The sequence below is a fragment of the Flavobacterium sp. N502540 genome (genome assembly GCF_025947365.1).
GTDB lineage: Bacteria > Bacteroidota > Bacteroidia > Flavobacteriales > Flavobacteriaceae > Flavobacterium.
In genome coordinates, this window is record NZ_CP110012.1 from 57,672 (window position 1) to 173,014 (window position 115,343).

General features: G+C 36.4%; 91 protein-coding genes, 1 tRNA gene and 1 pseudogene (2 of these 93 cut by a window edge). 66 read left to right on the forward strand and 27 right to left on the reverse strand.

The genetic code is table 11. The features are described from left to right. Nucleotides 1-84, forward strand: partial view of a hypothetical protein gene (locus OLM58_RS00300; RefSeq protein ID WP_264530720.1) — the end only. The gene continues 588 nt to the left of window position 1, outside the view; the window shows 84 of its 672 coding nt (coding positions 589-672); its start codon lies off the left edge, out of view; its stop codon occupies nt 82-84. 169 nt (nt 85-253) lie between these two features. Here OLM58_RS00300 and cobA read toward each other — a convergent pair whose 3' ends face one another. Next, on the reverse strand, nt 254-1,042 hold the full coding sequence (gene cobA, locus OLM58_RS00305) for a uroporphyrinogen-III C-methyltransferase (protein WP_264530721.1): 789 nt from the start codon (nt 1,040-1,042) through the stop codon (nt 254-256). A 6-nt stretch (nt 1,043-1,048) separates the two neighbouring features. After that, nucleotides 1,049-1,621 (reverse strand): molybdenum cofactor guanylyltransferase, encoded by a 573-nt coding sequence (locus OLM58_RS00310; RefSeq protein ID WP_264530722.1) that lies wholly within the window; start codon nt 1,619-1,621, stop codon nt 1,049-1,051. 1,089 nt (nt 1,622-2,710) lie between these two features. Between OLM58_RS00310 and OLM58_RS00315 the strand changes: the two genes are divergently transcribed. The 9 genes from OLM58_RS00315 (at nt 2,711) to OLM58_RS00355 (ending at nt 19,186) form a co-directional block, all read left to right on the forward strand. Then, complete coding sequence (locus tag OLM58_RS00315) at nt 2,711-5,842, forward strand: SusC/RagA family TonB-linked outer membrane protein (protein WP_264530723.1); 3,132 nt, start codon at nt 2,711-2,713, stop codon at nt 5,840-5,842. A gap of 15 nt (nt 5,843-5,857) precedes the next feature. Continuing rightward, nucleotides 5,858-7,330, forward strand: a complete 1,473-nt coding sequence (locus tag OLM58_RS00320; protein WP_264530724.1) for a RagB/SusD family nutrient uptake outer membrane protein — start codon at nt 5,858-5,860, stop codon at nt 7,328-7,330. A 28-nt stretch (nt 7,331-7,358) separates the two neighbouring features. After that, nucleotides 7,359-9,278, forward strand: coding sequence for an arylsulfatase (locus OLM58_RS00325; protein WP_264530725.1), 1,920 nt, complete (start codon nt 7,359-7,361; stop codon nt 9,276-9,278). 195 nt (nt 9,279-9,473) lie between these two features. Next, nucleotides 9,474-10,544, forward strand: a complete 1,071-nt coding sequence (locus OLM58_RS00330; protein ID WP_264530726.1) for a sterol desaturase family protein — start codon at nt 9,474-9,476, stop codon at nt 10,542-10,544. A 4-nt stretch (nt 10,545-10,548) separates the two neighbouring features. Beyond that, on the forward strand, nt 10,549-11,268 hold the full coding sequence (locus OLM58_RS00335; RefSeq protein ID WP_264530727.1) for a thioredoxin domain-containing protein: 720 nt from the start codon (nt 10,549-10,551) through the stop codon (nt 11,266-11,268). 42 nt (nt 11,269-11,310) lie between these two features. Further along, nucleotides 11,311-12,573 carry a YeiH family protein gene (locus OLM58_RS00340; protein ID WP_264530728.1) on the forward strand — a complete coding sequence of 421 codons (1,263 nt, stop codon included), beginning with the start codon at nt 11,311-11,313 and terminating at the stop codon, nt 12,571-12,573. Nucleotides 12,574-12,764: 191 nt separating this feature from the next. Beyond that, nucleotides 12,765-14,420 carry an arylsulfatase gene (locus tag OLM58_RS00345; RefSeq protein WP_264530729.1) on the forward strand — a complete coding sequence of 552 codons (1,656 nt, stop codon included), beginning with the start codon at nt 12,765-12,767 and terminating at the stop codon, nt 14,418-14,420. A gap of 349 nt (nt 14,421-14,769) precedes the next feature. Next, nucleotides 14,770-17,778, forward strand: coding sequence for a SusC/RagA family TonB-linked outer membrane protein (locus tag OLM58_RS00350; RefSeq protein WP_264530730.1), 3,009 nt, complete (start codon nt 14,770-14,772; stop codon nt 17,776-17,778). A gap of 10 nt (nt 17,779-17,788) precedes the next feature. Then, nucleotides 17,789-19,186: a RagB/SusD family nutrient uptake outer membrane protein gene (locus tag OLM58_RS00355; RefSeq protein WP_264530731.1), complete on the forward strand. Its 1,398-nt coding sequence runs from the start codon at nt 17,789-17,791 to the stop codon at nt 19,184-19,186. Between the two features lie 66 nt (nt 19,187-19,252). On the opposite strand, the gene rocD is transcribed toward OLM58_RS00355, so the two are convergent. Next, nucleotides 19,253-20,506, reverse strand: coding sequence for an ornithine--oxo-acid transaminase (gene rocD, locus OLM58_RS00360; RefSeq protein ID WP_264530732.1), 1,254 nt, complete (start codon nt 20,504-20,506; stop codon nt 19,253-19,255). A 295-nt stretch (nt 20,507-20,801) separates the two neighbouring features. Between rocD and OLM58_RS00365 the strand changes: the two genes are divergently transcribed. The 7 genes from OLM58_RS00365 to OLM58_RS00395 all read left to right on the forward strand — a co-directional run bounded on the left by OLM58_RS00365 (nt 20,802) and on the right by OLM58_RS00395 (nt 28,923). After that, the gene (locus OLM58_RS00365; RefSeq protein ID WP_173964999.1) at nt 20,802-21,254 is read left to right on the forward strand and encodes an Lrp/AsnC family transcriptional regulator; all 453 of its coding nucleotides are present in this window, start codon (nt 20,802-20,804) and stop codon (nt 21,252-21,254) included. A 20-nt stretch (nt 21,255-21,274) separates the two neighbouring features. Continuing rightward, entirely contained in the window at nt 21,275-22,768 is a 1,494-nt protein-coding gene (locus OLM58_RS00370) for a M20/M25/M40 family metallo-hydrolase (protein ID WP_264530733.1), read from the forward strand. Between the two features lie 15 nt (nt 22,769-22,783). Continuing rightward, nucleotides 22,784-23,647, forward strand: coding sequence for a cyanophycinase (locus OLM58_RS00375; RefSeq protein ID WP_264530734.1), 864 nt, complete (start codon nt 22,784-22,786; stop codon nt 23,645-23,647). A gap of 2 nt (nt 23,648-23,649) precedes the next feature. Continuing rightward, nucleotides 23,650-25,836, forward strand: a complete 2,187-nt coding sequence (locus OLM58_RS00380; RefSeq protein ID WP_264530735.1) for a penicillin acylase family protein — start codon at nt 23,650-23,652, stop codon at nt 25,834-25,836. Nucleotides 25,837-25,938: 102 nt separating this feature from the next. Beyond that, complete coding sequence (locus tag OLM58_RS00385) at nt 25,939-26,712, forward strand: dienelactone hydrolase family protein (RefSeq protein ID WP_264530736.1); 774 nt, start codon at nt 25,939-25,941, stop codon at nt 26,710-26,712. A gap of 317 nt (nt 26,713-27,029) precedes the next feature. Then, entirely contained in the window at nt 27,030-27,893 is an 864-nt protein-coding gene (locus OLM58_RS00390; RefSeq protein ID WP_319802358.1) for a DUF3667 domain-containing protein, read from the forward strand. Between the two features lie 7 nt (nt 27,894-27,900). Then, on the forward strand, nt 27,901-28,923 hold the full coding sequence (locus OLM58_RS00395; RefSeq protein ID WP_264530737.1) for a M28 family peptidase: 1,023 nt from the start codon (nt 27,901-27,903) through the stop codon (nt 28,921-28,923). Nucleotides 28,924-29,195: 272 nt separating this feature from the next. Here the strand turns inward: OLM58_RS00395 and OLM58_RS00400 are convergent, their stop codons facing one another. The 3 genes from OLM58_RS00400 to rho all read right to left on the reverse strand — a co-directional run bounded on the left by OLM58_RS00400 (nt 29,196) and on the right by rho (nt 32,452). Continuing rightward, nucleotides 29,196-29,687 (reverse strand): acyl-CoA thioesterase, encoded by a 492-nt coding sequence (locus OLM58_RS00400; RefSeq protein WP_264530738.1) that lies wholly within the window; start codon nt 29,685-29,687, stop codon nt 29,196-29,198. A 54-nt stretch (nt 29,688-29,741) separates the two neighbouring features. Beyond that, nucleotides 29,742-30,323 (reverse strand): TetR/AcrR family transcriptional regulator, encoded by a 582-nt coding sequence (locus tag OLM58_RS00405; protein WP_264530739.1) that lies wholly within the window; start codon nt 30,321-30,323, stop codon nt 29,742-29,744. Between the two features lie 224 nt (nt 30,324-30,547). Further along, nucleotides 30,548-32,452, reverse strand: a complete 1,905-nt coding sequence (gene rho / locus OLM58_RS00410) for a transcription termination factor Rho (RefSeq protein WP_264530740.1) — start codon at nt 32,450-32,452, stop codon at nt 30,548-30,550. Nucleotides 32,453-32,636: 184 nt separating this feature from the next. On the opposite strand from rho, the gene OLM58_RS00415 reads away from it, so the two are divergent. From OLM58_RS00415 to OLM58_RS00425, 3 genes are all read left to right on the forward strand, one after another. Then, nucleotides 32,637-33,053, forward strand: coding sequence for a DUF4293 domain-containing protein (locus OLM58_RS00415; RefSeq protein WP_264530741.1), 417 nt, complete (start codon nt 32,637-32,639; stop codon nt 33,051-33,053). A gap of 166 nt (nt 33,054-33,219) precedes the next feature. After that, nucleotides 33,220-33,882, forward strand: a complete 663-nt coding sequence (locus OLM58_RS00420; protein ID WP_264530742.1) for a response regulator — start codon at nt 33,220-33,222, stop codon at nt 33,880-33,882. 25 nt (nt 33,883-33,907) lie between these two features. Then, complete coding sequence (locus OLM58_RS00425) at nt 33,908-34,819, forward strand: sensor histidine kinase (protein WP_264530743.1); 912 nt, start codon at nt 33,908-33,910, stop codon at nt 34,817-34,819. Between the two features lie 7 nt (nt 34,820-34,826). Here the strand turns inward: OLM58_RS00425 and OLM58_RS00430 are convergent, their stop codons facing one another. Next, on the reverse strand, nt 34,827-35,321 hold the full coding sequence (locus OLM58_RS00430) for a metallophosphoesterase family protein (RefSeq protein WP_070907203.1): 495 nt from the start codon (nt 35,319-35,321) through the stop codon (nt 34,827-34,829). Nucleotides 35,322-35,542: 221 nt separating this feature from the next. Beyond that, entirely contained in the window at nt 35,543-37,459 is a 1,917-nt protein-coding gene (locus OLM58_RS00435) for an SPFH domain-containing protein (RefSeq protein ID WP_264530744.1), read from the reverse strand. Between the two features lie 488 nt (nt 37,460-37,947). On the opposite strand from OLM58_RS00435, the gene truA reads away from it, so the two are divergent. The 12 genes from truA to OLM58_RS00495 all read left to right on the forward strand — a co-directional run bounded on the left by truA (nt 37,948) and on the right by OLM58_RS00495 (nt 55,209). After that, entirely contained in the window at nt 37,948-38,682 is a 735-nt protein-coding gene (truA, locus tag OLM58_RS00440) for a tRNA pseudouridine(38-40) synthase TruA (RefSeq protein WP_264530745.1), read from the forward strand. A 91-nt stretch (nt 38,683-38,773) separates the two neighbouring features. Further along, entirely contained in the window at nt 38,774-40,528 is a 1,755-nt protein-coding gene (locus tag OLM58_RS00445; protein ID WP_017496027.1) for an ABC transporter ATP-binding protein, read from the forward strand. A gap of 142 nt (nt 40,529-40,670) precedes the next feature. Then, complete coding sequence (locus OLM58_RS00450; protein WP_264530746.1) at nt 40,671-41,255, forward strand: NUMOD4 domain-containing protein; 585 nt, start codon at nt 40,671-40,673, stop codon at nt 41,253-41,255. Nucleotides 41,256-41,472: 217 nt separating this feature from the next. After that, nucleotides 41,473-47,316 carry a T9SS type A sorting domain-containing protein gene (locus OLM58_RS00455; RefSeq protein ID WP_264530747.1) on the forward strand — a complete coding sequence of 1,948 codons (5,844 nt, stop codon included), beginning with the start codon at nt 41,473-41,475 and terminating at the stop codon, nt 47,314-47,316. Between the two features lie 313 nt (nt 47,317-47,629). Continuing rightward, nucleotides 47,630-49,018 carry a dihydrolipoyl dehydrogenase gene (gene lpdA / locus OLM58_RS00460; protein ID WP_017496030.1) on the forward strand — a complete coding sequence of 463 codons (1,389 nt, stop codon included), beginning with the start codon at nt 47,630-47,632 and terminating at the stop codon, nt 49,016-49,018. A gap of 176 nt (nt 49,019-49,194) precedes the next feature. Continuing rightward, on the forward strand, nt 49,195-50,175 hold the full coding sequence (locus OLM58_RS00465; RefSeq protein ID WP_264530748.1) for a hypothetical protein: 981 nt from the start codon (nt 49,195-49,197) through the stop codon (nt 50,173-50,175). A 293-nt stretch (nt 50,176-50,468) separates the two neighbouring features. Then, nucleotides 50,469-51,422: an SPFH domain-containing protein gene (locus OLM58_RS00470; RefSeq protein WP_264530749.1), complete on the forward strand. Its 954-nt coding sequence runs from the start codon at nt 50,469-50,471 to the stop codon at nt 51,420-51,422. Further along, nucleotides 51,422-51,664 carry a hypothetical protein gene (locus OLM58_RS00475; protein WP_264530750.1) on the forward strand — a complete coding sequence of 81 codons (243 nt, stop codon included), beginning with the start codon at nt 51,422-51,424 and terminating at the stop codon, nt 51,662-51,664. The genes OLM58_RS00470 and OLM58_RS00475 overlap by 1 nt, the downstream gene beginning before the upstream one ends. 12 nt (nt 51,665-51,676) lie before the next feature. Then, entirely contained in the window at nt 51,677-52,609 is a 933-nt protein-coding gene (locus OLM58_RS00480) for a hypothetical protein (RefSeq protein ID WP_264530751.1), read from the forward strand. 27 nt (nt 52,610-52,636) lie between these two features. After that, nucleotides 52,637-53,596, forward strand: a complete 960-nt coding sequence (locus OLM58_RS00485; RefSeq protein WP_264530752.1) for a DUF6620 family protein — start codon at nt 52,637-52,639, stop codon at nt 53,594-53,596. A gap of 101 nt (nt 53,597-53,697) precedes the next feature. Beyond that, nucleotides 53,698-54,450, forward strand: a complete 753-nt coding sequence (locus OLM58_RS00490; protein ID WP_264530753.1) for a DUF2314 domain-containing protein — start codon at nt 53,698-53,700, stop codon at nt 54,448-54,450. A gap of 267 nt (nt 54,451-54,717) precedes the next feature. Beyond that, on the forward strand, nt 54,718-55,209 hold the full coding sequence (locus tag OLM58_RS00495) for a TPM domain-containing protein (protein WP_264530754.1): 492 nt from the start codon (nt 54,718-54,720) through the stop codon (nt 55,207-55,209). A 246-nt stretch (nt 55,210-55,455) separates the two neighbouring features. Here the strand turns inward: OLM58_RS00495 and OLM58_RS00500 are convergent, their stop codons facing one another. Then, entirely contained in the window at nt 55,456-55,671 is a 216-nt protein-coding gene (locus tag OLM58_RS00500) for a helix-turn-helix domain-containing protein (RefSeq protein WP_173964979.1), read from the reverse strand. A gap of 144 nt (nt 55,672-55,815) precedes the next feature. On the opposite strand from OLM58_RS00500, the gene OLM58_RS00505 reads away from it, so the two are divergent. The 5 genes from OLM58_RS00505 to OLM58_RS00525 all read left to right on the forward strand — a co-directional run bounded on the left by OLM58_RS00505 (nt 55,816) and on the right by OLM58_RS00525 (nt 58,847). Next, nucleotides 55,816-56,214 carry an arginase family protein gene (locus OLM58_RS00505; RefSeq protein WP_264530755.1) on the forward strand — a complete coding sequence of 133 codons (399 nt, stop codon included), beginning with the start codon at nt 55,816-55,818 and terminating at the stop codon, nt 56,212-56,214. Between the two features lie 63 nt (nt 56,215-56,277). Beyond that, nucleotides 56,278-56,667: a DUF1801 domain-containing protein gene (locus OLM58_RS00510; protein WP_264530756.1), complete on the forward strand. Its 390-nt coding sequence runs from the start codon at nt 56,278-56,280 to the stop codon at nt 56,665-56,667. Between the two features lie 65 nt (nt 56,668-56,732). Beyond that, a complete protein-coding gene (locus OLM58_RS00515; RefSeq protein ID WP_264530757.1) occupies nt 56,733-57,386 on the forward strand; it encodes a DUF2306 domain-containing protein in 654 nt (217 codons plus the stop codon). Nucleotides 57,387-57,486: 100 nt separating this feature from the next. Then, on the forward strand, nt 57,487-58,389 hold the full coding sequence (locus OLM58_RS00520; protein ID WP_264530758.1) for a PhzF family isomerase: 903 nt from the start codon (nt 57,487-57,489) through the stop codon (nt 58,387-58,389). A 26-nt stretch (nt 58,390-58,415) separates the two neighbouring features. Then, entirely contained in the window at nt 58,416-58,847 is a 432-nt protein-coding gene (locus tag OLM58_RS00525) for a GNAT family N-acetyltransferase (RefSeq protein WP_264530759.1), read from the forward strand. A 101-nt stretch (nt 58,848-58,948) separates the two neighbouring features. Here OLM58_RS00525 and OLM58_RS00530 read toward each other — a convergent pair whose 3' ends face one another. After that, a complete protein-coding gene (locus tag OLM58_RS00530; protein ID WP_264530760.1) occupies nt 58,949-61,456 on the reverse strand; it encodes a M14 family zinc carboxypeptidase in 2,508 nt (835 codons plus the stop codon). A gap of 377 nt (nt 61,457-61,833) precedes the next feature. On the opposite strand from OLM58_RS00530, the gene OLM58_RS00535 reads away from it, so the two are divergent. The 13 genes from OLM58_RS00535 (at nt 61,834) to OLM58_RS00595 (ending at nt 69,872) form a co-directional block, all read left to right on the forward strand. Continuing rightward, entirely contained in the window at nt 61,834-62,619 is a 786-nt protein-coding gene (locus OLM58_RS00535; protein WP_264530761.1) for a hypothetical protein, read from the forward strand. A 232-nt stretch (nt 62,620-62,851) separates the two neighbouring features. Further along, nucleotides 62,852-63,340 (forward strand): SRPBCC family protein, encoded by a 489-nt coding sequence (locus OLM58_RS00540; protein ID WP_264530762.1) that lies wholly within the window; start codon nt 62,852-62,854, stop codon nt 63,338-63,340. Nucleotides 63,341-63,417: 77 nt separating this feature from the next. Further along, a complete protein-coding gene (locus tag OLM58_RS00545) occupies nt 63,418-63,840 on the forward strand; it encodes a hypothetical protein (RefSeq protein ID WP_017496042.1) in 423 nt (140 codons plus the stop codon). 19 nt (nt 63,841-63,859) lie between these two features. Next, a complete protein-coding gene (locus OLM58_RS00550) occupies nt 63,860-64,540 on the forward strand; it encodes an aspartate/glutamate racemase family protein (RefSeq protein ID WP_264530763.1) in 681 nt (226 codons plus the stop codon). Between the two features lie 69 nt (nt 64,541-64,609). Continuing rightward, nucleotides 64,610-64,978 carry an ester cyclase gene (locus OLM58_RS00555; protein ID WP_264530764.1) on the forward strand — a complete coding sequence of 123 codons (369 nt, stop codon included), beginning with the start codon at nt 64,610-64,612 and terminating at the stop codon, nt 64,976-64,978. A 70-nt stretch (nt 64,979-65,048) separates the two neighbouring features. Continuing rightward, nucleotides 65,049-65,471 carry a DUF1801 domain-containing protein gene (locus OLM58_RS00560; RefSeq protein ID WP_264530765.1) on the forward strand — a complete coding sequence of 141 codons (423 nt, stop codon included), beginning with the start codon at nt 65,049-65,051 and terminating at the stop codon, nt 65,469-65,471. Nucleotides 65,472-65,473: 2 nt separating this feature from the next. Next, complete coding sequence (locus OLM58_RS00565; RefSeq protein WP_264530766.1) at nt 65,474-66,580, forward strand: MBL fold metallo-hydrolase; 1,107 nt, start codon at nt 65,474-65,476, stop codon at nt 66,578-66,580. Between the two features lie 28 nt (nt 66,581-66,608). Next, on the forward strand, nt 66,609-67,139 hold the full coding sequence (locus tag OLM58_RS00570) for a GNAT family N-acetyltransferase (protein ID WP_264530767.1): 531 nt from the start codon (nt 66,609-66,611) through the stop codon (nt 67,137-67,139). Between the two features lie 31 nt (nt 67,140-67,170). Continuing rightward, entirely contained in the window at nt 67,171-67,698 is a 528-nt protein-coding gene (locus OLM58_RS00575; protein ID WP_264530768.1) for a GNAT family N-acetyltransferase, read from the forward strand. Further along, nucleotides 67,698-68,279, forward strand: coding sequence for a TIGR00730 family Rossman fold protein (locus tag OLM58_RS00580; protein ID WP_264530769.1), 582 nt, complete (start codon nt 67,698-67,700; stop codon nt 68,277-68,279). The genes OLM58_RS00575 and OLM58_RS00580 overlap by 1 nt, the downstream gene beginning before the upstream one ends. A gap of 114 nt (nt 68,280-68,393) precedes the next feature. Next, entirely contained in the window at nt 68,394-68,900 is a 507-nt protein-coding gene (locus tag OLM58_RS00585) for a DUF1772 domain-containing protein (RefSeq protein ID WP_264530770.1), read from the forward strand. Nucleotides 68,901-68,993: 93 nt separating this feature from the next. After that, nucleotides 68,994-69,461: an SRPBCC family protein gene (locus tag OLM58_RS00590; protein WP_264530771.1), complete on the forward strand. Its 468-nt coding sequence runs from the start codon at nt 68,994-68,996 to the stop codon at nt 69,459-69,461. Between the two features lie 42 nt (nt 69,462-69,503). Further along, the gene (locus tag OLM58_RS00595; RefSeq protein ID WP_264530772.1) at nt 69,504-69,872 is read left to right on the forward strand and encodes an iron chaperone; all 369 of its coding nucleotides are present in this window, start codon (nt 69,504-69,506) and stop codon (nt 69,870-69,872) included. A gap of 26 nt (nt 69,873-69,898) precedes the next feature. On the opposite strand, the gene OLM58_RS00600 is transcribed toward OLM58_RS00595, so the two are convergent. The 3 genes from OLM58_RS00600 to OLM58_RS00610 are packed head-to-tail and all read right to left on the reverse strand — an operon-like array spanning nt 69,899 to nt 73,211. Beyond that, nucleotides 69,899-70,261, reverse strand: coding sequence for a glyoxalase (locus OLM58_RS00600; RefSeq protein ID WP_264530773.1), 363 nt, complete (start codon nt 70,259-70,261; stop codon nt 69,899-69,901). 33 nt (nt 70,262-70,294) lie between these two features. Beyond that, nucleotides 70,295-71,038, reverse strand: a complete 744-nt coding sequence (locus tag OLM58_RS00605; protein ID WP_264530774.1) for a DUF2625 domain-containing protein — start codon at nt 71,036-71,038, stop codon at nt 70,295-70,297. Between the two features lie 25 nt (nt 71,039-71,063). Next, nucleotides 71,064-73,211: a cation:proton antiporter gene (locus tag OLM58_RS00610; RefSeq protein WP_264530775.1), complete on the reverse strand. Its 2,148-nt coding sequence runs from the start codon at nt 73,209-73,211 to the stop codon at nt 71,064-71,066. A 317-nt stretch (nt 73,212-73,528) separates the two neighbouring features. Between OLM58_RS00610 and OLM58_RS00615 the strand changes: the two genes are divergently transcribed. From OLM58_RS00615 to OLM58_RS00655, 9 genes are all read left to right on the forward strand, one after another. Continuing rightward, entirely contained in the window at nt 73,529-74,956 is a 1,428-nt protein-coding gene (locus tag OLM58_RS00615) for an L-serine ammonia-lyase (RefSeq protein ID WP_264530776.1), read from the forward strand. A gap of 141 nt (nt 74,957-75,097) precedes the next feature. After that, entirely contained in the window at nt 75,098-76,297 is a 1,200-nt protein-coding gene (locus tag OLM58_RS00620) for an SH3 domain-containing protein (protein WP_264530777.1), read from the forward strand. A gap of 50 nt (nt 76,298-76,347) precedes the next feature. Then, the gene (gene panB, locus OLM58_RS00625; RefSeq protein WP_017496058.1) at nt 76,348-77,166 is read left to right on the forward strand and encodes a 3-methyl-2-oxobutanoate hydroxymethyltransferase; all 819 of its coding nucleotides are present in this window, start codon (nt 76,348-76,350) and stop codon (nt 77,164-77,166) included. Nucleotides 77,167-77,303: 137 nt separating this feature from the next. Continuing rightward, nucleotides 77,304-77,654: a four helix bundle protein gene (locus OLM58_RS00630; RefSeq protein ID WP_264530778.1), complete on the forward strand. Its 351-nt coding sequence runs from the start codon at nt 77,304-77,306 to the stop codon at nt 77,652-77,654. Nucleotides 77,655-77,698: 44 nt separating this feature from the next. Further along, nucleotides 77,699-78,388 (forward strand): RluA family pseudouridine synthase, encoded by a 690-nt coding sequence (locus OLM58_RS00635; RefSeq protein ID WP_070907235.1) that lies wholly within the window; start codon nt 77,699-77,701, stop codon nt 78,386-78,388. Between the two features lie 77 nt (nt 78,389-78,465). Continuing rightward, complete coding sequence (locus OLM58_RS00640; protein ID WP_264530779.1) at nt 78,466-79,794, forward strand: aldehyde dehydrogenase; 1,329 nt, start codon at nt 78,466-78,468, stop codon at nt 79,792-79,794. A 126-nt stretch (nt 79,795-79,920) separates the two neighbouring features. After that, complete coding sequence (locus OLM58_RS00645) at nt 79,921-80,709, forward strand: hypothetical protein (protein ID WP_264530780.1); 789 nt, start codon at nt 79,921-79,923, stop codon at nt 80,707-80,709. A 96-nt stretch (nt 80,710-80,805) separates the two neighbouring features. Beyond that, the gene (locus tag OLM58_RS00650) at nt 80,806-84,858 is read left to right on the forward strand and encodes a PAS domain S-box protein (RefSeq protein WP_264530781.1); all 4,053 of its coding nucleotides are present in this window, start codon (nt 80,806-80,808) and stop codon (nt 84,856-84,858) included. A gap of 93 nt (nt 84,859-84,951) precedes the next feature. Continuing rightward, nucleotides 84,952-85,800, forward strand: coding sequence for a neutral zinc metallopeptidase (locus tag OLM58_RS00655; protein WP_264530782.1), 849 nt, complete (start codon nt 84,952-84,954; stop codon nt 85,798-85,800). Between the two features lie 699 nt (nt 85,801-86,499). On the opposite strand, the gene OLM58_RS00660 is transcribed toward OLM58_RS00655, so the two are convergent. The 4 genes from OLM58_RS00660 to OLM58_RS00675 form a co-directional block, all read right to left on the reverse strand. After that, a tRNA-His gene (locus OLM58_RS00660) sits at nt 86,500-86,573 on the reverse strand. Between the two features lie 82 nt (nt 86,574-86,655). Continuing rightward, nucleotides 86,656-87,372 (reverse strand): bacillithiol biosynthesis deacetylase BshB1, encoded by a 717-nt coding sequence (bshB1, locus tag OLM58_RS00665; RefSeq protein WP_264530783.1) that lies wholly within the window; start codon nt 87,370-87,372, stop codon nt 86,656-86,658. A gap of 135 nt (nt 87,373-87,507) precedes the next feature. Next, nucleotides 87,508-88,587: a chorismate-binding protein gene (locus tag OLM58_RS00670; RefSeq protein WP_264530784.1), complete on the reverse strand. Its 1,080-nt coding sequence runs from the start codon at nt 88,585-88,587 to the stop codon at nt 87,508-87,510. Between the two features lie 5 nt (nt 88,588-88,592). Continuing rightward, nucleotides 88,593-89,024, reverse strand: a complete 432-nt coding sequence (locus tag OLM58_RS00675; RefSeq protein ID WP_264530785.1) for a PaaI family thioesterase — start codon at nt 89,022-89,024, stop codon at nt 88,593-88,595. Nucleotides 89,025-89,267: 243 nt separating this feature from the next. On the opposite strand from OLM58_RS00675, the gene OLM58_RS00680 reads away from it, so the two are divergent. The 4 genes from OLM58_RS00680 to OLM58_RS00695 all read left to right on the forward strand — a co-directional run bounded on the left by OLM58_RS00680 (nt 89,268) and on the right by OLM58_RS00695 (nt 97,867). Then, entirely contained in the window at nt 89,268-90,788 is a 1,521-nt protein-coding gene (locus OLM58_RS00680) for a hypothetical protein (RefSeq protein ID WP_264530786.1), read from the forward strand. Between the two features lie 337 nt (nt 90,789-91,125). Next, nucleotides 91,126-92,979 carry an endonuclease gene (locus tag OLM58_RS00685; protein ID WP_264530787.1) on the forward strand — a complete coding sequence of 618 codons (1,854 nt, stop codon included), beginning with the start codon at nt 91,126-91,128 and terminating at the stop codon, nt 92,977-92,979. A gap of 223 nt (nt 92,980-93,202) precedes the next feature. After that, nucleotides 93,203-96,898 (forward strand): phosphoribosylformylglycinamidine synthase, encoded by a 3,696-nt coding sequence (gene purL, locus OLM58_RS00690; protein WP_264530788.1) that lies wholly within the window; start codon nt 93,203-93,205, stop codon nt 96,896-96,898. A gap of 6 nt (nt 96,899-96,904) precedes the next feature. After that, nucleotides 96,905-97,867: a hypothetical protein gene (locus OLM58_RS00695; RefSeq protein WP_264530789.1), complete on the forward strand. Its 963-nt coding sequence runs from the start codon at nt 96,905-96,907 to the stop codon at nt 97,865-97,867. Between the two features lie 171 nt (nt 97,868-98,038). On the opposite strand, the gene OLM58_RS00700 is transcribed toward OLM58_RS00695, so the two are convergent. Then, entirely contained in the window at nt 98,039-99,454 is a 1,416-nt protein-coding gene (locus tag OLM58_RS00700) for a hypothetical protein (RefSeq protein ID WP_264530790.1), read from the reverse strand. A gap of 372 nt (nt 99,455-99,826) precedes the next feature. Between OLM58_RS00700 and OLM58_RS00705 the strand changes: the two genes are divergently transcribed. The 3 genes from OLM58_RS00705 to OLM58_RS00715 all read left to right on the forward strand — a co-directional run bounded on the left by OLM58_RS00705 (nt 99,827) and on the right by OLM58_RS00715 (nt 104,739). Next, on the forward strand, nt 99,827-102,229 hold the full coding sequence (locus OLM58_RS00705) for a TonB-dependent receptor domain-containing protein (RefSeq protein WP_264530791.1): 2,403 nt from the start codon (nt 99,827-99,829) through the stop codon (nt 102,227-102,229). A gap of 132 nt (nt 102,230-102,361) precedes the next feature. After that, entirely contained in the window at nt 102,362-102,793 is a 432-nt protein-coding gene (locus OLM58_RS00710; protein WP_264530792.1) for a hypothetical protein, read from the forward strand. A 167-nt stretch (nt 102,794-102,960) separates the two neighbouring features. Beyond that, a complete protein-coding gene (locus tag OLM58_RS00715; RefSeq protein WP_264530793.1) occupies nt 102,961-104,739 on the forward strand; it encodes an AMP-dependent synthetase/ligase in 1,779 nt (592 codons plus the stop codon). Between the two features lie 126 nt (nt 104,740-104,865). On the opposite strand, the gene OLM58_RS00720 is transcribed toward OLM58_RS00715, so the two are convergent. The 9 genes and pseudogenes from OLM58_RS00720 to OLM58_RS00760 form a co-directional block, all read right to left on the reverse strand. Beyond that, nucleotides 104,866-105,027 (reverse strand): hypothetical protein, encoded by a 162-nt coding sequence (locus OLM58_RS00720; protein ID WP_264530794.1) that lies wholly within the window; start codon nt 105,025-105,027, stop codon nt 104,866-104,868. Nucleotides 105,028-105,088: 61 nt separating this feature from the next. Then, the gene (locus OLM58_RS00725) at nt 105,089-105,592 is read right to left on the reverse strand and encodes a hypothetical protein (protein WP_264530795.1); all 504 of its coding nucleotides are present in this window, start codon (nt 105,590-105,592) and stop codon (nt 105,089-105,091) included. 242 nt (nt 105,593-105,834) lie between these two features. Beyond that, nucleotides 105,835-106,446 carry a DUF5565 family protein gene (locus OLM58_RS00730; RefSeq protein WP_264530796.1) on the reverse strand — a complete coding sequence of 204 codons (612 nt, stop codon included), beginning with the start codon at nt 106,444-106,446 and terminating at the stop codon, nt 105,835-105,837. 838 nt (nt 106,447-107,284) lie between these two features. Further along, nucleotides 107,285-108,613 carry an SWIM zinc finger family protein gene (locus OLM58_RS00735; RefSeq protein WP_264530797.1) on the reverse strand — a complete coding sequence of 443 codons (1,329 nt, stop codon included), beginning with the start codon at nt 108,611-108,613 and terminating at the stop codon, nt 107,285-107,287. A 5-nt stretch (nt 108,614-108,618) separates the two neighbouring features. Further along, on the reverse strand, nt 108,619-111,723 hold the full coding sequence (locus OLM58_RS00740; RefSeq protein ID WP_264530798.1) for a WGR domain-containing protein: 3,105 nt from the start codon (nt 111,721-111,723) through the stop codon (nt 108,619-108,621). A 339-nt stretch (nt 111,724-112,062) separates the two neighbouring features. Next, nucleotides 112,063-113,529, reverse strand: coding sequence for a tyrosinase family protein (locus OLM58_RS00745; RefSeq protein ID WP_264530799.1), 1,467 nt, complete (start codon nt 113,527-113,529; stop codon nt 112,063-112,065). Between the two features lie 40 nt (nt 113,530-113,569). After that, on the reverse strand, nt 113,570-113,998 hold the full coding sequence (locus OLM58_RS00750; RefSeq protein WP_202702062.1) for a hypothetical protein: 429 nt from the start codon (nt 113,996-113,998) through the stop codon (nt 113,570-113,572). Between the two features lie 17 nt (nt 113,999-114,015). Further along, the gene (locus OLM58_RS00755) at nt 114,016-114,978 is read right to left on the reverse strand and encodes a multicopper oxidase domain-containing protein (protein WP_264530800.1); all 963 of its coding nucleotides are present in this window, start codon (nt 114,976-114,978) and stop codon (nt 114,016-114,018) included. 150 nt (nt 114,979-115,128) lie between these two features. Further along, nucleotides 115,129-115,343, reverse strand: a pseudogene (locus OLM58_RS00760) (hypothetical protein) (it continues 305 nt past the right edge of the window).

Here is a 115,343-nt window from a genome sequence, read left to right on the forward strand (position 1 = left end):
GCAAAGGAGAAAGCCAAAGCTAAAAAAATTGCCAAAAAGAAAGTAAAAGCTAAAAAAAAGGCAAAAGCCAAAAAGAAAAAATAATATTCAGAAAGGTTTGACTTGATAAAAGTTGAACCTTTTTTATTTTAAGAAGCAAACAACTAAAAGGGCTGAAAGCCCAATAGCACAATCATACCGCAATGCACTATGTTGCTGCTAGGGTTCTTTCGGAGCAACCATTTATACTGATCCCACTTAACTCTTGTCTCCTTTATAAATTTAAATTCTGAAAAATAAATTCATCGTCAAAATGCTCCTGAAAATAGGAAATCCAGTCTGAAGTGTTTCTTACTACTTCACCAATTACAATAATAGCAGGTGATGTCATATTTTTTTCAGAAGCCAATTTTACAATGGTATCGATGGTTCCGACTACTTTCTGTTCCGATTCTTTTGTTCCGTTCTGAATAATGGCAATGGGCAGATTGTCTTTTCTATTCTCCTGATAAACCGATATGATTTCAGTTAGTTTATGCATTCCCATCAAAATAATTACGGTCGCTGCCGATTGAGAAGCCAAATGAATATCCTTAGATAACTTATGGTCAGAAGTCGTTCCTGTAATGACCCAAAAACTTTCAGCTACTTTACGCTGAGTTATGCTAATTCCAGCCGAAGCCGGAACTCCTAAAGCAGATGAGATTCCGGGAACAATGTCCGTTTCAATTCCAAACTGTTCTGCAAATTCAATTTCTTCACTTCCTCTTCCAAAAACAAACGGATCACCTCCTTTTAAACGAACCACATGTCCGTAACGTCTTGCCATCGAAACAATCAATTCGTTAATCTGATCCTGTGTGTAAGCATGACAGCCTACTCGTTTTCCAACAAAAATAATTTCGGCATTTGAGGCGTATGCTAATAATTCTTCATTGACTAATGCGTCATACAAAACTACTTTGGCACTTTTTAAAACTTTTATTGCTTTCAGGGTAATCAGTTCGGCATCACCCGGTCCTGCTCCAACTATCGTTAACTTTGGTATTTTCAAACTTTGCATAACTGTTTAACTTAGATTGACATTCAAATCGTCTAATTCGTCAGCCGAATTAATTCTGCTCAGGTGAAAAGTTTCACTTTCTTCCAGATTAATAATTTGATGCGGTATTCCTTCTAACAAATCCATCACTTTTAATTCATTCGTATCAATGGCTTTTTTAATAAAAGGAATCATTATTCTCGAATAAATTCCGATTAGCGGATGCATGCGGCTTTCTGAAGCAAAAACTGTAATTCCGGCTTCTTCCGTATGTTTAGAAAGGAGCTCTTTCAATAATTCTGTTGAAATTAGCGGAATATCACAACTCAAAATCAGATTAAATTCAGTTTCAGATTGTAATAAGGCTGTATAAATTCCTCCTAACGGACCTTTATCTGCAATAACATCCGGTATTTTTGGATAAACGAGATAATCATATTCTTTAGATTCCGTGATTAAAACAATCTTTTGAGTTACGGGCAAAATGGCTCCGATAATGTGTTCTATAAACGGCTTTTTTCGAAACAAAACCAATCCTTTCTCCGACTGCACCTGAGAACTTTTTCCTCCACAAAGAATAAATGCTGTTAGTGTTTCCATGATTTTATTATTTTGTTTCAAGTTTCAGGTTTCAGGATTCAGGTTTCAGGTTTCAGGTTTCAAGTTTCTGGTTTCTGGTTTCAAGTTTCAAGTTTCAAGTTTTAGGCTTCCTCGCGATCTGGTCACTAAAATCAAAAACTCACAACTCATAACTATTAACTACCTCATCTTTCACCCTATAAATTTAGCTTAATTCTTTGGAATAGCTCTTTAAAAATCAATTTGGTTTACTGATTAGCACTTATAACGGATTGATTTATTTCTACATTTTAAAGATTTTGACTGGTTCGAAATGCTCTCTCCTTATTAACCTATAGGAACCTTTTTAGACTAAAAAACACTTTATCAGACGTTTTTGCATTATTTAAAAATTAGGTAAGACATTAAAAACTAGAAAACTAAGTATAAAGTACTACATTTTTTAACAAAAAAAATGCAAGCTATTATTTTTAAATCCCTTCAAAAAAAATAATTAAAATATTAAAAATCAATACATTAACAACTTAAAAACAACACAAAAAACTTCTTGATTTGCACTTTCTTTAAAAAAAATAAACAAATTTTTGGATTTTATTATATTAAAATTAACTTTGTCTATAGGATTAGTAGAGTTTAAAATAATAGTTGAAACCAAAAAAATCATATTTTGAAAACAACCGAAAGCAGATCGTATTACATTCTTCCTAAAAAATATACCTATAACACTTTTTGTTATATGTGCATCTGTTGCTAAACCTCTGCCCTTTTTTTCGTTTGCCTTCGATTTCTCTTTTACATCGAATCGTTTTAAAAACGAATTTTTAAATACACAAGATTCCATATTGAAATTTCAAAGTCGGTTTGACGCATTCGTTTGTGTCAAAAAGAGCACTGAAACTATACCTATATCTTAAAAAAAAATGACTAACCATTAAAAAAAACAAAATGAAAAACATGCATAGCTGTTGCTGTAAATAAAAAAAGCCATTTCTGCGGCAACAGAAATGGCAAGGCTTAAAGAATATTTATCACTAAACCAAGAATACGATCAGAGAGTTGAAAATTCAACTTTCAGGGCTTCTTGTTAATTACTTAAACCAATACAAAGAAATGAAAAAAAAATTAAAAATATACTCATTCTTATTTCTCCTGCTCCTATCCACGGGAATTAATGCTCAAAACACAACACCTCTTATCCAATCGAAACTCGACGGAACGGTCGTAGATGATATCACCAACCAGCCTATTATTGGCGCTTCGGTAGTGATTAAAGGAACTACACACGGCGTACAGACGGATGCCGAAGGAAAATTTTATTTTCAAACCGGACAGAAATTCCCTTACACCTTAATTGTAACCTACATTGGGTACAAAAAATCAGAGATTATAGTCGAAAAAAATCCGATCACTATTCATTTAAAAGAAGAACGTCAGGAACTGGATGAACTGGTAGTTGTTGGGTACGGATCTCAAAAACGAAAAGACATTACAGGTTCGGTCGCTTCAGTTCCAAAAGCCAATTTAAGTCAGGTGACCTCATCGGCAGATAACTTACTTCGAGGTGCTATACCGGGAGTGGTAGTTACACAAAGTTCGGGTCGTCCCGGTGCCTCATCCAGTGTTCGGATTAGAGGTGGAAACTCAATTACAGCTGGTAACGAACCGCTTTATGTGGTGGATGGAATTTTAATTTATAACGACAATAATAATAGTACGGCCGGAGTTGCCAATGCAGGAGCTACTGTCAATGTCCTGTCGACGATTAATCCCGGTGATATCGAATCTATTGAAGTACTAAAAGACGCTTCAGCAACTGCTATTTATGGATCACGCGGGGCAAACGGCGTGGTGATTATCACTACTAAAAAGGGAACAAAAGGTCAGGATAACATTTCTTATCAGGGCTATATTGGATTTCAGAATGTGTCGAAAAAGCTAAACTTAATGAATGCCAGCCAATGGGCTAGCTTACGCAATGATGTTCAGGCCAGTATTGGTCAGGCGCCTTCTTTTTCTGCTGCTCAGATCGAAGCTTTAAAAACTTCGGGAGGATACGACTGGCAATCGGCTGCTTTTAGAACTGCGGCACCGATTCAAAATCATCAATTGTCCTTTTCAGGAGGGGATGATCGTTCAAGATATGCGATTTCGGCGGGGTATTTTCAACAGGACGGAATTGTAATTGCTTCCGATTTTAAACGTATTTCGTTACGTGTCAACTACGAAAGAAACTATTCTCCCAATTTTAAATTTGGGGTGAATGCCAACTACAGCAATTCTGTTGCCAATGGTATTGGTACAAATGGCGGTTCATCGGCCGGAAGACAGCCTAATCCTTTAGTAGTTGCTTTGTATCAGCCACCCGTAGTTCCGATCAAAAATCCTGACGGAAGTTATAACCTGACCAATAATCCCTATGCAACGGCTGTAAACGGGATAATTGCCAATCCCATAAATGATCTGGTGAGCACCACCAACGAAACTAAAATCAACAGGATTCTGACCAGTTTATTCGGTGAATATAAAATCACCAAAAAACTGACAGCAAAAGTTGCGGTTAGCGGTGATGTCATCAATACCAAGCAAAATTACTACGCTCCGGCAACCACCACTACAGGTGCAGGAACAAAAGGCTTTGGTTCTGTTGGAGACCGATTGGTGAGCTCTGTATTGAATGAAAACACTTTGAACTATAACACTAATTTTGGTGATAATCATAAATTTTCAGCCTTAGGCGGGTATACGCTTCAGTACACAAAAGGGGAAGTGGTGAATGCAGGAGCTCAATTCTTCGTAAACGATGCCAATACTTACAATGCTTTGCAAGACGGTGTTCCGCTAAAACCCTCTACGGATGCTTCCGAAAGTGTCTTAAAGTCCTGGCTGACCAGGGTGAATTATTCGTACAAAGGAAAGTACAACTTTACGCTTTCCGGCCGTGCAGACGGATCTTCAAGATTTGGTTCAAAATCACTTTGGGGTTATTTCCCTTCAGCGGGATTTTCCTGGAATATCACAGAGGAATCTTTCGCAAACCATATTAAAGGCGTAACGGAAGCTAAACTAAGAATAACAGCCGGAACTACCGGTAATCAGGAAATTGGAAATTACCTTTCTCTGGCTCAAATGGGTTCTGTAAATTATGCTTTCGGAGGAACACTGCAAACCGGTTTAGCTCCTACCCGACTGGCCAATTCAGATTTAAAATGGGAGAAAACAAATCAATATAATGTAGGATTGGATTTGTCTTTATTAGACCGAAAAATCAATTTTGCATTTGATGTATATTACAAAAAAACAAACGATTTACTGATCAATGTGCCTGTTCCGCTGATTTCAGGATATGCAACTGTACTTCAAAACATTGGCGGTGTTGAAAATAAAGGTATCGAAATTGGTCTGATCACGGAAAATCTAAAAACAGAAAACTTTTCATGGAATTCTAACTTTGTTTTCTCTGCCAATAAAAACAAAGTAGTGGCTATCGGAAACGGTGTTGATCAATTTTTTCCTGTAGTACCAAACGGATCTTTATTACAGCAGCAACCCGTAACCGTAAAAGTAGGATTGCCTCTGGGAACTTTCTGGGGATACAAAACCAATGGCATTTTCCAGACGCAGGAAGAAGTCAACACTCAACCTAAAATCAACAGTTTAGCCAATACAAAAGTTGGAGACCGAAGATATGTAGATACTAACGGAGATGGTGTAATTACAGCTCTTGACAAAGGAAATCTTGGAAGTTCACAACCAAAATTTGTCGCAAGCTTTAGCAACACAATTGCCTATCATGACTTTGATCTTAACTTTTCTTTTCAGGGATCTTATGGCGGTAAAGTATTCAATGCTTTAAATCAGCAATTGGAAATTTCGACTCTGGGAACCAATGCGAATGTTACTTTAGACGACCGTTGGACATCAACAAATCCGAGCAACGAAGTTCCAAGAGCAACCAGTTCTCCATTGGGGATTGTTTCCGAACGGTATGTTGAAGATGCTTCTTTCTTAAGATTAAAACTAATCACTCTGGGCTATACTTTACCGAAAAGCCTTTCCAAAAGACTGGGTGCTAAGAGCGTTAAATTTTATGTCTCTGCCGAAAATTTAATTACATGGACCAAATACACGGGATACGATCCTGAGGTAAGCTCCTACGAACAAAACAACTTATACCCGGGAATTGATTTTGGCGCTTATCCCAATTCAAAAACATTCATCTCAGGCCTGAACGTAACTTTTTAAGTAAAAAAATATAAAATGAAAAAGATTTTTATAACATTCCTATTGAGTGCCGGACTATTGGTATCGTGCACCGATTTAGAGGTCACACCTACCTCATTTGTAACCGAAGACAACTACTTTAAAACTCAGGACGATGCTATTGCAAGTGTGACTGCTGTTTATGCTTCATTGAGCCTTGATCCGGGAGAACAGAGTTTATTTGGAAGAAATTTATATTTCTTGACCGATATGGCTTCGGATTATGCTGCAGCAGGAGTTTCGGCAACCAATCCGCAGGTGAGAGCTTTAAGCAGCCTGACTCATGATGCAACTTCTGATCGTGTTCAGGTGGCGTGGCGTCAAATCTATTCCGGAATAAACAGAGCCAATGTTGCTATCGATAATATACCAAAAGTAGCCGGTTCAGACGTTGTTAAAAACAGATTGATTCTCGAAGCTAAATTCATCCGAGGCTTATTGTATTTTCAGGCCGTACGACTTTGGGGCGGAGTTCCAATTGTATTGCACGAGCCTACTTCTATTCAATTAGAAAGTTTAAAATCGAAAAGAGCCACTGTAGCAGAAGTTTATACTCAGATTATTTCAGATTTAAAAGATGCTGAAGCTTTACCATCCACTTATCCTGCAACTGATGCCGGACGTACTACATCGGGAGCGGCAAAAGCCATTCTGACCAAGGTTTATCTCACGAGAAAAGACTATCCGAATGCTATTTTAAAAGCCAGAGAAGTGATCAACGGCGGATATGGATATGCACTTTTTGAAAATTTCCAGGATATTTTCACGAAAACCAAAAAGAACGGGAAGGAACATATATTCTCTGTTCAGTTTGAACCCAACCAAGCTGGAAACGGCTCCAGCGGAAGTACTTTTCAGGCCACTTCTTTTACCGGATTCACTGCTACAGAACCTGCCGATATTATTTCGGATGTTGCTTTGTTTTATGATATTTATGCTGCCGGAGATACTAGAAGGGATGTAAGTTATGCCAAACAATTACCAATTCCCGGTACCGCAAACGTATATACTTTTCCGAAACCGATCTTCAAAAAGTATCTGGATTTAACTAATCTGGCCACACCTTCCAACGTAGCCATCAATTTTCCGATAATCCGTTATGCCGACATTTTATTGTCTTTAGCGGAAGCTATAAACGAACAGGGAGCACCAACGCCCGAAGCCTACGAGTTAATCAATCAGGTAAGAAGAAGGGCTTTCGGGAAACCAATTAACACACCAGATGTTACGGTTGACTTGACCGGATTAACGCAAACGTCTTTCAGGGCTGCCCTACAGGAAGAGCGCAAAAAAGAATTTGTTCAGGAAGGACAGCGCTGGTTTGATTTGGTTCGCTGGGGAACTTTGGTTACTGAAGTCAAAAAAGTACTGGCCAAAAATTCTGTTTCCGAACGAAATAATTTATACCCAATTCCACAAAGCGAACGAAACATCGATCCAATCGGATTACCACAAAACCCCGGATATTAATTAACACAACCCTAAAAACTAATAGATTATGAAAAATTTCAAACCCAATAGTAAAATTAAAAGTCCGCAAAAAGGACTTTTATTTACTGCGTTGCTTGCAGCACAATTTAGTTTTGCGCAAAACAATCCGAATGCTGATTTTAAAGGCGTTATAGGAAAAACTTTAGCCGATTCAAAAGAATATTGGCCTGAGCCTGTAAAAGCACCGACGGGTGCTCCAAATATTGTCTGGATCTTACTGGATGATGTTGGATTTGGCGCCTCTAGTGCTTTTGGAGGCCTTATTCAAACGCCCACTTTTGACAATCTGGCTAATAATGGTTTACGCTACACCAATTTTCACACTACAGCCATTTGTGCTCCTACGCGTTCTGCTATTTTAACCGGAAGAAATTCGGGGAAAGTACACGTAAGCGGGTTCTCTCACACCGTTTTATCGGCTGGTTTCCCTGGTTGGGACGGAAGAATTCCATCTGATAAAGGTACGATTGCCGAAATCCTGAGAGACAAAGGATACAATACTTTTGCCGTAGGAAAATATGGTTTGACTCCTGATGAAGAAGCGACTGATGCCGGACCATTTGACAGATGGCCTACCGGAAAAGGCTTCGAACACTTCTTTGGTTTCTTAGGATCACAAACCGATCAGTACAAACCGGATTTGGTAGAAGACAACGCACATGTTACTCCTGACGGAAGACATTTAACCGACCAGATTACAGACAAAGCCATTAGCTATATCACCAAACAGCACAAGGCCGCACCAGACAAACCTTTCTTTTTGTACTATGCACCGGGCGCTGTTCACGCACCTCATCAGGTGGCAGAATCCTGGAGCGAACCTTACAAAGGAAAATTTGATGAAGGCTGGGATGCTTATCGCGAAAAAGTACTGGCCAACCAGAAAAAATTAGGTGTAGTTCCTGCTAATGCTGTATTACCCGAACGTAACCCGTTGATTACGGACTGGAAAAAACTAACACCCGATCAAAAGAAAGTGTACGCCCGATTCATGGAAGTCTATGCCGGATATCTTACCTATACCGATCATGAAATTGGACGTATCGTCGAGCATTTAAAACAAACTAATCAACTCGATAATACTTTAATTTTTGTGGCAATTGGTGACAATGGTGCCAGTAAAGAAGGTACTACACAAGGTACGATCAACCAAAGTCTGTTTGCTCAGGGCGGATCTGATGAAGAAAATCTTCAGAAAAACTTAAACAACATTGGTGAAATCGGAACGGCAAAAGGACTCAATACCAATTATCCGTTGGGATGGGCTCAGGCCACCAATGTTCCGTTTAAAAACTGGAAACAAGATGCACAATCGGAAGGGGGAACGCGTAACCCATTGATCGTTTTTTATCCGAAAGGAATTAAAGACAAAGGCGGAATCAGAAATCAATACAGCCACGTAACCGATCTGTTACCGACAACTTTAGACATTGCCGGAATTAAAGCTCCGGAATATATCAGAGAAATAAAACAGGATGCCATTCAGGGGTCTACCTTTTATGCTTCGCTAAACGATGCCAAAGCACCTTCATTGCACACCGTTCAGTACTACTATATTTTCGGAAACAGAGCCATCTACAAAGATGGCTGGAAAGCGGGAGCAGCTCACCTGCCGGATTCTTTTGCGGTAAAAAAATCGTTGGGTAAAAACGAAAAACCGGCCGAAAGTAATTTTGACACAGACGTATGGGAATTGTACAACCTGAACGAAGATTTCAACGAACGTAACGATCTGGCTAAAAAATATCCTGAAAAATTAGCCGAACTTAAAAAACTGTTTGATGAACAAGCCAAAGAAAACAATGTTTACCCATTGATTGACTGGCAGGATGTGTACAACAGAAGAATACACAACACCACAGCCGACAAAGGAAAAACACTACAGGATCTCATCCAACAGGCTACCAGACCCGGAAATTCAAAATAATTAACCCAATAAAGACTCAGGTCTTTTGTCAATGTATTAAAGACCTGAATCTCTTTTAATTCCAATCCACATGAAAAAAGCAGATTATGAAATTATAGGAAAAAAAATACTCGTGGGAGCGATTGTTTTTTTAGTCCCGCTACTCATACTGGCTGGAGGTTTAACTTTAATTAGCAACTTTTTAAAATAAAAATCATGGCAGCAACAGCTTATAATTCAAAAAGTAAACTAACCAGAGATTTAAGTATTAGTCTCTTCATTTATGCACTGCCTGTCCTGGCAATCTTTCTGTATTTCAAATTAACAAATGGTGCGATCGCACAATCACACATTGCCTTACCATCATTTTTAGAATTTATCAAACCGGCTTTCGAAAACATCAGAACCTGGGGATTAACAGCTTTTATGGTGATTCTGGGTATTATTGAATTTACAGCAGGTTTGTACGATGATCAATGGACGGGTCAGGAACGCAAAGTAGATATCATTTGTTTTCTGGCTCCTAAATTGCTTTTGCCTCCGGTAATTGCTTTTTTCAGTCTTACTGCATTGCCGTATTTAATTCCCAATCTTGCCAACTCGCTTTCATGGGTTCCGTTTTGGGGAGGTTTTTTCCTGATCGCAGTAGCCGATGATTTAACGCAGTATTGGTACCACCGCTTACACCATCAGGTTCCTTTTTTATGGCGTTTTCACCGAACGCACCACTCCGCTCCGTACATGGGCATGGCGATGGCTTCCAGACAAAACTTTATTTATACGGTTTTCTTTTCGCAGATTTACCTAACGGCAACTTTAACTTTTTTAGGTTTAGGATTGCCCGCTTTATTTGTATTGGTCATCAAAAGTTTTATCACTTTAGGCGCTCACTCTAGTATTGCCTGGGACAAACCCTTTTACAAATACAAAGTTTTACATCCGATTGCGTGGGTTTTAGAGCGTCTTATTTCGACTCCTGCAACTCATCACGCACATCATGCGGATACCAGCGGTGATGGTATAGGGCATTTTAAAGGGAACTTTGGTAATATGTTTTTTATCTGGGATATCATTTTCGGAACAGGTTTAATCACCAGAAAATTTCCAAAATCGTACGGAATGAAGTCTTACAAACAAGAAGAATGGTACGCACAATTTCTTTGGCCCATCTTCAAATCTAAAAAAGAAGGAAGCGCTTTGGCTGAAGGAGTCCTGGCAGTTCCAATACGACAAAAAGTAGAAAAAACAGTACCCAATCCGGCTTACTATGAGCAGGTTCAATCTTAAAATCATGATACAAAATAAAACAATCCAAAACAGTATCGCCATTGTGATACTGTTTTTATCCGGAATTAGTTTTGCACAGCAAAAATCATCCAACACCGTCTCATTAGACGTTTTTTACGCTAAAATTCAAAGCGAAAAAAAACCACAGATCATTGATGCCCGGGGTCCTGAAGAATTTGCTCTTAATCATATCAACGGAGCACAAAATTTTAATTTGGAATCGAAAGATTATGCCAAACGTATTGCTGCCTTAGATAAAACAAGACCTGTTTTTACCTACTCCATTGGTGCAGGCCGAAGTGTCTGGCTCGCAGATGAACTACTAAAAATTGGTTTTAAAGAAGCTTATAGTTTAGAAGGTGGAATTGCCAACTGGATTGGAAATGGGAAACCCTTTTATGCCAATTCAAAAAGCAAATTAACCTTAGCCGAATACAATAAAATCATTACAGAAAACAATGATGTTCTTGTTGATATTGGTTCCATTTACTGTGGTGCCTGCAAAAAGGTAAAACCTGTTTTAGAAACCATCAGAGCACAACACGGAGCTAATTTAAAAATCGTTGAAATTGATTTGGAAGACAGCCCTCAGGTAATCGCCGACTTAAAAACTGTAAAAGTTTTCCCTACTTTGATTTTATACAAAAAAGGCAAAATTGTTTTCAAAAAAGAAGGCCTCGGGGATTTAAAAAATGATGTCAATGTTGCTTTGGCTTCCAAATAAAAACCGCTAAATAATCGCATACAGTAAATACAACCCTTAAAAATGTCAAACCAAACCAAACAATTTACCCTTCACGAAGACTGGACGGTTGTGATCCTTGGATTTATCATCATCGGAATTTCCCTTTTTTTATTTCTTCCTGAGATTCCAACTTTCAAATGGTCAACGGGATCAGATTTAGTAGTGGATGTACTTAATTTCGGAAACCTGAAAATCCTCGGATTGCAATTTATTTATTTGATTTTCGTGGGAACCCTGGGGGCTTTTTTGATTGGAAAATCAGTCAAAAACTTTTTACTGGGTTTTCCAATCGTTTATCTGTTAACCATTTTTGCCTTGGTGATCTCCGGAAATACCACCATCAAAGGTCTCAATCTCGAAGCGGTGATTTTTAGTTTAATCATAGGTCTCTGTCTGGGTAATTTTTTCATCCTTCCACGGTGGTTTCGTTCCTCACTTTCGACAGAAGTTTTTGTCAAAATTGGCTTGGTATTACTGGGAACCACTGTTATTTTCTCAGACATTCTAAAAGCGGGTTCACTTGGGCTTATTCAGGCATTAGTGGTTGTACTGTCGGTTTGGTACTTTGCCTTCTGGCTGTGCAAAAAATTAAAAGTTGACGATGAATTAACTATGATGATTTCCAGTGCAGTTTCGATTTGCGGAGTTTCCGCGGCAATTGCGACTTCGGGTGCCATCAAAGGCGATTCAAAAAAACTGTCTTACGTGATTTCTATTGTTTTGGTCACCGCAATACCCATGATGATTTTCATGCCTGTAATTGCTAAACATTTCAACATTCCTGAAGAAGTAACCGGAGCCTGGCTGGGCGGCAGTATAGATACTTCGGGAGCCGTTGTAGCTTCGGGTTCCCTGGTAGGCGAAACCGCTTTAAAAATTAGTACAATTGTCAAATTCTCTCAAAATGTACTCTTAGGATTAGCTGCTTTTGCCATATCCGTTTACTGGACATATACTCAGAACAAATCAGAAGAAGCTGTTGCAGCAAAACCAACCCTAGCTGTTATATGGGAACGTTTTCCAAAATTCGTCATCGGATTTATTGCCGCTTCACTCCTCTTTTCCTTTTTTTTGACTGCCGAAGTGAGAGACGAAGTAAAAGACAGCTTAAAAAATCTGCAAGGCATTTGGTTTGCCCTGGCTTTTACCAGTATCGGACTGGAAACCAAATTTAAAGATTTACTGGGCAATACCAGCCGAAAACCTTTGTATGCCTTTTTAATAGCACAATTGTTCAATATCATTATCACGCTGATCATTGCTTTTTTACTTTTTAAAGAATAACAATCTGAATCATTTTTTGAACACTTTAGAACGTAACTTATTGTATTTAAAACACATTTCATTAAAAATAAATCGCAGAGTTGTTCTAAAAAATCATAATTTACTCTACTTTTTTTAAGCTATGTTTCTATATCTCAAACCGATTCAACAAAAGATAAAACCAGTTTCAGCAACTCACAACATGAATTAAAATGAAAAAAACACTTCTCACACTCCACCTCTTATTTTCGACAGTACTTTTCGTTTCCGCACAAAACAAAACCACTACTCATTCTTCAAAACCAAATATCATCCTGATTCTGGTCGACGATATGGGCTATTCTGATTTAGGTAATTATGGTTCTGAAATTAAAACACCCAATCTCGATCAATTAGCCAGTGAAGGTTTACGTCTTCGCGAATTCTATAACAACTCGATTTGCGCACCTACCAGAGCCTCTTTGTTAACAGGACAATACCAGCACAAAGCCGGAATGGGATTTTTTGATATCAATCTGGGCCTGCCGGCTTATCAGGGATACCTCAACAAAGAATCTTTGACACTAGGAGAGGTTTTCCGTTCGGGCGGTTACAGCACGCTGCTTTCGGGAAAATGGCACGTGGGTTCCGAAGATCAGTCGCAATGGCCCAACCAGAGAGGCTTTGATAAATTTTATGGTATCTTAAAAGGAGCTTCCAGTTATTTCGACAGCAAACCTCTGCCTTTCGGAAAAACACCTTATCCGGTAAAATTACTTCGAAACAATGAAGAACTCCATCCTAAAGACGATTCGTATTATTTTACCGATGAAATCGGAAACAACGCGGTGACTTTTCTCGACGAACAAAACAAAGAAAATAAGCCGTTCTTTCTGTATTTAGCTTTTACCGCTCCACACTGGCCACTACAGGCAAAACCAGTCGACATTTCCAAATACAAAGGGAAATTTGACGAAGGCTGGGATGTTTTAAGAGAAAAAAGAATCGAAAAGCTAAAAGCAAATGGCATTTTATCCGCCAATCAAACCGTATCACCAAGAGATCCGGAAGTACCGGAATGGAACAAACTTACCTATGACGAAAAACAATTCTGGAAAGCCAAAATGGAAGTTTATGCCGCAATGGTAGACAATATGGATCAGAATGTGGGTAAAGTTTTGAATAAATTAAAAGCATTAAAAAAAGATAAAAACACCCTCATTATATTTATTTCAGACAATGGTGCGCAGGGCGGTTTCAATACCTACAATCCATTAGGCAGAGGTTTGGTCCGAAATGATGGACCAATTGGAACTTCAGGTTCATTCGATTATCAGGAGCAAAACTGGGCCTATTTATCGAATACTCCTTTACAACAATACAAAAACAATATGCACGAAGGCGGCTTCAGTTCTCCATTTATTGCCTGGTTTCCTTCAAAAATAAAAGCAGGCCGTATCGATAAAGGTACCGGACACATTATTGACCTTGCTCCTACTTTTTATGAATTGGCCGGAATTGAATATCCAAAAGAATACAATGGTGTGAAATCTAATTCGTTGCCAGGGAAAAGTCTTCTGCCAGTTTTATTCGACAACGTTTCCGAGGTCAACAGAGGAGCACCGTTATTTTGGGAAAGAGCCGGAAACAGAGCGGTACGGGATGGAAAATGGAAACTGGTATCGATTTACCCCTCTTATGAATGGGAACTCTATGATATCGAAACAGATCGCGGTGAAACTAATAATGTAGCCAAACAAAATCCCGGTATTGTCAATAAACTATCAGCTGCCTATTTTGACTGGGCCGATCAGACCGGAGTTGTAGAGTATAGTAAATTTAAGCTAAAACCGGAAGTAATGCCCGGCGGAGCATCTCTAAAAAAATAATTGCTTTTTTTAATATTTTGAGTAGTTATTTCCAAAAGCGGTTGTTTCAATACAATCGCTTTTTTTTGTCTTAAAAATTAAACTTTAAAAAATAATCAAACAAAACCTTAAATATCACACATAAAACTACAATTTTAGCTAAATATTAATATTTAAAATATTAAAAAAACATTTCAATTACATTATAAACAATAAAGCGTTTTATTTTTTTCTAAAAAACTTAAATTAAAAGCAATTTGTTACAAATATCACAAAAACATACATTTTAGTTATTTTAAATGTTAAAAATAAGCGACTTATTAACAGAAAATTAAGATATTTGAGAAAACTAATCCTAACATACATACCAATGAAAATCAACTTTAAGCTTTTTTTAGGGCTATTGATCGCATTATTCATGCAAATAGTCAATGCACAAGAAGGATCTATTACAGGGAAAGTTACTGACTCAAAACGAATTCCCCTTCCGGGAGTTAACATTCTTGTAAAAGGAACAAAAATCAGCACTCAAACTGATTTTGATGGAAATTTTAAAATAACAGCAAAAAAAGGAGACATACTAACTGTAAGTTATGTCAGTTTTGCAACTGTACATGTCCCTGCTTCCAATTTAATGACCGTGCAGCTGGTCGAAACTCAAAATGAACTGGAAGCTGTTCTGGTTGTAGGTTACGGAACACAAACTAAAAAGAATTTAACGGATAATATTGCCCGTGTTACTGCAAAAGATATCCAGCAAATACCTGTTTCAAACGTTCAAAATGCACTGGTAGGTAAACTTGCCGGTGTACAAATCACTCAGACAAACGGTAAAGTTGAAGGTGGTATAAATGTTAGGGTTCGTGGTGCTGCCAGTATTAGTGCGGGAACACAGCCTCTATACGTTTTAGATGGAATTCCCTTGATTACAGACAACGAATCCAGCAACGGAGCGCCAACAAATCCATTATTGACTTTGAGCCCGAATGAAATCGAGTCTATCGACGTCTTAAAAGACGCCTCATCTGCAGCGATTTATGGTGCACGTGGAGCTAATGGAGTCGTAATCATCACTACCAAAAAAGGAAAAGATGGAAAAGGAACTTTCTCTCTTAATTTCTCACAAGGTGTTAGTGAAGCCACTCACAAAAGAAAATGGTTAAACTCAAAACAATATGTAGAACTAATACGCGAAGCCGGAACAAATGTTGACGATTTAGCCTCGGTAGAAGAAGAATTAGATCGTCTGGCTCAGGGAACTGACTGGAGAAAAGGAGAAATTGATACAGACTGGCAGGATATCGCCTTTCAAACGGGATATACAACCGATGCTGATTTTTCGGTTTCCGGCGGAGACGACAAAACCAGATACTTCTTTTCAGGAGCTTACAACAATACTACCGGAATTATCGACAGCAATAGTCTGGAGAGAATAACCGGAAGATCTAATTTATCACACAAAGTATCAGATCGTTTTACTGTGGGAATGAACGTTGGTTTTTCAAGAGCCATCATCAACAGAGTTCAGGACGATAACTCTTTTACATCACCTTTACAATCCGTAGCGCAGGCTCCAATATCACAGGCAAGACTGGCAGACGGAACGGCAAACCCAAATACAGAATATGCTAACTATTTATTGGCAAAAGACAATACTTTCTGGAAAACCATCATGCGCAGACTTACCGGAAAAGTTTTTGGCGAACTTAAAATAGTAAAAGGTCTGAAGTTCAATTCTGATTTTTCTTATGACTACATGACTCAGACAGAAGACTACTGGCAGGGAAAAAATGCTCCTTTTATGGCAACAGACGGTGCTGTATTTGCCACCTCAGTAAATACCGAAAATTATATTTTCAGTAACTACTTTACCTACGACAAAACATTTGCAGAAAAACACGCTCTGAATCTTGTTGCCGGTATGGAACTTAACAAGTACAACAATAGATATCAGGATGTAAACAGCATCTACTTCCCTAACGACGGTTTTCAGACTATCGACGGAGGAGCCGAAATTAATGAAGGACACGGTAGGGAAATCGATTATGCCTTTGTATCTCAATTTGGAAGATTAAGCTATGCTTTTGATGGTAAATACCTGTTTAAAGCCAGTATTCGTCGTGACGGCTCTTCCCGTTTTGGAAAAAACGAGCGCTATGGTGTTTTCCCTGCACTCTCTGCCGGTTGGGTAATCTCTCAGGAAAATTTCCTGAAAGAAAATCCGGTTTTAACCTATTTGAAAATAAAAGGAAGCTGGGGTAAATTAGGAAATGCCGAAATTGGAAACTTTGCTTCACGCCAGTTGTATCAGACAAATCCCTATAATTTAAAATCAGGACTTACCTTTGACCAGCCCGGAAATGACAATTTAACCTGGGAGAAATCGACTCAAATTGATTTTGGTGCCGAACTGGGCTTTTTAGATAAAATTACTTTCGAGGCCGATTACTACCAAAAAGATACAGACGGGTTGCTTTTTGATGTTCCGCTTCCTAAAAGTGCCGGTGGTGGTGATTTAGGCACCATTAGCAAAAATATCGGAAAGATCAGAAGTAGTGGTTTCGAATTCACTTTAAACACTAAAAATATCACCACCGAAAATTTTACCTGGACAACAAGTTTCAATTTAACTACCAATCAATCTAAGGTAAAATCGCTACCCAACAACAATGCAGATGTAATAAGCAGTTATACCATTAATAGAGTTGGTGAAAACATTTCGTCTTTCTATTTGGTGGAATACGCAGGAGTTGATCCCGCAAACGGAGATGCACTTTTTGTAAAAAACACAAAAAATGCCGATGGAAGCATTGACAAAAGTACCACTAATGACTATAGTGAAGCACAGAGAACCATTCTTGGGAATCCGTTTCCAACGTTAATGTCAGGGCTTACCAATACGATCCTGTACAAAGGAGTTGATTTTTCATTTACATTTCAGGGAGAATGGGGCGCCAGCATTTATAACACTGCAGGAATCTACCAGTCTACAGCAGCCGATTATTTCGATAATCAGACACTGGATCAGTTAGACCGTTGGCAAAAACCGGGGGACATTACTAATGTGCCACAAGCGAGATTTGGAGGGTCAAACGGTACCCAAAATTCAAGCCGTTACCTTGGCAAATCAGATTTCATACGTTTAAGAAACCTGACTTTAGGATACTCATTACCTAAAAAGACAGTAAGCGACATGGGAATGAGCAATTTAAGAATTTACATGACGGCAGTAAATTTATTGACTTTTACTAATTATAAAGGTTCTGATCCTGAGTCACGAAGAGACGATATCACAAGAGCAAATCCTAATATTGGACAGGAATTTTATTCGGCCCCACCAGCCAGAACAATCGCTATGGGAGTAAATATCAATTTTTAAATCGATCAAAATGAAATCAAACACTATACTATTATTTATGCTTTTTGCAGTCTTTTTTACAAGCTGTCAAGACGAATTAAACATAGAACCAAAGCAAAGAGAAGACGCTTCTGTAACGTTAAGTACAGAAGAAGGGGTTACCAATGTACTCACCGGAACTTATGCTCTTGCCGCAAGAGGAAATGCTTACGGAGGAAGAATCTTAGTTTATGCAGATTTACTGGGAGCGACAGGTGTCACCGCTACTACTGATTTTAGATTCAGAGGAACTTTTGGCGAATTAAGACAAATGTATATCAAACAAATGCTTGCTGATAACGTAATCATCACCGGAACTTACTCCAGATGTTACGAAATCGTAAACGCTACCAATACCGTTATCGACAATATCGACAAAGTAAAAGATCCGGCCAAACAAGCCCGAATGATTGGTGAAGCTAATTTTTTAAGATCACTTGCTTATTTTGATTTAGTGCGCTTTTTTGCAAAACCATACGTTAGCGGTCAGCCAAATAATCAGTTGGGAATTGTAATAAGAGACAAAGCCATTTATGATTTCAACGCCGATTTATCAAAAGAAAGAAGTACGGTTGCCGAAGTATACAAAGTAATCATTGACGGATTAAATCTTGCTTACACCAATCTTCCAAAAGACAATAGTTTTTATGCTGATAAATATGCTGCAAAAGCCCTATTAGCGAGAGTATATCTGCAACAAGGCAATTACGCTTTGGCAAGAGACGCTGCCGATGATGTGATCAAAAACAGCGGACACTCTTTGTCTACAAAATATGCAGATGCCTTTAATCATGATACCGATCAGGCTGAAGATGTATTTGCTATCCAAATTACAAAGCAAACCGGAGTAAACGATGCCAATACCTTTTATTCAGCCGAGAATAATGGAGGACGCGGAGGTGACATTGCGATAAGAGATCCATATCTGGAAAAATTTACAGATCCTAACGACGATCGTGCAAAATTCAATTATGTAAACCCTGTAAATGACAGAATACTAACCCTGAAATTTACCGATCAATTTGCTAACGTAGGGATCATACGTCTGGCCGAAATGTACCTCATCAGAGCTGAAGCAAACTTTCGCGCCGGAACAGTGGTAGGCAACACTCCAATTGACGATATCAACATCATCCGAACAAGAGCCAATGCCGAAAATTTAACCGCAATAACGCTTGACGATATTTTATTGGAGCGCCAACTGGAACTGGCAATGGAAGGCTTTTCAATTCACGATATCCGAAGAACAAAAGGCTCCATTGATGTAAGTGGCGACGGTGACGGATCTGAATTATTATCTTATGATGCAGATCTACTGGTATTTCCTATTCCAATCTCGGAAATGGATGCCAACAAAAAAATCACCCAGAATCCGGGTTACAGCAAGTAAAATACAACTCAAAAAAAAAACATCCCGCTAAACGGGATGTTTTTTTTTATACTAAAATCAAAAAAACTAATTCTTGAAAGCATTCAGTGATTTCTCGATAATTTCAAGACACTCCTGAATTTGAGATTCGGTCATCACCAAAGGCGGTGCCAGTCTAATTTTATTTCCATGAGTTGGTTTAGCCAATAATCCGTTATCTCTGAATTTCAAACAAATTTCCCATGCCAAATCTGAATCTTCACCACAATTAATCACAATTGCATTTAATAATCCTTTACCGCGAACCAGTGTGATCAGATCATTGCGTTCTGCAATTTCATTTAACCCTTTTCTTAAAATAACTCCCAGACGTTCTGCATTTTCGGCAAGATTTTCTTCTTTGATTACTTCAAGAGCTGCTATCGCAACCGCAGCTGCAACCGGATTTCCTCCAAAAGTAGACCCATGTTGTCCCGGTTTGATTACATTCATAATTTCATCATTACACAAAACTGCTGATACCGGATACACCCCGCCAGAAATTGCTTTTCCTAAAATTAAAATATCAGGTTGTACATTTTCATGCTGTACGGCTAATAATTTTCCGGTACGCGCGATTCCCGTCTGAACCTCATCTGCAATGAACAAAACATTATGTTTTTCACACAATGCTTTGGCTTTCGCCAAATATCCTTCAGAAGGAACATAAACTCCCGCTTCTCCCTGAATTGGTTCTACTAAAAACCCTGCAATATTTTTTGACGACTCCAATGCTTTTTCAAGAGCAGCCAGATTATCGTATTCAATTTTTATAAATCCTTCTGTAAAAGGTCCGAAATTTTTGCGTGCTACTTCATCATTTGAAAACGAAATGATAGTAGTTGTTCTTCCGTGAAAGTTGTTTTCGCACACGATTACCTGTGCCTGATTTTCCGGAATTCCTTTTACTTCATAAGCCCATTTTCTACACACTTTAAGAGCCGTTTCAACTGCCTCGGCACCGGTATTCATAGGTAATACTTTATCAAAACCAAAATACTTTGTTACAAATTCCTCGTAATTACCTAATTTGTCATTGTAAAAAGCACGTGAAGTCAGTGTAAGTTTTTGAGCCTGATCGACCATAGCCTTCACAATCTTTGGATGACAGTGTCCTTGATTTACAGCTGAATACGCAGATAAAAAATCAAAGTATTTTTTCCCGTCTACATCCCACACATAAACACCTTCTCCTCTTTCTAAAACAACAGGAAGTGGGTGGTAATTATGTGCTCCGTATTTATTTTCTTTTTCAATCAAAACCTCTGATTTTGACGACAGGGCATTTTCAGTATGAATCATGATCTTATTTATTTAAAATTTTAAACCACAAAAGTATTAAAAATTTCTCATTAAACCCTTATTAATAACGAATTTTGACTTTAAAAAAGACTTTCTAAGTCAAATTAAAAGGTTTTAGCGGTAAAAAAAAATCAATTTTAATTTCTTTATAATCCCCTTCAATCCCTTGTTAATTAAAAAAAATAGTTACTTTTATGAATGTGAAATTATTGTCGCCTATTTAAAGACATTTACCGTTTTTTTTTAAGAACAGCTGCAATAACATAAGCTTTAAGATTAAACACAATTTATAAGAATGGATATATTAGACGAATTTGATATTAGCATCATTAAAGAATTAGAAAAAGATGGAAGAATGGCTTTTTCTGCAATCGCTGCTAATTTGAAAATATCAAACACCATGGTACATCAGCGTATTAACAGAATGATCGAACAAGGTGTAATTGGTGGAATCAAACCTATCATCCAGGAAAAAAACATCGGTTATGACTGGGCATCTTTTACAGGAATCACCCTGAATAAAGATTCTGACTCAGATCGGATTATTGAAGAATTAAAAGAAATTCCGGAAATTACAGAATGTTATTATGTGACAGGATCCTTTACGCTTTACATCAAAATCATAGCGAAAAATCACGAACACATGCGCCGAATCCTGTATGAAAAAATCGATGGTATTCCGGGCATCGCCAAAACCGATTCGATTATTGAACTGGGCTGTGCGTTCAAACGAAATATCTCTTTATAATTACTTTTAAATTTTAAACAATGATGTTACGAAAACTGCTTTTACTTACTTTGTTTTGCTGTAAGTCGGCCCTGTTTTCGCAAATCGTTGTTCCCAGTCCATCAAAAAGTGATTTCTCCCCTACACTTTCTTTTTTAGCTTCCGATTGGATGGAGGGACGCGGAACTACACAAAAAGGAGCTTTTCTGGCCTCTGAATATATTGCTTCAATGATGGAGCTTTACCAATTAGTTCCGTACGACACAAAATTAGGATACTATCAGAATTTCAAAATTGAAGAACACACCGTAAAAAAGGCTGTACTTGAAATAAAAAAAGGCAGTAAAGAAACTTTCCTCCTTTCTCCACAGACCGATTTTCAAGTTACCCCTATCGCAAAATCGTTACAAAAAGAAGCTGAAGTCGTTTTTGCAGGTTACGGATTAAATCTGCCGAAAGAAAACTATGATGACTATAAAAGCCTGAATATAAAAGATAAAATTGTTGTCATTCTAAAAGGCTTCCCGGGACATTTGGACAGCACATCGGTATCGTATCAAAAATTCAAAAAGTACTATCCCGAAGAAAACAACCTGGAAGAAATCAAACTTCAAACTGCTATCAGCAAAGGAGCCAGTGCATTGATTATTATTGATTGCAAAAAATGGGTCAAATTTAAAAAAGAAACTGCCTTCCATTCCCTCGAAAATTCAGTCATTACTTCGATTCCCGTTTTTGAACTAAGTAAATCAGCTGCCGAAAAGCTTTTTACCGGAAGCAGTATCTCCTTAGAATTTATAGAGAAAAAAGCGGCGCAAAAACCATCCTTTGCTTCTGCTCTATTGAAAAAAACAAAGATTAGTTTCTCTATAGAATTACAATCTCAAACTTTTCCGGTTCGCAATGTTTTAGGAATGATTCCGGGGAAAGACACCACTAAAACGATTATTGTTGGTGCTCATTACGATCATTTAGGCATCCTAAACGATTCTATTTACAATGGGGCCGACGACAATGCATCAGGAGTTTCCGGAATGCTGGCATTGGCCAAAAAATGGTCCGAAACCAAAACAAAACCTCCCTGCACTATGTTATTTGCTTCGTGGACCGCCGAAGAAATGGGACTTTTGGGAAGTGAATATTTTGTTCAGCATTTAGATTCCGAAAAGCAAAAAATACTACTCGCTATTAATATGGACATGATTTCGAGAAGTGCTCCCGAGGACAAAACACATCGTATTTTAAGCATCGGAACACAAAAAGAAAACGATTATCTAAAAGAAATTGCGAATCTCAGCAATACAAAACTTTCGAAACCTTTTACACTTGATCTATGGGAAACCAACGGACATACCGGAAGTGATTATGCCTCTTTTACTGCTAAAGAAATTCCCATCATGACATTCTTCAGTGGTTTTCACGACGATTACCACTCCACCAGAGATACCGCTTCAAAAGTAGATTTAGATAAAATAAAAGATGTTCTCTTTATTGTCAATACTTCTCTTTTAAATTTTATAAACCAGCTGCATTAACTCCATTCAAAAACGATGAAAAACCAACTTCCCTCCCATTTTTCGTATCAAAAAATCCTGATCGTTCTACTCCTTTTAACAGTTAATCTGTTTCAGGCACAAAGTCCCAAAGGCAGACTTTTCATCATAGGCGGTGGCGATCGGTCGGATGCTTTGATGAAACAAGTTTTAAGTGTTTCTGAATTGACAAAAAATGATTTCATCGTCGTTTTGCCCATGTCAAGTGAAGAACCGGACAGCTCCTTTATTTTTTTTAAAACACAAATGGTAAAATTAACTCCGAATCCAATTGTGATGCTTAATTTCAATAAAGAAACGGCTCAAAACAAAAAACTGACTGATTCACTTCAAAAAGCAAAACTGATTTTTATAAGCGGTGGAGACCAGACCCGTTTTATGAATGTCGTGCAAAATACTCCAATTCAAACGGCTATTCAAAAAGCCTATCAAAACGGAAGCACCATTTCCGGAACTAGTGCCGGTGCCGCTGTGATGTCGGAGAAAATGATTACCGGAAATCAGAAACTGCAAAAAGAATATTCCGGAACTTTTGACAACATCCGTTATGACAATCTCGAAACCGCTAAAGGTCTCGGACTACTCCAAACGGCGATTATCGATCAGCATTTTTTAAAGAGAAATCGCTATAACCGATTGCTTTCCGCATTAGTCGAATTCCCATCCCTGACCGGAATCGGAATTGACGAAAGTACTGCCATCATTGTCCGAAACAATCAGATTGAAGTTGCGGGTGACAGCGAAGTGATCGTAGTGAAAAATCCGAAAGGAATTCTGAAATCTAAAAAAAATAATCTCATTTCGATTGAAAATCTGCAAATGAGCATTTATACTGCCGGACAAAAATTTAATATCAAATAAACATGTTTACCACCAAAACTATAAAATTAGCCTTTGTACTTTGTTGCGCAAGTCTTCCCCTTTCTGCACAAAAAATCAATTCAAAAGAAGTCGCTCGTCTCGAAAATTTAGCACAACAGGTAAGTATTATCAGAGACAACTGGGGCATTCCTCATGTTTATGGAAAAACCGATGCTGATGCTGTTTTTGGATTATTATACGCCCAATGCGAAGATGATTTTAAACGCATTGAAATGAATTATATTGAAAAATTAGGGCGTCTTTCAGAGATAAAAGGACAAGCCGTATTATACAATGATTTAGAAATTAAATTATTAATAGACACCGAAGCAGCCAAAGCCGATTATAAAAAAGCTCCTTTATGGCTCAAAAAATTATTAAACAGTTATGCCGATGCTATTAACTTTTACCTCTACAAACATCCCGAAGTAAAACCGGCGCTCTTAACTCATTTCGAACCCTGGTTTCCTTTGCTTTGGACGGACGGAAGTATTGGAGCCATCAGTACCGCCGATTTAACAACGGGAGAATTAAAAGCTTTCTATTCCGGTAATGGTGATAAAGTGGCGTATGTTGAAAGAGAAAAAAATGTACAAACTGGTTCTAATGGTTTTGCATTTGCACCTTCAAAAACAGCCGCCGGCAATGCTATTTTGTACATCAATCCACATACCACCTTTTATTTCAGACCCGAAGTACAAGTCACCAGCGAAGAAGGCCTAAATGTTTATGGAGCGGTAACCTGGGGGCAATTTTTCATCTATCAGGGTTTCAATGAGCATTGCGGATGGATGCACACCTCCTCCAACGTTGATGTTGCCGATATGTATGCCGAAAAAATTGTCGATAAAAAAGGCAAATTATTTTATGAATTCGACAAAAAACTAATCCCCGTTATCGAAAAAGAAATTATAATAAATTACACCGAAAACGGGAAATTAATCCCTAAAAAATTCAAAACCTACTTCACCAATAATGGTCCGATTATGGCCAAACGTGACGGAAAATGGATCAGTTTAAAATCAAACAACCGTTCGATGACCAGTTTAATTCAGAGTTGGGTCAGAACCAAATCAACCAGTTTTGAAGATTACAAAAAAGCGATGGACTTAAAAGCCAATACTTCAAACAATACCGTTTATGCAGACAGCAAAGGAAATATCGCTTATTGGCATGGGAATTTTATCCCAATCAGAGATAAAAACCTCAATTGGTCTAAAGTCGTTGACGGATCAATTTCCGCTACGCAATGGAAAGGTCTGCATAATGTAAACGAAACCGTTCATTTGTATAATCCGACAAACGGATGGCTGCAAAACTGTAACTCAACACCTTACACTGTTGCGGGAGAAAACAGTCCGAAAAGAGAAAATTATTTGCCTTATATGGCGCCTGACGGAGAAAATTTTAGAGGAATAAATGCCGTTCGAATTTTCAGCAAAGGCAGCCAGTATACTTTAGACAAAGTAATTGCTGACGGATACGATACTAAATTGTCGATTTTTGAAATTCTGATTCCAAGTCTGATTACGGTTTACGAAAAAAACAAAACAGAATATCCTGAATTAAATGAAGTCATTTCGACGCTCAAAAACTGGGATTATTATGCCAAAGAAAATTCAGTAGCCACCACTCTGGCAGTCGAATGGGCGTACAAATTAGATCCGATTATACTAAAAGCATATGTCGATGAAGGAGAACCGGATCAGGTAGAGAATACCCGAAAATTTGCCACGAATGCGACCGCTGCTCAAATGCTTCCGCAATTACAGTTCGTTTTAAAAGAACTGAACTCAAAATGGGGAACCTGGAAAGTAGCCTGGGGAGAAATAAATCGTTTTCAACGTTCAAACGGCGACATTGATTTAAAATATGACGACGCTCAGCCGAGTTTACCGATCGCTTTTGGGCCGGGCTCCTGGGGAAGTTTACCTTCCTTCAAAAGCAGTTATCAGAAAGACTCCAAAAAACGATACGGTTACAATGGCAACAGCTTTGTATGTGCCGTAGAATTTGGTCCAAAAATAAAAGCAAAATCATTGTTAGCCGGAGGTAATAGCGGAGATCCTGACTCCAAACATTTTAACGATCAAAGTGAAATGTATCGAAAAGGAAGTTTTAAAGAAGTCTTGTTTTACAAAGATGATGTGATCAAAAATGCCGAGAAAACCTATCATCCCGGTGAATGATTTTCATTGTAAGAAAATAACGTTTAAAAACCTCGGAAGAAATACATTTCGAGGTTTTTTTGTAACGTAATATTTCTGATATTTGTTAAAAATTGTACTCTTATGAAAAATTCGGCCTTTCTCTTATTTGCTACCATATTGTTTTCCAACGGTATAAATGCGCAACTAAAAGCTGTAAAATACACTGACGGTTCTCAGGCTCTAAGTGGATTATTTGTAAAATCTGCTAAGAAAAATACTCAAAATCCGGGGATTTTATTGATTCCGGCCTGGCTTGGAATTGACAAAGCTTCTAAAGATATTGCAGAAAACTTATCCAAATTAGGTTATAATGTTTTCATTGCTGATATCTATGGAGAAGGAAACAAACCTGCAAATACCTCAGAAGCGGCAAAGCAATCCAGTTACTACAAAAATAACTTTGAAGTATATCAAAAACGCATCAATGCCGCATTACAGGAATTGATCAAATCAGGAGCCGACGCCGACAATATTGTAGCCATTGGGTACTGCTTTGGAGGAACCGGCGTTCTTGAAGCTGCACGCGGACATTTAAACCTAAAAGGAGTAGTTTCTTTTCATGGAAGTTTAGCCAGAGATGCCTCCCGTAAAATCGAACCCATCACAACTAAAGTATTAATTTGTCACGGAGCCGACGATCCCTATGAATCAAAAGAAGAAATCACAGCTTTCCAACAGGAAATGAGAGATTCAAAAGCCGACTGGCAAATGATTTATTATGCCAATGCTGTACATTCTTTCACGAATCCTGAAGCAGGAAACGACAACTCAAAAGGAGCAGCCTATAATGCCGTCGCAGCAAAAAGATCTTTTGAGCATTTACAGCTTTTCCTGAACGAAGTATTGAAAAAATAAGCTTTACAACTGCGATTTCCAAAGAATAAAACGGACCTCAACTATTATGTTTTTAAAATTCGGGCAATAAGTGAAATTCGCGGTAAAAAAACACCTGTATTAACCCGAATAATTATTTTTAAAATTTACGGAAATTCGCGTTATTCGTGACAAGAAAAAACAAACCAAAAAAACCAAACCAATACCATTTACAATCAATGTCACACAGTCCGATTAGAAAAGATAAGACCTGCTTAAACTGCAGACACGTTGTTGAACAAAATTTTTGTCCCAATTGCGGGCAGGAAAACACCGATTCCTGAAAAACATTCCATCATTTGTTCGTTCACTTTTTTGAAGATTTGACGCATTATGAAAATGCTTTTTGGCGTACGATCAAAAATCTTTTATTTAAACCCTCGGCATTAACCAAAGAATACCTTTCCGGAAAACGTTTATCTTACTTAGCTCCTGTTCGTTTGTACATCTTTATCAGTTTTGTCACTTTTTTAATGATCGCCCTATTTCCGGGTCATTCAAAAGAAACCTCAGCCGATTTTGATTTTGATTTGAAAACAGACCAAAAAAAAGAAGTTCCAAAAAATATTTTCACAGGAGATCTTCACGATTTAAAACCCGGAGACGGTTTTGATGATTTTACCAAAGAGATTGATTCCGTTCAAAAATATGCACCTGAAAAGGAAAAATTAAATTCGTTTAATTACTGGATGATTCAAAAAGTAAAATATGTGAAAGAACACAATACCAAAAAAGAACTCATTAACAAGTTCACGGAGGCATTCGTACACAACATTCCTAAAGTTCTATTTATTATAATGCCACTCTTTGCTTTCATTTTATGGCTTTTTCACAACAAAAAGAAATGGTATTATTTTGATCATGGGATATTCACCTTACATTATTTTTCTTTTCTACTGCTAATAATCCTCCTCTTATTCATAATCCGAAGATTAGTTGGATTGTTTGGCGAAGACAGTCCGATAGCTGTAATTTCAGGCATTACCGACTTCTTTGGAGCACTCTGGATGTTTTACTATTTTTTCCCGGCACATCACCGCTTTTATGGAGAAACAAGATGGGTTTCTTTTTTCAAAAGTACAATCATACTGTCTCTTAACTTTACGCTCATCTTATTCTTATTAATTATCTACGTTTTCTATACCTTTATCAATTTACACTAAACAACATATGAAAAAAATCATAATCCTGTTATTAATTGGTACTGCATTTTCGTGTAAAAACACACAATCAGTTACCTTAAAAGACAATTCAGATCCGTCTAAATACATCGACTTTATTTCTGAAAAAGACCTAAAAACGATGCTCTATATTGTGGCCTCTGACGAAATGGAGGGTCGTGAAACCGGATCGAAAGGACAAAAGAAAGCAGGTCTTTACATGATCGGGCAATACAAAAAACACGGAATCTCCTTTCCTAAAGGTGCAACCGATTATTACCAGCACATTCCTGCCTCATTTTTAAATGCCAGACGAAATGAAAACTTACCGGATTCAGAAAACATCTGGGCCTATATTGAAGGATCTGAGAAACCGGACGAAGTTTTGGTTATTTCAGCACATTACGATCACGTAGGAGTAAAAAATGGAGACGTTTATAATGGTGCTGATGATGATGGTTCCGGAACTGTTGCTGTAATGGAAATGGCAAAAGCATTTGCAAAAGCAAAAAAAGACGGGCACGGTCCAAAACGTTCTATCCTGTTCCTGCACGTTACCGGTGAAGAGCATGGTCTGCATGGTTCTCGCTATTATTCTGAAAATCCTTTATTCCCAATCGCGAATACCATAGCCGACATTAATATCGATATGATTGGCCGTCGTGATGTGGAACACGAAAAAACAAACAATTATGTATATGTAATTGGAGCCGACAGACTCTCCTCTGATTTACACAATATTGTTGTGGCACAAAACGAAAAATACACTAAAATTGACTTAGATTTTAAATTCAACGACCCGAAAGATCCAAATCATTTTTACGAGCGTTCTGATCATTATAACTTTGCAAAATTTGGAATTCCATCGGTTTTCTTCTTTAACGGAGTTCACGAAGACTACCACAGAAAAGGTGACGAACCTGAGAAAATCGAATACGATGCTTTGACTAAAAGAACAAAATTAGCTTTCTCCATTGCCTGGGAATTAGCGAATAGATCTGATCGTCCGGTAGTTGATAAACCGATTAAATAATTAAGATTCACTTCAAGATTAAAGGCTCAAAGCAACAAAGGTTCAGAGTTACAAAGGCTTTTAAAAATAACAAACAAAAAACGAGGAGTTTTAGCTCCTCGTTTTTTTATACTTCCTAATCATTCTTTAAGCTTGAAATCCAGCTAATACCTTTGAACCTTTGCAACTCTGAACCTTTGTACCTTTTAATTGTTCATAGCAATCAAAAACTCTTTATTATTTCTGATTATCGAGAAGCAGTAATTTACAAAATCCATAAACATTATTACTGCCTAAACAAGCGTTCCTGATTTTAGACTTTGAACGACTTCCAAACATCTATTTTCAAAAATTGACTGCTCAACTGGCACTACAACCGATTGAAATAATTGCATTAAATCGTCAGAATGATTTGCTGATTTTTTTGCCTCAATATTATAATGAATAAACCTGATCCATAAAATTGCTTTTAACTCCGTTTCATTTTCATTCCACATTTTCATTTCAACCAACAAAGCATTATCACGATACTCGATCAATCGCGATTCAATCAGAGTCGTTTCCATAGTAAAAGCCGGGCGCATATAACTAATCTGACTGGATGCTACGACCCAGCTCAAACCTGTTTCTTTCAGATATTTAAAAATATCCAGATCGTAATGTTCTGCAATCTGATCTTCTCTTGTATTAATAAAATACTCCAAATACTTTGCATTGTTTAAATGATTAAAAGGATCACAATCCTGAAATCTGATTTTCTTTTTTGTTTTTAATACTTTTTCCATTTTCTGTTTTTGTTTTATCAAATACCGATCGGTATATGAAGGGTTAAAAAATTTTTATTTCCTAATTTTCTCGATTATTGCATGGTCTATAAAATCCATAGCGGTTGTTATGTATGTCTCATCATTATGTGTAAAGGCCAAAAGAGAACTTCCTTCAATTAAAGACAATAGCAGTTTTGCATACTGCAGCGGATCAATATTCTCCTGAATTTCTCCATTAACAATACCTTCACTAATAATATTGGAAAGTCCGGTGATAAACCTCTGAGACAAATTCTGAGCACTCTGAAACAACAGTGGATTGATGTATTTAGTATCTACCCCTACGCGCAGCATCGGACAACCTCCTCTGTCTTTGACTACATCATAATAGCTCCTTTGATATTTCGTTATCGTGTAAAGCTTCTCTAAACTTCCTGTAGTAGAAGCCAATATTTTGAATAAAGGTGTTATGGCTACATCTACATTCAATTGAAAAGACTTTAAAGCTAACTCTTCTTTATTGGCAAAATTGCAGTAAATAGCCCCTTTGGTAAGTCCCGTAGCCTTGGTAATATCCGTAAGACTGGTACCCACATATCCCTGTCTGTTAAAAACTGGGGCTACTTTATCCAATATAAATTCAGAAGTGTTCATTATTTTTTTAGTTTTAAATACCCATTCTCCAAACAAATATAACACAAATACCGATCGGTATTTCATATAGAAGTTTTTTTTCTTCTAAACATAAAAAGAAAGGGGTGAATTCTTTGAATTCACCCCTTTATATATTTTATCATCTTAAAAGATTAGTAACCAAGAAATTTAACGGTAGTAAAAAAAACTTAGCATCTTAGCTCCTCAGAATCTCAGCACCTTTTCTAGTCATTCATCGAAATCAAAAACTCTTCGTTGTTTCTGGTTTTCTTGAAGCGGTCGTTTACAAAATCCATAGATTCTACCGGATTCATATCAGATAGGTACTTACGCATGATCCACATTCTTTGTAATGTTTTCTCATCCAGTAATAAATCATCGCGACGAGTACTTGACGAAGTAAGATCGATAGCCGGGAAGATACGTTTGTTGGCAATTTTACGATCCAATTGAAGCTCCATGTTACCGGTACCTTTAAATTCTTCAAAGATAACCTCATCCATTTTAGAACCTGTTTCGGTCAATGCGGTTGCAATAATACTTAACGAACCTCCGTTTTCTACATTTCTGGCAGCTCCGAAGAAACGTTTTGGTTTTTGCAATGCATTGGCATCAACACCACCACTTAAAACTTTACCTGAAGCAGGCTGAACGGTATTGTAAGCTCTTGCTAAACGGGTAATCGAATCGAGTAAAATAACCACATCGTGTCCGCATTCTACCAAACGTTTTGCTTTTTCAAGAACGATATTCGCAATCTTCACGTGTTCTTGTGGTTCTCTGTCGAAAGTAGAAGCAATAACTTCTCCTCTTACACTACGCTGCATATCAGTAACCTCCTCAGGACGCTCATCAATCAAAAGAACAATAAGATAAACTTCGGGATGGTTGGCAGCGATTGCGTTTGCAATGTCTTTTAGCAACATTGTTTTTCCCGTTTTAGGCTGAGCGACAATCATACCACGCTGTCCTTTTCCTATTGGAGAAAACAAATCGATAATACGGGTTGAAACTGAACTGCCTTTTTCGGCTAATTTAAATTTTTCAGAAGGGAAAACCGGGGTAAGATGTTCAAAAGAAACTCTGTCACGAACAACTTGCGGATCATGACCATTAATTTTAAGTACACGAACAAGAGGGAAAAACTTTTCGCCTTCTTTTGGAGGACGAACTACTCCTTTTACAGTATCTCCGGTTTTAAGACCGAACAATCTGATTTGTGATGTTGATAAATAAATATCATCGGGAGAGGCTAAATAATTATAATCTGATGAACGTAAAAATCCGTAACCATCCGGCATCATTTCAAGAACACCTTCACTTTCGATAATTCCATCAAACTCAAAGTCTGAATCTCTGAAATTATTCTTTTTATTTTTATGATTTGGATTTTGATTCCCATTGTTTCCATTCCCGTTTTGATTAGAATTTGGATTCTGATTTGGGTTTTGGTTGGGATTCTGATTTTGATTTTTATTCTGGTTCGGATTAATCTTCTTGGTTTGAACCGGTGCTTCTGTTTTTTCAGCAGTAGCAACTTCTGCTATCACTTCATTTTCCGGAGCTGCTTCTTTCGTAGCTTCCTTTTCTTTTTTCAAAGCAACCTTTTTCTCGTAAGCCGATTTACTAAACTTTACAATTTTTGGTCCTTTTTTATCGATTGCTTCATTTTCAGTATTCTCAGTACTTTCAGTATTCTCAATATTTTCCTGAACTTCCGGTGTTGCTTCAACACTCTTTACTTCTGCTGTTTCTTTTACTGCAGCATTTCCTTTTATCTTCGGATTTGCTTTAGGATTTGCTTTAATAGCCGAAGTTTTAGTTACTGCTATCGGAGCTTCCGCTTTTTCAGGAGCTTCCTCTGCTTTATCAAATTCCAGAACCGGTGCATTCTTATTTACTGCTGTTTTTTTAGCCGGAACAATTCTTGCTCTTTTCGGTTTTTCATCAACTATTTCCGCTTCTGCCACAGGATTAACCGGCGGCGCTACAGTCGCTTCCTGATGTGCTAAAATCTGACTTATTAAAGTCTCTTTTTTAACGCCATTAAACTTTATAGTTTTAGCTAACTTAGCTATTTCTTGAAGCTCAGAAAGCTTCATTTCTTTTAATGCAGAAATATCAAACATGAATGTTCTATGAATTTAATTATTTTAACGGAAATATTGTAAAAAAGAATAGGTAGATATTTTTTTTCGATTGACCGCAGTATGAAGTGCTTACGGTATTATGATGCAATAATACGAATAAAATTTAATCATACAATAGTATTTTAAAAAAAGAAAATATATTTTTGTAAAACAATTTTAGACCATGATACAAAGAATTCAGACTGTATATTTAATTCTTACCTTTTTAATTACGGGGGTATTACTGTTTTTCACTCCGCTTTGGACCTTAAACAATGGTAAGCCTTTTTACTTTATGCAGGATAAGTTTTACACGATACTATTAGGTCTAAGTACAATGCTTTCTATTATTAGTATTATTTCATACAAAAAAAGACAAAATCAGTTTGTAATGGGCAGACTGAACATAATATTAAATTTAATTTTATTGGGATTATTTGTATATCGTTCTCTAAATTTATCTGGAGATACTACTACCATTGTATCAGAGAAAGGTATTGGGATGTTTCTACCTATTGTTGCTATCGTATTATTAGTTTTAGCTAATAAGGCCATCAAAAAGGATGAAGATCTTGTAAAATCTGTAGACCGTTTGAGGTAAACCTATAAACTTAATTTTTTTGTGCGAAGAGAACCCGAATTTTAAATTCGGGTTTTTTTGTGCCCCAAATTTTCTGCAATTTCCTGTATAACAGCCAAAAGAAACTTAAAAAGAAACTTTGTAAGATATTTTTTCATTTATTTGCATTTCAGTTCCCCAAATAATTATGAAAGATAAAATAAGAATACACCTGGCCGATGATCATCAGGTACTTATTGATGGCCTTAGCAACTTACTGCAGACGGTTGAAAATTTTGAAGTAGTAGGCAAATCATACGATGGCAATACTGTTTATGAAGATATTACTCTAAACAATCCCCATATCCTGATTCTGGACATTAGTATGCCTAAAAAAGACGGGATCGAGGTAGTTAAAGAACTTCAGCAAAAAAATGTTCCATGTAAAATCATCATTCTCTCCAGCTATGACGATCTGAAAATTATCAAAGAAGTAATGAAACTGGGGGTAAAAGGTTATCTCACAAAAAAATGCGCCGGAGAAAATATTATAGAAGCCGTAGAAGCCGTTTATCAGGGACAGGAATATTATTGTGATGCCGTTAGAGAAAAAATCTTTAATATTTTCTCTCATAACAATCCAAAACTCAACAAAAATATCAAAGTAGACAACCCAATTCTAAGCGCCCGCGAAATCGAAATTATCACTTTAATTGCATTAGAATACAGTGGAAAAGAAATTAGTGAACAGCTCTTTATCAGTACAAATACGGTCGAAACACACCGAAAAAACATCATGAAAAAACTGCAGATAAAAGGTTCTATTGGCTTGGTAAAATATGCCTTGAAAAATAATTTGATAAATTCCTGATCATTCTAAGAAAACACCTGTTACTATGCCCTTTTTCAGATACTTTACATTTTTCATTCTTTTAATTACTTTCAACAGCCATACTACTGTTGCTCAGGAGAAAACAGTTTCAGAAAATAACACACATGCAGTTATCGGAAATACAGAAAAAAATAATACTTGTCTTCCTGAGAAAATAAGAAACAAACAAATTATAAGTCTATCAATCGTAATGATAATCCTCTTGTTCTTTTTGTTTTATTTCTTCTACCAAAACAGCAGACTGAGACAAAAAATTAAACGAAAAGATGCCAAGCAAAAAATATTACTGGATGTAATTAATGCCGGCATTGACAGCCAGGAAGTTGAACGTAAAAAAATTGCATCGTTTTTACATGACAACATTAATTCTTTATTATCTTCTGTTGAACTGCATTTAAAAACTTTTACAACACAAAACGATATAAAATCGGACGAAATTCAGAAAGCAAAATCTATTCTACAGGAAGCACACGATCTTTTACGAGATATGTCACACGACTTGGTCCCTACACTACTGGTTCGTTTCGGGTTAATTTATGCTTTGGAAGATCTATGCGAAAGAAACTCGAATTCTCATATAAATTTTAAATTTTCGAGCACCATTTCAACAGAAAAAAGATACATTGAAAAATTTGAAATGAAACTTTACTTTATTGTTTCGGAACTTTTCAATAACATTATAAAACACAGTGATGCCCAAAAAGCCAGGATTTCCCTATCCGAAAAAAACAATCAGTTTATTATTGTAATTCAGGACAACGGAAAGGGTTTTGAAACCCAAAGACTAAACAATTTTGAAGGTTTTGGTATTAACCGAATCAGGGCGAGAATCAAAAAATACAAAGGAAGCATCTCAATCACTTCAAAGGCAAACGAAGGAACCACTGTTAAAATTAAGGTTCCGCTACCCTTTTAATTTAGTTTTACTTTTTACCAATTTCAACTATTTCCAGATCCTTTATTTTATCACCGTCAATTACAAAACGTAACATAGTTCGAACCTGATGAAATCCGCTTTTCCCGGCCGCTCCGGGATTCATGTGTAGCAGGTTATTTTTTTTATCGAACATAACTTTCAGTATATGTGAATGTCCACAGATAAATAATTTAGGCGGATTCGACGCCATCTCTTCTCTTATATTGGGATTATACTTTCCCGGATATCCGCCAATATGTGTAATCCACACAGAAACATCCTCACATAAAAACCGATTGTGCAAAGGAAATTCTAATCTCGCCTGTGCATCGTCAATATTACCATATACACATCGCAGAGGCTTTAACTTTTTGATTGTATCCGTAACATTCAGATCACCAATATCTCCGGCATGCCAGACTTCATCGGCCTGAGCTACATATTTTAAAATAGTATCATCAATATGACTGTGGGTATCGGAAAGGAGAAGAATTTTTTTCATTCGAAGGTACAAAGGTTCAAAGAAACAAAGGTACAAAGGTTTTTTTTAAAAGGTGCTAAGGTGCTGAGAAACTAAGATACTAAGGTGTCAAGGTCCTAAGTTTCTTTACATTTCACATTTTACAATAAAAAAAAAATCCGACTCGTAAAAAAACGAATCGGATTTATTAGATATTATGTGTTCCAATAAAAAACACACTCACCTTTCAGGACTATAACTTATTATCCTTTTTTGGGTGATTTTGTTTCTTTTAAATCTTTGGTATCCATCATTTCCATGAGTTTCAACCCAAGTAAACCACTAATAGAACCATCAGAGCCGCCATTTCCGGAGATTAGTACATCTGGAATTACTTTGATATTTCCTTTACCAATTTCTTCGGTGACTTTGTATCTGGTAAAATTATCCCCACCCATCGCACTAACTTGCAATTGGTATGATTCTGCTGTCGATTTACCAACAGCCATAATTTTCTCTGCTTCGGCCAAACCGGTTTTTGAGATACGCTCTGCCTCGGCACTTGCATTCAGTTTGGTCGCTTCCGCCTGTGCACCTGCTCTTGCTTTCGTTGCTTCTGCCTCAGCATTTGCACGCATTTTAGTTGCTTCGGCTTCAGCGTTCACATTCAGTTTTAAACTGGTAGCGTCACCTTCTGCTTTCTTAACGGTCGCATCGGCAGTACGTTGTGCAATTTCAACACTTTGCGAAGCGCGCACAATCTCTTTCTGCATATCTGCAATTGCCGTTTCTTTTTCCATTCCCTGACGCTGTTCCTGAGCCATTCTTTGGGTTTGATATGTTTTTTGTTCTTCTTCAGCCAACTTCCTGTCCGTTAAGGTTTTCATCAGCGAATCCGGCGGAACAATATCTCCAATCAATGTATCAACAGCATTAACATTATACTCGTCAAGTACTAATTTTATGTGATTCTTAGCAGATTCCTGACGTTCTTTTCTGGTACTTAAGAAAGAAATTACATCACTGTCCTGAGCCGAGTTTCTGAAATAGTTACCAATTGTAGGCTCTAAAACCTGAGAGACCAGATTGTTCATGCTTCCAAAACGCGCAATTACTTTTGGGGCTTCATTTGCCGGTACGTGGATAATCTGCGCTACGTCAAGATTAAAAGGAAAACCGTCTTTCGAACGAACTGTAATGGTAGACAGGTTTTTATCTAAATCATGCGATTCACTACGGGCATTTGCCCAGTTTAAAACTAAATTAGTTGTTGGCACGGGCTCCAGTTTGGTCGTGTATTTGTTCAGGGCATATTTCCCCGGTCCAAAAGGCTCCATCCAAACACCTCGCTGTCCTTTTGAAACAATATTTCCATGTTTAAAAGTATCACCCGTAACATCCTGACCGTCTTCTCCAATATAAGAAATCACCACACCAACATATCCGATTGGTACATCCGTCATCGGGTTTTGTTCGATTAAGATTCCCCACGTATTAATGTAGTACGATCCTGCCAGCATTACCTGAGGCTGCAGACCACGATTTCCGCCTTTGTCCAAAAATTGATCGAAGTCCTGAAAATTATTATGTCCTTCGACAAACTTCCCGGCGATTTGTCCCTGCGGAATAGGCTCTCCGTCAAGAGCGGTCACAATACCAATCATATTCTCATAAATCTTGATCTGATCTGCAATTATAATTTCAAACAAAAAGGTATTAATACGATACGATCCTGTTGTAATAAATGCGGTCTGACGTCCTTTTTGTCCGCCATTGTTCAAAAAAGAAGTAGCGTCCTGAAAATTATCACTGTCCACTCTTCTTGCCAGGATTCTTCCGGTTGGAATCTCCTGCCCGTCTTTACTTAAAACCAATCCTATTTTACCTTCGGGAATAACCGTAAATCCGTTCATATCAATTGAATATTGCCAGATCCACATTCCCCAATACAAACCCGGAGCAAGTGTTTGCGCCTGATAACCGGCTTCTCCTTTTGTAGCAATAATACGCCCATCGGGAAGCGATTTATCAGCTCCGAACAAAACAAATTTCTTGGTTACCAAACCAATTTTATTTTCCGGAACCATAACCATTCCGAAAAATACACGCAAAATAAATTTGTAAAAAACAATGGCAAATAAGATTAAAATTATCCACCAATAAGAAATAATTTCATTCATAGTTTTAATATTTTAGTATTACAAACATAGGAGAAATACTTCCTGTTAAAATGAAAAATTTTAAAATTTAACTCTTATTAATATTTACTTAAAAAACTTAAAATTCGATTTCTTCTCCATCGTTAGAATTGTCAATTTCTGACACGATTTTTAAGTTTGTTAACTGCGGTTGGTATTTTGGGTTTTAACAGTTTCTTCATAGGTCCAGAGGCGCATAGCTACAAAGAAACAGAGGTTTTTTTTTAAGGAACTAAGAAGCTAAGGTTCTGAGAAGCTAAGACACTTATGAGACTAAGTTATTCTAAGACTCTTTCAATTATTCTTATCTAACAAAGAAACCTCTGCTCCTCTGCTCCTTTGCTCCTTTGAACCTATCAAACCAAAAACTTAGTTCCTTAGAATCTTAGCATCTTAGTATCTCAGAACCTTAACATCTTTTTTAAAAAAACCTTTGTACCTTTGTATCTCAAAACCTTTGCACCTTTACCTTGAGATATTTTATTCAATTTGCTTATAACGGAACTAATTATCATGGCTGGCAATTTCAGCCCAATGCCTCTTCTGTTCAGGAAACTTTAAACAAAGCACTTTCCATTTTATTGAACACTCCTATAAGCGTAATGGGTGCCGGAAGAACCGATACAGGTGTTCATGCGGAAGAGATGTACGGGCATTTTGATATTGAAACTCCGTTGGATATTCCAAATTTAATACACAAACTCAACTCCTATTTACCAAAAGACATTGCTATTTTTAATATTCTTCTCGTTCACGATGACGCTCATTGCCGATTTGATGCTACTAAAAGAACCTACGAATACCACATCAACACGATCAAAAATCCTTTTTTACAAGAATTGAGCTGGTATTTTAATCAAAAACTGGATGTAGCTTTGATGAATGAAGCTGCAAAAATTCTACTGAACCATACCGATTTCCAATGCTTTTCGAAAGTAAATACCGATGTCAATACTTTTGATTGCACGGTTTTTGAGGCGTATTGGAAGCAAGAAAACCATAAGCTTATTTTTACCATCTCGGCCAATCGTTTTCTTAGAAATATGGTTCGCTCAATTGTTGGAACACTAGTAAATATTGGCTTGCATAAAATTTCCCTAACTGATTTTGAAACGATCATCGCCAGCAAAAGCAGAGAAAAAGCCGGATTTTCGGTACCGGCACACGGATTGTATTTAACCGAAATTGACTACGATTACTTATAGCTGTACGCTTTAAGCCGTAAGCAATAGGCTTTAACCATGAAGTGAAAGCCTATTGCCTAAAGCTTATAGCTTAAAGCATTAAAAAAAATAAATGAAAGCAAAAGCATTTGATACCGGATTATTCAAACGAATCTTAAAATATACCAAACCCTATAAATGGCGCTACTACGGCGTTATTATTTTTGCTGTATCTCTTTCTATTTTTGCAGCCCTTCGCCCCTATTTGCTAAAACAAACGGTCGACGGCTATATCAAGACACACGACAAAGAAGGTTTACTTCTTTATATCATGTTAATGGGAGCGGTTCTTTTAATGGAAGTTTTCTCCCAATTCTATTTTGTCTATTGGGCCAACTGGCTTGGACAGGATATCGTAAAGGACATTCGTACCAAACTTTTTAAACACATACTAAGTTTCAGAATGAAGTACTTTGATCTGGTTCCGGTAGGACAATTGGTCACAAGATCTGTTTCAGACATTGAATCAATTGCCCGAATTTTCAGTCAGGGACTTTTTATGATCATTAGTGATTTAATGAAAATGCTTGTAGTCCTTATTTTTATGTTTTATATGAACTGGAAATTAACATGGATCGTAGTCGTTGCCATGCCGATTCTGGTGTATATCACCCGAATATTCCAACGTAAAATGCAGGTCGCTTTCGAAGAAGTCCGCACGCAGATTGCCAATATGAACTCTTTTGTACAGGAACGTGTTACAGGAATGAAAATCGTACAGCTTTTCAATCGCGAACAAATTGAAGCCGATAATTTTAAAGAAATCAATAACAAACACAGAGTTGCCTGGATCAAAACTATTTTATACAACTCGATATTTTTCCCTATTGCCGATATTATCTCTTCTATTACCTTAGGAGTAGTGGTCGTTTATGGTGGATTCAAGATCCTGAACGGAGATCATTTTACAACTTTCGGAGATTTGTTTTCCTATACGATGTTTATCGGAATGCTGTTCAATCCATTACGACAGATTGCAGATAAATTCAACGAGATGCAATTAGGGATGATTGCTGCCAATCGTGTTTTTGATATCATCGATACTCAGGATCATATTCAGGATACCGGAACAATTGAAGCTCCAATTTTTGAAGGAAGTATTGAATTTAAAGACGTGCGTTTCAGTTATATTCCGGAAGAAGAAGTCATAAAAGGAATTGATTTATCTGTCGCTTCAGGTCAAACTGTCGCTATTGTAGGTTCAACCGGAGCAGGAAAATCTACTATCATCAATTTACTGAATCGTTTTTACGAAATTAACAGCGGTACAATTTGCATTGACGGTCATAATATCGAAAATTACACGCTGGCCTCGCTTCGAAAACAAATTGCCGTGGTTTTGCAGGATGTTTTTTTGTTTGCCGATACGATTTATAACAATATCACTTTACACAATCCCGAAATTAGTCGTGATCAGGTTTTAGAGGCTGCTAAGAAAATTGGCGTGCACGATTTCATTATGAGTCTGCCGGATAATTATGATTTTGATGTAAAAGAACGAGGGGTTATGCTTTCGTCCGGACAGCGTCAGTTAATTGCTTTTTTAAGATCATATGTCAGTAATCCGAGTATTTTAATTCTGGATGAAGCAACGTCTTCAATAGACACCTATTCTGAAGAACTCATTCAGCGTGCTACCGAAACGATTACCAAAGGAAGAACTTCGATCATCATCGCACACCGATTGGCTACGATTGTAAATGCCGACAAAATCGTTGTGATGGATAAAGGTCTGATCGTAGAGCAAGGAACGCATCAGGAATTACTCCTTAAAACCGACGGTTATTATAAAAACCTGTACGACTCCCAATTTGCTGTAGCGAACTAGATTTCAAAATGCTAAAAAAGTTCTTAAAAAAGTTAAAATAGCGTTATAAGAATCATAAATCTACTGATTCACAGACTTTAGGATAGCAGTCTTTTTTTTGAATTATTTATCTTTGAGAGACAAAATTCAAATGCAAAAGAAAATGCCACAAAATAGATTTTATCCAAACGAAGAATTCAAAGAAATAGAAATAAACGCCTCATTACAACTTAAATATGCTATTTCAAACAAAGGCCGACTCATTAGTTTTACAGATGAAATTCAAAACGGACGTATTCTAAAAGGCGGTTTAAGCGATGGTTATCCTACTTTTAGATTTAAGGTTAAAGATGGTGACAAAATTGTCAATAAATATCTTTTTCTGTACAAATTAGTCGCTCATTATTTCATTCCAAAAGAATCAGAAGAACAAACGTATGTACTCCATCTGGATTACAACCGCAACAACGACGATGTAAAAAATTTATGCTGGGCAACAAAAGCCGAAATGATGGCGCACAGCCGTAAAAGTCCGCATGTGATTCAGGCAAAAAAGAATCTGATTGAGCACAATTTAAAAGCCGACGGAAGAAAATTAACGACTACCAAAGTCATGTTAATCAAAAAAATCCTCGCACGCCCGGAACAAAAAACACGTCTGAAAATGATTGCCAAACAATTTGGCGTTAGCGAAATGCAAATACGACGTATCGCCAGCGGTGAAAACTGGGGCCATATTAAGGTCTGATACCTAAAAAAATTCATTCTATTATTATCATTATCTGGAGCTTCTTAAAAAGGGGCTCCTTTTTTTTGCATAACCATCAATAAACAAATCCTTCATTTTTAAGCATTTAGAACATCTTCACAACAAAACATTAAAATTCAGAATCAAAAAAGGCAGAATAATAGGATTAATACTTTTATTAATTGTAAACTTGCATACCAAATTCAAAGATAATTTTATGAAGAAAAAACTACTTATCTTACTGTGTTTACTCAGTTTATCTGCTTTTGCACAAACTACTTTAATCCCTGATCAAAATTTCGAACAAAAACTAATCTCTCTCGGATTGGATACCATTCTCGATGGAAAAGTGCTAACTTCAAACATTTCATCTGTTACTTCTTTGGATATAAGTTCCAGTTCTATTAAAAGTCTTAGAGGACTTCATGCTTTTACTAATCTTGAGACTTTAATTTGTTCCAACAATGAAATAATCGGTTTAGACTTTCCTAATAATCCTAAACTTTCTACTTTGATTTGTCATTCGAATAAAATACAAAGTTTAGATGTTAGTAAAAACCCCCGCCTGCAAAATTTAGACTGCCAATCCAATGAAATAAATTATTTGGATATATCCCAAAATACTTTTCTAACACAGTTAAATTGTTCTAAAAACAAACTGAGTTCTTTAAACACTTCTAAAAATTTAAGACTTAAGGGACTGTATTGTTCAGATAACATATTGAATACTTTAAACCTTAGCAGCAATACCTTACTTACTGAACTTAACTGCAATAATAACAGGATTAAAAGTCTTACTATTTCCGATAACACTGGTTTAATAGATCTATATTGCGAAAACAACCGAATAACTACTTTGGATCTTTCTAAACAGAAAGAGCTTAAAAATGTTAATTTGAAATCTAACAATCTTGTAAATCTAAATATAAAAAACGGCAACAATAAGTCTTTAAATATCAACAATCTAATTTTTACACACAATTCACAGTTGTTATGCATACAAGTTGATAATGTATTGTACTCCAGTATGAATTGGGAATACATAAAGGATCTTCAAACAAGTTATTCTACCGACTGCCCTAATTATACTGTAATACCTGATACAGATTTCGAAAATGCTCTTATTGCTTTAGGAATTGATTCAGGAACTCCTGACAGAAAAGTTTTAACTTCAAACGTTTCTACTGTAACTACACTAGATTTAGGAATTAATACAACTATTGCAGATCTAACCGGAATACAAGACTTTACAGCACTTCAGACTCTAATTTGTCGTGGAAATACAGGTCAGGTAATCAACGGAGGGAACGGAAAATTAAAAATTCTTGATACTTCTAAAAACGTAAACCTGACCACTCTGGACTGCTCCTATAACCAGCTTATAAATTTAGATGTCACCAAAAATCCTTTACTGGTTTCGTTAAAATGTAACGTCAATAGATTTGATAAAATTGATGTTACTAAAAATGTTAATCTGGACTATCTTGATGTAAGCAGCAATTCTATTTTTCAACTCGACGTTTCCAAAATTCCAACTTTGCGTTACCTGAGAGCTGACAACACAAAACTTACTTCACTAGATGTTTCTTCTAATCCCGCAATGGTTGGATTGTTTTGTAACAATTCCGATTTAAGAAGTTTAAATTTAAAAAATGGAAATAACCAATTAATTTCAGCACAAGATATAAACTTTAAGGGAAACCCAAATTTAAACTGTATTCAGGTCGACAATGCCGTAAATGCTACTGCAAACTGGTCTACTGCCAAAGATGCTGCCACAAATTATACAACCGAATGTGTAAATGATGCGTTTACAATGATTCCCGACAGCAACTTTGAAAATGCACTTATAACTTTAGGAATCGATGCAGGAGTTCCGGATGGAAAAATCCTGACTTCAAAAGTTTCTTCTGTCACGAAATTAGATTTAGGAACCAATACAACCATTACAGATCTGACCGGAATACAAGATTTCAAAGCCCTTGAGTGGCTGGTTTGCCAAGGAAATACTGGTCGCGCAGGTGATGGCGGAAACGGAAAACTAAAAACACTTGATGTCTCCAAGAATACAAATCTAACGATTCTTGAATGCTCTTTTAATCAACTTACCCATTTAGATGTAACGCATAACCCATTACTGCGTTCCTTAAGATGTAGTGTAAATAAATTAACAGCAATTGATGTTTCTCAAAACACAAAACTGGATGATCTTGATGTAGGCAGTAATCAAATTACTACACTTGATGTCTCAAAAATTCCAACTTTACGTTTTCTGACTGCCGAATCTACTAAACTTACCGCATTAGATCTTTCCTCTAATCCGGCATTGGTTGGATTATTTTGTAGAAGTTCGGCTTTGACCAGTTTAAATCTAAGAAATGGTAAAAACCAATTAATTGTACCGCAGAGTATAACCTTTACAGGAAATCCAAATTTAACTTGTATACAGGTTGATGATGCAGTATTCTCTACTGCAAACTGGTCTGCTGCTAAAGATGCCTCTGCCAATTACTCAAATGAATGTCAGACTAGTCCATACACCCTTATTCCTGACAGTAATTTCGAAAATGCTCTTATTTCCTTAGGAATTGATTCAGGAGTTCCGGACGGAAAAGTACTGACTTCAAACGTTTCTTCGGTGACAAAATTAGATTTAGGAACCAATACTACTATTACAGATCTAACAGGAATACAAGATTTTACAGCACTTGAACGGTTAATTTGCCGTGGAAATTTTGGACACATGGATACAGGCGGAAATGGAAATTTGACTACTATTGACGTTACTAAAAACACAAAACTAACTGTTCTTGACATCTCGTACAATAAAATTACAGCTTTAGATGTATCTAAGAATCCGTTACTGATTTCATTAAAGTGCAGCGTAAATAAACTAACAAAAATTGACGTTTCTCAAAATATAAAACTGGATAATCTTGACATCAGCAGTAATCATATTACACAGCTTGATATTTCTAAAATTCCAACTTTACGTCACCTAAGTACTGATTACACGAAACTTACGGCACTGGATATTTCATCTAATCCGGTAATGGTTGGGCTATTTTGTAACAATTCGACTTTAACAAGTTTAAATCTAAAAAATGGACAAAACCAATTGATTGCAGCGCAAAGCATAAACTTTAAGCAAAATCCTAATTTAACTTGTATTCAGGTTGATAATGCCGTAAATGCTACTGCAAACTGGTCTGCTGCTAAAGATGCTTCTGCCAATTACTCAAATGAATGTCAGACTGGTCCATACACCCTTATTCCTGACAGCAATTTCGAAAATGCTCTTATTTCCTTAGGAATTGATTCGGGAGTTCCGGATGGAAAAGTACTGACTTCAAAGGTTTCTTCGGTAACAAAATTAGATTTAGGAACCAATGCAACCATTGCTGATCTAACCGGAATACAAGATTTTACAGCACTCCAATGGTTAATTTGTCATGGAAATTTTGGACACATGGATACGGGCGGAAATGGAAAACTGACTACAATTGATGTTTCAAAAAACACAAAACTGACTGTTCTCGATGTCTCATTCAACAAAATTACAAATCTGGATGTTACCAATAATCCATTGCTAATTTCTTTAAGCTGTAACGTTAATAAATTGACCGCAATTAATGTTTCTAAAAACACAAAACTGGATAATCTTGACATCAGTAATAATTACATTACACAGCTTGATATTTCCAAAATTCCAACTTTACGTTACCTAAGCGCTCACTACACAAAACTTACGGCACTGGATATTTCCTCTAATCCGGTAATGGTTGGGCTATTTTGTAACAATTCGACTTTAACAAGTTTAAATCTAAAAAACGGCCGCAACCAATTGATTGCAGCACAAAGCATAGACTTTAAGGCAAATCCTAATTTAACTTGTATTCAGGTTGATAATGCCGTAAATGCTACTGCAAACTGGTCTGCTGCTAAAGATGCTTCTGCCAATTACTCAAACGAATGCCAGAGTAATTTATACACGCTTATTCCTGACAGTAATTTCGAAAACAAATTGATTAAATTGGGAATTGATTCAGGAACTCCTGACGGAAGAGTATTAACCTCTAGTGTTAACACCGTAACGTCTTTAGATGTCTCCCTAAGTAATATTACAGATTTGACCGGTCTAGAAGACTTTACCGCTTTAACATCATTAAAATGTCAAGCAAATTATACTTTAAAAGCTCTGGATGTTACGAAAAATATCCATTTAACTACATTGGATTGTAACAATAATTATCTCGTAACAGCTTTAGATGTATCGAAAAATACTGCATTAGTTGATTTAAATTGTTATTACAATAACCTGAGCACTTTAAATGTAAGCTCAAATACAAACTTAACCTCTTTACAATGTGGGTCCAATAAGTTAACAAGCTTAGATGTTACAAATAATAAAGCATTAACTAAACTAGATCTTGGATACAACCAGATTTCAAATTTAGATGTATCAAAAAATACTCAATTAACATCATTAAGTTGTACCGGAAATCAAATTTCTGACTTAAACATCCGTTCGAATACAAAATTAACTGAACTGTGGGCCGGACACAATAAATATACCGTGCTGGATGTTTCAAATAATACTGCTTTAACGTCGCTAATATGCAATACAAATCAATTAACATCAATAGACGTTTCAAAAAATACCGCATTAACAAGATTGTTAGTCTACCAAAATAAGATAACAAGTATAGATATTTCAAACAATCCCTTACTGAATTCATTTGATTGTAATTCGAACTTAATCACCGATCTTAATGTTTCAAAAAATTTAGATTTATCCTCTTTATACTGTGACAAGAATAAATTAACTAGCTTAGATGTATCCGTAAACACTAAGCTTGGGACATTAGATTGTGCTAACAACCTGCTTACGAACCTGGACGTTTCTAAAAATAAAAATTTAAGGTCGCTTGAATGTGAATCCAACAAACTGGTAAGTCTGAACCTAAAAAATGGTTATAATTATATGTTTGATCCTTTTCAAGGCTCTGATCCTAATTTTATTTTATATAGAATAGATTTTAGAAACAACCCTGATTTAACTTGTATTCAGGTTGATAATGCTTATTATTCAGACGAGAAATGGTCCACAAGAAAAGATCCAAAGGCAAAATTTAGCGAAGATTGCAACAATAGTACCTTGATAACAGATCCTAATTTTGAAGATTTTCTAATTGCTGCAGGTATTGACACTGACGGAAAAAATGGAAAAGTCGCCACCTCCAGTATTGCTAATATTAAAGTTTTAGACATTTCAAATTCAAACATCTCGGATTTAAAAGGAATTGAAAACTTCACTGCTTTAGAGAAATTTATCTGTAAAGGAAATTTAATCACTACAGTTGACATGTCGAATAACACTCAGTTAAACTATCTGGATGTTTCAAACAATCCATTAACGAGTGTTAATGTTTCTAAAAATAAATTATTAAAAGAATTTTATTGCAATGGAATACAGATCATTATCAAAAAATCAACTTCAACCCCTAGCAGGCTGACAACTTTAGATGTGTCGAACAATACTTTGTTAACAAAATTTAACTGTTCGAACAATCAGCTGTCAAGTCTTGATTTATCAAAAAACAATAATCTGACAGAAGTAAACTGTTCCAATAACCTTCTAACCGATTTGAATTTACAAAATGGAAACAACGGTATTTTAGTAAGCTTAAATTTAAAAAACAATGCTCACTTAACTTGTATAAAAGTCGACAATCCTTCTTTCTCAACTGCTTCCTGGACAGATGCAAAAGATGCAATTACAACTTATTCAGCCACTTGTAGTACTTTAAAAACAAATGAGCAGATTTTTAACAACATCAATATTTATCCAAATCCATCTCAGGGCGAGTTATACATTACAAACGTTTCATTAACAAAAGCAACGATCTATGATAGTTTGGGTAAACTTGTAAAAGTAATATCCTTAAAAGCAGATACTCAGGAAAACTATATCGATTTAAAAGGAGTAGCCAAAGGAGTTTACTACATCTTTATCGAAAACCCTGAAGCACACACCGTTAAAAAAATCATCATTAAATAAGTATTCTCCTATTTCACTAAAAAACACATTTTAAAAAATAAAATGTGTTTTTTTTTTGTTACAAATTAATGATCCATCTTTCTCTACTTTGTTATTAAAAAAAAATAAAATACCAATTAAACTTTATTCTTTTCTATAACTTTTCTCAATATCTGTGTGAAAAGATCAAATTCGGCAAGGGTGAAAAGAAATTTTAGAGTATTTTTTAAAATAAATCCTTAAATTCGCAAGCACAAATAACAAAAGAGAAAATCGATAAATGAGTTTCGGAATTAAACTTCATTTTCGATAATAAATACTAAAAACCAAAAAAATGAAATACGACGTTATTGTTTTAGGAAGTGGTCCCGGTGGATATGTAACAGCTATTAGAGCTTCACAATTAGGCTTTAAAGTAGCTGTAGTTGAAAAGGAAAACTTAGGTGGTGTATGTTTAAACTGGGGATGTATCCCAACAAAAGCATTATTAAAATCAGCTCAGGTTTTTGATTATCTAAAACATGCTTCTGACTACGGATTGAAAGTTTCTGAGTTCGACAAAGATTTCCCGGCAGTGGTTCAACGTAGCCGTGGTGTTGCTGAAGGAATGAGCAAAGGAGTTCAATTCTTAATGAAAAAAAACAAAATTGACGTTATTGAAGGTTTTGGAAAACTAAAACCAGGTAAAAAACTTGACGTTACAGACAAAGACAATAAAGTTACTGAATATAGCGCTGATCATATTATCATCGCAACTGGTGCTCGCTCTCGTGAGTTACCAAACTTACCACAAGATGGCGTAAAAGTAATTGGTTACCGTCAGGCAATGACCTTACCAACTCAGCCAAAATCTATGATTATTGTAGGTTCAGGAGCAATTGGAGTTGAGTTCGCTCACTTCTACAACTCAATGGGAACTGATGTTACTATTGTAGAATTTATGCCAAATGTAGTTCCTGTAGAAGACGAAGATATCTCAAAGCAATTTGAAAGATCTTTGAAAAAAGCCGGAATTAAAGTAATGACCAACTCATCTGTTGAACGTATTGATACAACAGGTGCGGGAGTAAAAGCTTTTGTTAAAACTGCAAAAGGTGAAGAAGTTCTTGAAGCTGACATCGTACTTTCGGCAGTTGGAATCAAAACTAACATTGAAAACATCGGTTTAGAAGAAGTTGGAATCGCTGTTGACAGAGATAAAATCTTAGTAAACGCTTACAATGCAACTAATATCCCTGGATATTATGCAATTGGAGATGTTACTCCAGGACAAGCTTTAGCTCACGTGGCTTCTGCTGAAGGAATTAACTGTGTAGAAAAAATTGCAGGTTTACACGTAGACCCAATCGATTACGGAAACGTTCCGGGTTGTACGTATGCAACTCCAGAAATCGCTTCTGTAGGTTTAACTGAAAAACAAGCTAAAGAAAAAGGATACGAATTAAAAATTGGTAAATTCCCATTCTCAGCTTCAGGAAAAGCAAAAGCTGCCGGAACTCCAGACGGATTCGTAAAAGTAATCTTCGATGCTAAATACGGAGAATGGTTAGGATGCCACATGATTGGTGCAGGTGTTACCGATATGATTGCTGAAGCAGTTGTAGCCCGTAAACTTGAAACTACAGGTCATGAAATTCTTAAATCTATCCACCCTCACCCAACCATGAGTGAGGCTGTTATGGAAGCTGTAGCTGATGCTTACGGCGAAGTAATTCACTTGTAAAAATATACAATGTAAAGATGTAATGCCTTTACAGAGTTATATATAATTTTCAATTTATAAAATCCGATTTGCTAAAAGTAAATCGGATTTTTTATGAAAATGAATTCCTTAATCTTAATAACTGATTTTATACTTTTAATAAAAACCTTACTGTTTTATAAAACACACATTTATTTATGAATTCAATTTACAATTTAGACACTCTTCAAGAACTCAAAGAATATCTAGAAAAACAAGACCAAAAATTATTAAGAGAAGAATTAATTAATGAGTTTTTAAAATTTGCAGAATACAAAAATGCAAGTGATTGGAACAATGCAGTAAAAATTTGTGAAAGCCTTGCCATAATTGGATGGGGAAAACATGAACCATTACAAGCTGTAAAAGGAATGTTTTTTAATGGAAATCCAGAAACCTTTTTCATAAACAAATTTCGTGAACCAAGATTTGTGGATGCAATATGGTCTAAAAGAAAAGATGGCTTTACAATGGAAAAAGGCAGAACTTCTTATTTTGAAAGCCCAATGTTATCTGAAAAAAAGACCATTTTAAATGAATATAATATTCAAGAAGATATACAAGATTTGACTTTAGCCAATCAACGAAACTGGATTCCTAAAAATCCTATTTTGATTACACGGTCAATTAGTAATTGCTATGAAAATTCTAAATCAATCATTGAGAGTATAGATAAAGAGCTTCAGCCGGAATTAGATTTAAAAATGAAACCTGAAAAATATGGTACAACCATTAATCAAATAGTATTTTCATGTTCTTATAGCTATTATGACAATAATTCGTGTAAAACAAATTATATTATCGCTGATGAAAGTTTGAAATTAAAACAAAAAGATTTTTATCCGGAACTACTCAAAATATTTTCAAAACAAGAAATTGAAAGCAACGGGTATTTCCTAAGAAATCGATATGAATATGGTAATTTTAATTCTCAAAAAGGGAAGATAGTAAATGAAATAAATTTCGAAAAAGAATTAAGTGATTTGAGTTGTATCAAACAAAAACAGGCTATAGCCGAACATATTTTGATTTCTTTAAATACAACAATTGAAAAACTTAAGAAGAAAAAAATCATTTATGATTTTGAAAGTATGCAAAATGATTTTTTAGAAATTCTAACAAAATGGAAATTAAGTTAAACTTTATAAAATCCGATTTGCGAAAGTAGATCAGATTTGCTCCGTCTATTCGTTGTCCTTTTGGTCGAAGGGAGACTCGGGCGATAATGAATAGGAGAAGCAAATCGCAATCGTATATCAGCAAAGATCCGGACTTTACTATACGTGATTTCTTGCATGATTTCATCTTTCAGTCGAGATAACAATACAGAGTCATAAAATTTAACAAACGAAAAATTGTTAAAAACTTGACACAAAAAAACATTGTAGTCGTCTTATAATTCTTATTTTTATTACTTATAAATAAGAGATTCATGACATTACCTTTCATAGAAATAATAGAAGCTGCTACCAGTGATCCTAATTTACTAATGTGGAAATTCGCTGATGAAGACAAAGAAATCAAAAACGGCGCAAAACTAACCGTCCGCGAGAGTCAGCAAGTCATGCTTTTAAACGAAGGTCAGCTTGCGGATGTTTATTTACCCGGACTTCATACTTTGTCTACAGAAAATATTCCCGTCCTAAGCAAGCTCAAAGGCTGGAAATACGGTTTTGAAAGTCCGTTTAAAGTCGATGTTTATTTTTTCAATACGCATCAGTTTATCAATAACAAATGGGGAACTCCTGCCCCAATTCTTCTAAACGATCCTCAATTTGGACAAATCAGGATACGTGCTTTTGGAAGTTTTGATATTAAAATTGCAGATGTTGCCAAATTCTTTCGCCAATATGCCGGAACTTACAGACAGCTGACCATTTTTGAACTGCAAAATCAATTACGGGATTTTGTCGCTCCAAAATTTGGTGAAGTTTTAGCAAACGAAAACATAACTGTTACGGATGTTGCCGGAAACATAACGCAATTGGGCAAAAAAATAGAGCCTTATCTTAAACCTTATTTCGAGCAATTCGGAATTGAGCTGACTCAGTTCGTTATTACCAGCGTAACCTTACCGGAAGAAGTAACAGCACATTACGACAAAATCACCAACATGAATATGGTAACCGATATGGATAAATTTACCAAATTCAATACTGCAACTGCCATCGGCGATAAAGGAACGGCACTTCACGAGGCAACCCAAAATGCCTTAAGCATGGGGATTCTTTTAAATCAACTACAGCAGAATAAAGAGACTTCAAAAGAAGAAATAAAAGACGATCTGACCTCAAAACTTCAAAAACTAAAATCTTTGTTTGATGCCGGTTTAATTGATGAAGAGGAATTTAAATCGAAGAAAACAGAATTATTAAGTCAGTTGTAATGGAAGAGAAAAAAATAAATTCATTTTTGAGCAGGCTTAAAGAAAATGCACAAAAACAAACGAATTATGGCGGAGAAACTGAAATGACTGAAGCCAAAATGAATGCCAAAGACTGTCCAAATTGTGGCGCAGGAAGAGCCAAACAAGACGGATTAACACATTGTGCCTACTGCGGATTTGAGTTCCTGAGCGTAAATCTCACAGATGGCGTTTACCTTAAAAAAGAAGACAATTCAATTTAAACCTATAAAGTAATGTTCGGATTATTTAATAAACAAAAAGACGAAGCTCTTCCGGAATGGCATTCGGAGCTTCAGCAATCACAGGAAAGATGGTTTAACTTTTTAGAAAAACTGGAAGCCAAACTGGAAGAATTTGCAACTGCTGCAATTCCGGAATTGAAAGAGATTCTTCAAAGTGATGATGATTTATACAAAAGAGCTTTTCACAGAGTATATTCCGGTGTAAATGGTCAATTATCAAATATCAGAGAAAAAGCGAGAGATACTTATGAAGAAAAAATTATCGATGTTTACAATCATTACAATTCCCAGATTTCTGTTTTAAGCAAACATCACAATTTAGTATCAGATTTCAGAAGCGTCTGTTCAGATCGTTATAATGATTTTGAAGATCACTACGAATATTGGAGAAAACAAATCGAAAAAACACAGGAGCGTGATCTTGAAATTGAGTACCAAAAAATACTGGACGAATTTGAAGCAATCAAAAATAAATTCAACTGCACACAATGCGGAGGGAATATTGAGATCGAAAAAATCTTTTTAATCGAAACTTATATTCAGTGTCCGTACTGCAATACCCAAAATACGTTTGCTCCCAGCACACAGGCCAGAAATCTGCAAAATATCGCCAGAGGTCTGGCAGAGCAAAGAACAGCGCATCTGTACGAAGCTTTTGAAATCGAAAATAACAAAGAGCGTGAATTATACCATAAGCGTCATGAATTAAGTCTTAGTAAAATTCACGAATCCGATAAAAAAGTACTAAGTCAAATTTTGGCAAAAATGGAGGAACTTGAAGAACAAAGACAGTTTGTGATTAAAAATGCCCCAAAACTGCATCAAATTTATTTGCGCGCCATGTACGACGAATGGAATAAAATCACTCCCGATTTGAAAGAACACAACGAAAAAATGTATCAAAACCAATTGCAATATCTATAATTTATTAACCCCTAAACAAACTGAAAAATGTTTAAAAAACTTTTTGGAGCCTTAACCGGAGACAACAAACAGGAAAATCAAAATTATGAAGCCCAAACTTCAAGCAATAATTATGAAAATAATTATGAAGATAACTATCAGGAAACAGAATATGATCCCGAAACTTTACACGGCACACATTATTCTGTTGAGGATTTCGACAATGAAGTAGCGGAAAGAGCTGAAGCATGGATCACAGACGAACGTTCAAGTGGAGAAAATCTTGACGAAAAAGACGTTCAAAATATCTACTTTAATTACAGAAGAGAAGTATATACGGAATGGAACAACTGCGATTCAGACCAAATGATTCGTTTTGAACATGCTAATTCTTTAAAATACAGTGGAGTTCAGGTTTCAGGATTTGTAAAAGTAGAGGACAATAATCCTTTTCTAGAGCCAGTACATGGAGTAGATTTAAGAACTTATACTGCAATGTGTCTTAAAATAAGCGCCGGAATAGATTATCTTGAAGTGTGCAAAGCGATGGGATTTGAACCCGCAGTTTGGGAAGAACTAAATACTATCTGGCCACAGCGTATGGGTGAAGATACTTCGTTTACTGTTACTACTTTATTTGGCCAATATTATGCCGAAAATGTAACCGTACCACAATTAGAGAATCTGAAAGCCGAAACTTCGGAAGAGGGAGCTGCTAATCTTGAAAGAATCAGAACGGATCGTTACTTCTACGAAGAACTTGCCGGAGCCAGACAGGCGGCTTACGAATACGGAATTGATGGTGCTCAGTGGATTCTGGAAAACTTCGGAATTAATTTAGCCGATTTCCAATCTGTTGCTATGCAATGGATGACCGAGCAAAATCAAAACTGGAACTCTGAAGACATTAACGAGTTCTTCAATTACCAACAAGAAAAACAAAAAGAGTATGCTGCTAAATTTGCTGCAGAACAAGGTGGAAACATTGCAGACGATGTGAATTTCTAAATTGACTTTTTTGATGATAAAAAAAACCGATTTGCAAAACAAATCGGTTTTTTATTCGTTTTAAATTTTCTTAAAATTCTTTAAAAGCTATAAAATAATATATGATGGAAAACACACCTACCTTCTTTGCTGACGGAGAAAATCCAAAAATGATCGAAGCGTATCAAAAAGCACAGGAAACCTTTAAATATTTTTGGAGAGAATTATCATGGGAATACCGCCGAATAATTCCGGGACTGGACGTTGCCTGCGTAAAACTGGCTTTTATGCAAGAAATAGACGGTGAGACTGTAGTAGAGCATATGTGGATTAATGATATCAATTTTAACGGTGAAACCATTTATGGCATCTTAGTAAATCAACCTAACGATTTAACCAATGTTACTAATGGCGACGAAGTACAAATTCCGGCAAATCAAATAAGCGATTGGCTATATGCAGTTCAGGGCAAAACCTACGGAGCCTTTACAATACACGCGATGCGTTCAGAAATGAGTGAAGAGGAAAGAAAAGAACACGACGATGCCTGGGGCTTAGAGTTTGGAGATTACAACGATATTCAGGTTGTTTCAGATCAAAAAGAAAAACCGGAAAATCTTGTAGAACACCCAATGAGCAAAAACATGAAAGAAAGCCTTATTGATTTTGTCAAAAATAATCCCGAAGAACTTAGCGCGACAGATGAGCTTGGTTATACTTTTTTACATCGCGAAACCATTGCAGGAAATAAAACCTCTGTTGAAGTTTTACTGGAATCGGGAGCAGACACAAAAGCTAAGACCAGCAATGGCAAGACCGCCCTTGACTTTGCAAAACAATTGAACTGGGAACATTTAATTCCTTTATTGCAATAAACAGCACCTAAAATCCGATTTGTGAAAACAAGTCGGATTTTTTTGTACTGTCTCTGCCATTTCGAGCGATAGCAAATAGAAGAAGCAAATCGCACTTATAGATCGGCAAAGATTGAGCCTTTACTTGGCGTCCCGAAACTTTGGGATTGTGCGATTTCTCCTTTCACTCGAAATAATAATTCTTTGCCTATTTTTTTACCATAACAATTTAAAGAGTAGTTTTTAATAATAAAGCATTAATTTCGCGGCACCCAAAACAAATCTGCCATGAAAAAAATAATGCTCGTTTTTGCATTCTCTTTTCTTTTACCTCCAATGGTTATTGCACAAACCAAAGCCGAAATACAGGACACTTTTGAAAAATCTACTAATTATGTAAATGATTTTGAAAAAATCCTTACTTCAAGCCAGATCAAGAATTTGAGCGACTTTTTGAAAACCGGTGAAAGTAAAACTAAAACTAAAATCACTATTGTGACCCTCTCGTCAATAGCCCCATACACTAATCTTACGGATTACTCTTCCGATTTTGAACAATACCTGGTCTCTAAATTAAAAATAGATTCTTCAATTTTAATCGTTTTAAGCAAGCAACTGAGACAAATTCAAATTCAGGGGATGAATAAACTACGTCCTAAAATGAGTGATCAGGAAATTAAAGACATCGTAGCAACTTATGTAATTCCGGAACTAAAAAAAGGCGATTATTATAAAGCCCTACAGGAAGGTTCGATTCAGCTTATTAAAAAATTGGAATAAGAGAGTAACTCGTTTATTGATAACTGATTAATAAAAAAAATAGTAAATCCAACCTATGAAAATAGGTTGTTGTTTTTTTGTCATTTCGACCGGAGGGAGAAATCGCACTAGAAACTCCGTTGCTAGAATCTCCAATCTTTGTCGAATTTAGGATGTGATTCCTCCCTCCGGTCGGAATGACACAAATCATTTGCAACACCTAATAACGAAAAATTACGGTAGCGTATGTTTTATCAAAAGGAATAATTAAAAGTCAAGTAACTTTGACAAAGAAATTCCTAAAACATTTGCAATTTCAAGCAAAGTGTAAATCGTCGGATTAACTTTTCCGTTTTCAAGTTTTTCAATGGCTTGGCGGTCTTTACTACAAGCCCTTGCCAAGTCAGATTGACTCCAACCTCTTTTTTCTCGAAGTTCGACAATCCTTTGACCAATTTTCTTTTTTAATATATCTCGTGTCATTAATCAAATGTCATACAATTTGCTTACAAAACTGTCATACTAAAAGTTGACAGACCGGAAAAATAACTTATATTTGTCATATAATTATATGACAAATAAAAAATTCAAGAAAACTAAAATATCAAAGAAGAAAATCTCTGGTGTGTGGGAAACCGTGAATATGACGACGAGTATGAAAATGAAATTCGCAATTCATCTGCCACCTATCTTAGTTTGGATCACTTGAGAAAACAAGGTATTTTGAAAAGCGTACAATTATTTCTTTCGGAAATAGAAAATAAAAATCTCGATGGTTTCTGGCTGCATATTGATGTCGATGTTTTAAATGACACCATAATGCCTTGCGTCGACAGCAGAACTCCCGGCGGGCTTACTTATGCCGAATTTAATGAACTAACTTCAATGCTTTTTCAGAGCAATTTGTTAACCGGACTTGAAATTACCATTTTAGATCCTGATCTCGATCCTACCGGACAATACACCAAAGAGTTTGTAAATCACTTTTCGACTACTTTTAATCAACATATTCATTTAGGCTCCTGAACCAAATTTAAAAAAATGTATTTTAGCTCATTACATCGATAAAACTTAAAACCTCTTATCATCATGAATACAGCGGTACAAGATTATAACAATGCACAAAGCAGCACTGATAGGGAAATCTGCAATCGGCTGGCTGCTTTAATCGACGAAAATCTGACGGATGCGGAGAATAAAATCTGGCACGCACATCCGGTTTGGTTTTTAGAAGGTAATCCTATTGTGGGCTACAGCAAACTAAAAAATGATGTTCGGTTATTGTTTTGGAGCGGTCAGTCTTTTGATGAAGAACAACTTAGCAATGAAGGCTCTTTCAAGGCTGCAGAATTTCGCTATACCTCAACCGATCAAATTATTCCATCAGATATAAAGCGCTGGCTTCAAAAAGCAAGAGAAATTCAGTGGGACTATAAAAACATTGTCAAGCGTAAAGGAGTGTTAATACGTCTGAAATAATTTAAAAAAGTATTATATTCAATCTTTGAACTAAAAAGCAATCCTAAAAACTCTTTAATTTTTTAATGGAGAAAGAACAACTAATACAAATACTCATCTATTTTCATGCTCTGTTTGGCGGTATGGCACTTGTTTCGGGATTTATATCGCTACTCTCTCAAAAAGGAAAAAACACGCATAAAAAACTGGGAAAGCTCTTTTATTACACCATGCTTCTGTCGGCCATAAGCGCCATGATTATTTCGGTACTGCCCAAACATCAAAGTCCCTTTTTATTTTCAATCGGAATTTTTAGTTCCTATTTTGTACTAACCGGCTACAGGGCTTTGCGCTTTAAAAAAAGCGATGTAAACCTTAAAAACGATAAAATCATTTCGGGAATTATGCTCGCTACGGGGCTTGTAATGATCCTCTACAATCCGTTAGTAAATCAATCCATCAATATTGTTTTAACCGCTTTTGGCCTCGTTGGACTGATTTTTTCAAGCAGGGATTTAATGCTTTTTAAAAAGAAAACCAGACTAAAAAGTGTGTGGCTAAAATTACATTTAGGAAAAATGCTTGGCGGTTATATCTCCGCCACCACCGCTTTTGTGGTTGTAAATGAGTTTTTCCCTAGTTTTTATGGTTGGTTTATCCCCGGAACAATTGGCGGATTCTATATTGTGTACTGGATGAGAAAAGTCGATAAAAAACAAACCACAGTAAGAATAGAATAGAATTATTGAAGAAAGAGTAAAGAGTAAAGAGCAAAGAGCAAAGAAGAAAGAAGAAAGAAGAAAGAAGAAAGAAGAAAGACAATTTACTCCTTAAACTAAAATGAAAAAACGCATAACTTATCAAATTGATTCTTTTACAAAAGAAAAATTCAAAGGAAATCCGGCAGGAGTTGTCGTAAATGCAGACGGAATGAGTGACTACGAGATGCAACAAATTGCCAGGGAATTAAACAACTCCGAAACGGCATTTCTTTTCGCTCCTGATGGCCCTGACTGTGATGGCATTATACGCTACTTTACCCCAAATACTGAAGTTCCGATTTGCGGACACGCTACAATTGCAGCAATGTATGCAAAAGCCATCGAAGAAAAGTTAGACCCCTGTATTTTAAGATACAAAACCAAAATTGGTATTCTCCCATTTGAAATCATCCGAAAAAATGACGATTACCAGATTGTAATGACGCAGGGAAGTTTTGAACTTAGTGCCCCTTTTAATGAAACGATCGCGCAAAAAATGGTAACTGCCTTAGGCCTTGAAAAATGGGAAATCGATGAAAGGTGCCCCATTCAAATTGCTTCTACAGGACATTCTAAAGTAATGATCGGCATCAAAAGCAGAACAAAACTAAACGCTTTAACGCCTAACTATACTGCTCTGGCCAGCATAAGTAAAGAGATCAACTGCAATGGTTATTTTGTTTTTACCTTTGATTCGGATGATAAAACTATTTTGACCTATGGTCGTATGTTTGCCCCCGGAATTGGCATAAACGAAGATCCGGTTACCGGAAACGCAAACGGACCTTTGGGCGGCTATTTGATTCAAAACAAAATTGTTGCTTTTAATGGTACTGAATTTCAGTTTAACGGAAGACAAGGAGAAAAAATAGATCGATTGGGAGTCATACAGGTTAAAGTTACAATTGCCGATAATACCCCACAATTGATTCAGATAAAAGGCGATGCCGTTGCTGCTTTCAGGACTGAAATAGAAATTTAGCAACACCATTTAACTCCAAAATTACGATGGAAATAACAGCCTTCCGAAAAAGCGACTACGAGCCTTTAAGAACTTTATTCTTAAACGAAAGACGGCGTACTTTTTCATGGCTTGACCCTTCTGAATTTCAACTAAAAGATTTTGACCGCGATACCAGAGGAGAACTGATTTTGGTTGCAAGACAGCATGAAGTTCCAATTGGGTTTATTTCGATCTGGATGAAGAATTATTTCGTTCACCATTTGTATGTTGACGAACAGCATCAGGATGAAGGCATAGGAACCGAATTATTGAAAGCGGCAATCCAAAAAACAAAACTGCCCATCCGATTAAAATGTTTAGAAAACAACTCCAAAGCCGTCGCTTTCTATCTCAAAAAAGGCTTTTTTGCCACCGAAAGAGGACAATCAGAACATGGAGGTTATATTTTGTTTGAATTGACAGAGAGTATAAAATAAAACGAGAAAGAAAATATCTGCTTGACATTTTTTCGACATCCATCAAAAAAAAATCCGCTCTTCAAAAAGATTTGAAGAGCGGAAATAAAGCTTTTAGTTTTTTAACGAACCAGGAAAAGAGCATTGCTGAATAACAAAATTCCATTTTCCCAAAAACCTCTGAAAAGCGGATTATCCATCATATAAATTACGGTTCCATCCCCTCTTTTGTCTACAGCAAAACTTACGGTTTCGTTCAGTTTTTTTCTAATATCATTACCTACAAATCCATAGCTTAAATAATCTTTCGGAATGTACGCCACATTGATTGCCTTTTTTAGTAATGAAAATGATCTTTCGTTACTTTTAAGACTGAAATACGTATTCCCCAAGCCGAAAGCCATTGGATAGGTTTTGTCGAGTTTATTTTCGATTATTGCACCGGGAATCGAACCCGAGATTTCTCTTCGCTCAGAACCTTCAAAGTCCAGAAAACGCTTTTTAAGTTCGATCTCTTTCTCTTCTTTTTCTGATTTTTCTTTATCTTCTTTACTTGCAAACAAACTCAAAGCATACCCGTCACGGTCCTGAAACAATGAAATTGCATTGGCCATGGCAATAACTTTTCCGCCATTTTTCACCCATTCATCGATTTGTTTTTTTTGATCTTCCGCCAGGTCATAGCTACCGTCTGAAAGAATCAAAGTATTATAGTTGTACAATTTAACTCTGTTTAAATTTGCCGTTTCTACAATACTCACCGGATAAGCAACGGTTTCATCCAGATAAAACCATGTCGCTCCAAACTCGGTTGAAACTACTCCTTTTCCGGACAACATTAGTATTTTTGGCGCTTTAAGCAACGTAAAATTCTCCCCTCCGATATCTTTAGAATTAGTCGAAAATCCTGTACTGATAAAACTAAAATCGGTTTTGACTTTGATAATATTGCTGACTGTCTTTTCAAAATCTGTAATTTTTGGGTTATCGGCTCTGCTGATAATTAATCCCCCCGGCTCGATCGTAACAGTTCCGAAAACTGCTTTTTTCATGGCCGAACGAACTTTAATTCCCGCCTGATGCAGCAAAGAAACAACTTGTGCCGACGTTCTATTATTCCACGGAACATAAAAGGCATAAACGGATTCCGGAATGTTTTTTTCTGCAGACTCTATTTTATTCTTTGTTTTAATCTGAACACTATTTTTGACCGCATAACCGTCAACACCATAAGCTAAAGGAAGTGCCCAGGCAGTAATGTCATACGATAAACTGTCATTTAATTTCTGATTGGGTTCAAACAATACCTGTGTTAAAACCGATCTTGGCTGATCTGCTTTAATAATCAAATCATTAGGCTCAATTTTAAAACTCTCATTCTTCTTGGTTTGGTAATGAAATCCGGAGGCACTTCCGGGCGCCTCCGCATAACTAAATTCAACATCATTCTTTTGAAGCAACTCCACCAGCTGTTCCAGTTTAGGATTACTTTTCAAAACATACGTATTGTAAACCCCTTTTGCTTTTTTACGGGCATTGATATGAAAATCTCTAAAACCTTTCAGCAATACTTCTTTTTGTGAAGCGGCGCTTTCTACCACAGTCAAAACTGCAGCTGCATGCTGTGTCAAACGATCTTTTATGGTAACATTAGAGCCGTTTTCCATGGTTACTTCACGTCCTGCACCTATTCCGCCTTTTTCCAGCGTAAGACCTACGGCTCCATTATAGGTTGGATAGGTATCTCCGTAACTCGGATAAAACAAATCAAATCGTTCTCTGGTGTTGTACATCCAGTTTTCCTTGTCAAACTTCTGCGAGATATTTTTACCTAAAACTGTATAAAAATCCTTTTGATATTGTTCAATAAATTCATGCAGAGGCTCTGCCGCCGGTGGGAAAAAATAAGGTGAATTGTAACTCATTTCATGCACATCGGTATGTACCTGTGGCATCCATTGATTGTACAATTTAATGCGTTGCTGTGATTCAATTTGTGTCTGCCAGGCCCAGTCGCGATTCAAATCAAAAAGATAATGATTGTATCTTCCGCCCGGCCAGACTTCCATATGCTCTCTGTCATACAAACCCGGATGTGTTTTTTTTCCTGAGATTTCTCTCAGCCAGTTTCCATATCGGGAATAACCGTCGGGATTGATACACGGATCCAAAATTACAATGGTATTTTTGAGCCATTGTTTTGTGGCTTCATTTGAAGGATTCAAAAGTTCGTAGGCCACGGTTAATGCACTTTCGGTTCCGGCAAACTCATTTCCATGAACATTAAAACTCAGCCAGACAATAATTTTATTTTCAACTCCACTCGTTTTTTTATCTGATAATCCAATGGCGGCCAAATTATTGTTTCGGATTTGTTCCAGATTTGCCAAGTTTTCGGGAGTCGAAATATAATAAACATTCAGATCCCGCTGTTCGTTGGTTGCGCCATATTTTTGTTTTTTGATCGATTGCGATTGTTCCGTCAGATATTTAAAATACTCTTCGACCTGATGGTAATAACTAATTTGTTTTCCGTAATTCGGAATAAATTCTGAAGGTGCTTTTAATTGTGCAAAGGCAGAAAAAGAAATGGTTAACAGCAGAACTGCTACAAAGAATATTTTCTTCATAAATAATTTGGTTTTAGATGGTTGGTTAAAAATAACAATTAACTTAATCCCTTTTCTAAAATCACCAGGAATATTATCATTTTACAGAAGCTATTTCGCAATTTAGCTTACTATTAAAAATTGTTCTGCTTCTTTTCTTTCGGGATTAAATCTGTATTTTTGTTCATCAAAAAAACAGCCTGTTACAATTTAAAAAGAACAGTCCGCAGCAAACTGCAAAAATACATCTGATGAAATAAAAATAGAAACTCATACGATAAACAATACCCGAATATAAAGTATAAAAGACTTTTCAAGTAAACAAGATTCTCTTTGTAATTCCTATTTTTACCCTATCAAAACCAAATTAAAAAAGACAAATACCCAAAAACTCTATTATGGAAGAAACAGCAATTGAAAAATCAGTTTTTGAAGAAGTACCAACCGAAAAAATCTATACCGACAACGCAATCCGCGTTGGCACTTTCTTAGGAGGACCTTTGGTTGCGGGGTATTTTTTAGCGGAGAATTTTAAGGTTTTTGGTGATTTCGGCAAAGCTAAAAGAACCTGGATTATAACCATACTTGCAACTATTTTTATCTTTGCCCTGATATTCTTAATTCCGGAACACATCAGTGCTAAGATCCCAAATATCGTTTTCCCTTTAATTTATATGGCAATTGCCACTTATTTCACCAAAGAATATCAGGAAAAACAAATTAGCAAACACCTCGAAAATGGCGGCGAACATTTTGCCTGGCCGAGAATCATTCTCATTTCGGTTATTGGCATTTCGGTTCTTCTTGGCGGAATATTCAGTATTGCCTTTTTAACCGAAACAGCAAACGGAGGCCTCACAGAGTCAACTAAAAAATATGGCATTATGAATCATGAAATTGCCTATCAAAGCAATATTAATGAAAACGAAGCCGATAAAATTGCTGAGGCCCTTCAAAAAACAACCTTTTTTGATGATGCCATAACCAAGTATGTTTACTTAGAAAAAATCAATAACAGCTACGAAATCTCTATTTCATGCAACGAATCGGTTAAAGACGACCCGTCGACCGTTGAGCCTTTTGTTGTATTAAGAAACGATATACAAAAATATTTCCCACACCATAAAATCATTCTGAAACTTGTAGTGAATGATCTCGACAATGTGGTCAAAAGAATTGAGTAGACCTAAGGCGCTCCTGAACTGCTCTCGCTTTGGGATATGAAATGTGATTTATAAAATGTAAGATGCAAGCCGAAAACTCAACAATCCAACAATCCAACAATCTAATTATCCAACAATCTAATTGTCTAATTATCTAATTGTCTGATTCACCCCTCAACTTTGTCTCTTCACGCCCCTAACACATTGATAATTAAATCCTAAATTTGTATTATAACTTTTAAAACCTTACCCAATGAGTGCTGCAAATTTTACCACAGTTATAATCGTAGACGAGTCTCCACAGGAAGTTTTTGATGCCGTTACGAATGTTCGCGGTTGGTGGTCGGAAGAAATTGAAGGCAATAGTGCGAAACTAAACGATGAATTTGACTATCATTACGAAGATATCCATCGTTGTAAAGTAAAAATCATAGACGTAATTCCGAATCAGAAAATAGTCTGGTTAGTGGAAAAAAATTACTTCAAGTTTACAGAAGATAAAACGGAATGGACGGGAACTCATCCTACTTTTGAAATTTCGGAAAAAGACGGCAAAACCGAACTTCGTTTTACCCACGTGGGTTTGGTACCGGAATATGAATGTTTTGAAATTTGCAGAGGCGCCTGGACCAATTATATCGGAAATAGTTTGCTTAAACTAATTACAACCGGAAAAGGAGAACCAAACGCAACTGGAAAACCACAAACAGAAAACGAAAAAAAACTTTCTGAAAAAGAATAAAAAACAAACCCGAAAGCATCATTTAATTGCAATACCAACTATAATTTTCATAAATTCGTTTTACTAAAACGATGATTATGAATCCTATTTTAAGAAATACATTAGCAGTTATACTTGGTCTTTTTGTTGGAAGCATTGTCAATATGGCTATCATATTAATGAGCAGTTCTGTCATTCCACCTCCCAATGGTGCTGATGTCACAACTATGGAAGGACTAAAAGCGACTATGCATTTGTTTGAACCCAAACATTTTCTTTTTCCCTTTCTGGCCCACGCAATAGGTACGTTTGCAGGTGCGGGAACAACTGTTTTAATTGCAATCAGTAATAAAACAAAACTAGGACTGGTTATTGGTGCTTTCTTTTTACTTGGGGGAATTGTAAATGTGTGCTCATTGCCTTCACCAGTTTGGTTTACCATCACAGACCTTTTCTTTGCCTATATACCGACGGCTTATCTGGCTGTAAAATTGTTTGCAAAAAAAGATTCTAAATCGTAAAACTCCGCTTTATAAAACAATGAAGAAAATTGGGCTTGTGGGCGGAATCAGCTGGGTTTCTACCATAAATTACTACAAATTTATTAACGAAGGAGTAAATAAAAAATTAGACGGCCTTCAATTTGCTGAATGCCTGATTTATTCGCTAAACTTTGGTGATGTGCAGGAAAAAACATGGGCTCATTCCTATGAACTCTTATTAAATGCCTGCTTAAGTTTAAAAAACAGCGGTGTTGATGCTGTCGTTTTGTGTGCAAACACCGCACATATGTTTGCCAGCGAAATCGAACATGAAATTGGACTACCCTTAATTCATATCGGAACGGAGACCGCAAAAGTCATTGTAAAAGAAAACATCACAACCGTTGGACTTATAGGAACTTCCTTTTCGATGGAAATGGATTTTTACAAAGATCGTCTTAAAAGTTTTGGGCTGAATGTCCTGATACCCGAAAAACAGGAAACGCGAGACTACATACAATATGTTCTAAAAGAAGAACTCGGAAGAGGAATTATCAATCTCGATTCGAGACAAAATTATATCCAAATTGCAAATGAGCTTGTCTTACAAGGTGCCGAAGGTATCATTTTCGGATGTACCGAAATTCCGCTATTGCTAAGTCAGTCCGATTTTTCTGTTCCTGTTTTTGACACTACAAAAATACATTCTCAAGCCATCGTAGACTTTATAGTGTCTTAAAATTAAACACTTAAGCCCGTTTAGAACAATTAATTTCATAACTTAGTTAGCTCATTAAACTTAAATATCATGACTAAGAAAGAAATCGCCCGCGACTTTTTAAAACTCGCCGCAAACGGACATTCACACGAAGCTTTTCGTCTACATGTCGGCGAGAATTTCAAACATCACAATGCTTATTTTAAAGGAGATGCCGAAACACTGATGCTGGCCATGGAAGAATCAACCCGAAAAAACCCCAATAAAACTTTAACTATTCATCATATTCTGGAAGATAAAGATCTGGTCGCCGTACATTCGCACCTGAAACAGAGTCCTGCTGACATTGGTTTTGCTGTCGTGCATATCCTTCGTTTTGAATTGGATAAAATTATAGAATTTTGGGATTTAGGGCAATCCATTCCTGCCGAAATGATTAACGAAAATGGGATGTTCTAAAAAACTTTATTCTTCCCAATTCACATTCAAAAATCTAAAGATCAAAAGTAATGTCTTAAATCTGTAAAAAATGGCACAAAATAAAACGATAGAAACAGAAAACAGTGTTACCGATTTTATCAATGCTGTCGAAGATACAACCAAAAAAAATGATGCTTTTGAACTGGTCAGGCTGATGCAGGAACAAACGGGTTTTGAAGCCAAAATGTGGGGACCAAGTATCATAGGTTTCGGCAGTTATCATTACAAATATGCCAGCGGCCGCGAAGGCGATGCCCCATTGGTGGCGTTTTCACCAAGAAAAGCCGCAATTTCACTTTATCTTTACGCATCACCTGAAAAAAGAGAGGAGCTACTCTCCGAATTTGGAAAACACAAAGCCGAAAAAGGCTGTATTTATGTCAAGAAATTAAGCGATATTGACCTCGAAATTCTAAAAAAAATGATTTCCGTGTCAGTTGAGCACTTACAAGAACTATATCCCCCTCAATAAAAATGATTACACCTTTTCTAATTGTAATTCTGGTTTTAGGCATTACACTTTACTTCTTTTTACAGCATCCAAAGTTTGGTAAAGCACCTTCAGGAGAAAGATTGACATGGATTCAAAAATCACCTCAATTTAAAAATGGCAAATTCGAAAATCAAAACCATACACCGGAATTGGCTGAAGGTTACGGCTATCCACGAGTATTGTATGATTTTCTCCTTAAAAAAGTAGACAGAAAGACTCCATCTGACGTAATCCCATCCATCAAAACCAATTTACTGGAACTTTCTCCCGAAAAAGAGGTGCTGATCTGGTTTGGGCACTCTTCGTATTTCATCCAGCTTGAAGGGAAACGCTTTTTGATTGACCCTGTTTTCAGCGGCAATGCCTCCCCGATTCCCGGTACCACAAAAGCATTCAAAGGAACTGATATTTACACGGTTGATGATCTTCCGGAAATTGATTATTTACTGATCACGCACGATCATTACGACCATCTCGATTACGAAACCATTTTACAATTGAAACCTAAAACCAAACACGTAATCTGTTCTCTTGGGGTAGGCTCTCACTTTGAATTTTGGGGATTTCCAACTGAAAATATCATTGAAAAAGACTGGTTTGAAAAAATAGAACTTGATCAGAATTTAACGCTTTATACTACTCCTTCAAGGCATTTTTCGGGTAGAAGTTTTAAACGATGCAACACGCTATGGACGTCGTTTGTATTAGAAACCAAAGATTTTAAAATGTATCTGGGCGGCGATAGTGGCTATGACACCCACTTTAAACAGATTGGCACTCAATTTGGTCCTTTTGACATCGCTCTTATCGACAACGGCCAATACAACCCCGCTTGGAAATACATTCATAATTTACCCGAAGATGTGATCAAAGCTATGAAAGATCTGAATGCCAAAAGAGTATTTCCGGTGCATTCTTCTAAGTTTTCATTGGCACCTCATTCCTGGGACGAACCATTAAACAAAGTCACTGAATTAAATAATTTATCGGAAAACCCAGTTCCGTTGATTACTCCGATGATTGGAGAATTAGTGGAACTAAAAAATGAAAAACAGCAATTCCAACAATGGTGGAAAGGCATAAAATAACCCGCATTCTTCAATTAATAAAATAAAAATGATTCCTTCAGCTTATACCCTGCGCAATGCCCTCCCTTCCGAATTTGAAGAAATTGGAAAATTACTCATTAGTGTTTATTCCCAATTAGAAGGTTTTCCTAAAGAAAATGAGCAGCCCAACTATTATAAAATGCTTGCGAATATTGGTGATTTTACCCATCAACCGCAAACCGAGCTTTTAGTTGCCGCTGACGAAAACAATACAATTCTTGGTGCTGTGGTCTATTTTAACGACATGAAAAACTACGGTTCAGGCGGAATCGCTACTCAGGAACAAAACTCAGCCGGGTTTCGATTACTGGGAGTTGCGCCAACTGCCCGCGGAAAAGGGGTTGGTAAGCTTCTAACGCAGGAATGCATCAAAAAAGCGGCTGATAACAAACGCACTCAATTGATCATTCATTCGACTTTAGCCATGAAAACGGCCTGGGAAATGTATGAAAAATTGGGTTTCAAAAGATCTGAAGACTTAGACTTTATGCAGGGAGCGCTCCCAGTATTTGGCTTTCGTTTACCGCTTAATTCCTAAAACTAACCTGTTACTTAAAAAAAACAAAAAAATGAATACATCTCTTTTAAATCTGCAGCCTGAAATTCTGGAAGACGACCTGGTTCAATTAATACCGCTTCAGGAAAATGATTTTGAAAAATTATACAAAGTGGCTTCAGATCCTTTGATTTGGGAACAGCATCCGAATAAAAACCGCTATGAAAAAGAAGTTTTTCAAAATTTCTTTGAAGGCGCTATGGAAAGCAAAGGCGCTTTTTTGATCATCGATAAATCAACCGGAGAAATTGCAGGAAGCACTCGATTTTATGAATACGATCCTGAAAACAAAGCTGTTTTTATTGGATATACCTTCTATGGAAGAAAATTTTGGGGCACCGGATTTAATACTCAGGTAAAAAAAATGATGCTGGATTATGCTTTTAGAGCAGTTGACAAAGTCCAGTTTCATATTGGAGCGGAAAATTACCGTTCGCAAAAAGCCATAGAAAAACTGGGTGCTGTTAAAGTAGAAGAAATAAACGTTGCCTACTACAATGAACCATCGCGTCATAATTTTGTATACGAATTAAAAAAATAATGAAAAGAATAACTGTTTTCTGTGGTTCCAGTTTTGGTACCGACAAAATTTACAAAGAACAGGCAGCACTGCTTGGAAAAACTTTAGCCCAACAAAATATAGAGTTGGTTTATGGCGGAGCAAATGTAGGCCTGATGGGTGCTGTAGCCGATGGTATTTTGAACGAAGGTGGAAAAGCTATTGGTGTATTGCCAAACTTTTTAAGATCAAAAGAAATTGCCCATTTGGGTTTGACCGAGTTAATCGTCGTGGAAAGCATGCACGAAAGAAAGACCAAAATGAATGATTTATGCGACGGTGTTATTGCACTACCAGGTGGTTTTGGAACTTTGGAAGAACTTTTTGAAATGCTGACCTGGGGACAATTAGGTTTGCATAAAAAACCAATCGGCATTCTGAATATCGATGGCTTTTATGATTCTCTGATTGAACTAACCAAAGTTATGGTGGAGAAAGGTTTATTAAAACCCGTCAATCAGGAAATGCTTCTGGTGAGCGATACTATCGAGGATTTATTACATCAAATGAGAAACTATGTTCCGCCAGCCACCGGAAAATGGATTGATACAACACAATCCTAGTATCTTAAAAATAGTTGTAGAAAAATTCTTTTCAGACAAATCATAGTGCTTCCGGAACAAGTATCGGCTAATCAATAGTCCTAATTTTACAGTATTAAACAAAAAATAAAGATTATGGAAACTTTTATTGTGGATACTAAAACAATTACATTATTGCTGGCTACCTTATTTACAGGACTTTTGGCCGGAATATTTTTAACCTGGGGCAACGCCGTAACTCCGGGAATTGGAAAATTGGATGACATCAATTATCTCAGAGCTTTTCAGAACATGAATCGCACCATACAGAATCCGTTGTTCTTTCTGGTCTTTTTTGGTTCCTTACTGTTTTCTTTTGCAGCGGCTTATTTTCATAAATCAAATACAATTATTTTAAGTCTGACAATCAGTGCTGCGATTATCTATTTTACAGGTGTTATTCTGGTTACTATTTTAGGAAATATTCCGCTTAACGAAATGCTTGATAAGACAGATTTGGTACATACCTCAATTCAGGAAGCAGCCCTTTTACGAAGTAAATTTGAAGCAAAATGGAACAATCTCCACCTTTTCCGAATCGTGGCTTCCATAATTTCTTTTTTACTTTTGATCATTAGCTGTTTGCTAAAAACTAAACCATAAATTTTATAAATTAGAGGTCAAGGAAATAAGGAAATATAAAATTTCAGCTTTCACAAAACTCATTTCACATTTTACATTTCACAACCAAAAAACATGAAAACAGAAAACAACCACTTCGCAAAAGCCGAAATGCTGATTAGAAAACCTGTCTCAGACGTTTTTCAGGCCTTTACAGATCCGGAAATCACCAGTAAATTTTGGTTTACAAAAAGTTCAGGAAAACTAATAGCCGGAACTACAACCGAATGGACCTGGGAAATGTATGGATTCTCGTTAACGGTAACTACTCCTATTTTAGAGGAAAATAAAAAAATCGTAATCGAATGGGGAAATCCTAATGAAACCACCATAGTCGAATGGATCTTTAGTCCGTTAAACGAAAATGAAACCTTTGTGAGCATCACCAATTCAGGTTTAAAAGGAGATCCCGATAAAATAATCGATCAGGTTCGAAATTCTACGGAAGGCTTTACTTTAGTGCTGGCCGGAGCAAAAGCTTATTTAGAACACAACATTCAACTCAATTTAGTTTTAGACAGATTCCCAAAAGGATTGGAATAAACAACAAAGAACTTGAAACTTTAAACAATTTAAGACCATCGTATGGAAACAAAGAAACCCCAAAACATTGATGAATATATTGGCAGTTTCCCAAATGATATTCAGGAAATCTTAGAGAGGATTCGAATGACCGTTCAGAACGCAGCTCCTGATGCCAAAGAAAAAATCAGTTATTCCATGCCGGCTTTTGAACAAAACGGAATCGTAGTTTATTTTGCGGCTTTCAAAAATCATATTGGACTTTATGCTTTGCCCAGCGGACATGAGGCTTTTAAAGAAGAACTGTCAAAATACAAATCCGGAAAAGGCTCCGTACAATTTCCTTTAAATGAGCCTATACCTTATGATTTAATTGCCGAAATTGTAAAATTCAGAGTAAAAGAAAATCTGGAGAAAACAAAAACAAAATAATGCTGTCAAACCACAGTTGGTTAATTTTACTTATTAAACTTCCCGAAATGCCACAAAACACCTGAAGGATCATGTAAAAAACATTCGCTTCCCCAATCCTGATGAACGATAGGTGTTAATTTTACCCCGTATTTTTCCGTTAAGTTAAGTGCCAAAAGCTCCTTGTAATAGTAATCGACATCTTCTACTTCTAAAAAAATCATGGTGTTTTCATTCCAGCTTTTATCGTAATAATCCTGAAGATAAAAGGCCAGCTCTCCTACTTCAAAAACAGAAAATTTTGGATCTAAAACTCCTTCTTCAAAACCTAAATCCCGATAGAAACTTCTGGAAATCTCAAAATCTTTGGCTCCTATAAAAGGCCGGATCGATATCGCTTTATGATTCATAATTGCTCTTTTTAGAAGTTAAAAATCAGGTTACTATTTATCAAAACCCAGTTGTTTTCGCAAATCTAAATTCAGTCCGTATTGTTCCTGAACCGAAATTATCTTTCGTGAATTTTTATTAATATCGTTTCCTTCCGCCGTCCACAAAAACGGGTAAAAGTTAAAAACTTCATCGCCTTTCAATTTTGACACTTCGGCTCTCCACCCGTTCCATCTGTTACCCTGATAGAACTTATCCAGATCATTATCAAAACAGAATCCTAAAAATTCAGAATACGTAATATCCAGCTGTTCGTACTCCAGATTATCAGGAGAGAAATAATACATTTTTCCAACATCACTTCCCAATCCTCCTCCGTTTAGAAGGTAGAAACCTCCAATAGCATCGTCGGCAACTAATAAAAAAGGTGCTGTTTCGCCAAAATCATTAAACGATTTCCCTTTGTTCCAATCCGGAAGTGTACGATTGAATTTTGCACTTCCTGAACCCAGAATTCTAATCCAGCCATCGTCGATCAAAAGACCACCTGTATGGTACACAATAGCTCCCATTGGCGAACGGGTGGTAACCTGAGTTTTGTACAAAACCTCTTTTGCTTTTAAGGCGTCAACCGGTAAAATTTCTACTTTATTCTTCGCTGTTTTAATCCAGTCTTCTACCAGAGTCCATCCTGGGTCGACTTTGTCTATAAGTTCTTCGGCTTTTTTCATTTTATTTTGCGCAGTTGCTGTAAGAGCTAAAAAGGTCAATACAATTAAAGGAAATTTTAGTACCATCTTAGAAATTTACAAATTATTTATTCTAACCTTTTTTCAAAATATTACCCAAACCTCGACCAATTTGTTCTATTGCTTCCAGACCTTTTGTCAATGGTGTTGCAGTGAAATCACCGTAGGCATCCATTGCAGTCTCTTTACGATCTTCTTGTGCATAAACCAGAATCAGATTGTTATCATTAAATGATTTTTCAAATTTCTGCGGCAATCTGTCAAAAATCGATTGGTACGAAACGGATCCTTTTCGGGACAAGTTAAAAACAATCAGATCTGTAGCTTTAATTTCATCTGAGATCGATTCAAAATCATCCCAGTTCAAAATACTTTTAAAACCTAGTTTAGCATTTACTTTCAATTTAGTGGCAATCTGCACAATTGCCTCATGTGTTTTGTATTCAGCATAAATGACAATCGGAATACTTAATTCCTGAGATAATCGAGAGATCTTTTGCAGCAGCAGGTGAAATCCTACACCTCTTTCAGAAAAAGGCGGACAGATGAAAACCAGTCTTTTTTCCTCAATAAATGTTTTTTGAAACCTGCAGATGAACAAACATTTGTCTACATTATTGATGATCGAATCTACATTTTCACCGAAAATTTTATCCAAAAAACCGGTTTTTCTAGGCCATCCCACGATCACAATATCCGACATGATTTCTTTGGACGTTCTCGCGATTCCACTTGCCGGATTATGGTCGATTCTGGCAATCGTATTGATTTTCACTTCTGAAGCAGACCCCTGAATAACAAATTTATCAACAGCTTTTCGGTATTTTAAGATATTAATTTCAGCCTGATCGTTATTCGGTACAATCGTTAATAGCGTCACCGGATTAGATGATTTTTTATCTTTTATCAAAAGTGCGAAATCCAGCAAACTTTCCGTAGCCGACGTTTTAGCTAACGGAATCAGGATATGTTCGTCCAGAATCTGATCGCCATTCGCATCTTCATTTGAAACTTCTTCTTCGCAAATAGCAATCTTTTTAGCTGCTTTTTCTGTCGCGAAAGAGGCCACAATACAGGTAATCAAAATTAAAATAATCGTTCCGTTCAGGATATTTTCGTCTAAGATTTTTGCTTTAAATCCAACCAAAATAACGGCTAAAGTCGCAGCAGCATGTGCACTGCTCAATCCAAAAATAAGCTGTCTTTCAGTTTTGGTATATCTAAATACAATCTGCGTAAAAAAGGCCGCGATCCACTTTCCAAAAATAGCCACCACACTCAAAGTTCCTGCTACAATTAAAGCGGTTGGTCCGCTCAGAATCACACTGATGTCTACCAGCATTCCCACTGAAATCAGGAAAAAAGGAATGAATAGTGAATTCCCGATAAACTCAATTCTGTTCATCAAAGCTGACGAATGCGGAATTAAAGGGTTTAATGCCAAACCGGCAACGAATGCTCCAATAATAGGCTCTACTCCCGCTACCTCTGCTAAAAACGCAGCAAAAAACACCACCGAAAGTACAAATATATAGTGGGCGTGTTTCTCACTTTCTAATTTTTTAAAGAACCACTTCGCTATCCTTGGAATAACCAAAAACATGATGGCCGAAAAAATGGCCAGTGAAACCGTCAATTTAATCCAGAAAGCCTGATTCAAACTTCCCTGACTGCTTCCCATAATCACCGCCAAAATAATCAAAACGGCAGTATCTGTTAAAATAGTTCCTCCAACTGTAATGGCCACTGCCTGATTTTTTGCAATTCCAAGTTTACTCACAATCGGGTACGCAACCAAAGTATGGGTGGCAAACATACTCGCTGTTAAAAAACTAGCATTAAAATCATATTTCAGCAGATAAAAACAAACCGGAAATCCGATCGATAAAGGGAAAATAAAAGTAAAAAATCCAAACAATAAACTCTTATTTCTATTGGCTTTAAACTCATTCATATCCAATTCCAGACCCGCAATAAACATGATATACAAAAGTCCGATTGTCGAAAACAAATCAACCGCCGAGTTCTTGGCCAGAATATTCAATCCATGAGGTCCAATAATTACTCCCGAAATTATAAGCCCGATAATTCCTGGGATATTTATTTTTTTAAGTAAAATCGGTGATAAAAGGATGATGAAAAGGATCAAAGAAAAAATCAATACCGGATTACTGAGTGGTAATTCGAATTCTTGTAAAAAATGCCTGAAAAATTCTATCATAATGTAATTTTATCTTCTTAACAGTATTTTAATTTCCCGCAGAAAAAAGCGCCAAAAGCAAAATAAAATCTCAGAAGTTATTATTTGTCGTTTCTTCGAAAAGCAGAAAAAACGGCTTCTTTAGTGATTGTTTCATTACAAAAATACCTAAAAAAAATGCGAACTTTCTACGAAAATGGCATATTAAGCAATTAATTTTGTTTCGTTGCCAAATTATTAATATTTAATATTTATTTTAACAAAACTGCAACATTAACAATAGAAAATTGAGCAGGATTGCATTATTCAATTATCTTTGTCTTAATAAAAATTGCACAATGGAAGAATGTATCTCTGTTTTTGATATGCTTAAAATTGGCGTTGGTCCCTCAAGTTCACATACTTTAGGGCCATGGAGAGCCGCTGAACGTTTTTTGGAAGAGCTGAAAAACGAATCAATTTTAGACCAGATTACACGTGTAAAAGTCGATTTGTACGGATCTCTTTCCTTAACCGGAAAAGGTCATGCTACTGATTTGTCGGTGATGCTGGGATTAAGCGGGCAAGATCCCGAGTATATTCCGGTTGAAAATATTGCCGGAATTATTAAAAACATTGAAGAACAGCACGAAATTATTCTGGCTAATGAATGTAAAATTCCGTTTTACTTTCTTCAGGACATTGTTTTCAATAAAGATTTCCTTCCTTTTCATGCTAATGGATTAAAATTTACAGCCTATAAAGCTGATAATTCGGAATATGAATCTACTTTTTATTCGATTGGAGGAGGATTTGTCGTTAAAGAAGAACGCACCAATGCTAAAATCAAAGAAGAGATCAAATGCGCCTTCCCTTTCCCGATTCAAAATGCTGTTGAGCTTTTAAATTATACGGTGACCGAAAACAAATCGATTTCTGAAATCGTTTATGAAAACGAAAAATCAATGCGTCCGGAAGCTGAAATTCACTCCGAATTAATGCGCATTTGGCATACCATGTTAGAATGCATGTACATTGGCTGCCATTCAGAAGGAATTCTGCCGGGCGGTCTGAATGTTCGCAGACGTGCTTTTGACATGCATCAGAATTTAATCGGTTTATCTAACTATTCAGATCCGCAAAGCTGGCTGGAAGAAATCAGAAAAACGGAGGTTAAATTTCGTCAAATCCTGAAATGGGTAAGCTGTTTTGCACTTGCCGTGAATGAGGTAAATGCTTCTTTAGGTCGTGTAGTTACTGCTCCTACAAACGGAAGTGCAGGTGTAATCCCGGCTGTTTTGATGTATTATCTGGTAATTGAAAACCATAATGCAGGCGAAAAAGAAATCAAGCAATTCCTAATGGTTGCCGGAGAGATTGGTAGTATCTTCAAGAAAGGATCAACCATTTCTGCTGCAATGGGAGGCTGTCAGGCCGAAATTGGTGTATCATCATCGATGGCTGCAGCAGCACTTTGCGAATTAATGGGCGGATCTCCTGCCCAAGTTTTAATGGCTGCCGAAATTGCCATGGAACATCACTTGGGTCTTACTTGTGACCCAATTGGCGGTTTAGTTCAGATTCCGTGTATCGAAAGAAATACAATGGGAGCCATAAAAGCTATCAATGCGGCTGAACTGGCCCTTGAAACCGATTCTAAAAATGCAAAAGTGCCTTTAGACAAAGTCATCAATACCATGTGGCAAACGGCAAAAGACATGAACTCCAAATACAAAGAAACTTCTGAAGGCGGATTGGCCATTGCCGTAAACATGGCGGATTGCTAAATCATAAAAAATCACCACAAATTTCCCGAATTTTAATGTGCATAAATTAAGCACTAGTTAATGCTAATTTTGGGGAATTTGTGGAATTACTTCGTCAGTTCGTTATCGCTCGTGTCGTGGCAAAAATCTAAAGTAAACTTCATGAAAAAGCACTTCTTACTTATAGCAATACTATTTTGCTCTGCTCTGATTCATTCGCAAGAACGTTACTTTCTAAATTCTGATACTCGTCTCTACACTTCAACTAATACTGCAGGTGACTTTCTGGGTTATTTTAAATATGGAGCAGAAGTTCAGCTCCTTTCGGAAAGTAAAAATGGCTGGTGTAAAGTAAGATCTGATAATTTCTCTGAAGGTTATGTGCCTGAGCAATTTATTGCAAAAAGGTTAAACGCAAAAGATGTTCAAACAAAAGACCCCGAAAATCCAATTATTGAAGGTAACGACAATTACTATGGCAGCAGCCATCTTTTTGTTTTAGTCGCCGGTTTAAAAGCAAGAGCACTTCCGGACAAAAACTCAAAAATCAGAGCCATTCTGTTCACCGGTGATCCTGTAGCGGTTAATTATCTTCCTAAAAATCCGGACGAATGGGTAAACATACAAGGTCATAGTGATCCCGAGTACGCACAATTTACACTTGGAAAATTCCTTGGAAAAAGACCCGATTTTAATTCTTTACTCAAAGATTTTGATCAGCTGAATATCAATGCAATTGCAGAACGCAAAACGATTGGCGAACGAATTGTAGAATTGGCCTGGAACAGTGAAAATGCAAAACTGACACCCGCTTATCAAAGATATTATGAAGTTGTAAAACAATTAAACGATCCAAAACTTCTGGCCGATACTGAACTGAATATCGCTATTGCCAAAGGATTAGCTAAAACCAAAAAACCGGAAGAAATTACCGCTTTCAGCAAAAAAGCTGAATTTGTTTTAAAAGGAGTAAAAACAAAATCACTCTTTTTTTCTCAAAAAGATTTAGTCAAAAACTTTGGAAAACCTCCTAAAAAAGGAACGGTAAGCGACGAATGCGGTATTTACCTCAGTGAGCTTTTTTACTACTATCCGGATTTTGAAGTTTCAGTAGATGAAAAACAAAATCAGGCTGAAATAACGAAGGTTTTTATCAACGAAAACAACAAACTTGTTTTCAGTCCAACGGCTTCTCTCGATTACACTCTGACCGAAAAAGCATTTATTGAAAAATACGGGGCTTATATTGGTGCTTCCATGAAAAACCCACACCTGTACGCTATCCAACTGGAAGACAGTGAATTTAGAATAGAATTCAGAGACGGAAAATTATTTACGATTGAAATAATCTTCTATTGCTGATTTCAATCTATAATTATTCAATACTTTTACACATTCAAAAAAACTCAAAAATGTCAGTAGCAAAAAAAGATTATAAAAAGATCACCACAAAGTCATTAATCGAAATGAAAAGCAATGGAGAAAAAATCTCAATGCTTACCGCTTACGATTTTACAATGGCCAAAATTGTTGATACCGCAGGAATCGATGTTATTCTGGTAGGCGACTCTGCATCAAACGTTATGGCAGGTCATGAAACGACATTGCCTATTACTTTAGATCAAATGATTTACCATGCCTCGTCTGTAGTTCGCGCTGTAGACAGAGCCTTAGTAGTAGTGGATTTACCTTTCGGAAGTTACCAGTCAGATCCAAAAGAAGCTTTGCGTTCTGCAATCAGAATCATGAAAGAAAGCGGCGGACATGCTGTAAAACTTGAAGGAGGAAAAGAAATTAAAGAATCGATCAAAAAAATATTAAACGCAGGAATTCCGGTTATGGGACATTTGGGCTTAACACCTCAATCCATCTATAAATTCGGAACCTACAGCGTTCGTGCCAAAGAAGATGAAGAAGCTGAAAAATTAATCGAAGATGCTAAACTTCTCGAAAAAATTGGGTGTTTTGGTATTGTTTTAGAAAAAATCCCGGCGCATTTAGCCGAGCAGGTAGCCAAAAGCATTTCCATTCCGGTAATCGGAATCGGAGCCGGCGGTGGTGTAGACGGACAGGTTCTTGTAATTCATGATATGCTGGGAATGAACAACGAATTCAGCCCTCGTTTCTTACGCCGCTATTTAAATTTATACGAAGAAATGACTCAAGCCATCAGTCAATATGCTGCCGACGTAAAATCTGCAGATTTCCCAAATTCAGGGGAACAATATTAATTTAGACTTGCTTAGACTTCTTAGATGTTAGACTTCTTAGAATTTATGATTTTATTTATCTTAGCAAAAACAAATCTAACTAAGTCTAAGAAGTCTAAGAAGTCTAAGCAAGTCTAAAAATCTAATTAATCTAAAAGATGCATCAATTTAAAGAGCTGCTAATTTGGAAGAAAAGCAGGTTGTTCTGTTCTAAAATTTACAATGTAACTGCTGATTTTCCAAGTGAAGAGAAATTTGGGATCACAAATCAATTGCGAAGGGCTTCCGTTTCTATTGCTTCAAATATAGCCGAAGGTTCTTCAAGAAATTCTAATAAAGAATTTGCGCGATTTTTAGAAATCGCAATTGGTTCAGCATACGAAGTCGAAACACAGCTTCTTATTTCATCAGATTTAGGTTTTATAAACGAAGAAGACATAACTGAATTAATACCGCTTTTAGAAGAAATAATTAAAATGACATCAAAATTTAGAACTACCTTATTATAAAATCTAAGTAAGTCTAAAATCTAAGAAGTCTAAGAAAGTCCAAAATGAAAGTCGTTTCCAACAAAAACAACCTCCAAATTCTTCACGAAGACAATCACATCATTGTGGTCAACAAACGCGTGGGTGATATTGTACAAGGAGATAAAACCGGGGATAAACCTTTATCTGATATTGTAAAAGAATATATCAAAGACAAATACAATAAACCCGGAGACGTTTTTCTGGGGGTGATTCATCGTCTGGACAGGCCTACGACGGGAATTGTTGTTTTTGCCAGAACCAGTAAAGCATTGTCACGTATGAACGAAATGTTCAGTAATCGTGAAACTCAAAAGACGTATTGGGCTGTAGTTAAAAATAAACCGCAACAAAACACTGCGAAGCTCGTTCATTATCTCAAAAGAAACGAGAAAAACAATACTTCAAAAGCACATTTAAAGGAAGTTCCGGACAGTAAACTGGCCAGTCTGGATTATACTGTTTTCAAAGAGCTTCAAAATTATGTGGCACTCGAAATCAATTTGCATACCGGCCGTCATCATCAGATTCGTGCCCAGCTGGCAGCAATTGGCTCTCCAATAAAAGGAGATTTAAAATATGGTTTTGACCGAAGTAATCCTGACGGTGGAATACATCTTCATGCCCGAAAATTAGTTTTTGTACATCCGGTTTCTAAAGAAAACCTCACGATAATCGCTCCTACTCCCGACGAGACTATTTGGAATGCACTATGATTTTATGATTTAATTGTTACAATTTCAAGTTTTATCAATTAACTTGCAGAAGCAAAAAATCAATCGGATTATATACTATGGACTATAAAAACAACATTGCCTACAGGAAAGAAACGTTAAAGAAATTGTTGTACAACATTCAGAAAAGCGAGGATTTGATTGTAAAAGCTTTGTACGATGATTTTAAAAAGCCTGAATTTGAAGCTGTTTTAACCGAAACCAACTATGTAATTTCGGATCTAAAGGATACCATTAGAAACATGAATAAATGGGCGAAACCAAAACGCGTTTTGCCTTCTCTGCTCAATTTCCCTTCTACCGATTATATTTTTAAAGAGCCTTACGGAAATGTTTTGGTAATTGCTCCCTGGAATTATCCGTTTCAATTGGCTTTATGCCCTTTAATTTCAGCTGTAGCCGCCGGAAACAGAGTTGTTTTGAAACCTTCAGAACTGACGCCACATACCTCAGCAGTGATTGCTAAAATTATTGAGAAGACATTTCACGTCAAACATGTTGAAGTTATTGAAGGCGGTGTTGAAGTTTCTAACCAATTACTTGCACAGCGCTGGGATTATATCTTCTTTACCGGAAGTGTTGCTGTTGGAAAAATTGTAGCCAAAGCTGCTGCCGAAAATTTAACTCCCGTAACTTTGGAACTAGGCGGAAAAAACCCGTGTATCATTGACGAAACTGCCAATTTAAAACTGGCGGCAAAACGAATCGTATGGGGAAAATTCATCAATGCCGGACAAACCTGCATTGCACCGGATTACATACTGATTCAGAAAAACATGAAAGTCAATTTTATTTCTTTTCTGATAGAAGAAATTCTAAAAGCTTACGGCAAAAAAATAGACAAATCTCCTGATTTCGCCCGCATTATCAATACCAAAAACTGGGTGCGCTTAGACAGTATGATCGAACGTGAAAAGGTTATTTTTGGAGGAGAAACAGCTGCTGAAAAAAACTACATCTCACCTACTTTAATTGAGGAACCTACTTTGGACAGTCCGGTCATGAAGGAAGAAATATTTGGCCCTATCCTGCCTATTCTGACTTACGAAACAGAGGCCGATATTCACAACGTGATCAGTCGTTATGAAAAACCTCTTGCCTTTTATGTCTTCAGTGAAAATAAAAATTTTGCTAAAAAACTAATTACTTCCCATTCTTTTGGAGGAGGCTGTATCAATGATACTGTGGTTCATTTCTCAAACAAAAGATTACCATTCGGAGGAGTTGGTCATAGCGGTATTGGTGCTTATCACGGTCAATTGAGCTTTGATATTTTTTCGCATCACAAAGCAGTAGTAAAAAAAGGAAACTGGCTTGATTTACCTATGCGTTATGCTCCCTACAAAAACAAACTGATATCCCTGAAACGTTTACTAAACTGGTTGTAACGTCTAAAAAAAACAATTTAGCAATGTTTTCCAGATTTTCATATCAAATTGATTAAAAATATTATATTTACGGCACATTAATTATTTAAAATTTCGTCGATATAAAATAATTCTACTCCATTAAAAATGAAATCTACATCCGATCAGATCAAAGACATTAAAAATCATGGTTATACCTTAGATTTTTCAACTGTTTTCAATCATGCTTTTGAAAATTACAAGAAAATAGCCGTCTACGCCGGATTAATGCTGTTGGTTTTTTCGGTATTCTTTGGTGCTATTGTTTATCTCATACTAGTTGCATTTTTTGGTATCGACAAATTAACGAATGCAAACTTTCTGAACATACAGCCTCAAAATCTGTCTCAAATTTATCTGGTCCTTTATATTATTGGAACAGCCTTTGTATCAGCAATTATGAGTCCTTTTACAGCCGGATTTTTAAAAATGGCCGATTGTGCAGAAAAAGATCAGGAATTTAATGTCTCTACAATTTTTTCCTATTACAAAAGCCGCCATTTCGCACAAATTTTTGCGGCGACCTTTTTAATTTCATTGTTTAGCGTTATCGTTACGACTTTTTTAGAAGTTCTAAAATTAAATGCGTTAGGATTAGTTTTCTCACTGACATTATCTTTTTTTACATTCTTAACCATTCCGCTTATCGTATTCGGGAACTTAAAAGCCGTTGATGCCATTAAATCAAGTCTCATCTTGATAAGCAAACAGCCCTTGATATTATTAGGGCTTATAATTACTATTATTGGAGCTATACTGGTTGGTCTTTGTGCGTTTTGTATTGGAGTACTTTTTACGATCCCTTTTAGTTATTCCATGACTTATGCCATATATTGTGCTATTGTAAAAACGGATAAAGAAGATCCTATTGACTCTATCGGTCAGTCTGATTTTTAAAAAAATATAAAATTTCAACTAAAAAAGAGTCTAACCTGCTCTGTTGAAATTTTCAAAATAAAAGATTTACTAAACCAAACATACCCCCCGAATTCTATGGTAGCAAACTATAGTCTTTTCAATTCGTTGATCCCAGGAGTTGCCATACTTGGTAATGCCCTGAAATCAATTATTACGAAGTGGTATGTCATCAATTCAGATATCATATTTTACAACAATCCTAAACTCATTATGTTAGGATTGTCGATGATTGCTTTTCTGACCCTTCTCGTATACCAATTCTTCCGGATCAAGACCAGAATTGGCTACTTCATCGAAAGAAAACCGGAAACAGAAACAGTAAACAAAGAGTATCATCTCTATATTTTGTTCTTTGGTATTGCATTAATTGTAATCGAAATCATCAACGAAATTTTTAAAATCAGGCCAAAAAGTTTACTTTTAGTTAATGTAAGCATAGGCTTCTCGATGCTTTTATTTTATTTCATCATTGGTAAAATTGAGTTTTTAAGAAAGCGGGTTCAGTCGATATTTATTCTATCCTTCTTTGTTTATCTCTTTTATGTCGGATATAACATCATCTATCGCACCAACGATATTATTCCTATAATTGCTTTTTTAATTTTCTTCTACTTCTCCTACAGCATCTTAAAACCCATAAAGTTATACTGGTTCTTTGTCGGATTAGTTTTTACCTTTCTGATTACAACGGTTGTTTACCAATTAATTCCGGTAAAATCATCCATTATCTTAATCAACTACTGTGTTCTGATTTTCATTCTTAATCAGGTTAAATATGCCGTTTTACTAAACAACAGTGATAATTTCAGATTCACTAATGAGATTGTACACAAAGGAAATTCACTGACTATTGCCACAAACGAAAAAAACGAAGTCCTGTTTTGCAGTGAAACCATCACTTCTATTCTGGGATATTTACCGGATGAAGTTATGGGGGCTAAATTTTGGAAATTAACGAATGAAACGGGCTATCCTGAAAACCTCAGCAATATAAATCATGAAGAAGACAAACTTTATATCCGGAAATTAAGAAGCAAAAACGGAGAATACAAATACATACAGTGGAAAGACAAAAGATTTTCTCAGGGCTTAATTATTAGTATCGGTCAGGATGTTACGGAACAAATTACCGTTCGCGATCAATACAAAAACCTGATTCAAACTGCTACGGATATCATTTTTGAAATTGATTCTGATGGTTATTTTACCTTTATCAATGACTTTGGATTTTCGATATTGGGGTATTCTGAAAACGAAATTATCTCTCAGCATTATTCTAATTTCATCCATGAAAACTATCAGCGTAATGCCGTAGATTTCTATGAAAATCTGGAATTGAATGAAAATAATTTCCCCACCATTGAGATTCCTATTCTGAAGAAAAACGGGAAAAAACTTTGGATTTCGCAAAAGATTATTGTTCGAAAAAATGACCTCGGACAAACAATTGGCTTTGCTGGAATAGCCCGCGACATTACTGAAATTAGAAACATTGAGAACGACAAAAGAAAACGTCTAAAGAAAATCGAGTCGTATAACAATTCGATTAATAAACTCTCAACCACAGATTTTAGCCAATACGACAATTTAAATACAGTTATTGATTATATCATAGAAGAAGCCGCAATTGTAACTAAAACCAATCGGGTGAGCTTCTGGAAATGTCATAAAGACTTAATCAGCTGCAAGAATCTTTTCAGCATTGACAAACAGCATCTTAATGACAAAAACATACTGGACAAACAATCTTATCCAATTTACTTTGAAACGCTTAAAAGCAAAGCAATCATAAATGCTCCGGATGTTTTCAATAAGCTCGAAACATCCGAATTTCAAAAATTGTACTTTACCAAAAACCACATCAAATCGATGTTGGATGTACCTATCTTTTTAAACGGACAGCTTGTTGGAGTTGTTTGTTTTGAAAGTACCGAAGAAAAAAGAAACTGGGACAACGAGGATATCAATTACGCCCGCACCATTTCGGATGTGATCTCATTGGCAATCTCCTCACAAATGCGTTTAGAGGCCGAAAAAAAATTAGAATTTAAAAGTCAGCTATTGTCTGCACTTTCTTTGTGTACCGAGAAATTTCTAATGAGTAAATCTACTCAGGAAATGTTTCAGGAGACCTACAATTTAATTGGAAAAGCAGCCAAAGTAGACCATATGTACTACTACGAAAAAGATTTTACAACAAATACTGTAAGTCAGAAATACAAATGGTCCAGACAAGGTATTGAGCATCAGATCACAAAATTACAGCGATTAACAAAAGATCAATTGCAAGAAATTTACGAAGCTGCTCAGAACAAAAAAATCGTCAATACACTTACCCGAAAACTCAACGATACTTTTTTCAAACAACTACTAATTGCCAATGAAATTAAATCGATTCTGATATTACCGCTGTACATCAACGATATCTTTACCGGATTCATAGGCTTCGACGATTGCACTAAAGAGCGAAAATGGTCTGAAGAAGAAATTTATATTTTTCAGGTTCTGGCAAATAACATCTCATCGGCACTGGAAAGAAACCGAAACGAAACCAAAATTCTCGAAAGTGAGGAAAAATTCAAATTAATCGCCAACAACATTCCCGGCACGGTATATTTGTCAAAATTTGATGCTTTCTCTACTAAGATATTTCTCAACGATGAAATTTTAAATCTTACCGGATATTCCAAATCAGAGTTTATTGAGAATAATTTATCGTTTTTATCTCTTATTCATCCTGATGACAAAGACGAAGTGATCAACAACCAAATCGATAATTTACAAAGTGGAATGCCTTTGCACAACGTCTATCGCATCCGGCGGAAAACAGGTGAATTTATCTGGGTAGAAGAATTTGGAGATGTGATTAAAAAAGGGGATGAAATTGAATTTGTGGGTGGAATTTATTTCGACATTACCAACAAAAAAGAAAGTGAAGATGCCATAAAAGCCAAGCAGCTTGCCGAGGCAGCCAATAAATCTAAATCTGATTTTCTGGCCAATATGTCGCATGAAATCAGAACTCCTTTGAATGGCATTATTGGTTTCACGCATTTACTGATGAATACCGGCCTTGAAGAAATTCAGGAAAAATACATGACCACGATCAACCAATCAGCGCATTCGCTGTTGGATATCATAAATGACATTCTTGACTTTTCTAAAATCGAAGCAGGAAAACTGGAACTTTTTATCGATTTATACGACATCAAAAAAGTACTCGGACAAGTTTTTGATTTAATCGTATACGAATCCAATCAAAAGAATCTGCAGTTAGAATTAAATGTCGCACCTGATGTTCCCAAATACATTTGGACAGATATTGTGCGAATCAAACAAATCTTAATCAATCTGCTTTCAAATGCTGTTAAGTTTACCAACGAAGGTTCGATCAAACTTAATGTTTCGGTTCTGGAAAAAGGCAACAACAACGATTGTACTATCCGATTTTCAGTAGTGGATACCGGAATTGGAATTCTCGAAAAAAATCAGAAGAAAATTTTCAAAGCCTTTTCTCAGGAGGATAGCTCTACGACGAGAAAATTTGGAGGTACGGGATTAGGACTGACAATTTCAAATCAATTACTTGCTTTAATGGAAAGCCGCTTACAGCTGGAAAGTAAAATCGACAAAGGAAGTAATTTTTATTTTGACCTGAACTTAAAAACAAGCAATCAAAGCATTAGTGAGAAATACAATACTGAACTTCAAAATACCGGTCTCGAACTAAATTCTGACGCCCCGGTTTCAGATCAAAAAAACATTACCTTTTTGATTGTTGAAGACAATAAGGTCAACATGCTGCTTTTAAAAACCATCATCAAAAATCTGTACAGCGGTGCCTACATACACGAATGCGAAAATGGCTACGAAGCCGTAAGTCAATTTGAAAACATCAATCCTGATTTGGTTTTTATGGACATTCAGATGCCTATTATGAACGGTTATGAAACCACAAGAGCCATCAGAAATACCATTATTGGAAAAGACATTCCGATCATTGCCGTAACAGCTGGTGCCGAAAAAGAAGAACGCAACAAATGCCTTTCTGCAGGAATGAACGACTACATCTCTAAGCCCATAATGAAAGGCAGTGTCGAAGAAGCTTTAGTAAAATGGTTAAAATAATGCAAAACTAAATTCGGCTATTACGTCATTATTCCTAAAAAAAATATAAATTCGTATAACACAAACCTTTACGAACTAAAATTCAAATTACTTATGAAATGGCAAGGCAGAAGACAAAGTGATAACGTTGAAGACCGAAGATCAATCTCGGGCGGAAAAGTTGCTATTGGCGGTGGAGTTATTGGTATAATCATTTTATTATTAAATGTTTTTGGCGGCGAAACCGGTCAAACGGTAGGCAATGTATTAGAACAAATGCAAGGTGGACAACAAACTACTGAAGCTGCCGCTCCATTAAGCAAAGAAGATGAAGCATTGGGGCAATTTGTCAGAGTTAATCTTGCCGATAACGAAGACATTTGGGGTAAAATATTTGCAGAAAACGGTCTAACTTATAAAAACCCAAAATTAGTGCTTTTTAGAGGATCTGTAAGCACAGCCTGTGGAGGTGCATCATCAGCATCAGGACCGTTTTATTGTCCGGGCGATCAAAAAGTATATATGGATTTAGGCTTCTTTGAAGAACTAAAAACTAAATTTGGTGCCCAAGGTGGGGATTTTGCTATTGCCTACGTTATAGCGCACGAAATTGGCCACCACATACAAACACTGCTGGGAACCTCGGCAAAAATGCGAGAGGCACAGGAAGGAAAGAGTGAAGCCGAAGCCAACAAACTATCTGTAGCTTTGGAATTACAAGCTGACTTCTATGCCGGAGTATGGGCTCATTACAATCAGAAAAACTTAGACACCGGCGATATTGAAGAAGCCTTAAGTGCAGCCAACGCCGTTGGTGATGATGCCATACAGAGCAAAATGCAAGGACAAGTGGTTCCGGATTCCTTTACTCATGGTACATCCGCACAGAGAATGTTCTGGTTCAAAAAAGGTTTCCAAACCGGAGACATTAAACAAGGCAATACCTTTGATGAAATAAGATAATTCACAAACTAAATTATAATAAACAAAAAAGCATGATTAAAAAATCATGCTTTTTTGTTTATTTACCTGACCAATTCACCAAAGGCAATAAGAGAGCTTTAAGAATCTTCTTAAACACAGGAAGTTCCTTTTTTGATTATTTTACAACCAACCTTTTAAATTAAAAACTCCTGAATCGAAATTGTCCTTTAGAATTTTTTGTAATTATTGGGGTTTATTACAAATTATTCAAATTCCAAATTTTAAATTCGATTCAGGAGAAATGCTAGGATCAACCTTACAGTGCTACCATTTTTACTTTATTTAACCATACTCTTATAGGTCAAGTACTTATTTTTTTACATTGTAAAGGTAGTACTGAACTTCAACCCATTACATGATTAAAATCATAGAAAATTATTTTTTTTTTATTATTTGATAATGAAATTCTTTAGCTGATCTGCTCTCTGCTCTTCTGGACGATACTACCTAACTTAGATCATAGTGCTTTGCACCATGCTGTCGTTAAGGCTCTTTCAGAGCAACAGCTTACTATATTACCCACAAAGCTCAAAACGGAAACCTGAAACCTGAAACTTGAAACTTGGAACTTGGAACTTGAAACCTGAAACCTGAAACCTGAAATTTTCAAACCCTCAAGATTCGTTTTTGTATAAAAACAAAAAAAGCCTTGAATTTCTTCAAGGCTTTAAATTTCTGGGTGGCTGACCGGGTTCGAACCGGCGACCCGCGGCACCACAAACCGCTACTCTAACCAACTGAGCTACAACCACCATTTTTCTGCTTGTGCATTTCTGCTTAGCGAGTGCAAATATATAACTAATGTTGAGTTCTACAAAGAAAAAAATGAAAAATTTACAGTAAATTTTCTAAACTATTGACAGCCAAACACCTTTCAACAGTAAAACCTTCGGCAAAATCTTTCCCAACAAGCCTTCCTAAATCCTGCGCACGATAATTTAAGCTTTCAAAGAAGTTTTTACTCGTAATTGGCGTAGCAGGTTCTTTTGAATTTGGGTCATAAAACTGAGTTTTATATGCCGAAACCGCTTCAACCTTTTTCTTTTCAAAACCTGTGATGTCCACTACAAAGTCAGGCACGATGTTTTTCCACTGTATATAATGATACACGACCTTTGGTCTCCAGGCTTCCTGCTCTTCTCCATCTACCGAGGTTTCGATTTTTTTCAATCCAGACAAAAAGCAGGCATCCGAAACTAATTTACTGCCTTTCCCGTGATCGATATGGCGGTCGTCAATTGCATTACACAATACAATCTCCGGTTTGTACTTTCGAATCATTTTAATGACCTCCAGCTGGTGTTTTTCATCATTCATAAAAAAACCATCGCGCATGCCCAGATTTTCACGAACCAAAACCCCTAATATCTTTGCTGCCTCTTTTGCTTCTTCATCTCTGATTTCCGCCGTACCACGCGTTCCTAGCTCTCCACGTGTCAAATCGACAATACCCACTTTTTTACCTAGTGATACTTCTTTTAAAATTGTTCCTGCGCAACCCAATTCTACATCATCAGGATGTGCACCAAATGCTAATATGTCTAGTTTCATTGTTTTTGTTTTTTGTTTCAGGTTTTCTTTGTTTCAGGTTTCAAGTTTTTTTTGTTTCAAGTTTCAAGTTTCAAGTTTAGCCGAAGTCGCAGTATACAGTCTCAGTAACTGAAAACTGCGACTGCGACTGAAAACTCATAACTCATAACCCATAACTCTCAACACTCTTTTCATTGTCATCGATTTGTTCACGCTTTCCTCCCACTCGTTTTCGGGAACACTTTCTTTTGTAATACCGCAACCCATGTAAAGAATCGCTTTATTTTCCTGAATTTGCATGCTGCGTAAATTTACGTAGAAATCAGAACTGATCTCATCATGAGCAAAACTGCTGTTCAACTCCCCTAGAAATCCTGTGTAAAAAGTCCTGTCGTAATTTTCATTTTCAATAATAAATGCTTTTGCCTTTTTCTTTGGCAGACCGCAAACTGCGGGTGTTGGATGTAATGTATCGATTACTTCCTCAAGCGTCGAATTCTCATTCAATACTCCCGAAATATCTGTTTTGATATGCCAGATCGATCCCGCTTTCACACTATAAGGTTCTGTGACATCAACAGAAGAAGCTACTTCACGTAATCTTTTTACAATAAAGTCAGTTACATATTGCTGCTCGTCTTTCTCCTTTTGCTGCCATAAAACATCCGTTTCCAGGGTTGCTTTTTGTGTTCCGGCCAAAGCCACTGTTTCAAAAACATTTCCATTGGCTTTCAGCAATCGTTCCGGTGTGGCTCCCATCCACAAACCAATTTTTGGATGAAAAAAAACATATGAAAAAGTCGTGGGATACAATTGAATCAGGTGCTGAAAAGTAGACACAAAATCGAACTCGCTTAAAGTTACTTTTTCGCTTCTGGACAATACTACTTTTTTGAATTCGTCATTCTTAATCGCCTGAATTCCTTTTGCAACCAATGCTTCATAGTGTAATCTGGCCTCGTTATCAATACCCGAATCTTCAATTTCAGCAGCCTCAAAAGCAATTTCCAGCTGTTCTGTTGTTAAAATTTCAGATTCATTCTCCGGAATCAATATCAGTTGTTTTTCATCAAAAGAAGCAAAAACAAAACCTTTTTCCTTGTAATCGGAGATTTTATGCAACGTGTCATTTTGCTGCAAAAGCGAAAAAATAGTAGTAGAATTCGGTTTAGAGTACATTACAAAAGGCAAACACTTTTCGTACTGTACTTTAATTTTAGAAAAAAAATCATTCATACTTCCTATACTGTTTTCTTTTTTTCCAAAACCATATTGGTCAGTTTGCACAGCGAAATCAGATTTCCTTCTTCATCCGTAATCTTAATTTCCCACAGATGAATACTTCTTCCTTTGTGAATGATTCTTGCCGTCCCGAAAACCCAGCCTTCCCGAATACTTTTCAAGTGATTTGCCGAAATTTCTATTCCGCGTACTTCCTGTTCTTTCACATCGATAAAAAAGAAGGACGCTGCACTACCAACACTTTCTGCCAGGGCTACTGAAGCTCCCCCGTGTAACAATCCCATTGGCTGATGAACAGAAGGATTTACAGGCATTTTTGCAGTTAAAAAATCAGGCCCTGCATCGATATATTCTATTTTTAGCGTTTCCATCAATGTGTTTTTTGAGAACTCATTACAGCGCGCTAAAATCTGCTCTTTTGTATAATTCATTAAAATAGTCTTTAAAAACGTAAAATTAAAGAAAAGATGAGATACAAATTTGAAAATCCCATTCTAAAATTAAAAATCCACTTCAAACGTGTAAGTTTTTTGTTATTTTTACAAAAACATTAATTATTGATCTGTTGCAGAAATTTTTTTGATGCTACAGATTTTCACAGATTAAAATATTTCTTCAAAGACTAAAAAACTTTTTAATCCTTATTAATCCGTAGCAAAAAAAAACTCATTCAAATGCGTCAATACTTTATCCTTTTTATCTTTGGAATAATTCTAGCTTTTAGTTCTTGCCGAACTGATTTTGATACCGTTGCCAGTTCCGGAGATTTAAAGTTTTCTAAAGACACTGTTTATTTAGACACTGTTTTCAAGAATATTGGCTCTGCTACCTATCAGCTTAAAGTATACAACCGAAGTAAAAACGACATCTCCATTCCTATTATTCAGCTCAAAAACGGCTTAAATTCAAAATACAGAATGACGGTCGATGGTATGAGCGGAAACAATGGTAAAATTTTCAGAGACGTAACACTTTTATCTAAAGACAGTTTGTACATTTTTGTAGAAACCACCGCAGATATTACAGATGCAAACCCAACCTATTTTTTATATACCGATCAGATTCAGTTTGACAGCGGCGCTAATCTTCAACAAGTCGCTTTGGTCACACTGATTCAGGACGCTGTTTTTCTTTATCCACAACAAAATCCTGATGGAACCAAAGAGAAAATTAAAATTGAAGGCAAAGATGTAGATGGTTTTTACCTGAATGACAATGATCCTGTCAACGGAAACGAATTGCTTTTCACTAAACAAAAACCTTATGTTATTTACGGATTTGCCGGTGTTCCTAAAAACAAAACGGTGACTTTTGAAGCGGGTGCTCGCATATACTTTCATGCCAACTCAGGTCTTTTTGTCGACGATAAAGCTTCTTTACAGATTAACGGAACCGCTTCTTCAACTCCAAAATTAGAAAACGAAGTTGTTTTTGAAGGGGATCGACTAGAATCACTTTACGACAATATTCCCGGGCAATGGAATTCTGTTATTTTTGCTAACGGAAGTACCAATCACTCCATCAATCATCTTACCCTGAAAAACGCGGTCATTGGTTTAAATTTCAAGAATCCGAATCCTGCTTCGACTATTGAAATCAAAAACACCCAGATTTACAACAGTGTCGAATATGGAATACTGGCACAAAATGCCCGTATAAATGGAGAAAACATTGTAATCAATTATGCCGGTCTCGCCAGTTTATCCTGTGTATATGGCGGAGATTACAAATTCACCCATTGCACCTTCAACAACAGCTGGTCAAACAATTCTCAATTTGCAGTTAGCCTAAGCAACAGTCTGGCCAATGCTGTTCCGGAAACAAATCCCCTTACACAGGCAACTTTTAACAACTGTATCATTTACGGATCGGGAACCAACGAATTTAATTTAAACAAAAAAACCACTGCCGCCTTTGTGTATCAACTCAATAATTGTTTGCTAAAATTCAGCAGTTCTTCTACCAATCCGGATTACCAGTTTAAAACAGATCCTGCACACTACAACCAGATCATTCTGAACGAAAATCCCAAGTTCTTTAATGTTGCTAAAAACCTATTCAACATTGACAATACTTCTCCCGCTTTCGCGAAAGGAAACCAGGCCTACAATATCCCTTTAGATATTATTGGAAATACCAGAACTTCTCCACCGGATTTAGGAGCTTATCAGAGCGCCGCTTTTCCTACTAAATAGTTTTATATCATTTCGACCAAAGGAGACTCGAGCGACAGTGAACGGGCGAAGCAAATCACACGTGGGATTCGACAAAGATTGACGACATCCTGTACGGAGTTTCGTTTGTGATTTCTCGTTCCTCGAAATGACAAACCGGACGCAATCACTGTAAAAAACTTTACGCCTTAGTGTCTTCATGGCAATAAAAAGCTCGCGTAAGAAAATATATCCAAAATTAAACATCACTTAACTTATATAATTCATAAAAATAGTAGATTTGCTAAAACTGATTTTCAACATTCTAAAATTCAGTATTTTAAAAACAAAAACAACCAAATCTTAAAAACTATTAATTATGAAAAAAAACTACTTTTTACTGTTACTGATGTTTGCTGTAACGGCATTTGCGCAAATTCCCACCGGCTATTACAACACCGCAACAGGAACAGGTTACACATTGAAAACACAATTATACAACATTATTAAAGGTCATACCGATAACGGATATGCGGGATTGTACACCACTTATCAAACCTCCGATGTCGATAATTTTTTCGAAAATGACGGGACCGTTTTAGACATGTATTCCGAAAACCCTTCCGGAACGGATCCTTACAATTATACCACAGGATCAACACAGCGTTGTGGGAACTACGTTGTAGAAGGTGACTGCTACAACAGAGAGCATATCATTCCGCAATCGGTTTTTAACGAACAATCTCCAATGGTATCCGATGCACATTTTATCACTCCGACCGATGGAAAAGTAAACGGAATCCGATCCAACTATCCTCACGGAACTGTTAGTTCTGCCACTTACACTTCTCAAAACGGAGGTAAATTAGGCTCCAGTTCAGTATCCGGATACTCAGGAACCGTTTTTGAACCTATAAACGAATTCAAAGGCGATATTGCCAGAATGTATTTTTATTTTGCCACTCGTTATGAAAATACCGTTGCGGGTTACTCTTTCCCTATGTTTGACGGTTCTGGGAATAAAGTTTTTACTACGGCATTCTTAAATCTTCTAATAACCTGGCACACGCAAGATCCTGTAAGTGCCAGAGAAATTGCACGAAACAACGCCATTTATGCCCGTCAGAACAATAGAAACCCTTATATCGATCATCCGGAATATGTCAATCAAATTTGGGGAGGAACACCTTCTTCAGACACTCAGGCTCCAACTGCACCGACAAGCTTGGCTTCTACTTCAAAAACGTCAACTTCCATTACACTATCCTGGACTGCTTCTACCGATAATGTAGCCGTTACAGCTTATGACATTTATGCAAACAGCGCTTTAAAAACCACTGTTTCCGGTGTAACTGCAACAATAACAGGTTTAACCCCAGCAACAGCTTATTCTATTTATGTAAAAGCAAAAGATGCCGCAGGAAATGTTTCCGCTTCAAGCAATACCATTTCTGTTACAACCGACAGTGGCGGAACCGGAACTACAACAGATCTTCTTTTCTCTGAATACGTTGAAGGGTCCGGAAACAATAAAGCAATTGAAATTGCTAACAACACAGGAAGTTCTGTGAGTTTAGCTTCGTATACGATAAAAAAACAAACAAACGGTTCCGGTTCCTGGAGTACCGGTTTAGCTTTGAGCGGAACCTTAGCCACCGGAAGTAAATTTGTCATTGTAAACAGCTCTATATCTTCAAGCTGCTATTCAACCAGTGCGGCTAATATTTCGACAACAGCAACTGAAATGGCCTTTAACGGAAATGACCCAATTGGTTTATTCAAAAATGGCGTTTTAATCGACATCATCGGAACTTTCAATGGCGGAACTGCTAATTTCGGAGCCGACGTAACTTTAAGAAGAAAATCAACAATAACTTCACCAAGTACTACTTTTAATCTGAGTGCACAATGGGATTCATTTTCACAAGATACCTGTGCTAATTTAGGCAGCAAAAAAGTACAGCCTACTGTAGCTGAAGGAGAAGAAAACATTGCAGATTATAACGGAATTATCGTTTATCCAAATCCTTCTGACGGAAATTTCAATATAAATTTAAACGAATCTGGCTCTTCTTATGCTGTAGAAATCATTTCTTTCTCAGGGCAGAAAGTTTTTGAAAAACAGAACGCCACAGAAAAAACCATTTCAGTAAGTCACTTACCAAGTGGTGTTTATATTATAAAAATTGTTAAAGATTCGAAAACTATCATCAGAAAAATAATCATTAACTAAAAGTACTTTTTCACGCAGATTTAGCAGATTTTTTTTTGAACTACTTATAAAATAGTTCCAGTATTCTAGAATCTGCTGAATCTGCGTGAAAATAAAAACTTTGCACGACAATATCCCAATTTCAGAACGGTATCATATTTTTTAAAAGAGTTTGTTTTCAAATTTGCGCTTGCTAGATATTTAAACTAAATTTGCACTTCAATACAACAAACTACACATCACAATGATCCATTTCTTTGAAAACCAAAGCAAAACTGTTTTTGCAGTACAGACGCAAAACGAAATTTCGGCTCAAGACATTTCAAAACTAAACTGGCTTTTTGCCGACTCCAATAAGATCGAAAAATCCGCACTGACGGATTTTTTTGTTGGTCCTCGTGCCACTATGATCACTCCATGGAGTACAAATGCTGTAGAAATTACTCAAAACATGGGTATTACGGGCATTATCAGAATCGAAGAATTTCATCCGGCAACAGCTGATTTTTCAGATTTTGACCCAATGTTATTTCAGAAATTCAGCCAATTAGATCAGGAAATTTTCACGATCAATGTGCAGCCGGAACCTATTCTGGAAATTGATGATATTGCCGCTTACAATACAACAGAAGGATTAGCTTTAAGCGAAGAAGAAGTTGATTACTTAAACAATCTTTCTACTAAATTAGGAAGAAAACTAACTGACTCAGAGATTTTCGCTTTCTCACAAGCAAACTCAGAGCACTGCCGTCACAAAATCTTCAACGGAACATTTGTGATTGACGGAGAAGAAAAAGAAACTTCTTTATTCAAATTAATTAAAAAAACATCACAGGAAAATCCTAACGATATTGTTTCTGCTTACAAAGACAACGTTGCTTTTGTAAAAGGACCAAAAGTGCAGCAATTTGCACCAAAAACAGCTGACAAACCAGATTATTACGAGATAAAAGAATTCGATTCCGTTTTATCTTTAAAAGCAGAAACACACAACTTCCCAACCACTGTAGAGCCTTTCAACGGAGCTGCAACCGGATCGGGAGGAGAAATTCGTGACCGTTTAGCCGGTGGCCAGGGTTCATTGCCATTAGCAGGAACTGCGGTTTATATGACTTCGTATTCTCGTTTAAAGCCCTTCGACTCCGCTCAACCCTTCGACTCCGCTCAGGGTGACCGAAAATGGGAAAATGCTGTTGAAGAAAGAAAATGGCTGTACCAGACTCCAATGGATATTTTAATCAAAGCTTCAAACGGAGCTTCTGATTTTGGAAATAAATTCGGTCAACCGTTAATTACAGGTTCTGTTTTAACTTTCGAACACGAAGAAAACGACCGTAAAATTGGTTACGACAAAGTAATCATGCAGGCGGGTGGAATTGGTTACGGAAAATTAGATCAGGCAATTAAAAAGAAACCACAAGAAGGCGATAAAATCGTAATTCTTGGTGGAGAAAATTATAGAATTGGTATGGGTGGTGCTGCGGTTTCATCTGCAGATACCGGAGCTTTTGGTTCAGGAATCGAGTTAAACGCAATTCAGCGTTCGAATCCTGAAATGCAAAAACGTGCTGCCAATGCGATTCGTGGTTTGGTAGAAAGCGACAATAATCCAATTGTTTCGATTCACGATCACGGAGCTGGAGGACACTTAAACTGTCTTTCTGAACTGGTGGAAGAAACCGGAGGATTAATCGACTTAGATAAATTACCTGTTGGAGACCCTACTCTTTCTGCAAAAGAAATTATCGGTAACGAATCTCAGGAAAGAATGGGATTGGTTATTGGTCAAAAAGATATCGATACTTTACAAAGAATTGCCGACAGAGAGCGTTCGCCAATGTATCAGGTTGGAGACGTAACGGGCGATCACCGTTTTACATTCGAATCTAAAACAAACGGTTCTAAACCGATGGATTATGCTTTAGAAGATTTCTTCGGAAGCTCTCCAAAAACGGTTATGACCGATAAAACGATTGACAGAAAATATGCTGATGTTGCTTACAACACAGCAGATTTCGAAAGTTACTTAAAAGACGTTTTGCGTTTAGAAGCGGTTGCATCAAAAGACTGGTTAACCAATAAAGTAGACCGTTGTGTGGGTGGAAAAGTAGCCAAACAGCAAAATGCAGGACCATTACAATTGCCTTTGAATAATGTTGGAGTTATGGCTCTGGATTATTTAGGTAAAGAGGGAATTGCTACTTCTATCGGGCATGCTCCTATCGCTGCTTTGATTGACCCGGTTGCGGGATCCAGAAATGCTATTGCCGAGTCATTATCAAATATCATCTGGGCACCAATTAAAGATCAGTTAAAAGGTATTTCATTGTCTGCCAACTGGATGTGGGCTTGTAAAAACGAAGGTGAAGACGCTCGTTTGTACGCTGCCGTAGAAGGTTGTTCTGAATTTGCAATCGAATTAGGAATCAATATTCCAACAGGAAAAGATTCCCTTTCGATGAAACAAAAATATCCAAACGACGAAGTAATTGCACCGGGAACGGTTATTATTTCGGCAGCAGGAAACTGTACCGATATCAGAAAAGTAGTAGAACCTGTTTTACAAAGAAACGGAGATTCAATCTATTATATCAATTTGTCTCAGGATGATTTCAAATTAGGAGGTTCTTCTTTTGCACAAATCAGAAATACAATCGGAAAAGAGACTTCTACTATTAAAGACGCTTCTTTCTTCAAAAATGCCTTCAATACCATTCAGGAATTAATTGGTCACAACCAAATTTTAGCCGGACACGATATCGGAAGCGGTGGTTTGATCACAACTTTATTAGAATTGTGTTTTGCGGATGTAAACCTTGGGGCAAAAATTGATTTTAGTGCTTTCGCAGAAAATGACTTATTAAAAATCCTTTTTGCAGAAAACATTGGTATTGTTTTCCAGGCAAAATCTGATGCTGCTGTTGAAACTAAGTTAAATGCCAACAACATCGAATTCTATAAATTAGGAAAAGCAACAACGACCGAGACTTTAGACCTTGGATCTTGGACTTTAGACATAAAAGCTTACAGAGATATTTGGTTCGAGACTTCTTATTTATTAGATCAAAAACAATCTAAAAACGGAAGAGCTCAGGCGCGTTTTGAAAACTATAAAAATCAGGCTTTAAACTATACTTTCCCAACTCATTTTACTGGTAAAAAGCCTGTCATCTCAAACGAAGGCGAGAGACCAAAAGCTGCTATTATTCGTGAGAAAGGAAGTAATTCTGAGCGTGAAATGGCAAATGCTATGTACTTAGCCGGTTTTGATGTAAAAGACGTTCACATGACCGATTTGATTTCAGGTCGTGAAACACTGGAAGACATTCAGTTTATTGGAGCTGTTGGAGGTTTCTCTAATTCAGATGTTTTAGGTTCTGCCAAAGGATGGGCCGGAGCTTTCTTATACAACGAAAAAGCAAAAACGGCATTGGATAATTTCTTTAAAAGAGAAGATACTTTATCTGTAGGAATTTGTAACGGATGTCAGTTGTTTATGGAATTGGAAGTGATCAATCCGGAGCATGAAGTTCACGGAAAAATGCTTCACAACGAAAGTCAGAAACACGAAAGCATCTTTACTTCTGTAAAAGTACAGGAAAACAACTCGGTAATGTTATCGACGTTGGCCGGAAGCACTTTAGGAGTATGGGTTTCTCATGGAGAAGGTAAATTCAAATTGCCTTTAGCCGAAGAAAATTACAACATTGTTTCTAAGTATGCTTACGAAGGTTATCCTGCCAACCCTAACGGATCTGATTACAACACAGCAATGTTATGTGACAAAACCGGAAGACATTTGGTAATGATGCCTCACATCGAGCGTTCAACTTTCCAATGGAACTGGGCACATTATCCAAAAGACAGAAACGACGAGGTTTCACCTTGGCACGAAGCTTTTGTTAATGCCAGAAAATGGATTGAAAATAGAAACAATTAAAAAAAGATGAAAAAGTTATCAATATTCCTTTTAATTTTCGTTTCTTTATTTTCATTTTCATGCGAAAGCAATGACTCAACATCAGAAGAAAAAATTAATGACGATTACAAACTTCTTTCAGTTACTTCTGAAGGTAAAATTTTTGAAATAGGTAATAATAGTGGAAAAACAACTACTATCGGGCAAATCAAAAATTCAGCAAATTTGATCATGCTTGCAACTATTTGTAATGTAGGTTCAAAAATCTATTCATTTGAATCTACCTATGTTCCGCATCAAAATATTTTAATTATTTATGACAAATTAACTGGAGTAACTAAAACTAAACAAATTATTTTCCCCACTTCTCTTGAAAAAACGATGTCTGATCCTTTTATCACAAATTTGGAATATAATGGTTCAGAACTTATTGCAATAGTTAGTGAAAATCTACCCAATGAAAGTCGTCCAAATAATATTATATCAATAAACACTGAAAATTACGAAACCACCGATTTGGGCATTAATTTTTTTCAACGTTCATTAACTAGTACCGAACTTATCAATAATAAACTTTATGTTTCAACTAGAGTTGATGGCCTTTTAGAAATAAATCTTGTTAATAAAACAGTTACAGAGTTGCGAGGTGGCGGTGCAAAGATAAGTGCAACAAGATTGGCTAAAATTGATAATACAAAATTTGGACTAATGCAGTTTGGAGTAACGCAAGCAATCGATGGCATAAAACCTGTTGAATTTAATTTAAGTAATAATTTACTATCTGACAAATCTTCAGAAGTTACATATGCAGTACGGAATAGTTTAGGAGGAACGATTTCTTACAATAAAGAATACCTGAATTTAGTCTACCGTTCAGACTTCAAGTTCGGAATTTTAAAAATTAATTATGAAAACAATTCAACAAAATTTATTGAACTTGATAAAGAAATTGTAGGACCAAATGCAATAATTGTTGATGTTATTAAATAATTTCAATTATTTTCTCAATTCAAAAAAAAATGGATTGAGAAAAACTAAACTATATTTCTATAAAAAACGCCCGAATTTATCGGGCGTTTTCTTGTTTTAAAAGAAGAGTATAGTCCAAATTAACTGATCATCAAACTTTTTTCAAAACTCTTAAAACTATTTTTATCTGTATTAATTAATAGCTACCAAATTGACGCGAAGCTTGTTTGGGGCAGAGCCTTCAGACATAAAAACCAAATACTTTCCGTCATTTGTCTTTCTAATAATTTGACTAGGCTGCACCAATCGGGAATTATCATCCTTCCCATTAGGTAAAGAAACATCTTTAGTAGTAATCACATTGCCATCATAATCTACGACTGCAAGTGAAGATTTTAAAACTTTATTATTTTTGGACATATCAAATGCATTCCAGGCTATGAATATTTTACCCTGTGAATAATGAGCCATCTGCGCTCCCCAGCCGGCAGTTTCCGTAGCCTTATAACTGGTTAACCAAACATCCTTAACTTTGACTGCACTTCCCTTTGCGGCACCTACGCCAGAAAATATAGACAAACGAACATCACGACGTAAATCATTAGCAGTAAACTCATGTTGCGTAGTGTAAAGAACAGCAATATTTCCATTAGGCAACTCTAATATATCGCCGGTAGATGTATTGGTAATATTATAATTGCTAGTCACTGAACTAGGAATTGGAAAAATATTCGACCAGGTACGATTAAAAGGATCATCATTAAATTTCCAGTCTTCTATCAAAAGACCTCTTGAAGGCAACTCATCTGCATGGGCAGATGCAAGATAACGTCCATCATTCAGAGGTATTAACCGCTGGTCGAAGTTATGGGAGATATACCAAGGGCGTATAAAAGTTGATTTACCTGTAGCTGCTTCATGAAAGCTAAGCCAGCCTGCCTGATGCTCACCCATTCCTCTGCGCGCTAAATAAATACCGAAATTATCTAGTTTTTTATTGTAAACAATAATACCCTGTCCGGATCTTCCTGCTGCATGAGTATCTGAGGGGTCAGGAGGAGCCTGCCATAAATCTATCGAATACTTTACGTTGCCTGAACCGTCAAAACAATAGTACACAGGTCTCTTTCTTGCAATGTCATCTGAGTTCACTTCCGATGCTCCCATCATATAACGATTATTACCAAAATACTCGTAACCCAGGAAAGTCGTATTACCCAAATTTAGTTCTTTGGGAAAGGAAATTTCGGAAACAATAGATTTAGTACTGAGTGATATTCTGCTTAAATGGCGGTGTCCGTCAGCAGTTGGTGCTAATTCTCCTTCCCAATAAGTATCCAGATTACCATCTTCGTTAACAGAAAAGCGAATACTTGGCTTTATAGCATAAATAGCATAAGCACCGTCAGTTAACGACCTAAGATTTTCAGGCAGATTGACTTCAAAAGAGGAATATGCGAGACCTGTACTAACATCACTGTCTTCTTTATCACCCGTACTTACCGTAGTATCAACCACCGGATCCTCTACATTTTTAGTACATGCTCCTAACGACAATAAGGCAACAACTAATAAGACGTAAATTTTGCTTTGAGAAATGTGTTTCATTAAATTTATTTTAATTTTATAATAGTAATTCATTTTTTAGTCATCATTTGACGATTTACAATACTCCTTAAGAAGTGTTCCACCTCTTTAAATTCAAACCAAAGTTATAACACCTGTTTTTTATGCATTTTACACTTGTATCAAACGGTATCGTTCCTGTAACAGATAGTATTATTCACAAAACTTCTGAATAGAATTCATAGGAAAATACCTCCCGATGAGAATCAGAAATACAAAATTTACCATTCACTTTTCATATCTCACTTTTCACATTTTCAAAAAACCTCCATTTAAAAAGACTCTAAGACTAATTTAATTCTATCTTAAGCCTACTTTTTCCCACATTTTTAACGTGATAGATATCTTTGTTTCATGAAAAAATGGACCTTAAAATTATCGCTTTTACTCCTCTTACTTATTATAAGCCAAGTCACGTTTGCCCAAAATTCGTCTGTAAAAGGAACGGTTTCTGATGGAAAGCTCGCCATCGAATTTGTCGATGTAGTTTTAAAAAACACTGCCGATTCTACAAAAGTTGCCGGATATGCCGTTACAGATGCTTCCGGGAATTTTTCTTTGGACCATATTACCTCAGGTGAATACCAGCTTCAATTCAAATTAATCGGTTTTAAAACCCTTACCCAAAAAATAAAATTTGGAGGATCTCCTATTTCGGTTGGAACCATAACTTTGCAAACCGATGCTAATCTATTAAATGCTGTTGTTGTTAATTCCCAAAAGAAGCAAATTCAAAAAACCAATGAAGGCTTCATTTTTAATGCGGTTTCGAATCTGACACAAACGGGAGGAACTGCTACCGATATGCTAAAAAACATTCCTACAGTAGCTGTAGATGCAGACGGAGGAATTACGTTGAGAGGAAAATCGCCTATGATTTTGATTAATGGAAAAAACTCCGCCATTACCAATATGGATCAGATTGCAGCGAGCAGTATTGAAAGTATAGAAGTTATCAGTAATCCTACGGCCAAATACGATGCCAATGCAGAGAGCGGCATTATCAATATCAGACTCAAAAAAAACAACCAAAGCGGTATGAATGGTGCCGTGGTTTTAGGAGGCGGATTTGGAGCCAAAGGCAGATTAAACAGCTCTGTGCTCTTAAATCATAAAACGGATAAATGGAATTTCGGATTGGGGTACGACAATCGCTTTGCCGGAAGAACTAAAAAGATCAAAGGCGAAAGAATCAATTACCTGATCGATGACGAACATTATATCAATCAAAACAGAAGCGACCAGCGTACAGAAGGCTTACAGAATCTAAAATTCAACATTGATTTTTCACCAAACGAGAACAACAGCTTTTCTTTTGAAGCTTTGGGAAATATGGAAAGTCAGGACAATGACGAAACTTTATACACGCAGGTAAACAACAGCGCCAATCAGTTTTTCTCGAGCAATAAAAGACATTCTCTGGAACTCGAACGCTCTAAAGTAGGCGAACTAGCCTTCAGCTACGACCGAAAATTTGCCGATGACCGAAAAAGCCTGAACGCCAGTATTACCTCATCTTTCAACAAACACAGAGAAAACACCGACATCGACACCTATCAATTCAATCAATACTACAACCTGATTGGTGATGCTGCATGGCAAAGAACACACAATTACGAACACGAAAATATCTCGAACGCCATTGTAAATTATGCGCTTCCGGTTTCTGAAAAAACAATTTTAGAGACTGGTTACAAAGGAACCTTCCGATTCTTCGACTCCGATTTTCAAAGTGCCAATCAAACGAATGGAGAATACATTGTAAATCCTTTGGCGAGCAACGTCTTTAAATTCAACGAGCAAATCAATGCGGTTTACGGACTTCTAAACTCTTATATTGGCGCTAAAGAAACTCCGAAATGGAAATACAATTTAGGATTACGTGCCGAGCAGGTTTCAAACAACGGAAAAACGCAAAACAACAGTGATAACTTCTCCAATCATTATGTAAAACTTTTCCCTTCTGCCTCTTTACAACTTAATTTAACATCAGACGAGTTTCTAAAAATGGGTTACAGCAAACGCATCAACCGTCCTGATTTAGACAACTTAAATCCATTTATTGATATTACCGATGCCTTGAATCCGCATGGAGGAAATCCGTATTTGAAACCCGAAATCATTCATATTATTGAGACAGGTTATTCCAAAGAATGGTCCAAATATTCCCTTTCTACCAATGCTTTTTACAGAAATGCGACCAATACAATCAGACAATATGCCGAATTACAAGACAACGGAGTGGTTTTGCAGCAGCCCAGAAATATTGGAAGCACCATTACTTATGGTCTTGAAACTATTTTCAGCTTAAAACCCGTTGGATTTTATGATGCTAATATCAGTATTACCGCTTTTCAGCAAAATATAAACGCCTCCAATCTGGCTCAGGATGTCGTGAACAATGCATTCAGCTGGTACGGAAAGATTATCAATAATTTTGTTCCGTGGAAAGGTGGAAAACTGCAAATTATCGGAAATTACAATTCGGCTCTCGCTACTGCACAGGGAAAAAGAATTCCGATCTATAATGTTGATATGGGGTTTCAGCAAAAACTGGGTAAAGGCAATGCCCGTTTAGGTTTAGTGGTTACCGATATGTTCAACACACTTGAAAGCGGTTTTAAAAATAATACAGCTTTGTTCAGTAACAACCGTACTTCTAAATCAGATACACGTGCTCTGATGATCACTTTTGCTTATACCTTTAAATCCGACTTTAAAGAAAAATTATTGGAAAACCAGTTTTCAGCAGAATAATAGTGGATTAAAAACAAAAAAAACATTCTTGCAATCGGGATTCATTTTTCTAGTGAAAATTGAACTATATTCGCCAAAAAATTCGTGCCCCGAATTTTTTGGCAGCTCCAAGAACCCTTAAACCTACATAGAATGAAAACCCTGCAAGTATTTCTTTTTACTTTATTATTTAGTGCCGTAAAATCACATTCTCAAATTCACGTAGACCGAATCACTTATAAAGTCCGTGACCATTTTATTACCACCACCATTGGGTATCCTGTACCCGGAACTTTTTTACCAACAGGAAAAAAAGAGCCTTCTACCATTTTAAATCCGGACGGAACAGGAATTATTCAATATGAAGATCTAAGCAAAAAAAAGATCAACTGGGGAATTGAATGTACCGAAGAAGGTATTCCGGTTTTTAAAGAAGGTTTCAACAGTGCTTCCTATACTTTCTGGTACCGTACCAATGACAGTGAGGAGTGGAATTACACACAATTTTCTATCCATTTTGCCAAGAAAAAAATGTTTCTGATGGGCGAAAGAGTAAAAGAGTATGTAGATTATAATGTACAATAAATACTACATATTAGTCAATTTTTCTTGATTATATCGTATTTTACTACAAAAAAGAAAACGTTTTCGCAGATTTTTTAAAGTACTTATAATTTTTCCCATAAATTTCGATAAATATAAAAATTATACCTAATTTTTATTTAATTTGCGATAAAATTCAATATACTAACATGGTTTCAATCACACGCCTTTTTGATTTTCCCTATTATCAACAAGAAACTTATAACCTTCAGGTTGCCTTAGCAACTAAAAAAAACGGAGTCTGGGAAAAGACATCTAGCCAGGAATATATTGCAAAAGCAAATGCTATTTCGAGAGCATTATTGCGCATGGGTGTTCAAAAAGATGATAAAATTGCATTAATCACTTCTAACAATCGTACGGAGTGGAATATTATGGATATTGGTATCCTGCAAACCGGTGCTCAAAACGTACCTATTTACCCAACTATTGCCGAAGAAGATTACGAATATATATTAAATCATAGTGGAAGTATTTTCTGTTTTGTATCCGATACAGAAGTACTTGACAAAGTAAACGCAATCAAAGCTAACGTTCCTACTTTAAAAGAGGTCTATTCTTTTAATGAAATTGAAGGCTGCAAACACTGGTCTGAATTGCTAGCGCTAGGAGAAGACGAGAGCAATCAAAGCGAAGTTGAAGCCAGAAAAGACAGTATTAAACCAGAAGATTTAGCTACTATTATTTATACTTCCGGAACAACAGGAAGACCTAAAGGAGTTATGCTATCCCACAAAAACATTGTTTCTAATGTTTTAGACAGCGCGCCAAGAATCCCGTTTGATCCGGGAAAAAGTTCAGCTTTGAGCTTCCTTCCTATTTGTCATATTTTTGAAAGAATGATTTTGTACATCTATCAATATTATGGTATTTCGGTTTACTTTGGTGAATCGATTGATAAAATCAGCGATAACCTAAAAGAGGTACGACCAAATGTAATTACAGCTGTTCCAAGACTTTTAGAGAAAGTTTACGATAAAATCTACGCAAAAGGTGCTGAATTAACAGGCATTAAGAAAAAACTATTTTTCTGGGCCATTGATTTAGGGCTAAGATACCAGCCTTATGGTGCCAATGGTGCCTGGTACGAATTTCAGTTAAAAATCGCCCGTAAACTTATTTTCAGTAAATGGAAAGAAGGTTTAGGAGGAAACTTAGATTTAATGGTTTCGGGAAGTGCTGCTTTACAACCGCGTTTAGCGAGAGTTTTTGCTGCTGCTGAAATTCCGGTTATGGAAGGTTACGGTTTATCTGAAACATCACCGGTAATTGCTGTAAACGACCAAAGAAACAAAGGTTTTAAAATTGGAACTGTTGGAAAACCAATTCGCAATGTAGAAGTTAAAATTGCAGAAGACGGTGAAATCCTTTGCAAAGGACCAAACGTAATGTTAGGTTACTACAAAGATCCTGAAAAAACAGCCGAAGCTTTACAAGACGGTTATTTCCACACCGGAGATATTGGAGAAATTGACAGCGAAGGTTTCCTTAAAATTACAGACCGTAAAAAGGAAATGTTTAAAACTTCGGGAGGAAAATACATTGCTCCTCAGTTGATTGAAAATGCCATGAAACAATCTCGTTTTATCGAGCAGATTATGGTGATTGGTGAAGGCGAAAAAATGCCGGCAGCCTTTATTCAGCCTAACTTTGAATTTGTAAAAGAATGGGCTAAAATTCACAAAATAACTTTAGGAAACAACGACAAAGACATCAGTACTAACGCACAGGTTATCAAACGTATTGACGAAGAAGTAGAAACCATTAACGAGAAATTCGGACACTGGGAAAAAATCAAGCGTTTTGAACTTACTCCTGACGTTTGGTCGATTGACGGAGGACAACTTACTCCTACCCTAAAATTAAAACGTAAAATCATTAAAGAAATTTACAAAGATCTTTACGCTAAAATATACGGACAAAATTAATAAACCAACATAATACTAACCAACGAAAAACGGCTATCTCATAAAGACAGCCGTTTTTTAATTGTACAAACATCACTTTAAATAGTCAACAACAGTTGTGAGCGCTATACAAAGCGGACTTACGTTTTAAGCTTGTGGTCGAATTAAAAACCCATTCGTTTGGGTTACTCCATCCCTTTTTGCCTTTAAAACAGCCAATCCATATTCAGTAATTGTACTTTCCTGTTCTTCAGCAACTGTGTGCTTACTGTGCTTTTCATCTAAAGCAATATTACTAATTGTATTCATAATTTTTATTTTTCAATTTTAAAATAATGTTTTTTAAATCCTTAACTCATAATTCTGTTTTCTAGAAAAACATACTTTTAATATCCCTAAAGAAATTTCTTTTCTTAGATTTCTTTTCAGGCTTCTCTTTTTTAGCAGCACTCTTCTTCTCAAAAACTTCTTTAGCCTTTTCAATTTTTCTGATTGGTTTTGCATCTTCCTTTTTAGAATTTTCGTAAAACTTCTTGAGAGGACGAGGATGAAAATCAACCAAAATTGCAGCCATATTGATGACATCCATACTGGACGGATCTGTTTCTCCCTTAAAGAAGGTTTCAATAGGTCTGAACTTATCTTTCTTCTCCTTAAACTTATTCTTCTGGGTATGATCGAAATCTAAGCCCAATAGATTACTAAAAACATTCATGTCCTCTTTTGTTGGGTTGTTTTCGAAAATGAGCCAGCACAAATCACGAAGTTTTGCACGAGAAGGTTTGTACAAATAATCAAAGTATTCTCCTTCTCTTTCGATCTCGTATTTTTTTCTAATTGCTCTTTTGTATTTTTCTAATGTATTGTTACTCATAATATTCTACTTTTTTTTCGGAATTTTCCGGAACCTCAGGTATCCTCCTGATCTCTCATCCATAGAGTGTTAAAATATCTTTACCAAGACAATAACTTCTAAAAGAGATACAATACTTATTGTATTCCTTCTTCCTTCCGTCGCTTAGTGTGCTCTGCATCCATATCGTTATCGAAATAAACAGACACTCACTAAACCTAATTTTACTAACAAGACCAAAATCATGGTCAGGCTTACTTTTTTTACTCATGGTTAGAAACAATTAAGTTATTGGCATTTTTTGTTGGGGTCATTTCTAACTTCGAACGTTTTATTCCAAAATCAGATTTTCTTAGCTTACACATTCTTCCATCTGAAACATGGTGAAAAACAATACCTTCAACATCATTTTCTAACAAAAATCTTTTCAAATCATCAAATTCAAAATTTGAAAAGTCAAAAACCTCACTGCCGTGTTTCATCAGCATGTGTTTTTCCAGTTTTTCAGGATTTCCCTGCACTTTAGGGCCGCATAATTCAAATGTCCCATCGATCTTAATTTTTAAATTATCAAAACCTTCAAAGAAAAACTTATCCTCAGGTTTCAAACGATCACATTTTAACCAATGCGGATGATGTCCCGTAATACTATCTGCTTCCTGACATGCAATCGCACCGGAAGGAATTACACGCCCTTTTTTGGCATCAAACCTTTTAAATAATTCTCCCTCAATAATTGCTGCAGCTGAGCCATCAAATTTTCTTGTGGCAATAACTTCTCCGGTTGTAACCCATCTATTTTCATCACTAACCTTATTTATCACCCTTGCCAGATCATGCGGATCTTTAACAAATAATGTACTTATCTTTTTCATCTTATATACTTTTAAATTAAATCCTCGATTTACTCGAAGAACATCAAACAACTTTTACATTTTTAAATTTCAATCCATAAAAAAAGCACCCGATTAAAGGTGCTTTATAACAAATACGATAATTATCATATTCCCTATAATGATGCACCAGCATGTAAACCCCTTCAAGGGCCGAACTTGCGTTTATTGGTTTTACGTGATATGTATTAAAAATGAAATCCATTTTATATATTGTTTTATTTTTAAAATCTATTGTTTTCGAAATTCAGTGTCCCGATATTCTTCGGCAAAGATAATGTCAAAAAAATCATACTTCCAAATTCCTTCACCACTCAATTCACTGGTTTTCAACAAACTAAACACTATGATTAAGTCATAGAAATCCCTGTCCGCTTATCGAAGCAGCTTTTTTATCAAATCAAATGACTGTTACTCATCAGATTACTTTTCAAGACTATATTTTGGTGTTTTTATAATTCATTAAACATTTAATGTGTAATTTTTTTAAATATTTTTTTGTTACGATCAATTTGTAATCATTTTCCATCTTTTTTATCCTGCTGAATTATCCCCAAAACAAAAAAAGCGCCCTAAAAAGAGGACGCTTTGCTATATCTATGTTGAGTTTGTAACTTCAATTTACACTTCGATTTCATAAAAATACAGATCACATCCTGAGCCCTTAACAGGGGCAAATCCTGCTAAACGATCACTATATAGTCCTACTGACAGATTAATATTTTTATTTTTCATTTCCATTTCAGGTACAAATATAGCATTTTTAGAAATTAATTTAACTTTATTTTAAGATTTGTAGAGCATGTCTTTAATTTTCAGCTTAAGAAAGTATCATTTTCACCGCCAAAATATGCTTGCAGATTCCTCTCTTTCCCTGATAAGCCGTAAACCAGTCGCAGGTACATTTTTGAGAAGTAGTATCAATGATTACTTTATGTACCACACCGGAACCTTTTACTTTGGCTTCAATATAATCGGCTCTGCGTTCTGTGATTTCTACTTCTTCCTTATCAATTAGCTTTTTCGCATTTTTCAATCTCGGATTTAAAGATAAAATACGTTCTGTTTTAAAAGGAAGACGACGGTAAAAATGAGCCTTTTCGCTTAAATCATACCCTAATAATCCCATGGAAGATAAATTGGACGTTAGATTATCCATCGTGCCAAAATCAATATCATTTTCAATCGAAAGCATGGTGGGATCAAACATCTCATTCGATTTTAACAAACTGTTTAGTCCGTACACCCATTCCATCGGTAAATTTTCTGTCATGGTTTCCAGAACATTTCCTTCACCCGAAAAACCACGGTAGGAATCCGGAGAAAAAGCCATCAATAGCTGCATTTTACCAAATTCGCATACAATAGCACAAGTCTGCTTATCATCTGATTCGTAAACAAAAATCTTATCTACAATGGCCAAAATCCCTTCTAATAAACGCAGTCTTTGAACGCCCCCTATTCTCACACTGTCTGAAGTTGCCAAAGTCGAAAACATAAACTTTCCGGCTCTTTTGGTGATAAAAAAATCACCTTTTACGCTTCCTTTCGGCAGGCTTTGAAAAAGCTGAATGGTTTGTATTTTATTGAGTTCAAACTTCAGATCCATATCAGCCAAATAAAGCTGAACACTGGTTAATCCTTTGATCCAGCGCATGGGCAAAGTTACTTTTTTCTCGACTACTTTTGCTTTGCTGGTTATCACCTGAACGTCTTGCTGACCAACGGCAAGGGTTACCTTTTCATTTTTCTGAATCGCATTTAGCGCATTCAGCATCGGATCGTTAAAATCAACATTAGTCGTTCCATTTGCAATAAATTCGCCGTCGATGGCTTCGGGTTTCATGTCTAATCTTACATAGACTCCATTACAGGACGAAAACCCTTCAAAACGAAGTCTTTCTGAACCTGCAGAAACAATTGGGTCGCGAAGGCTGGGCGGAACTGGTCCAAAACTCGAACGCACTACTTTGGCAATCGTACTCCAGCATTTTGCCGTAACATAAGGATCAGTTAAACTTCCCCAGAAAAAGCACGGAATATTATTAACTTCCTCAATTTCGGTTTGATGGGCCAAAACCAAATTATTGATTCCCTTTGTTTTACTGTAAGTTGAAATTCCTTTATAATTATATTCTAAATCTGTCATTTTCTTTATTTTAAAATTTGCTTAATCAAAGATTTAAGCGAAGCATTATCTTTCCACTGTTCAAAAAACGCAATGACGCTTTCTGACGGTTTCTGATTGGTTTTGATTAAAACATCAACATAGTTTTCGACCATTTTCTTGAAATTTGTCGGTAGCTTTTCGCTCACTTCCAAATGAGCAAAAAAGGCGTTAAAGAACTGCAGCAATGCGCTGTTGTGTAAAGGTGAAATATCTTTTAAGGCAATAATTCCATCGGTTAATCTCGAAAAAGCACCATATTTTCCTGTTGCTGCAAAAGCCGCCTTCTCAGCAAACTTCTCTATATCGATTATTTGTTTCTCAATTAGGTTCATTAAAGTTTCGGAGGCCAGTAAGCGTAAATCTTTCTTTTCCTGGAAGAAACAAAGCGCGAATAACAATAAAACATTCTCCGAGAACCTCATTTCCGGTCGGTTTAAAACGTCCAGAAAACCTTTTAATTCGGGTTTTGAACCGTCCGGAACTACACAGTTGTTCAATAAAGTCATCACTAAAGCATCCGGATTTTGTGGTGTCAGACTGTGCCAGTAAAATGTATTTCCGCCATAGTTTATATTGTAATCCCAACTGTTCGATCTTTTGTAAATATCAAGACTGTACAATAGATAATTGGGCGTTTTGATGTATTGTGGCAGTTCGAAACGAAGTTCGTACCACGAAGGCGATCTTTCTTTTTCGTGTGTTTTATAATTGTTCCACTCGTTCCATTTTTCCTTAAAGGAGAATTCCGTTTGAAATGGCGAAACCACAAATGGAACTTGTTTTAAATAGGTATTTTCAAACTCGCTAAAAGTATGGTCCGGATAAAATGTTCTGGCTGCAACGGCCCATAAAGATAATATTCCGCTTTCCTTGGTCGTTTTTCCTAATGTTGCCAAAAGTTTTGAAACTAATGAACCCGAATCAATCGTCAGTTTATCTTCTGCTCCCAAACAGTACGACAACAAGGCTTTTAATTCGCCCTCGATTTCATTCAATAAAGGAAGTGCTTCATGCGTATTTTCTCTCGGCATTCGCGCAATGGCAATTGCTAAATCAAGAGAATCAATTTCTTCGTTTGCTTTTTGATAGGCAATTACACGCTCCAACAAAACTTTAGGAGCGACCCAATACGGTTTATGACTAGGGAAAGAAAGCAATGGCAGTTTTGAATTGGATTCAATTTTCTGCTGTACTTTTTCTAATAACGGTCGGATTAAAACCAGTGTATTAATTTTTAAATAATGACTGTCTCTGGTACTTAACTTATTGTTGATGTTTTCAATTTTCTGAGACAAAAACGATTTCATATAGTTCTTATGAACACTTTCAAAATAGAATTTGTTCAATTGTTTTTGATAAGGCTGTAACTGCGCGCTGTAATCGGCGGGAAACAAATCTCTTTGCTGGATATAAGTATTCATCAGGATTTCGGTGTCCAGAACTTCTTCAGAAGCAATGAAGTTTCCAAACTGAAATAAAATTTCGTTCCAGTCCTTTGGCAGTTGCACTTCTTCGGTCAATACCAGTTCTTTTTGAGCTTGGAACTGATATTCTTCAAATCCGGCATCGTCCGACATCAAAGCATCCTCATCTAAAAACTGACTTAAACCTGATTTGATATTTCCCTGCATCAACGTAACATAGGTGCTCAGTTTTTCTTTCAGCACTTTATCTTTTGAGGAACCGATTTTCAGAATAATTTTAGACACTTTTTCCTGTAAAGTCAAATCAGAAATCACATAAACATCAGCCAGAATAGAGGCAATTTGATTGTTTACTTTCGGATTGGCTTTACTTATTTTTTCTAAAATCGGAAGCGCATTTTTTATGGCTGCTTTGCAGTCGCCACGCATCATTAAAGGTTCCAGCCATTCCAGAAATGATTTGGCTTTGAATTTCGGATGTGCATAAATTTTCTTCACCAATTCAATTCCGTAACTCGTAATAGGCGGATACGCGTTGTGCAAAAACGAAAATATATTTTCCTGAAAAACAATCAGTTCTTCTTCTGTCGCATTAAATTCTTCGATCCTTTTTCTGAAAAAAGATTTTAGATTGTTGTTCCATTCTTTGGTTTGAATCTGGATGGCATTTTCGATAAAGAAACTGCGGTCCATTTTTTTCTCGTCTAATAAGGTTTTGTAGACAATGCTCCAGGTCTGGAATTCGTTATAACTTTGGTTGTCATTATCCCGAAAAAAGCTGTTGTGAAGTATGGTTTCGTAATTAAACAATTCCGGAATATCTCTCTGATATCCTTTTGTATCATTGACAAGGGTATTAATGAATTTTCTGATTTTTGTCTTGGCACGCCACTCGTTTGTTGCGGCGAGACTTAAAGCGTACAACTCGGGATTGAATTGCAGCAGACCTTCCTCTTCAAACTTTCGCAGGATATGATAATTGACACTTACCCAGTCCTGTCTTTTTACTTTATCCAGAATAAAAGTTTCCAGCCAATTGGGTTTTGCCCATAACAATGTGTCCAGAACATAGGATTTCTGATCGGCTTCATCCAGCAATTGCAGTACTTCATCCCACGAATTAATATCGGCTTTATCAAACAATGCGATAGCGCTCAGCGTAATAATTTCTTTTTGCTTTTGATCTCCTCTTGTTCCCCACGAAGATCCCCAATTGTTACCGGTTTTATTCTTCTTCAAAAATTCCGGTTCTTTGGATAAATCGATGTATTGGGTCCAGTATTTTTTATTTTTTTTGATGTGCTTCTTTAAAGCTTCTACATTTCCTTTTGCATTTTCTTTTAAAAAAGGAAGCATCAAATGGATATCTTTTGCTTTTATGATGGCATCATATTCCTCTAAAACAGCAGCAGAATTTACCGCCTTACCCGTTTTTGGTTTTGAAGTTATACTCGCTTCTCCGTTTTCAGAATATCCTTTTTTCAGTTTTTCGCTGACTAATTTTTCAGCATTTCGCAAACATTCTTCATCTGTTGAAAAACTCTTGGTCTGTGAAGTTCCCGAAGTTCCGTTTTTACCGTAAGTTACCGTAAATTCAAATCCTGTCACGTTTATTTCCCAGAATTTATCGGAGTTTCCATCAATGTATTTGAGACTTTTTTTCATTAGTAATCGTATAAAACAAATGTTATTTCTAAATATATAATATAATAGGTAAAGTAATTGAATGTTGTTGTAATGAAAATCGTCGTTTTTTTACTGAAGAAGCGCTCTTTTGTAAACCTAAATCCTGAACTGGCGTGCTTCTATTCCCTTTTATCGACTTTCATTTTCAATCTGTAAAATAAGAATTTTATAGCAAGATCTTCTTAAAAGAACATCTTTTAAATGTTAAAAAATCCTACGAAAAAAAGCAGCATTAGATTTCAAAAAAATACCCTGCAAATCAGTATTTGCAGGGTTTGGAATATTGTTGGGATGTCGTTTTCAGAAAATCAAAAAAACTTAATTTGCTTTTATCACACTAATTTTTTCCAGAGTAACTTTAGCATCTCCGCCTCCGGTCTTTTTGATAATAACTTGAAAATTCGCATCCGTATTCACTAAGTCATCTGAAATATAATAGGCATATTTAAGTTTTACCCCATCTTCACCAATTTCATGATTCTTTCCAATTCCGTGATCATGAGCAAGCCCAAAGAAAGTCATCATTCCCACATACTGATCTTTTTTTCCGGGATAACGCAAATAAACCGTATAATAATCACTTGGTTCTTTGTAAACAGATACATCCAGATTCAGAATTAATCTGGAATCGGCAGTTCTAAAAGCTTTATTCGTATTTCTTGCAAAGGTACTGCTCACTTTATGCGTAAAAGCCGAAGTGCCTAATACTTTACCCACTTTTTGTTCCCAAACTACTTCTTCTTTGGCATCCTGAAAGGAGATTCTGGTTTTTACCTTATTTTCATTAGCCGCTAATACCGGAGTTTTAGATCCGTAAAGTAAATCATCGTATTTGTAATCTAAATTAAAAACGATGTTGTACACTTCCTCCATCGTATAAGTGATGTGACCTCCGTCTGGAGTGATAAATTCATAAGGCCATGGATTCGCTTTTAATTCTTCTAAACTTGGACGCTGACCAAATTCCGAAACATCCCACGACTCCCAAATACGATCGACCATGCTATGATGCAGCCAAAAAATAGGATCGAATCCGGCCGACTCAACTTTGGCCATTAGACCCGAAGTTATTTCCTGATATATTTCGTTGTAATGCTTTTCTGGCGGATGAGCATATCCCCCGCCAATAAGAACGTGCATATAACCGTGAGGCTGACCTTCAAGACTACTGCTAAATCCCGCATCGCCTGCAAAGGAAGGATTTGTTCTTAATTCGGCTATTGAGTTTCGAATACTAGCCAACTGCTCGGGAAGGATTGGCTTTCCATTGTTCAAAATAGTATATCGTGCTGCGGTATACAAAGAACCTGATGACTCCCTAAAAGGTTCGGCCATAATATTCTCAGATTCTTCTTTACTGCCGTAATTCCAGTACGGAAGTGCAAAATCTGCTTTTCCGGACAATTCTCTAACAATTTTTTCTAAATACCAGATGTACATTCTGTGCCATAAAAGAAAATTTAAAGCTGCATTATTAGTGTCAGTGTGTGTACAATCTGCCCAGGCCCATAATTTATTATCAATAGTCTGATATTGCGGACAGAGCTTATTGGGACCTGTTATCTTTTCGGGGATATTATGAATTGCACCTTGATAATACCAGGAAATACCCTTCTCACAGCCCGCTTCGCGCATTTTCTTAAAAGCCACTTTCATCGCCTCAATATTGGCTTTCCCCTGAGGCGTATTGGCATTCCAGCGAATATACTTCGCATCCGCTTTACTCTGACCATAGGACAATCCAGAGATCAGAATAAGTAAAAATAAGTTAGTAATTTTTTTCATTTTTTTTGTTTTTGGGTGATTAATAAATTGGTAGTTAACATTAAAGCACTTCGACTTCAAAAGTTAAAATCTGAGCATACTTAGGGTTTGCTTTGTCGTAGATTTTAAATTTCACCGTCCCGTTGCCTATTTTGCTGGCAGGAATTACATGAATGGCAATAAACCCCTGCTGATCCGGGTTAAGTTTATTAAAAGAAGATCCTTTGGGAATCCCAATCTGGCAGGCGCCGTGCTGGCACATCGAGCAATCCCACTCCTTTGGAAATGTATTCGATACCGTTTCCCAAACCAGATAAATGGGTTTATTTGAAATATTTTCGACCTTGATTTTCGAAATGTCGAGCCGTTTGTTTTTCAGTACACTTTCTTTATTGACCGCAGTTCCTACTACCGAAAATGTAGGTTTGTTTTGCGCAAATGAAATAGAAACCGAAAAAAGGAGTATCCAATAAAAGTACAGTTGTTTCATAATCGTCGATTTAAATTTTAATGAAAAACAGCAATAGCCGTTTCGTAAACTTTCTTTTTTGAAATAGGATCAGTAAAATGGTACATCAGTTGTTCTGTATCTCCCACATTTTCCAGGGAAACGAGTATTTCCAGACTTTCTCCCGCATGCAGTGCGGCTGTGCATCCGCTAGCAGACTCCAGTAAAGCAGTCTCGTTTCCAAACCTCAGCTTTAGTTTTGCGTTTGGCGGAAATACAATTTCATGAAGATACAATCCCGAATTGACCAATCGAAGCAGCACCGTTTCGTTTTTACGATCTAACGATTGTAAGCCCTTAGTATCAGAAGCAACTTGTCCGTTAATCAAAAAATAATTGGGTTTGTAGGGCGGAAGAACAATAGGTTTATTACGAGAATCGTATTCGGTACCCATGATGGCATCGGTGTGCCATTTTGTATCCAGTTCGTTGCTGCACCAAAGAATTTCACGCAAGGGCTCAGGCGTCTGAAAATCCTTTTCTTTCGGTTCAATAATGATAATGCCAAACATTCCCGCCTGAAGATTGAACGGATAATTTTCGGGACTGTAATACAAATAAGTACCCGGTTTTTCGGCCCGAAAAGAATAAAACCCATGCTCCATATGATGAATGGCTTCTTTTTTCTTCATCACCTTATTGTTTTTGTCCCATTGAACAAAATCAATTTCTTTACAAAATAAAGAGACCGGATTTCCCTGCGAAATGCTCCAAAAATCAACCCGAACAGTATCGCCAACCTTTGCCTTTATCTCAGATCCCGGCAAAGTAACCTGCCCCGAAAGAGAGTTCGTAAAACCAAAAGTCCGGACAGGAACGTTATTTTTAAGCAGCAGTTTACCTGTTGTTCTCCCGATCACTAAATGTTCGTTTTGAGAAAACAAAAACAGATTGCTTAGTAAAAAGCAAAAGAGCACTATGGATTTGGGGCATCCTTTCATTTCTAAACTTAAATCACTCATTGCCAATACATTTAGCAATGCAATTCAAATTTAAAATTAATGTCGGTTTTGAGACCCCGTAGAAATACCTGATTTTGTAGTAAAAATCTGCCTTGAGTTTTGTTTTTTAAGAATACTATTCTTCTTTGATGCGAATCGGGGTTTAAAGGATCAGGGTAGGTAGAATTGTGGTGTGAGGTAGAAAACGGTGTCGATAAAGAATAAATTCTCTTGAAACGTCAAAACATTTTCATCATGTAAATCTTCAAGAATAATACCCAATTCGGGATTAAAATAATCATTGTTTCTAGTGTTCAGAAAATCCAATTAATTGATAGGCAGTATCCCAAAAAAAATAATTATGCAGCAGTAAATTATTCAAATAA

Coding starts and splice junctions, on each gene's coding strand:
- OLM58_RS00550 (WP_264530763.1), top strand. CDS start 63,860: ATGAAGAAAATTGGGCTTGTGGGCGGAATCAGCTGGGTTTCTACCATA.
- OLM58_RS00380 (WP_264530735.1), top strand. CDS start 23,650: ATGTTTACCACCAAAACTATAAAATTAGCCTTTGTACTTTGTTGCGCA.
- OLM58_RS00715 (WP_264530793.1), top strand. CDS start 102,961: ATGGTTTCAATCACACGCCTTTTTGATTTTCCCTATTATCAACAAGAA.
- OLM58_RS00630 (WP_264530778.1), top strand. CDS start 77,304: ATGCATCAATTTAAAGAGCTGCTAATTTGGAAGAAAAGCAGGTTGTTC.
- OLM58_RS00615 (WP_264530776.1), top strand. CDS start 73,529: ATGGAAGAATGTATCTCTGTTTTTGATATGCTTAAAATTGGCGTTGGT.
- OLM58_RS00595 (WP_264530772.1), top strand. CDS start 69,504: ATGGAAACAAAGAAACCCCAAAACATTGATGAATATATTGGCAGTTTC.
- OLM58_RS00375 (WP_264530734.1), top strand. CDS start 22,784: ATGAAAAACCAACTTCCCTCCCATTTTTCGTATCAAAAAATCCTGATC.
- OLM58_RS00540 (WP_264530762.1), top strand. CDS start 62,852: ATGAGTGCTGCAAATTTTACCACAGTTATAATCGTAGACGAGTCTCCA.
- OLM58_RS00450 (WP_264530746.1), top strand. CDS start 40,671: ATGCCACAAAATAGATTTTATCCAAACGAAGAATTCAAAGAAATAGAA.
- OLM58_RS00570 (WP_264530767.1), top strand. CDS start 66,609: ATGATTCCTTCAGCTTATACCCTGCGCAATGCCCTCCCTTCCGAATTT.
- OLM58_RS00455 (WP_264530747.1), top strand. CDS start 41,473: ATGAAGAAAAAACTACTTATCTTACTGTGTTTACTCAGTTTATCTGCT.
- OLM58_RS00335 (WP_264530727.1), top strand. CDS start 10,549: ATGATACAAAATAAAACAATCCAAAACAGTATCGCCATTGTGATACTG.
- OLM58_RS00720 (WP_264530794.1), bottom strand. CDS start 105,027: ATGAATACAATTAGTAATATTGCTTTAGATGAAAAGCACAGTAAGCAC.
- OLM58_RS00325 (WP_264530725.1), top strand. CDS start 7,359: ATGAAAAATTTCAAACCCAATAGTAAAATTAAAAGTCCGCAAAAAGGA.
- OLM58_RS00490 (WP_264530753.1), top strand. CDS start 53,698: ATGATGGAAAACACACCTACCTTCTTTGCTGACGGAGAAAATCCAAAA.
- OLM58_RS00430 (WP_070907203.1), bottom strand. CDS start 35,321: ATGAAAAAAATTCTTCTCCTTTCCGATACCCACAGTCATATTGATGAT.
- OLM58_RS00500 (WP_173964979.1), bottom strand. CDS start 55,671: ATGACACGAGATATATTAAAAAAGAAAATTGGTCAAAGGATTGTCGAA.
- OLM58_RS00635 (WP_070907235.1), top strand. CDS start 77,699: ATGAAAGTCGTTTCCAACAAAAACAACCTCCAAATTCTTCACGAAGAC.
- OLM58_RS00730 (WP_264530796.1), bottom strand. CDS start 106,446: ATGAAAAAGATAAGTACATTATTTGTTAAAGATCCGCATGATCTGGCA.
- cobA (WP_264530721.1), bottom strand. CDS start 1,042: ATGCAAAGTTTGAAAATACCAAAGTTAACGATAGTTGGAGCAGGACCG.
- OLM58_RS00370 (WP_264530733.1), top strand. CDS start 21,275: ATGATGTTACGAAAACTGCTTTTACTTACTTTGTTTTGCTGTAAGTCG.
- OLM58_RS00685 (WP_264530787.1), top strand. CDS start 91,126: ATGAAAAAAAACTACTTTTTACTGTTACTGATGTTTGCTGTAACGGCA.
- bshB1 (WP_264530783.1), bottom strand. CDS start 87,372: ATGAAACTAGACATATTAGCATTTGGTGCACATCCTGATGATGTAGAA.
- OLM58_RS00520 (WP_264530758.1), top strand. CDS start 57,487: ATGAAAAAACGCATAACTTATCAAATTGATTCTTTTACAAAAGAAAAA.
- OLM58_RS00545 (WP_017496042.1), top strand. CDS start 63,418: ATGAATCCTATTTTAAGAAATACATTAGCAGTTATACTTGGTCTTTTT.
- OLM58_RS00725 (WP_264530795.1), bottom strand. CDS start 105,592: ATGAGTAACAATACATTAGAAAAATACAAAAGAGCAATTAGAAAAAAA.
- OLM58_RS00695 (WP_264530789.1), top strand. CDS start 96,905: ATGAAAAAGTTATCAATATTCCTTTTAATTTTCGTTTCTTTATTTTCA.
- OLM58_RS00315 (WP_264530723.1), top strand. CDS start 2,711: ATGAAAAAAAAATTAAAAATATACTCATTCTTATTTCTCCTGCTCCTA.
- OLM58_RS00345 (WP_264530729.1), top strand. CDS start 12,765: ATGAAAAAAACACTTCTCACACTCCACCTCTTATTTTCGACAGTACTT.
- OLM58_RS00735 (WP_264530797.1), bottom strand. CDS start 108,613: ATGACAGATTTAGAATATAATTATAAAGGAATTTCAACTTACAGTAAA.
- lpdA (WP_017496030.1), top strand. CDS start 47,630: ATGAAATACGACGTTATTGTTTTAGGAAGTGGTCCCGGTGGATATGTA.
- purL (WP_264530788.1), top strand. CDS start 93,203: ATGATCCATTTCTTTGAAAACCAAAGCAAAACTGTTTTTGCAGTACAG.
- OLM58_RS00355 (WP_264530731.1), top strand. CDS start 17,789: ATGAAATCAAACACTATACTATTATTTATGCTTTTTGCAGTCTTTTTT.
- OLM58_RS00365 (WP_173964999.1), top strand. CDS start 20,802: ATGGATATATTAGACGAATTTGATATTAGCATCATTAAAGAATTAGAA.
- OLM58_RS00340 (WP_264530728.1), top strand. CDS start 11,311: ATGTCAAACCAAACCAAACAATTTACCCTTCACGAAGACTGGACGGTT.
- OLM58_RS00405 (WP_264530739.1), bottom strand. CDS start 30,323: ATGAACACTTCTGAATTTATATTGGATAAAGTAGCCCCAGTTTTTAAC.
- OLM58_RS00515 (WP_264530757.1), top strand. CDS start 56,733: ATGGAGAAAGAACAACTAATACAAATACTCATCTATTTTCATGCTCTG.
- OLM58_RS00480 (WP_264530751.1), top strand. CDS start 51,677: ATGTTCGGATTATTTAATAAACAAAAAGACGAAGCTCTTCCGGAATGG.
- OLM58_RS00330 (WP_264530726.1), top strand. CDS start 9,474: ATGGCAGCAACAGCTTATAATTCAAAAAGTAAACTAACCAGAGATTTA.
- OLM58_RS00535 (WP_264530761.1), top strand. CDS start 61,834: ATGGAAGAAACAGCAATTGAAAAATCAGTTTTTGAAGAAGTACCAACC.
- OLM58_RS00740 (WP_264530798.1), bottom strand. CDS start 111,723: ATGAAAAAAAGTCTCAAATACATTGATGGAAACTCCGATAAATTCTGG.
- OLM58_RS00425 (WP_264530743.1), top strand. CDS start 33,908: ATGCCCTTTTTCAGATACTTTACATTTTTCATTCTTTTAATTACTTTC.
- OLM58_RS00620 (WP_264530777.1), top strand. CDS start 75,098: ATGAAAAAGCACTTCTTACTTATAGCAATACTATTTTGCTCTGCTCTG.
- OLM58_RS00420 (WP_264530742.1), top strand. CDS start 33,220: ATGAAAGATAAAATAAGAATACACCTGGCCGATGATCATCAGGTACTT.
- OLM58_RS00385 (WP_264530736.1), top strand. CDS start 25,939: ATGAAAAATTCGGCCTTTCTCTTATTTGCTACCATATTGTTTTCCAAC.
- OLM58_RS00675 (WP_264530785.1), bottom strand. CDS start 89,024: ATGAATTATACAAAAGAGCAGATTTTAGCGCGCTGTAATGAGTTCTCA.
- OLM58_RS00350 (WP_264530730.1), top strand. CDS start 14,770: ATGAAAATCAACTTTAAGCTTTTTTTAGGGCTATTGATCGCATTATTC.
- OLM58_RS00710 (WP_264530792.1), top strand. CDS start 102,362: ATGAAAACCCTGCAAGTATTTCTTTTTACTTTATTATTTAGTGCCGTA.
- OLM58_RS00705 (WP_264530791.1), top strand. CDS start 99,827: ATGAAAAAATGGACCTTAAAATTATCGCTTTTACTCCTCTTACTTATT.
- OLM58_RS00645 (WP_264530780.1), top strand. CDS start 79,921: ATGAAATCTACATCCGATCAGATCAAAGACATTAAAAATCATGGTTAT.
- OLM58_RS00605 (WP_264530774.1), bottom strand. CDS start 71,038: ATGGTACTAAAATTTCCTTTAATTGTATTGACCTTTTTAGCTCTTACA.
- OLM58_RS00640 (WP_264530779.1), top strand. CDS start 78,466: ATGGACTATAAAAACAACATTGCCTACAGGAAAGAAACGTTAAAGAAA.
- OLM58_RS00465 (WP_264530748.1), top strand. CDS start 49,195: ATGAATTCAATTTACAATTTAGACACTCTTCAAGAACTCAAAGAATAT.
- OLM58_RS00680 (WP_264530786.1), top strand. CDS start 89,268: ATGCGTCAATACTTTATCCTTTTTATCTTTGGAATAATTCTAGCTTTT.
- OLM58_RS00415 (WP_264530741.1), top strand. CDS start 32,637: ATGATACAAAGAATTCAGACTGTATATTTAATTCTTACCTTTTTAATT.
- OLM58_RS00320 (WP_264530724.1), top strand. CDS start 5,858: ATGAAAAAGATTTTTATAACATTCCTATTGAGTGCCGGACTATTGGTA.
- OLM58_RS00590 (WP_264530771.1), top strand. CDS start 68,994: ATGAAAACAGAAAACAACCACTTCGCAAAAGCCGAAATGCTGATTAGA.
- OLM58_RS00580 (WP_264530769.1), top strand. CDS start 67,698: ATGAAAAGAATAACTGTTTTCTGTGGTTCCAGTTTTGGTACCGACAAA.
- OLM58_RS00510 (WP_264530756.1), top strand. CDS start 56,278: ATGAATACAGCGGTACAAGATTATAACAATGCACAAAGCAGCACTGAT.
- OLM58_RS00650 (WP_264530781.1), top strand. CDS start 80,806: ATGGTAGCAAACTATAGTCTTTTCAATTCGTTGATCCCAGGAGTTGCC.
- OLM58_RS00475 (WP_264530750.1), top strand. CDS start 51,422: ATGGAAGAGAAAAAAATAAATTCATTTTTGAGCAGGCTTAAAGAAAAT.
- OLM58_RS00755 (WP_264530800.1), bottom strand. CDS start 114,978: ATGAGTGATTTAAGTTTAGAAATGAAAGGATGCCCCAAATCCATAGTG.
- OLM58_RS00670 (WP_264530784.1), bottom strand. CDS start 88,587: ATGAATGATTTTTTTTCTAAAATTAAAGTACAGTACGAAAAGTGTTTG.
- OLM58_RS00470 (WP_264530749.1), top strand. CDS start 50,469: ATGACATTACCTTTCATAGAAATAATAGAAGCTGCTACCAGTGATCCT.
- OLM58_RS00495 (WP_264530754.1), top strand. CDS start 54,718: ATGAAAAAAATAATGCTCGTTTTTGCATTCTCTTTTCTTTTACCTCCA.
- OLM58_RS00555 (WP_264530764.1), top strand. CDS start 64,610: ATGACTAAGAAAGAAATCGCCCGCGACTTTTTAAAACTCGCCGCAAAC.
- OLM58_RS00435 (WP_264530744.1), bottom strand. CDS start 37,459: ATGAATGAAATTATTTCTTATTGGTGGATAATTTTAATCTTATTTGCC.
- OLM58_RS00560 (WP_264530765.1), top strand. CDS start 65,049: ATGGCACAAAATAAAACGATAGAAACAGAAAACAGTGTTACCGATTTT.
- rho (WP_264530740.1), bottom strand. CDS start 32,452: ATGTTTGATATTTCTGCATTAAAAGAAATGAAGCTTTCTGAGCTTCAA.
- OLM58_RS00395 (WP_264530737.1), top strand. CDS start 27,901: ATGAAAAAAATCATAATCCTGTTATTAATTGGTACTGCATTTTCGTGT.
- OLM58_RS00610 (WP_264530775.1), bottom strand. CDS start 73,211: ATGATAGAATTTTTCAGGCATTTTTTACAAGAATTCGAATTACCACTC.
- OLM58_RS00525 (WP_264530759.1), top strand. CDS start 58,416: ATGGAAATAACAGCCTTCCGAAAAAGCGACTACGAGCCTTTAAGAACT.
- OLM58_RS00745 (WP_264530799.1), bottom strand. CDS start 113,529: ATGAAAAAAATTACTAACTTATTTTTACTTATTCTGATCTCTGGATTG.
- OLM58_RS00310 (WP_264530722.1), bottom strand. CDS start 1,621: ATGGAAACACTAACAGCATTTATTCTTTGTGGAGGAAAAAGTTCTCAG.
- panB (WP_017496058.1), top strand. CDS start 76,348: ATGTCAGTAGCAAAAAAAGATTATAAAAAGATCACCACAAAGTCATTA.
- OLM58_RS00485 (WP_264530752.1), top strand. CDS start 52,637: ATGTTTAAAAAACTTTTTGGAGCCTTAACCGGAGACAACAAACAGGAA.
- OLM58_RS00750 (WP_202702062.1), bottom strand. CDS start 113,998: ATGAAACAACTGTACTTTTATTGGATACTCCTTTTTTCGGTTTCTATT.
- OLM58_RS00530 (WP_264530760.1), bottom strand. CDS start 61,456: ATGAAGAAAATATTCTTTGTAGCAGTTCTGCTGTTAACCATTTCTTTT.
- OLM58_RS00575 (WP_264530768.1), top strand. CDS start 67,171: ATGAATACATCTCTTTTAAATCTGCAGCCTGAAATTCTGGAAGACGAC.
- rocD (WP_264530732.1), bottom strand. CDS start 20,506: ATGATTCATACTGAAAATGCCCTGTCGTCAAAATCAGAGGTTTTGATT.
- OLM58_RS00655 (WP_264530782.1), top strand. CDS start 84,952: ATGAAATGGCAAGGCAGAAGACAAAGTGATAACGTTGAAGACCGAAGA.
- OLM58_RS00445 (WP_017496027.1), top strand. CDS start 38,774: ATGAAAGCAAAAGCATTTGATACCGGATTATTCAAACGAATCTTAAAA.
- OLM58_RS00565 (WP_264530766.1), top strand. CDS start 65,474: ATGATTACACCTTTTCTAATTGTAATTCTGGTTTTAGGCATTACACTT.
- OLM58_RS00585 (WP_264530770.1), top strand. CDS start 68,394: ATGGAAACTTTTATTGTGGATACTAAAACAATTACATTATTGCTGGCT.
- OLM58_RS00600 (WP_264530773.1), bottom strand. CDS start 70,261: ATGAATCATAAAGCGATATCGATCCGGCCTTTTATAGGAGCCAAAGAT.
- OLM58_RS00400 (WP_264530738.1), bottom strand. CDS start 29,687: ATGGAAAAAGTATTAAAAACAAAAAAGAAAATCAGATTTCAGGATTGT.
- OLM58_RS00700 (WP_264530790.1), bottom strand. CDS start 99,454: ATGAAACACATTTCTCAAAGCAAAATTTACGTCTTATTAGTTGTTGCC.